The sequence below is a fragment of the Nocardioides alkalitolerans genome (assembly GCA_038184435.1).
In the GTDB taxonomy this organism is placed as follows: domain Bacteria; phylum Actinomycetota; class Actinomycetes; order Propionibacteriales; family Nocardioidaceae; genus Nocardioides; species Nocardioides alkalitolerans_A.
Window position 1 is genome coordinate 2,205,156 of record CP116227.1, and the last position, 115,343, is coordinate 2,320,498.

Genomic DNA, 115,343 nt, shown 5'->3' on the forward strand with positions numbered 1-115,343 from the left:
TGGTCGTCGGGCCCGGCGCGACCGGGGTGCGGGCCAGCGCCGCGCCACGCTCCGCGCAGAGGTCCGCCGCCGGCGTGCCCGGGGCGAAGGTGGCCCACGGGTCGTCCGGGTCCACCCCGGCCCGGACCGCCAGCTCCCGCACCTGCTCGGCGGTCAGCAGCGCGGAGTGGTTGTTCGGGTGCCCCTCGGTGGGCAGGCCGCGGCCCTTCACCGTGTAGGCGAACACGACGGTCGGCCGGGTCGGGTCGACCGTGCGGTAGGTGTCCAGCAGCAGGCCGATGTCGTGACCGCCCAGGTCCCGGACGGCGTGGGCGAGCTCCTCGGCCGGGAGCGAGGCGACGAGGGCCCGCAGCTCGGCGCTCGCCCCGCGTCCGACGATGCGCTCGCCGACCTCGGCCGGGTCCACCCGCAGCAGGCGCTGGTACTCCTCGTTGGGCATGTCCTCCAGGCGTCGCCGCAGGTGGGAGCCGCCGGGACGGTCGAACAGGGCGCTGATCGCGCGTCCCCACTTCAGCGTGACGACCTGCCAGCCGGCCGCCTCGAACATGCCGGCGAGGCGGTGGATCTGGACGTCCGGGACGACGCGGTCGAGGGACTGCCGGTTGAGGTCCACGATCCAGAGCAGCTCGCCGAGCCGGGCGACCGCGGGGTCGGCGACGGCCTCCCAGATCGCGCCCTCGTCCAGCTCGGCGTCGCCCAGGAGGCTGACGAAGCGGCCGGCCGGTGGCGTGGCCGGGAAGTGCGACCGGACGTACCGGTGCGACATCGCCGCCCACAGGGCGGCCGTCGCCCCGATGCCGACCGAACCGGTCGAGAAGTCGACCGTGTCGGGGTCCTTGCGCCGGCTCGGGTAGGACTGCAGGCCCCCCTTCGCGCGCAGGGTGGGCAGGTACGCCGCGTCCAGGTCCCCCAGGAGGTAGTTGATGGCGTGCAGGACCGGCGAGGCGTGCGGCTTGACCGAGACCCGGTCGACGTCGGTGAGCTCGGCGAACCAGAGCGACACCATGATCTCGACCATGGAGGCGCTCGAGGCCTGGTGACCGCCGACCTTGACGCCGGACTCGTTCGGGCGCCCCCGGTTGGCGGCGTCGACGATGGCCGTCGCGATCCACCTCACCCGCTCCGCGACCTCCTGCAGCACCTCGGGGCTGTCCCCGTGGTCGTGCACCGGGGCGGGCGTCGTGCTCTGCGTCATGGGTTCCTCGGTTCGTTCTCGGGTCGTTCTCGGTGGGACGGGGCTGGTCTGGTCTGGGCTGGGCTGGCCCGTCAGTTGACCTGGCGGGCGCGGCCCTCCCAGTACGGCTGCCGCAGCTTGAACTTCTGGAGCTTCCCCGTGGCCGTGCGCTCCAGCGCGTCGCGGACCTCGACCCGCTTCGGCACCTTGTAGCCCGCGAGCCGCTCGCGGCAGAACCGCAGCAGGTCGTGGGTGTCGACCGGGCCGTCGGTGACGACCAGGGCCGTCACGAGCTCGCCCCAGGTCTCGTCGGGGATGCCGATGACGGCCGCCTCGCGGACCGATGGGTGCGCCAGCAGGACGTCCTCCACCTCGATGGACGAGACGTTCTCGCCCCCGGACACGATGACGTCCTTCTTGCGGTCGACGATCCGCAGGTAGCCGTCCTCGAGGACCCCGCCGTCCCCGGTGTGGAACCATCCCCCGGCCTGGGCCGCCGCCGTGTCCTCAGGCCGCTCCCAGTAGCCCGTCATGCACTGGTGGGCCTGGGCGAGCACCTCGCCCGCGGCGTCCACGGCGAGGCGTACGCCGAGGGCCGGCGCGCCCTGCTGCCCCAGGAGCGCGGCCTGCACGTCGCGCGGCTCGTCCCGCCACTCGGCCCGCATGCGGTTGACCGTCAGGAGCGGCGCGGTCTCGGTGAGCCCGTAGATCTGGATGAACTCCCAGCCCAGCTCGTCACGGATCCGCTCGATGGTGCGGGTCGGGGGCGGCGCCCCGGCGACCACGGCGCGCACCCGGTCCCGCCCGGGCACCTCGCCCTCCCACTGCCGAGCCGCGTCGAGCACGGCCGCCAGCACCGCGGGGGCGGCGCAGAGGAGGGTGACGCCGTGCTCCTCGACGCGGCGGAGGATCTCCGCACCGTCGACCTTGCGGAGCACCACGTGCGGCGCGCCGACGGAGGTGGCGGCGTAGGGCATCCCCCACCCGTTCGCGTGGAACATCGGCAGGGTGTGCAGGTAGACGTCGTCGTCGTCGAGGCCGACGTGCCACCCGAAGGTCGTCGCGTTGAGCCAGAGGTTGCGGTGGGAGAGCACGACCCCCTTGGGCTTCGAGGTGGTGCCGGAGGTGTAGTTGATGGTCGCCGGCGCCGACTCGTCGGCCGCCCACGGCCGGGGCGCGGCCGTCTGCGTCCAGAACAGGTCGTCGGACTCGCCGAGAACGAAGGTGCGCAGCCCGGCACGCTCCTCGACGAGGTGGGCGAGCTCCGGGTCCACCAGGACCACCTCGGCCCCCGACTCCGTGAGGATGTGGTCGACCTCGGGTCGCGCGAGCCGGAAGTTGACGGGGACGAGCACGCGGCCCCACCCGGAGACGCCGAAGAACGAGACCAGCAGGCGCGCCGAGTTCTGCGAGAGCACCGCGACCCGACCGCCGACCGGCACGCCGAGCAGGTCGAGCGCCGCCGCCTGGGAGCGGGCGAGGCGGTCCACGTCGGCGTAGGTCAGGGGGCCGAGCGGCGGCGCGGGCTGGTCGGGCTCGTCCACGACCGCGACCCGTCGGGGATAGACCGTGACCGCGCGGTCGAGGAAGTCCGTGATGGTCAGGGGGAACTGCATGGCGGCCCTCCGGGCTCGGGGTGGTCGGGATGGTCGGTCGGGCGGGCCGGCGTCAGCGCGCGGCGGTGCGCTGCGCCCGGAACGCGGCCAGGTCGGGGGCGGGCGCGCGGCGGTCCACGACGCGCGACCGCTGGCGGCCGAGGCCCTCGACCTCGACCGTGACGACGTCGCCGGCGGTGAGGGGAGGGTGCGCGTCGTACCCCCGGTGGCCCCAGAGCTCCGCGAGGCACCCGCCCCCCGCCGTACCGGAGCCGAAGACGTCGCCCGCGCGGACCTCCGCGCCCCGTGAGGCGTAGGCGATCATCTGCCCGTAGCCGAAGGCCATGCTCGACCACGAGTCGGCGCCGACGAGCTCGTCGTTCACGTGGGCCTGCATCCGCAGGTCGAAGGAGCACCCCCGCCGGAAGGGCTCGAGCTCGTCCGGCGTGACGAACCACGGTCCCATCGACGTCGCGCCGTCCTTGCCCTTGGACGGGCCCAGCCGGACGGTCATCTCCGCGAACTGGGTGGCGCGGGCCGACCAGTCGTTCATGATCGTGTAGCCCGCGACCAGGTCCTCGGCCGCGGCCGGGTCCAGGTCGCGGCCACCGCCGCCCAGCACGGCCGCGACCTCGAGCTCGAAGTCGAAGCGGGTCTCCCCCGGCGGCAGGGTCACGTCGTCGTGGGGCCCCACCGTGGCGTACGGGTTGGTGAAGTAGAAGATCGGCGCGTCGTACCAGCGCTCCGGGACGGTCGCCGCCGGGTCGGCCAGGCGGATGGCCCCCGCGACGTGCTGCTCGAAGGTCATGAAGTCGCGGACGGTGGGCGGCGTCGGCAGCGGCGCCATGACCCGGAGGTCGGCGACGGCGAGCACCTCGCTCGCTGCGGCCAGGGCGGCCTCGCCGGCGTCGTGCAGCGCGGCGCGCCCCTCGCGGAGCAGGTCGAGCAGGGTGTGGCCGAGGGGCAGCGCGGCAACCGTCGTGCCGTCGCCGATCCCCACGCCGACCCGCTCGGAGCCGTGGTGGGAGAACGTCATGAAGCGCATGGGGTGTCCTTGTCGTGGCCGTGGGGACGGACCGTCGGGAGCGTCAGACCGCGGTCGGGAGGGGGCCGTCGTTGAGGAGCACGGCGTCCTCCAACGCCGCGACGAGGTCGAAGTCGCGCTGCGCCAGCTCGGCGTAGGCGCGGTGCAGGTTGAGCACGATGCGTTCGGCGTCGGCGAGGCCGGCGAGGTCGCCGAGGTCGGTCCGCCGCGCCTGCTCCAACGGGGATCGTCCGGCCGCGATCCCGGCGCGCGCCGACGCGAGCACGAGCGCGTAGTAGGACCGGTGCGTCTCGAGGACGTCGTCGAGCCCGTCGCGGCCGACGACGTCGCCGTGCCCGGGCACCACCACCGCGGCATCGAGCCCGGCGATCCAGTCGAGGGAGCGGAGCGCCCCCTCCACCGACCCCATGAAGACCAGCGGGGTCACGCCGTGGAACAGCAGGTCGCCGGTGAACAGGACGTCGGCGCCGGGCACGAGCACGACCGCGTCGCCGGGGGTGTGCGCCGGGAACCCGGGATGGAGCACGTGGACCTCGGTGGCCCCGCTGTGGAGCACGACCCGGTCCGCGAAGGTCAGGGTCGGGAGCCGCTTGGTCACGTGGCCCCAGTCCGGCAGCGGGGCCCAGAAGGGCGGGCAGCCGTCGATGATCGTGTCGGCCGCGAGACCGACCCGCATCTGCTCGTGCCCGACGATGCAGGTGCTGCCGGGCAGGAGGCTGTTGCCGTAGGTGTGGTCCCCGTGCAGGTGCGTGTTGACGGCGAACCGGATCGACCCGCCGGGACGCGCCGTGCCGATGCTCCCCAGGAAGCTCCGGGTCCGCCGTTCGGTGGCGCAGGTGTCGACGATGACGTCCCCGTCGTCGCCCGCGACCAGGCCGGCGTTGTTGAGCCACCACGACCCGTCGCCCTGCGTCCACGCCCAGACGCCGGGAGCGACCTCCCCGAGGACGCCGTCCGTCTCCTCGGGCCCGGTGGCGCTCGCCGGGGCGGTCACGACCGTGCTCCCCGGCCCGCCGCCCACCAGCCGTAGGCGACGGCCACGACGAGCAGGAACGGCATCGCGGCGACGGCCCGTGCGTCGGTCCCCGTGATGGCCGCGTAGTCGGACACGATGACGCCGGCGCCACCCAGGAGGGCGACGGCGCTGATCGTCGGGCAGACGCGCAGGGCCCACGTCGACCCCACGAGCAGCCCGCGGACGGAGGCGACGACGATGCTCGCGCTGCAGGCGACCATGAGCGCGACGACCGCGAGGGCGTTGACCCCGCCGATCGCGGGGCCGAGGCCCACCAGCGGGTCCGACCCGGCGAGCACGAAGGGCAGGAGCACCAGGGCGGAGAGCACGACCTGCGTGGTCCCGGCCGGCACCGGGGTGCCGCGACGGGCGTGGGTGCGCGCCAGGTAGGGCGGGAGGTGCCCCTCGCGGCCGAGGGAGAACAGGTAGCGCGCCGCCAGGTTGTGGAAGGCCAGGGCCGCCCCGAAGAAGCTGACGGTGATCATGGTGAGCAGGACCGGGACGATCCACGCCCCGAGGTAGGTGGAGGCGGCGACGGTGACCATGGCGCCCGGGTCGGCCTGCGCCACGGCCACGGCATCGTCGAAGGCGGCCACCACCGCCCACGTGCCGACGACGAACACGACGGCGAGGACCAGGATGGCGGCGTAGGTGGCCCGCCCCACCGACCGGCGGGCGTCCTTGGCCTCCTCGCCGAGGTTGGCGGCCGCCTCGAACCCGGTGAACGAGAGCAGGCACAGCACGAACGCGAGACCGAAGCCGCCGCCGAACACCGTCGACGGCGCGAGCACGCCGACGTCCCAGCCGCCGGGGTTCTGCACGAGCACCGAGATCGCCAGCGCGAGCACCAGCACCAGCTCGCTGATGGCGATCCACCCGTTGACGGGGGTCGACACCGTGAGGCCGAGGTAGCCGATCCCCCACACCAGCGCGACGGCGACCCCGGTGATGGCCCACCACGGCAGGTCGACGTGGAGGTAGCGCTCGAGCACGAGGTCGGCGAAGAAGCCGACGAAGCCCGCCATCAGGGCTGCGCCGAGGTTGTAGGCCACGACGGCGACCATCGCCGCGGCGGCGCCGGCCCGCTCCCCCAGGCCGTGGGCGATGTAGGCGAAGTACGCCCCGGCGTTGACGACCTGCCGGCTCATCGCGACGAAGCCGGCCGCGAAGACGCACAGGATGACGGCGACCAGCACGATGACGCCGACGGTGCCGACGCCCCCGCCGAGCGCGAGGCTCAGGGTCATGTTCGACGCGAGTGCCGTGAGCGGTGCCGTCACGGCCACCACGGCGTAGATCATGCCGGGGACGCCGACGCCGTCACGCGCCAGGCGGCCCGTGGTCGCGGCGGGTGCCGCCGGTGCGGTCCCGACGGCGCCGGGGCGGCCCGGCGGTCGCCCTGCGGAGGTGGTGGACATGGTTGCTCCTGTTCGAGGGGCCCTGACGGCGGAGGCGTCAGGCCGGGGGGATGACGGGGACCAGCAGGAACGAGTCGTGCTCGCCGCCGGTGTGGAGGCTCACGGGGCGCCCGTAGACGTCGGCCGAGCGGGCGACCGGGTCGTCGTGCACGTTGACCCCCGACCCGCGCATCTCCACGCCGTACGGGGTGGGGAGGCCGGGGCCGCCGTGGTCGTAGTCGTGTCCCTGCACGCTGAGGGCGAGGCGGTACCCCGGGGGCACGACGATGCAGGTGGGCCAGATCTCGACGTCGACCGCGTGCACCTCGCCCGGGACGAGGGGCACGGCCCGGTCGTGGGGGTGGACGGGGCGGTACGGCCGGGAGCGTTCCTCGTCGAGCTCGCGGTGCGAGGCGCGGAGCCAGCCCTGCGAGAGCGGGTGCCGCGGCTCGGTCGCGCCCTCGAAGAGCACCTCCGTGCCGTCCGGGTCGAGGAGGTGCAGCACGAGGAAGAGGTCCGCGTCCTCGCTCTCCGAGGAGATGTAGAGCCGCGCCGCGAGCGGACCCGTGATCTCGGTCGTCTCGGTGAACGGCGGCGTCGACAGGGTGATGCCGGCGCCGAACGGGTCGTAGGAGGCCGTGGACGGGGCGGCGGCCGGCTCGGGCGAGAGGCTGCGCTGCGCGACGTCGAGGTGGAGCGTCGTCCACTCCGTGCGGGCGAGCGGCCACTCGTCCTCGGCCCGCGGCACGAACACCTCGCCGGGGTGGCGCACGTGGAGCGAGACCCTGGGCTGGTCGTCGAGCCAGGTGCCCTCGCCCTTGAGGAAGTGGTCGAAGAACCGTCGCTGCAGGTCGACGCCGTAGTCGGAGTAGTAGAGCGTCCAGTGCGCCTCGCCGTGCACCTCGAGCCACTTGTGCTCCGAGGCGGCCTCGGTGAAGCCGTCGAGGTTGCCGCGCAGGTGCAGGGCCTGGCCGCCCCAGTTGCCGGCGGACAGCACCGGGACCTCGATCCGCGACAGGTCCGCCGTGCGGTCCGCCCAGTAGTCGTCGCGGAAGGGGTGCGCCCGCAGCTCAGCGGCGACGTCGGTGCGCCGCGCGGCGAGCTCGGCGTCGTCGAGGTCGACGTCGCCGGAGACGAGCACGCCGGTGTGCGGGTTCGTCGCGCCCCGGGTCCCGAGACCGTGCTGCACGGACGCGATCTGCACGCCGAACAACCGCGGGAAGAACGAGCTGGGGATGCCGCCGTGGTAGTTGGCGTCGCGGTACCAGTCCACCATCCCCTCCCAGGGGCAGATGGCGGCCAGGTGCGGCGGCCGGAGCGCCGCGACCTGCCACTGGTTGATGGCGAAGTAGGAGATCCCGCTCAGGCCGACCTTGCCGTTGGACCAGTCCTGGGTCCCCGCCCACTCCACGCACTCGTAGAGGTCGCGGGCCTCCTGCGGGGAGAAGCTGTCGACGATCCCGGGCGAGCGTCCGGACCCCCGCGAGTCGACGCGGACGAGGGCGTAGCCGAGGGGGACCCACCGCTCCGGGTCCGCGACCTCCCACGACAGGTGCGCTCCGCTCGTGCCCTCAAGCACCTCGGGGTGCGCCGCGACCATGGCGTCGAACTGCCGGGGGTAGGCGTCGCGGAAGGCGAGGTCCTTGCCGTAGGGGCCGTAGCTGAGCAGGACCGGGTGCCGGCCGTCCCCGACGGGTCGGTAGACGTTGGCCCGGAGCGTGGTCCCGTCCGCCATCACGAGCGGGGTGTCGTGCTCGATGACCATGCCCTCGGGCGCGGCCACGGCGGCGACCGGGCGGGTGGGTCCTGCGGTGCGGAGCATGGTGGCCGTCCTCTGCGGAGTGGACCGAGGGGCCCGGGGCGTGGGGGCGCGCTGCGCTGCGGTGGGAGTAGCGGTCAGCGGCGGGCGCCCACGTGCGGGGCCGACCTCGGGTCGGGATGGTCTGCGGGGGTGGGCCGGATGTCGGCCACGAGAAACGGTAGGGCCGTGGTGAGACGTGAACCACACCCTGCTGGAGCCACCCAGGGGCGGCGGTGGCTACGCCTGTCGCGGGGAGCGCGCGTCGATCGCGGCGCGCAGCCGCTGGAGCGCGGCGCGTCCGACGGGATCGCTCGCGGAGTAGACCGTGAGGTGCCGATCGGTCGGTCCCGGCAGGTGGAGCGCGTCGTAGTGGAGCTCGAAGCGGCCCGCGGCGGGGTGCTCGAAGACGCGGGCACCGAAGTCCCGGTCGAGCACGTCGTGGGAGGCCCAGAGCCGGGCGAACTCGGCGCTGCGCGCGGACAGCGCGTCGACGAGCTCCAGGATCCGGGGGTCCCGCGGGTGCCGGCCGGCGCCGCCCCGCAGCAGCGCGACGTTCTGCCGCGCCACGTCGTCCCACTGCACGCAGCGCGCCCGGAGCTGCGCGTTCGTGAACACCAGCCAGGACAGGTTGCGCTCGCGGTCGGGTAGCGCGTCGAGGTCGACCAGCAGCTCGCTGGCCATGGCGTTCCACGAGGTGAGGTCGAGGCGGTGGTCGACCACCCAGGCGGGGCGGTCCTGGATGGCGTCGACCAGCCGGGCCCCCACCGCGTCGGGGCCGTCGACGGAGGGGACGTCGCTCGCGCCGCCCCGCAGCAGGACCGCCAGGTCCTGCATGTAGGACACCTCGTCCCGGCTGAGCCGCAGCGCCGTGGCGACCGCGTCGAGCACCTCGGTCGACGGGTTGGGCGCGCGGCCCTGCTCGAGCTTGGTGTAGTACTCGCGGCTCACCGCGGCCCGGGCCGCCACCTCCTCGCGACGCAGGCCCGTGGTGCGGCGGCTGCCGCCACCGTCCTCCGGCCCGAGCCGTTCGCGGCGGGTGCGCAGGAAGTGCCCCAGCTCCTTCGCGACGTCGACCCGGTCCACCGGGCCAGTATCCACGCAGGTCATCCAGGTGGTCAGGGTCATCGACATGATCGGGGCCGCCGGCTCACGCCGGGCGCGCCTGCCACAGGCGGTCGAACGCCTCCCGGCTCCGACCGAGCAGCTCCGCGGGGTCCAGCTTCCACAGGGAGTCGGGGAACGCGTCGCCCCAACGACCGTCGTCGGAGAAGATCTCGAGCTCGTACCAGCCGTCGTACCCACCGCGCTCCAGCGCGGCGAAGAGGGCCGGCAGGTCGATGGTGCCCTCGCCCGGGATGCGGCGGTCGGCCAGCGAGCGCGGCGGGTCCGGCCAGTCGCAGACCTGCACCAGGAACGTGCGGGCGGCCACCTGCTCGGTGACGGCGAGGACGTCCGGGGAGTCCCAGACGTGGTAGACGTCGTAGCAGAGCCCGACGTTCGGGGCGTCGACGAGGTCGAGGAACTCGGCCGCCTCCCCGAGGGTCCGCACGAAGGAGGCGTCGAAGCCGAGGTCGCCGCGCACCACCTCGACCGCCAGCCTCGTGCCGAGGTCCGCCGCCATGCGGGCGACGTCGCGGATGCCGTCGGCCGCGATGGTCCAGGCCTCGTCCCTCGCGTACCCCTCCGCCGAGCCGGTCGTCACGACGATGCAGTCGGGTCGGAAGGCGGCGAGGCGCTCGACCGACGCCCGCAGCAGCTCGATCCGGGTCGCCGGGTCGGCGGGCCCGGGGTACATCACGGGCGGGCGGAGCGGGAGCGGCGCGAGGTTGTTCGGGATGCCGCCGGCGACGCGCAGGCCGGACGACGCGAGCGCGGCCCGGTGGGCGTCGTCCTCACCGTCGCGCAGCTTGCCCTCGGCTATGCCGATGCCGGTGGCACCGCTGGCCAGCGCGAGGGCGAGGTCCTCCTCGAAGGTGGTGTCGGGGGTCGTCAGGGGGCAGACGGAGTAGCGCGGTGCGCGGGTCATGACGATGCTCCTCAGCGGTGGTCGACGGGGCTGGTCGAGGGCGTGGTCGAGGGGCTGGTGTAGTCGAGCAGCACCGCGAGGGTCTCCTCGGGGTGCTCGTCGATCAGGCGGTAGGCCTCCGGCGCGTCCGCGAACGCGATCCGGTGCGAGACCAGGCGGTCGATGTCGAGCCTCCCGAGCCGTGCGGCGGCGTGGCGGTAGCGGCGGTCCCAGTCCCACCGCGGCTGCAGGCCGCTCCCGATGGAGCTGACCTGGCTGCTCACGATGCGCTGGCGGCGGAAGTGGAACTCGAGGCCGAGCTGCAGCGTCACCGGGCGGTTCCCGAAGAAGGAGAGCACGGTGATCGTCCCCTCCTGGCCCGTGTGGTCGATGGCGGACTGCAGGGCGGCCGGCGCACCGCTCGCCTCGTACCAGAGGTCGGCACCGCGGCCACCGGACAGCTCGGCGATCGCCGCTGCGGCCTCGTCGGGACCGACGACGGCGTCGGCGCCGATCCAGGCCGCACGCTCGCGACGGCTCGCCACGGGGTCGACGAGGACCAGCCGGGCGGCGCTCTCCCGGCACAGGTGGGCGAGGAACGTGCCGATGACGCCGAGGCCGGAGACCACGACGACGTCACCGATGCGCACGGGCGTGTCGAGGAGACCCGTGTAGGCGACGCTGAAGAGGTTGGCGAAGGCCGCCTGCTCCGCGTCGATCCCCTCCGGGACCGGGAGGACGAAGCCGGCGGTCCCGCTCATCACGAACCGCTCCTGGTGGGGGTGGTAGGCGAAGACGCGGTCCCCCACCGCGAACCCCGACCGCGCGCCGGCCGCCTCCACCTCGCCGACCACCTGGTAGCCGAACTTGAGCGGGAACGGGAATGTGCCGCCGGTCGTGGGCAGGTCGACGGCGTCCGCCGAGCCCGAGGTCCCGTGGTAGACGCTCATCTCGGTGCCCGCGCTGACCAGGGAGGTGAGCGCGCGGACGGCGATCTCCTCGGTCCCCGGTTCCCCGAGGGCCTCGCTGCGCAGCTCCACCCGCCGCGGTTCCGTGAACCACACGGCACGGGCGGTGTCGTGGGCCGTCGGGCGTTCGTACGTCGCGGTGCTGGTCATCGCTGGTCCCTCGGTGCTGGCTGGTCCGCCGTCCGCGGCGGTGCGGGACGGACGCGCCGCGGCGGGGCGCGCGTGGCGACGGTACGCACGGACTGTGACGCCAACCACACCCTGCTGGAGCCACCCTCGGCGCCGGGGGGGCGCGTCGCGACCCCGACCCGCGCTCAGCGCGGCGGCGCCACGATGAGCGCCTGCGGCGCGGCGGCCCGGATCCGCGTGTCGAGCCACGACGTCTGCCGCTGCGTGCCCGCCGCCGCCCGGCGGGCGACGTCGAGCAGCTCGTGGTCGCGCAGGCCCTGGGCACCCTGCGCGATCACCAGCCAGGTCGTGCGCACGAGGTCGGCGAGCACGTGGAGGTCCTGCAGGTCCCGGAGCAGGCCGATCTCGCCGGAGCGCACCTCCGCGAGGCCCGAGGCGTGGAGCCGCTCGGGCTCGTCGACGCCGTCCGACTCGTCCTCGCCGTACCGCTCCGCCACCGGCGCCAGCAGCTCGCGGTGGGTGTCGCTGAGCCCCGCGAGCGTGCGGCACGTGTGGTAGACGTCCGCGACAGCTGCGTGGCCCTCGGCCACGGCCCGGAACGAGTCGGCGAGGGTGGCCTCGCTGTGGTCGGCGAGGCCGACGTACGTGGCGAGGTGGAGCATCACGACCTCCCGAGGGGGACGACGCGGCACGCCGCCGTCTTGAAGCAGGGCTGCTTGGAGACGGGGTCCCAGACGGTCATCGTCAGCTCGTTCGCCTGGCGGTGTCCCTCCCCCGGCGCGACCCCGTCGAGGTCCCACGTGCCGTAGTGGAACGGCGCGAACACCGCGCCCTCCCGGACGCTGCCGATCCTGGCCCGCACCTCGATCGCGCCGCGGGGCGACTCGACCCGGACGAGGTCGCCCTCGGCGATCCCGAGGCCTTCGGCGTCCGTCGCGGACAGCTCGACCCAGGCGTCGGGCGCCGCGTCCTGCAGCCGCCGGGACCGCGCCGTCTTCGTGCGGGTGTGGAAGTGGTGGACGGTGCGACCGGTGGTGAAGAGCAGCGGGTACTCGGCCGAGGGCTCCTCGTGCGGTGGCGTGAAGGCCGCCCCCTTGAGGAACGCCCGGCCGGCGGGTGCGAGCGCCCGGTGCTCCTGCTCGGTGACCGCTCCACCCGTCAGCAGGTCGTGGCCGTAGGTCTCGCACACGTCGGTGGCGGTGGGGAACACGCCGTCGCCGTACAGCCGGACGGTGCCGTCCGGGGCGGCGGCGTTCACCGGCCAGCGCAGACCGTCCGCACCCCGCAACCGCTCGTGGGTCAGTCTCGTGTAGTCCACGGGGCGCCTGGCCGAGGCGTCCCGCCACGCGTCAAACGCCTCCTCCGGCGTCGACCAGGACGGGAGCGGGCGGCCGGAGCGGTCCGTGAACCCCATCATCCGGGCGTAGGTGAGGAAGATGTCGAGGTCGCTGCGTGCCTCCCCCGGTGGGTCCACGGCCTGCTGCGAGAGGTGCACGGTGCGGTCGGCGTTGGTGAACGCGCCCGTCTTCTCGCCCCAGCCCGCGGCCGGCAGCACGACGTCGGCCAGCTCGGCCGTCTCGGTGAGGAACAGGTCCTGCACCACCACGAAGCAGCGGTCGCTGGCGAGGATGCGCCGGATGCGGGCCGACTCCGGCATCGACACCGCGGGGTTCGTCGCCGAGATCCAGAGCAGCTCGATCGAGCCCTGCTCGGCGTAGGAGAAGATCTGCATCGCGTTCGTCGGCGGTGCCCAGTGCGGGATGGTGAGGGGGTCGACGTCCCAGAGGTCGGCGAGCTGCTGCACGTGCGCGGGGTTGTCCCAGTTGCGGAAGCCCGGCAGGTCGCCGTCGGCGCCGCACTCGCGGTTGTTCTGCGCGGTGGGCTGGCCGTTCATCTGCAGGATCCCTCCGCCCGGACGTCCGACCATCCCGCGCAGCAGGTGGAGGTTGTTGACGCCGACGGCCGAGGCCGTCGCCTGGTGGGACTGGTAGAAGCCCTGCAGCACCGTCGAGAGCACCCGCTCGCTCCGCCCGAAGATCTCCGCAGCCCGCTCGACGTCGGCCGCCGCGACCCCGCAGGTGCGGGCCACGGCCTCGGGGGTGTACGGCGCGACCACCTCCCGCAGGTCGTCGAGGCCGAGCGTGTGCGCGGCGACCCAGTCCTCGTCGATCCAGCCGTGCTCGAGGAGCTCGCGCGTGATGCCGTTGACGAGCGCCAGGTTGGTGCCGACCTGGGGCGCGAGGTGCACCCCGCCGGTGCGCTCGGCCTCCGCGGCGACCGCCGTGCGGCGCGGGTCGACGCACACGAGCACCGGCGGGGCGGCCCCGTGCGTCCGGTCGAGGATCCGCGACCACAGCACCGTCTGCGTCTCCGCGGTGTTGTGGCCCCAGCTGAACAGCGCGTCGCAGTGCTCGACGTCGTCATAGGACCCGGGCTGGCCGTCGGCCCCGAACGACTCCTTGAGCGCGGCGGCCGCCGTCGCCGTGCACAGGCGCGTGTTGCCGTCCATGTGGGGCGTGCCGAGCCCGGCCTTCCCGATGACGCCGAGCGTGTAGTACTCCTCCAGGAACAGCTGCCCCGACGTGTAGAACCCGTGGGTGAGGGGGCCGTTCTCCGCGAGCAGGCGCTGCGACTCCGCCACGACCCGCCCCAGGGCAGTGTCCCAGTCGGTCGCGACGAGCCGCCCGCCCTCGCGGACGAGCGGCCGCGTCAGCCGCTGCCGGTCCGAGGCCCACGGCGTGCTGGCGTAGAGGCCCTTCGGCCCCAGCCGGCCCCGGTTGACGACGTCGTCGGCGCGGCCCCGCACGCCGACCATCCGCCCGTCCTTCACGGCGATGTCGCAGCCGCAGCCGTTGCTGCAGAGCACGCAGGCCGACGGCACCCAGCGGTCGACGTCCGCCTCGCCCACGCCGTCGTGGAGGTGGAGGTCGACGCGGGTGGACCACGGCGTGCCCCTGCCGTGGGGCGAGCGCTCGCCCCACACGTCGGTGGTGCGGTCGGCCACGGTGACCTCCTAGGCGTACGGCGCGGGTCAGCCGTCGCCGGTACCCCTCGGCGTCGCGCGCACCCCGCCCGTCAGGCGGCCCAGGAACCGGCGACCTGCCTGAGGAGCGCGACCAGCTCCCGGGTCACGACCTCGAGCTGGCTGCGGCTGCCGATGATGGGGCGCGGGTACGGGGCGGCCGGGTCCGGCACGTCGTCGCCGCGCGCGAGGCGGAGCGTGCGGGCGAGGGCGTGGAGGCGGTCGGGTCCCCCGACGAGCTCGTCGTCGACGGTGACCCGCAGGTGGCACTCGAGCGAGTTGAGGCCCCGGCCGAGCTGGACGGCGAGGCTGCAGCGGGTCGCTCCCCGGTCGACCACCACGGTGAACGAGCGGTGGCGGGGGCCGGGGAAGGTCGACCCCTTCGTCACGCGGTCGGCGCCGGCGTCCTCGAATGCCTGGAGGAAATCGCTGGTCTCGAGCGGCGCATAGGAGCCGCGCTCCGTGAGGAGCGAGTCCGCGTCGTACGCGGTGGTGGCCTCGACGGACCAGACGCGGGAGGCGTCGCACCAGCGGTACCACGCGTCGGCGAGGTCGGTGCGCGCGAGCGCGCGGGCCAGGGGTGGGAGGTCGGCGGTCACGCCGTCATCCTGCCGTTGCACGCGACGAGATGTGCGGCTGGGACACGTCCTGCCGTGGCGGACCCGTCCCAGCTGCGCATTCCCGGGCCCGGTCAGGCCTTCTTGGTCTCCCAGAAGATCTCGGCGATCTCGTCGATCTTGGCGAGGAGCTGGTCGGCGACCTCGGCGTCGAGGCTGCCCTTGGTGCCGGTGGCGCCCGCGAGCTTGGTGGCCTCGTTCACGAGGGTGTGGAGCTGGGGGTACTTCTCGAAGTGCGGAGGCTTGAAGTAGTCGGTCCACAGCACCCAGAGGTGGTGCTTGACGAGCTCGGAGCGCTGCTCCTTGATGAGCACGGCGCGGGTGCGGAAGTCGGGGTCGTCGGAGTCGGCGACCTTGGCGATGACGGCCTTGATCGACTCGGCCTCGATGCGGGCCTGGGCGGGGTCGTAGACGCCGCAGGGCAGGTCGCAGTGGGCCTCGACGTCGACGGTGGGAGCGAACAGACGCATCAGCGGAGCATCCTCCTGGTCGGGGAGCGCAGCCGGTCGGCTGCGCGTGGGCGCGACGCTAGGACCTCGAGTGCGGTTGAGGTCAAGGACCGGTGTGCGCGGTGGCCGACCGGACGCTGGGTACCGTCACGGGCATGAAGATCCTCCGCACCGCCGCCCTGGTCGCCGTCGGCAAGAAGCTGTACGACGAGTCCCGCAAGCCGCAGAACAAGGCGAAGATCGACCGCGCCGTGCAGTCGCTCCGCGACCGGCGCGGGGGCGGCAAGCGCTCGCGCTGACCGTGTCCCGCCAACGACCCGCGGACGGGGTGCGGTCCATCGCGCCGTGGCAGCGCACCTTGCTGTCCGCCGTCGTCTTCTTCACGCTCTTTCTCGCCATCCAGACGCTGGTGTTCCGAGCGTCGCTCGACGAGGTGATCGTGATCGCATCGTTGACGACGCTCTTCTGGGCCGCGTTCATGCACTACTTCTTCCTCCGGCACACCGACCCCCAGGAGCCGTTGTGGGGCCGACGGCGGCGCCGAGGCCGACGCGCCTGAGCGCGGCGTCAGCGAGGCGCGGGCTCGAGCTCGTGGACCACGACGGGGAGACCGCGCACCTCGGCGTACCGCTCCGCACGGAGACCGACCTTCGCCGCGACCCGACGTGACGGCAGGTTGTCGGGGTTGATGATCGCGACCACCCGCGCCTCACCGATCGGCCCCAGCGCGAGCTCGATGCACGCGCGCGCCGCCTCGCTCGCGTAGCCGCGGCCCTGCTGCTCCGGCACGACGTGGTAGCCGACCTCCAGGACCCGCGCGTCGTCCGGTGGCTGCCAGGTCAGCCCGCAGTCCCCGACGAAGGCGCCGTCGTGGGTCTCGATGATCCAGAGGCCGTAGCCGTGCTCGGCGTAGTTGCGCTGGTTCCAGCGGATCCACCCCAACGCCTCGTCCCGCGTCTTCGGAGCGGGGTAGTACTGCATGACCTCCGGGTCGCCGAGCATGGCGGCCATGCGATCGAGGTCGCCGTCGTCCATCTCGCGGAAGCCGAGACGCGCAGTCGGCCCGGGGATCACCTGCGAAGACTAGGCGGGCTCCGAGCGCGCTCGGAGCCCGCGCCCGCGGCGCGGCTCGGCTCAGACCGCCGGCGGACCTTCCGGGTCGCTGGTGTCGGTGTTGAACGCGGCGATGCCGTTGACCACCGCGACGATCCCGGCCCACAGCGAGGTCTCGGCGTCGCCGGCCCAGCCCTTGGCGACGAGGTACCCCACCGCCACCGAGCCGAGGCTGGAGACGATGTAGATCGTGAGGCGGATGCGGGCCTTCTGCTGGCGGGTCACACGTACCTCCGACGGGCGGCGCGACGGATCGCGAGGTGGATGACGAGATCCAGCAGCCGGCGGGGTCGTGCGACGCCTCGGCGGTGGCGCTCCAGCCGGTGAGCGCACGGCACCGGCGAGCCCTCGCGGTCGACTACACGTTGAAGCGGAACGTCGCCCGCATGGGTCGGGTTTCGACGGTCATCGTTGGTCGTGACTGACAAGTGTGTCCTGACCTGCGCAAACACGTCCGCCGCGTCGTTGGAGCCTGTTGGCTGCCCGCGGTCTGGATCGGACTTCTCGCGGACAGTTTGCGGACAGGTTGGAGGTCGCAACCACCCGACTCGAACGAGCACGGCCACTCGGCCCGAAAGCCCGCGTTCCTGAGCGCTTCCGGGAACACCAGAGGCCCTCGGCGACCGCTATCCACAGGTAGGTGCGTCGGCGCCGCGAACGTCGGTGCCGCCAGCGATACTGGTGGGCATGATTCCGAGCCGCACCTCCCTGGAGTTCGACTTCCCGGTAGCCGAGATCAATCAGGCTGCCGAGGCCGAGTCATGGCGCAAGGAAGTGCACCGCCCTGCGAGCCACACCCACAAGTGGTGGGCTCAGCGCCTCGGCACGGTCTTTCGAGGGCTGCTCATCGGTTCTCTTACGCCAGACAGCGCCAGCGCATCGTCAGCCTTCAGCAGCAAGTTCGATGCATCCGGCGCCGTCGTCTACGACCCGTTCGCAGGTTCAGGCACGACGCTCGTCGAAGCGCTGAAGATGGGCTGTAAGGCGATTGGGCAGGACATCAACCCCGTCGCAACACTGGTGCAGCGGCAGTCCGTCGCCGAGTGGGACGTTATTGCGCTTGATCAGGCATTTGCCACAGTGGAGGCGGCCGCAAGAGATGCCATCGACGAGCTACACGTCGCCGAGACCGGCGAGACGGTTCTGTACTACTTCTGGGTCGCCCAGGCTTCGTGTCCGGACTGTGCCGCCGACGAACCGCCGATCGACCTGTTCAGCACACGAGTCTTCGCCAAGCACGCCTACGCCAAGAAGTACCCTCGAGCTCAGGCGAGCTGTCCGAACTGTCACGCGGTAGTGGTCGTCGACGCAGTAGCCGACGAAACCCTCACCTGCGGCGACTGCGGGAAGACCGCTCCTCTCACTGGGACCGTCTCTGGGCCGTGGATGACCTGCCGCCAAGGCCATCGCACCAAGGTCACGGCCTCACTCGGCGGCCACCGGCCCTCACACCGAATGTATGCCAAGTTGGTCCTGGGATCCGATGGCACCAAACGCTACGAGCCCATCACAGACTTCGACCTCGACCTCTACGACCGAGCGTCCAAGTTGCTGGTCGAGCATCGGGACAAGCTCGTACTTCCTGTCGGGATGCTTGAGGACGGGTACAACACGCGCCAAGCCATGGGCTGGGGATTCACCCGCTGGGAAGACTTCTTCAACGACCGTCAGCTCTACTGCCTGGGCCTCCTTGGGGCTGCAATCCAGGCACTCCCGGAAACCCCAGAGCGCGAGGCGCTCGCAACTCTGTTCAGCGGCACGCTTGAGTTCAACAACCTCTTCTGCTCGTTTAAGGGCGAAGGGACAGGGGCCGTACGGCACATGTTTAGCCACCACATCCTGAAGCCGGAACGTGTTCCCCTCGAAGCGCATCCGTGGGGCACGCCCGCGAGTTCGGGCTCCTTTTCGACGCTCTACAAGAGCCGGATCATTCGCGCGCTCGACTACAAGATGCGCCCGCATGACATCGTCGGCAAAGAGCGGGTCTACGGCATTAGTCGGCCCCTGTCCGTCCCTGTCTTCACGGATGCGGCCAGCCTGTTCAGCCACGAAGGGGCCGCCGCAATGATCACGACGGGGTCCTCGGCGGCATCCGGGCTACCGAGCAAGAGCGTGGATCTGGTTCTAACCGACCCGCCGTTCTTCGACAACGTCCACTACTCCGAACTAGCCGACTTCTTCCATGCTTGGCTCACACAACTGCACCCATACGACACCTATCCCGCCATCGCAACCACGCGCGCCAAGGGCGAGGTTCAGCACACCGAGGCGGACGAGTTCGGCGATGCCATCGCAGCAGTGTGGCGAGAGTCGGCTCGAGTCTTGAAGGACGAGGGGCTCCTTGCCTTCACGTTCCACCAATCGAAGCCACAGGGATGGTCGGCTCTGGTGAAGGCGCTCAAATGCGCTGGCCTCGTCATCACCGCCATCCAGCCGGTGAAGGCCGAGATGAGTACGTCGAGCACCAAGTCGGGCGCATCCGACCCGTCCAACCTCGATTCTGTTGTGGTTTGCCGGCGACGATCGGACGTGGGGCCGCCGACCGTCGAGCGCGCCAGGGCGTTGCTCCAAGAATTGATCGATGAAGGCACCCAAGTTGGCTTCAGTGACGTGCAATCGGTCATTCGAGGCACCGTGATGTCACGCTTCACGTGGGAAGACGTCGACCTCGCGGAACTGACCATTGCCGCTATCGAGGCCGCGGACAACGTGTGCCTTGATCTTGGCGTGCTGTCTCGACGTTCCGGCGTGCGGCGTTCCGAGACAGCTCAGTCCTAACGCTCTCGAGCGAGCGAGATGCGGAATCTGCCCCGCTGGGTCGTTTCGGTTCTGCGGTTCCGGGAGGTACGAAATGGAGCCACGGCATCCGGCAGCGGGTGTCCTGGAGACTCACGCAGCCGGTAGCACCCGAAGGTTCGCTTGTCACCATCGGTGGTGGTCCTGACCATCGTGCGGCGAAGCTCAAGGTCCTGCTCGTCGTCCAGCCCACCTGTCGGGTGAATGAGAGTCGCAGCATCCTGGAGCCAGTCCCAGCCAAGCGGGTTGGCGAACACGAGCATCGGCCTCTGGCGGTCGAGGCCGTCGCCATAGGTGCCGAGTCCGATGGCCTTCTGACGAACGCCGGTGATCCGGTCGTAGAGCTCGACGTCCTCGTTGAGCGCCGATCCCGCGACTAGCGCCAGACTCCTGAGATAGAACTCGTTGCTCTCGACAAGGACCAGTTCCACGAAGAGATACGTCGCCGGCACTCGAAGCTCACGGCCCGCCTCCGTCTCGACCTTGATCGTCTGGCACGGCGGCGTGGAGTTGTAGTCCATCCCGGTTGCCCGCGCCGCGCGTCCGGCTCCGGTCGAGTTGAGCTTCTTCACCTCGATGCCGATGACGTGACGTGAGTCGGGCTCTCCGCCGCCCCGCAGGAGCAACGCGGTTTCCTCTTGTCGTGCGAGCACTACGTCCGGGCTGATGAGTGGTCCGGCGCTGCCGAACACTTTGACGCTTTCGGGGAGGCGAGCGCTCAGAACGGCGGCGACGTGCTCATCGAATGGGTCGTCCTGCGTCTGACGCTTGTCCCGCAGCTCGAAGCGAATCGGACTGCCGTCCTCCTCGAAGAACTCGGCGGCGAGGGCAGCGAAGGCGGCAGCGGCAAGGTCAGCGGGGCGCGCAGCGCTCCCGACGTCAATCGTCACCCCGTACTCCTATCAGGCAAGCGAGCCCGTGTCCGGAGAACGGGTCGCACTCCAGCATCCAGCGCTGGTGACCTTTGCAGTGCGACGCCTGCGGCTGGCCTGCCGACGTGCCTTACCGCCGAGCGCCAACCCGTCCCTGCTCGATTCAACGTTCGCCTAGCCAACGCTCCAACTTCAACGGCAATCATTGATGCTTCACGGCCTTCAGAATCTCGCGATCTTCATCCCTCATCCGACGTCGCCAGCCACTCCAATTCAGGCGGCACGCATGCTACGAAGGTCGTAGATGGGTCGCCCGAGATCGGGCGGCCCACGCGACATTTCTGGGGCGTCCGTTGGTTGTCGACGGACGCGTTGGAGCGGGCGATCTGGGTGATCGGCGTTGCATACAGGCGTGAAGTTCTACCGTGGCGCCGCGAAGGCTGCGCGGACCTACGTCGAGCGCGACTGCGCCCGTTACGACGACTACTACCTCGCCGAAGGTGACGGGGTCGCCCTGCGATTCGTCGCCGAAGCCAAGGACGGCGACGGGGAGCGGGAGGTCCACCTCGAGAAGAAGCAGGGCATGGACGGCGAGACCTACGAGGACTGGGTGGCCGGAATGGTCGTCGAGACCGGGCGGCCAAAGGGGCGGCTGCGGAAGGACGCGAACGGGCTGCGCTTCGTCGAGGTGACGATCAACGGCCCGAAGACCTGGTCACTGGCCGCCGCCCTGAATCGGGAAGTGTCGGCGGCGCTCGACTCCGCCCAGGAGCGAGCAGCGGGGCAGATCATCACCTACCTCGCTGAGCACGCCACCACACGTGTCGGACCACGTGGACGCCAGGTGCAGGTCCCGGTCGAGCAGATCGAGGCTGCCGTGATCCGGCACTACACGTCTCGGGCCGGCGATCCCCACAGGCATCTGCATCTCCAGATCAACGCTCGGGTGTTCGCGAAGGGCGCTTGGCGGGGCCTGCACTCGGTCGGCGTGCGGGACATGATCGAGGCGATCAACGGCATCGGGCACGCCGCAGTCGCGACCGACCCGCAGTTTCGCGCGGCGCTCGCCGACGCCGGGTACACGCTGGACCCCAAGATCAGCGAGATCAGGGAGTTGGCGCCGTTCGTCGGAGCATTCAGTGCGCGGACAGCGCAGATCCGCACCAACGTCGAGCGGTACGAGGCCGAGTGGCGGGCGGAGCATCCCGACGATGAGCCGGGACCGCGACGGCACCAAGCCTGGGATCGGCGGGCGTGGTCGGAGGCACGGCCGGACAAGGTTGTGCCGACGAGCGGGGCCGACATCGTCGAGCGGTGGAACGAGGAGCTGTGGGCACTCGGCTACGCGGATCCGGACGGGTCGGTCGCCGTCGTCTCACCACGGGTTGTCGATCTTCGTAGGGATGCCGCGGCGGAACTGGCTGTGTCGCGACTTGGAGCGAAGCGGTCGGCGTGGAACGCGGCTGACATCCGTGGTCAGGTCGAGGTGCTGATCGCCGAGACCGGGTTGATCACCACGGCGGCTGTCCGACTCGAGCTCGCCGAAGACCTGACCGCCCGAGCGCTCGACCGCTGCACTCCCCTGCTGCTGCGACCCGACGTGCCCGAGCACGTGCGATCGTTGACGTCGTCCCGCGTCCTTGCCGTAGAGACCGAGATCCTCGAACGGCTGCTCCACCGCTCGCACCCGCTCGAGCCGGCGCGGCCGCACCGGGCGACGCTGAGTCGCCTGGCGCCTGAGCAGGCCCGGGTGGTGGCCGCGCTGAGGGGCAGAGGCACGCTGATCGTCATCGAGGGCGCTGCCGGCACCGGCAAGACCACGAGCCTCGCCACCGCGCAGACACATCTTGCAATGCGCGGCCACCGCCTGATGGTGGTGACGCCGACGCTGAAGGCCGCCGAGGTCGCGGCCCGGGACACCGGCGCCGAGGGACGCTCCGCCGCATGGCTGATCCACCAGCACGGTTGGCGCTGGTACGCCGACGGCCACTGGGTCAGGGCGGCGAGCCATCCGGGTCCCGAGGCGCGGCTGCACCGCGGCGATGTCCTGCTGGTCGATGAGGCTGGGATGCTCGACCAGGACACCGCTCTCGCCCTGCTGACCATCGCCGACGAGGCTGGCGCCCGCATCGTCCTGATGGGTGACCGTCACCAACTTCCCGCCGTGGGCCGCGGGGGCGTCCTCGACCATGCGATCGCCTGGGCACATCCCAGCGCGGTGCTGACCCTGGACCGCGTGCACCGGTTCACCGATCCCGAGTACGCGAGGCTCAGTCTGCAGATGCGGGAAGGACGCGCGGCCGACGAGGTGTTCGACCAACTCGCAGAACGCGGGCAGATCCTTGTCCACGCCTCCGACGCCGCCCGGACAGCGGCACTCGCGACTATCGGCGCCGACGGCGCGCTGGTCGTCGCCGACACCCGCGAGCAGGTCGCGGAGCTCAACGCTGCCATCCGGAGCGAGCGGAGCAACGACTCCGCTGGGGTCATCACGGGACGCGGCGACGTGATCGGGCTCGGCGACCGCGTCGCCACCCGACGCAACGACGTCGCCCTCGGCGTCGCCAACCGGCAGACCTGGCTCGTATCAGGAGTCGGGGACGACGGCAGCGTGGTCGTCCATTCACCGGAGACTCGGCGGGACCGGCAACTGCCAGCTGCCTACGTCCGAGAGCACGTCGAGCTGGCCTACGCGACCACCATCCACGGCGCCCAAGGCGAGACCGTCGACCACGCCCACGTCGCCATTGGCGAGTCGACCGGCGCCGCAGCGGCGTACGTCGCGATGACCAGAGGTCGTCACACCAACATCGCGCACCTGGTAGCCGAGTCGGTCGAGGAAGCCCGCAAGCAGTGGATCGACGTGTTCAGCCGCGACCGTGCAGACCTGGGGCCCGCGCACGCGCGCGGCCAGGCGATCGACGCGATCGAGCGCTACGGGTCACAGCCCCGAAGGCGGCCAACGCAGCTACCGCCGCCCATGCCGACGCGTGTGGAGACCCGAGGGCCTGGCCTCGGGCTGTGAGCATCAAGCCCGCTTGCGCTTTCGTCCGGTGCTCGGCGGCCACGGCAGGCCGATGTCGCCGGCGATGCGCGCGCTGATGCCGCCGGGGTCGCGCGGCGGTCGGTCCTGAGAGGGGGTGGCGGCGTCGATCAGCGGTTGCCATGCCTCACGTACCACCTGGGGCAGGTCCAGCGTGGGCCACGCCTGGATCAGCAGTAGGCCGTCCACCGAGTCCTCGAGGATCTGAGGGGGCGCACGGACGAGGGCAAGCTCGTAGTAGGCGATGCGCTGAGCCGCGTCCGAGAGATCCCAGACATGGTCGTCGTCGGTCCCGAAGATGTACCTGAGGATCTGCACCTTGGCGAAGCAGTCCGGCAGCGGTACTGACCAGAGCCCGTCCGGAACGAAGAACCGTCCGATCTCCGCGTCTTCGTGTAGCTCGAAGAAGACCATGGGCTTCACGGCCAACCGTGCGTTGGCGGCATCAAGCAGCCGCTCGACCACGTCGAGTGTCGGCGACTTCCGGCGCAACTCGTACTCCGAGACGGACGACTGCTGCGTCCTGGCGATCGCGGCCAGACGACGCTGCGACATGCCTGCGGCGCGGCGGGCCATCTCGATCACCGTCTTCGATGCCATCCATCCAATATCGCTGATCATCGATTGGAGCGCCATGCACACCTCACTGGTGAGGCCGGAAACGCCGGCCCGAGACCCATGGGTCTCATCACACGAGGGGCACCACCATGACCGCTTCACCGATCAACTCCAACGAGAGCCGCCGCGCCGCCAAGGGCCCGGGCGACGAGATGCTCACCCTCCAGGAAACCTGCCGCTTCCTCCGCGTCCCCGAGGGGACACTCCGCTACTGGCGCCACCTGGGCTGCGGGCCGCGGAGCTTCAAGATCGGCCGCCACGTCCGCTACTGGCGCGCCGATCTCATCCTCTGGCTCACAGACCAGACCAACCGTCCCCAGGGCCGCCGCTGAACGCCGCTGCGTCGGATCCGAGAGAGACGATGGAACGATCCTGGAAGGAGCATCACCATGGCGGGGAACATCGCAAAGCGGCCCAACGGCAAGTGGCGGGCGAGATACCGCGACGAGACCGGGCGTGAGCATTCACGCCACTTCGCCCGCAAGATCGACGCACAGCAGTGGCTCGACCGGGTCACGGCAGCGGTCGTGACCGACAGCTACGTCGACCCCAGGGCCGGACGGATCACCTTCAAGCAGTTCTACGACGACTGGTCAGCGCGTCAGGTATGGGTGCCCGGCACCGTCCTGGCGATGAACCTGGCGACCGGGTCTGCCACGTTCGCCGAGCTGCCGTTGAAGACAATCCGGCGTTCCCACGTCGAGGCGTGGGTCAAGGCGATGGACGCGGCTGGCCTCGCGCCGGGGACCATCAAGACCCGGTTCAACAATGTGCGGGCCGTGTTCAAAGCCGCCCACCGTGATCGGCTGATCAGCACCGACCCGACGCACGGCGTGACGCTTCCTCGCGTCAGACGCGGCGAGCACGCGATGCGGATCCCGTCTCCGGAGGAGGTTGGTCGTCTACTGACCGCCGCCGATCCGTGGTTCCGCCCCTTCGTCGCGCTCTGCGCGTTCGCTGGGCTGCGACTCGGCGAGGCAGCGGCACTCAAGGTCGAGGACGTGAACTTCCTCGGCCGCCAGCTCACCGTCGCCAGGCAGGTCCAGCGCGCCACCGGCAGCCAGGTCGAAATAAGGAGGCCGAAGTACGGTTCGGAGCGAACGGTCTTCATCCCTGACGGCCTCGTTTCGCTGCTATCGGCACACGTCGCGGCGTACCCGCCTGGACCGCACGGCTGGCTGTTCACCGCGCCGACCGGCGACCCACCGCACCAGAACACCGTCGGCTACTGGTGGCGCAAGACGCTCCGCGATGCGGAGCTGACGGGGATCAAGCTCCGCGACCTACGGCACTACTTCGCAAGCGGTCTCATCGCCGAAGGCTGCGACGTCGTGACCGTCCAGCGTGCACTCGGCCACTCCAAGCCGACGACGACGCTGAACACATACGCCCACCTCTGGCCGACAGCCGAGGACCGCACAAGGAAGGCTGCGAAGTCGATCATGTCCACTGCTCTCGGCCAGCAAGTCGGTCGAGGACTGGGCCGCGAGGAGGCGGCGCAGTGAGCCAAGGCTGAGGGTGCCTTGACTCCACAGACTGCCGTGGACGTCTGCCCTGTGGAGGAACCGGACGGCACGGAGAACTCCAAGGGCTCACGCCAGGTGGGGCAACCGTGGCACCACAGGCGACGGGAGCACCCTTACGACGTGAGCAAGCACGATGACGGCATCGATCTTGCGTAAGGCCGATTCAGACCGATTGCGAAGTCCTCCCCCGGCCGATCCGTGGTCACGTCAATCGCGTGACCCTCGACCTGAATTGATTCGATGCGCCCGACTCGGCGATGCCCGTCCGAAGTCAGCCATCCGAGCCTCGTTCCTATACGAACCTTCGGAGCGCCGACGGCCCGGTGGCTCACGACTCGCCGGCCATTGAACGCCTCGAATGGCGCACCCAATTTTGGCAGTCGCTCATCCATCGGCCCGAGACCCCAGAGCGCCAGGCACACCGAGTCCGTGAGCGCGTCGCCAAGAATGTGAAGCGCCTCCACGTAGTGCTCCAAACGGGGTAGCGAGAGCAGATCGTCTGGAACCTCGCCGTGAGCGACTCCGTTCCGGCGCTCAGCTAGATCCTCTAGAAAGAAGCCAGCGTCCTCCCCCAGGTCGTGATCGCGACAGAACTGCTTCAACTCTCCGTCACCAATTGCGAGCGACGCGACTTCACCAACTCCGAGCGCGCCGAACATAGACGAGATTGTCGAGGCTCTGATGTTGGCCGTGTGCGCGCGGTAGCACTCTGCGTTCAGGGTCCAGTCGGGCGCCCCCGCCTCGCAGGAGGTCCACGTCTCCAGCAGGCCCTGCGTCGTGCTACTGCCTCTGTACCGCTTGTCGGCGAGCGCGCTCAGGGTCGCGAGTGTGACCTTGCTATGCCCGTCGCGCACAACTTGAGGGAGCGACGCATATGTAGCCCAGGATCGACCTATAGCCCGCGCAGTATGCTCCGCAAGGTCCTCAACGTACTTCTCCAAACTCCCATACACGTGCACAATCACCGACGCATACGCGAGTTGTCGTCTCTCGAGGGAGGTTAACGTTTCTTTCGGCGGCGGAGCCGGGGTTGTTTGGGCAGCCTGCTCGGCCAGCGTATGAATGTAACGCTCTCCTAAATCGAGGCGTCTTTGGTACGAAACCAAAGGCTCGAGACTCAACACCGTCGCTAGCCCTGAACGACGTCCAACTCGATCAAGGCGGCCTCATCGCTTAGACCGTCGTCCTCGAGGTACAGCTCGTCAGCCGCTTCTTTCGCAGCCGGTGCGCGTCCATCCGCGATCGCCTGCATCAGTTCCGCGAACAAGACATTGCGCGCTCGAATGTCAGCCGGGTTTGCCGTGCGACCCGAGAAACTCTCGGCGTTCGCCTGGTACATCTCGCGCAACAAACCAGGAGCGCTTTCCTTATTGGCGATAAGTTCCGAGGCACGCGACAATTTCTGCGCCGCAGCCCACATCATCGGGTCGTAGACCGTTAGGGTCGGCCGACGAGGATAAATCCACCGCCCATTCGACAACTTTGGCAACAGAAATGCTCGATTGCCGAACAATTGATGGACGACCTCAAGTGCAGATTCAAACACGCCGCCAAGTTCGGCAAGTTCATCGGACGGGAGGAGATTGGCGAGCCGCAGGTACTCGTCTAGATAGTCCGTTAACGCGCGGCCTTGTTGATGCTCCAACTGTTGACGGTACGCAAAGAACCGAAGCACCAACTCGGCGTCGCCCATGGTTCTGTAGAGCTTGTTAGAGATCACCGCGTCCTCGGGCGCCGGCGAGCCCGTCTTAAGTTCCACGACCGTCGGCTCGGGAATGTTCCACAGTTCACACAAGTGTGCGTTGCGACTAAGCTTTAGGCACAGCGAATTCATCGGTCCGGGGTAGATTGCATTTCTCGACTCTTGATGAGTCAGCTTCTCGCCACCACTGTTGATCCGCTCGAAAACTAGCTGCTTTAGCCTTCGTGCCTCAATTTCATCCTTGGCCGTCTCGTGAAGAAGAATAATACTGCTGAGATATCGGCGATCGACGCCGCGGCGAATGTCCTCCGGAAGCGTTGAATACGTTCGCCCGTTCAGTTCGGACCATTCCGATAGGCCGACCAACTCGAAATCATCAGCATAGAAATCGCGAATCGCAGTCAGTCGCTGGAGGCCATCCATTACCTCGTAGTACGAGTACTTGGCCTCGTAAAGAAAGATTGGCGGGATTGGAACATTTATGATGAATGACTCAATGAGTCGCGACTTTCGTTGATTGTCCCAGCGGTGTCGCCGCTGGAAGTCGGGGTTCAACTCATATGAATCACCCTCGACCATGTCACGGATAGACGTAAGCGGATAACGGGCCTGCTCCGTTACAATTCGAACCTCGCCGCTGACATAGCGTTCGTTGATTGCCTCATCGCTGGAAGCAGGCTCGCGGCCGACCTCAGCCTCGGCAAACATGCGTTGTTCGTTCGGCAAGAGTTGCGCCATGCCGCGAGTCTTGCACAGGGCAAGAGTCCCTGCCGCAACCTACTGCGAAGCAACTCTCTGACCGTGAGCCCGAAAACGCGAACCGAGTGCGCCAGGACCCTGTCCAGGGGCGCCCTGATACGCAGTCCCTACAACGTTCTTGCGGACTCGGTGCGGACTGGGGCCACGGGCGGACCACTGACCTGCGCAAACGCGCCGGTTCACACGTTGAAGCGGAACTCCACCACGTCGCCGTCGGCCATGACGTAGTCCTTGCCCTCCATGCGCACCTTGCCGGCCTCCTTGGCCTTCGCCATCGAGCCCGCGGCGACGAGGTCGTCGAACGACACGATCTCGGCCTTGATGAAGCCCTTCTGGAAGTCGGTGTGGATGACACCGGCCGCCTCGGGCGCGGTGGCGCCCTTGGGGATCGTCCAGGCGCGGGTCTCCTTGGGACCGGCGGTGAGGTAGGTCTGCAGCCCGAGGGTGTCGAACCCGACGCGGGCGAGCACCTCGAGGCCGGGCTCGGTGACGCCGGCCTCGGCGAGGAACTCGGCGGCCTCCTCCTCGTCGAGCTCGATGAGCTCCGACTCGAACTTGGCGTCGAGGAAGATGGCCTCGGCCGGGGCGACGATGTCGCGCATCTTGGTCTTGAGGTCCTCGTCGGCGAGCTCGTCCGCGTCGCAGTTGAAGACGTAGAGGAACGGCTTGGCCGTCAGCAGGGACAGCTCCCGGAGGAGGCTGCGGTCGATGTCGGTCGCGATGATCGGCGTACCCGACTCGAGCGCCTCCTTCGCGGCCTTCGCGGCCTCGAGGTTCGCGACGAGGTCCTTGACCTTCCGCGACTCCTTCTCGAGCCGCACGACGGCGCGCTCGACCGTCTCGAGGTCGGCGAGGATCAGCTCGGTCTGGATGGTGGAGATGTCGTTGGCGGGGTTGACCTCGCCGTCGACGTGGGTGACGTCCTCGTCGCGGAACACGCGGGTGACCTGGCAGATCGCCGAGGACTCGCGGATGTGGGCGAGGAACTTGTTGCCCAGGCCCTCGCCCTCGCTCGCGCCGCGGACGATGCCGGCGATGTCGACGAACTCCACGGTCGCCGGCAGGATCTTCTGGCTGCCGAAGATCTCGGCGAGGGTGCCGAGCCGCTCGTCGGGGACGCCCACGACGCCGACGTTGGGCTCGATGGTGGCGAACGGGTAGTTCGCCGCGAGCACGTCGTTCTTGGTCAGCGCGTTGAAGAGCGTCGACTTGCCTGCGTTGGGGAGTCCGACGATGCCGATGGTGAGAGCCACGGGGAAGCACTCTACGGCGCGGCGGGGGCTGCCCCATCATTGCTCCGTCACAGGCGAGCGCCCCGCCCTCCCGCCTCCCGGCATGGGAGGCTCGGAGCATGACGTCAGGGGAGTCCGTCCAGCCCGTGCCGGTCGCGCTGCGCGAGCCGGCCCACCAGGTCTCGCCGCGGGCGGTGACCTACTGGCGCGTGGGCGCCGGCATCACGGCAGCCGTCGTGACGGTTCCGCTCGTGGTGGTGGCGCTGGTGTGGTCGGACCGCCCCTGGTGGTACCTCGCCCCCGCCGGCCTCGTCGTGGTCCTCCTCCTGGGGTGGACGGCGATCATGCCGTCGTTCCGCTACCGCGTGCACCGCTGGGAGGTCACCGACGACGCCATCCACACCCGCAGCGGGTGGTTGACCATCGACGAGCGCATCGCGCCCCTCTCCCGCGTGCAGACCGTCGACTCCTCGCAGGGCCCCCTGCAGCGCGCCTTCCGCCTGCGCTCCCTCACCGTGACGACCGCGTCCGCCGCCGGACCGATCACCGTCGAGTGCCTCGACGTCGGTACGGCGCAGCACCTCGTCGCCGACCTCACCGCCATCACCGGCGCCAGTCAGGACGACGCGACGTGAGCGACCCCTCCGCGGTCGAGGAGTGGCAGCGGCTGGACCGTCGCCTGCTCGTCATCAGCCCGCTGCAGGTGCTCCGCGGCTTCGCCGTCCCCATCGTCTTCAGCCTCATCGGCATCGGCACGCAGGCGGGCGTCTGGACGCTCCTCCTCATCCCCGTCTCGCTCGTCGCGGCCGCCGTCTTCGGTGCCCTCCCCTGGCTGACGACGTCCTACCGCCGCACCCCCGCCCAGCTCGAGCTCCGCACCGGCTGGCTCCACCGCAAGCGGCTGACCGCGCCGCTCGACCGCGTCCGCAGCGTCGACCTGACCGCCTCGCTCCTCCACCGCGTGCTCGGCGTGACGAAGGTCGAGATCGGGACGGGCGTCGACGACGAGCGGATCACCCTCGAGGCCGTCGACGTCGCCGAGGCCCAGCGCCTGCAGCGGGAGCTGCTCGACCGCGCAGGGCCGGGGACGACGGGGGCGCGACCGGGTACGGCGGGGGTCGGGCCCGACGTCGTACCCGGGGGGCCCGAGGCGCCGGGTCCGGCCCCGGCGGGCGACGAGGAGCAGCTGGCGGCGCTGTCGTGGTCGTGGCTGCGGTTCGCGCCGCTCAACGTCGCGCAGATGGCGATCGTGCTCGGTGCGTGCGCCGGTGCGTCGCAGTTCGTCGACGACCTGCCGTTCGCGGACGTCGACCACGCGCAGTCGGCCTACGCGTGGCTCACGAGCCAGGTGCTCGTCCTCGTGGTGCTGGTCGCCCTCGGCATCGCGGCCGTGCTGTGGCTCGTGATCGCGCTGGTGGGCTACGTGCTGACGTGGTCGGGCTTCCATCTGGTGCGGCTCCGCCCCGCGGGACGACCCGAGGAGACCTCGATCCAGCTGCGGGCCGGACTCCTCACCACCCGCTCCACCACCGTCGAGGAGCGGCGGGTCCGCGGCGTACGGCTCACCGAGCAGGCCCTCATGCGGGTCGCCGGCGGCGGCGAGCTGGCCACGTTGGCGACCGGCGTCGAGGAGGGCACCACCACCGTCGTACCGCCCTGTCCGTCCCCCGTCGCCGTGAGCGTCGGCCACGAGGTGCTCGGCGCCCGGGAGACCGCGCCGTTGCAGGTCGCGCTCGCGCCGCACGGGGGCGCCGCACGGCGACGTGCCCACGTGCGGTGGCAGCGGCTGCCGGTGCTGCTGACGCTGGTCGCCGTCGGCCTGACGCTCGGGTTCGACGGGCCGTGGTGGCCGCCGGCGCTCGTGGTGGTGCTCCTGGGCGGGTTCGGGGCCGTGGGCGCCGAGCAGTCGTACCGCCACCTCGGCCACGCGCTGACCCACCGTCCCGACGGGACGCCGTGGCACGTGGTGATGGGGTCGGGCGGCTACGACCGCGTGCGCACCGTGCTCGAGACCGAGGGCGTCATCGGGTGGGTCGTGCGGCAGTCGTTCTTCCAGCGACGCCTCGGCCTCGCGACCCTCGTCGCGACGACGGCCGCGGGGCCCGAGTCGGTCGAGCTCCGCGACGTACCGCTCCCCGAGGCCCTGCGCCTCGCCCACGCGGCGACGCCCGGGCTGCTGACGCCGTTCCGGGCGCACTGAGGGAGCGCTATAGCCTCGGGCGGGTGCGCATCGCGACCTGGAACGTCAACTCCCTCCGCTCCCGCATCGACCGCGTCGAGGCGTTCCTCGAGCGCCACGACGTCGACGTCCTCGCCCTCCAGGAGACGAAGGCGAAGGTCGAGCAGCTGCCGCTGATGGGGCTGCAGGCGCGGGGGTACGACGTCGCTGCCGCCGGCATCAGCCAGTGGAACGGCGTCGCGATCATCAGCCGTGTCGGCATCGAGGACGTGGCGGTCGGCTTCGACGCCATGCCGGAGTTCGGCGAGCCGCCCGTCGCCGAGGCGCGCGCGATCGGCGCCGTCTGCGGCGGGGTGCGCGTGTGGTCGCTCTACGTGCCCAACGGGCGCAAGATCGGCGACCCGCACTACGTCTACAAGCTCGACTGGCTCGCCCGGCTCCGCGCCGCCGCGACCGCGTGGGTCGACGAGCCCACCGCCCTCGTCGGCGACTGGAACATCGCCCCGCTCGACACCGACGTCTTCGACATCAAGCAGTTCGCCACCTCGACGCACGTCACCCCGCCCGAGCGGGCGGCGTTCGAGGGGTTCGTGGAGGACGGGTACGTCGACGTGGTGCGCCCGCACGTGCCGGAGCCCGAGGCGGGCTACACGTACTGGGACTACTACCGGCAGCGCTACGAGCGGAACCGCGGCATGCGGATCGACCACGTGCTCGCGAGCCCGCCGTTGGCCGCGCGCGTGACCGGCGCGTTCATCGACCGCGAGGAGCGCGGCGGCGCCGACGGCCACGGCAAGGGCGCGTCCGACCACGCGCCGGTGGTGGTGGAGGTCGCGTAGGCGCCACCGCCTCGGCGGAGGATCCGACGCATCGGGTGGGTCGGATCGTCCGAGGACCTGCGCTCGCGGGCCGCGGCTACGGTGGACGACCACCAGACGTTCGCACGACGCAGCGAGGGAGACCCTGTGGTCCGTCAACGGAAGCCCGTCACGCCTCCCCCTGTCCCGGCACTCCTCTTCGGGGTCATCGGCAGCTCCGTGTTCGTCTACATGGGCATCGCCATCGTGGCCGCCCAGTCGGGCTGGCCCCGCGTGGCCGGGGTCTTCGTCGTCGTGTTCTTCGGACTGTGCGTGGCTTCCGGCCTCTACTGGCTGTCGATGAGACTGCGCGGCCGCGTGTAGTCCGGGAGATCCTGGTCCAGCGGGTGGGTCGGAGCTTCCGTTGGGTCACTCCCGACGGATGAACCCCAGCTTGCCCGTGCCCAGGCGCTCGACGAGGTAGAGCGGATCGTGCACCTGCCGGTGGTGCTGGTCGCAGAGCAGGCAGCCGTCGTCCACGTTGGTGTGACCGCCGGCCGACCACTGCGTGAGGTGGTGGGCTTGTGTCTGGTGCGGCGGCCGGTCGCAGCCCTCGGCGACGCAGCCGCCATCCCTGATCGCCATCGCGGTGCGCATCGCCCTGGTGTGGAAGCGAGCCGTGCGACCCAGGTCGAGGACCTCGGACGTCGAGCCGAGGACCGCCGGGATCAGGCCGGCCTCGCACGCCAGCCGTCGCGCCCCGGACGCGCTGATGGTGGCGCCCGTGTCGAGCGACGCCGTCGCCAACCCACCAAGCAGCGACTCCAGCGTCATCGTCACCACCACGGTGGCTCCGGTGCCGCCGGCGCTCGGGAGGTCCTTCTGATCGAGCATCTCGAGCAGCTGCTGGAACGCCCGTCCGTACCGCGCCGGTGTCGGACGCTCCCTGCGGAACCGCTGGTCGGGATCGTCCGAGCTGTTGAGGTGCTGCGGCGCCGCGTAGGCGTCGAGCGCCTTGCGCAGCATCGCCCCGTGGAGCTCGGGCAACGTGAACCGTCCGTGCACACGACCACGGCCGTCCGAGACCATCGTCAGACGCGATGCAGTGCGAGCCTCCCGCTCCTCCTTCTCCAGCACGTTGGCCTCGTGCGCCTCGCCCACCTCGGGCGCGACGACGGTGAGGATCTTCTTCCCGATCGCTCGCAGGGCGCGGGCGTCGTGATCGGCCGCGAACCCGACCAGCGTCTCCTCCGCCTCGAGCCGCAGCTCGACCGGCAGGTCCCCGGGCAGCTCGTCGAGCGCCGACACGATGACGTCGGCCTGCTCGACGTTCACCGCCCCCGCCTCACATGCTGGCGCCAGGTGCGTCGCACACCGGTCGCGCACGGCGTCGCCGATCCGCGCGAACCGATGCGCATCACGCCGGGTCAGCGCCGTCGCGTTCGCCCACCACACCGCCGCCGTCGAGGCACCGTTCTGCCGGTGGACCTCCAGCTCCTCGGCCCGTGCCAGCAACACCGCCGCCAACGCCGAGGCCCGCGCCGCCAGCCGCTGCACCGCCACCAGACCGGCACTGGCGTCCGCGGCGCTCATCCAGTCCAGGCCGCCAAACGTCAGTGCCCCTGAGGCCCCGCCGATCGCCGCCACCACGGGATGCTCGACGTCGCCACCGGCATCCGTCGGGACACCGGGCACGCCCCACCCCGCGGGCTGCACGGCGGCCGGGGGCGGCACCTCGTCGTACCGGCCCGGAGGGACGAAGACGGTGGAGTAGGAGTTGTCCGCCTCCGCCGGCCACTCTCCCGTCGCGAACGCGTGCTCCAACCAGTCCGGCACCGGCGGCTCCCCGCCGCCGGCGTCACCGAAAGAGCCGACCCCCGTCATGCGACTACTCAACCGGAGCCCACCGACAGTTCTGGCGGCCCGTCCACAGGGTCAGCCGAACGTGTCCCCGCAGGTCTCGTCGGCGTAGTCCTCGAACGCCTGGGCCTCCGGGGAGTCGCCCCCGTCGTCGGTGTCGAACTCGTCGAGCTCCTCGATCTCCGCCGTGGTCATGCCGTCCACCCGCTCGAGCGCCTCGACGAGCTGCTCGAACCCGGCCCGGGCGTCCGCCGGGATGTCCTCCGGCGTCCCCGTCTCCGTGAGCACCTCGACGGCGCGGCCGGTCTCCCACGGCGCGTCCGACTCCTGGAGGGCGAAGACGAAGAGGACGCCGTACATCTCCTCCACCGCGTCGCAGAACTCCTCCGTCGTCGCGTCGTCCGGCGCGTCGGAGGCGTCGTCGCCACCCAGCGTCAGGGCGAGCGTCACCACGAGCGCGACGACGAGCACCACCACGACGCCGATCACCGGACCGACGACCTTCCAGGCGATGCCCCCACCCGGACCGGCCGGACCGGCGGGACCAGCGACCGGCGCCGGCCGCACGTGGCCCGTCCAGGACGCCCCGTCCCACCAGCGCTCCTGGCCGGGCTCCGCGGCGTACCACCCCGCCGGTGTCGCCCCGCGCTCCCCGCCCTGCTGATGTGGGCCCTGCACCTCGTTCATCCCGTTCCCCCGTTCGGTCGTGAGGGACCACGCTCCCACGACGCACCGACATCGAGCGCGCCGTACGACCCAACTCGACGCCCACGCCGCGCCGAACAACCCAACTCGGCGCCCACGCCGCGCCGAACAACCCAGCTCGACGCGCAATCCCGTCGAAACACAGGTTTCCTACGCTCCGCGGCATGGCATCCCGGTTCCGCTTCCCCGACGCGCCCCTCGACGCGGGGGTGGGGCCGGTGCGGGCGGCGACGTACCTCCCCTCCACGCCCGACCACCTCCTCTGGGGACGGCTCCCGTGCCGCACCGACGCCCCCGTCCTCCGTGTCGACCCCGGCACCGAGGTCACCGTCGACACGCTCAGCCACGAGGGCGTGCTCGCGGACCAGGGGCGGGACCCGCGGGCGTTCTTCGCGTCGTACGGGGTCGACGGCGAGCAGGTGCTCGCCGACGCGGTCGCCCTCGCGGCGAGCGACCGCGCGCACACGCCGGGCCCGGACGGACCCCACGTCGTCACCGGTCCGATCGCGGTCACCGGCGCCGAACCGGGCGACCTCCTCGCCGTCACCATCGTCGAGACGCTCCCCCGCGTGCCCTACGGCGTCGTCTCCAACCGGCACGCCCGCGGCGCGCTGCCCGGCGAGTACCCCCTCGGCGGCCTGCCCGTCGTCTCCGCCTTCGCGGCGCTCGCCGAGCACCCGGACCCCGCGACGGGACGGATCGCGTCGTACGGGGAGATCCCGCTGACGCGGGCCGGGTACGACGCGCCCGGGGCCCCACGGGCACGGTTCCCGCTCGCGCCGTTCCTCGGCATCATCGGGGTCGCCGTGGACGACGACGTGCGGCCCCACTCGGTACCGCCGGGGGCCCACGGCGGCAACCTCGACATCAACCTGCTGACGGAGGGCGCGACGCTCTACCTCCCGGTGCAGGTCGCCGACGCCCTGGTCCACGTCGGCGACCCCCACTTCGCGCAGGGCGACGGCGAGGTGGCGCTCACCGCGATGGAGGCCAGCCTGCGCGCGACGGTGCGGCTCGACGTGGTGCCCCGCGAGGAGGCCGTCGCACGGTTCGGCGAGCTCGCCAGCCCGCTCGCCGAGACCCGCGAGCACCTCGTGCCGACCGGCCTCGACGAGGACCTCGACGTGGCCGTGCAGAACTGCGTGCGGGCAGCGATCGGCCTGCTCGGCGCGCGCTACGGGATGGAGCCGGCCCAGGCCTACGCCTACCTGTCGGCGGCCACCGACTTCGACATCTCCCAGGTCGTCGACGTCGTCAAGGGGGTCCACGCCCGGATCCGCACCGCCGACTTCGCGCACCTCGGCGAAGGTGCCGCACGGAACCGGCCCGGCACGCCATGATGCGCGCATGACCGACGGCACGCCCGACCCGCTGCCCGACGGCCTGATGGACGCCTTCTGGGACTACGAGGCCGCCCTGATGTCCGACGACCTCGCGGCGCTCGACCGGCTCTTCGCACCCGGCCCGGCGACGCTCCGCACGGACGCGGCGGGCACCCTCGTGGGCCACGACCAGATCAGCGCCTTCCGGGGCGGACGGGGTGGCGCCCCGCGCCGTACGGTCGTCGACATCCAGGTGCAGGTCGTCGACGCCGCCAACGCGCTCGTCGTGGCCACCACCGAGCTCGTCCGCGGCGGCCGCGGCGCGCAGACCCAGCTCTGGCAGCGGCGGCCCGACGGCTGGGTCGTCACCGCGGCGCACGTGTCGGTCTCCCCGCCCGCGATCGACACCCGCGTGTGGCGCGTCGTCGGCGACCCGCTGCTGACGGGCGCCGAGGACGGGCCACTCGCGCGCGAGACGGTCGCGGTCAAGGACCTCTTCGCGGTCGCGGGCCAGAAGGTCGGGGCCGGCAGCCCGGCCTACCTCGCCGCCGCCCCCGTCGAGACCCGCTCCGCCCGCGCCGTGCAGAGGCTCCTCGACGCCGGCGCGGACGTCACCGGCATCGCCCGCACCGACGAGTTCGCGTGGAGCCTGTTCGGCGACAACGACCACTACGGGACGCCGCCCAACGTCCACGCGCCCCGCCGGCTGCCCGGCGGCTCGACGTCGGGCTCGGCGACGGCGACGAGCCTGGGCCACACCAGCATCGGGCTCGGGACCGACACGGGCGGGTCCATCCGCGTGCCGTCGGCGTGGCAGGGGCTGTGGGGCATCCGCACCTCCCGCAACGCCGTGGCCCGCGACGGCCTCCTCGCCCTGGCCCCGACGTTCGACACCGTCGGCTGGGTGACCCGCGACGCCGACCTCCTGGCCCGGGTCGGCGACGTGCTCCTGCCGCCGGCGCCGCCCCCCGCCACCAGCGACGTCGTGCTCGCCACCGACCTCCTCGCCCTGGCGGCCCCGGACGTGCGGGCCGCCATCGAGGAGTTCGTGCGCGGCTGGGGCAACGTCGTGCGCGCACCCTTCGACGCCCACGACCTCGACGCGTGGCGCACCACGTTCACCCTCGTGCAGTCGGCGGAGGCCTGGAAGCAGCACGCCACCTGGGTGGCGTCGCGGCTCCACACCCTGACGCCCGCGGTCCGCGGCCGCTTCGAGGCCGCCGCCCGGCTCGACCCGGCCGCGGTCACCGCGGCCGCGGAGAGCCTCACCCGCGTGCGGCTGGAGATCCGCCACCGGGTCGCCGACCGCATCGTCCTGCTGCCGACGACCCCCACCGTCGCGCCCCTGCCGGGCGGCGCCGACCAGTCGCTGCGGGAGACCATGCTCGGCCTCACGTCGATCGCGGGGATCGGTGGGCTGCCCGCCCTCAACGTGCCGTTGCGCACCGCCGACGGGCTGCCCTGCGGTGTGTGCCTCGTCGCCGCCCCCGGCCGCGACCGCGACCTGCTGGCGCTCGCCCGCACGATCCCCCGACCCGGCTGACGGTCGAAACGGTCGTTACAGCGGCGAAACGCAGCGACCGGTCCGTGAAACACGGGCTCCCTACTGTCGCGCCTGGCGCACCCCACCCGAAGAGGCCGTGGGGCGCCGACAGGAGGACGACACAGGTGCGGATCGACGAGCTCAACGCGCTCGACGCGGCGACGGCGCGCGCGACGCTGGCCCCGGCGGCCGACGTCGGGTGGTGGCTGGACGCACTGGTGGCCGGGCGGCCCTACCCGGACGCGCAGGCCCTGCTCGCGCTGGCCGCGACGGAGGCCGCACGCTGGACCGACGCCGACGTCGAGGGCGCCCTCGCCCACCACCCGCGGATCGGGGAGCGGCCGACGGGCGACGGCCCCGAAGCCGCGCTGAGCCGCCGGGAGCAGGGGGCCATCCGGAGCGGCACCGACGGCACCGACGCCTCTGACGCCTCCGACCCCGCGGACCTCGAGCGGGCGATCGCGGCCGGGAACGCGGCGTACGAGGACCGCTTCGGCCGCGTCTTCCTCATCCGCGCGGCGGGCCGCAGCCGGCCCGAGATACTCGCCGAGCTCGACCGGCGCCTGACGAACGACCCCGACGCCGAACGCGCCGAGGTGCACGACCAGCTGACGCAGATCGCGCTGCTGCGCCTGGAGGGCCTGCTCGAGGGGAGCACCACGTGACCACCTGTTCGACCCACGTCCTCGACGCCGCCCGCGGCGTACCGGCCGCCGGCCTGGAGGTCACGCTCTCCACCCCCGCGGGCACGACGCTGGCCACCGCCACCACCGACGACGACGGCCGCATCCGGTGGGACGCCCCGCTCGTCGCGGCCGGCGGCACGGCGCAGCTGGACCCCGCGACGTACGTCGTGTCGTTCGCGACGGGTGACTGGTACGCCGCCGCCGGGCGCGACACCTTCTTCCCCCACGTGGACCTCACGGTCGCGCTCCACGGCACCCACGTGCACGTGGCGCTGCTGCTCAGCCCGTACGCGTACACCACTTACCAGGGGAGCTGACATGGCCGACGGCGACATCGTGCTCGGGGCGAACCAGTACGGGAAGGCCGAGTGCCGCCTCGTGCGCATCGACCGCGACACCCCGGTGCACCGCATCACGGACCTCACCGTCACCGCCCAGCTGCGGGGCGACTTCACCGCCTGCCACACCGACGGCGACAACAGCCGGGTGGTGGCCACCGACACCCAGAAGAACACCGTCTACGCGTTCGCCCGGGAGCACGGGATCGCCACCCCGGAGACCTTCCTCATGACGCTCGGCAGCCACTTCGTCGAGGGCTTCGCGTGGGTCACCGGCGGGCGCTGGGAGGCCCAGGCCCACGCCTGGGACCGCATCGTCACGGGCGACGGCGAGCACGACCACTCCTTCGTGCGTCGCGGCGACGAGGTGCGCACGACCGTCGTGCAGAAGGACGGCGACGCGACCTGGGTCGTCTCCGGGCTCAGCGGCTGCACCGTGCTGAAGTCGACGGGCTCGGAGTTCTCCGGCTTCCCCCGCGACCGCTACACGACCCTCGCCGAGACCGACGACCGCATCATGGCGACGTCGGTGACGGCGTGGTGGCGCTACGCGCCCGAGACGCAGGCGGAGCTCGAGGAGCTCGACTTCGACCGCCTGTACGACGCGGTGCGCGCCGCCCTGCTGTCCACCTTCGCCGAGGTGCACTCGCTGGCGCTCCAGCAGACCCTGTTCGCGATGGGACGGCGCGTGCTCGAGGAGCACCCGGCGATCGCCGAGATCCGGCTGTCGTGCCCCAACAAGCACCACTTCCTCGTCGACCTCGCCCCCTTCGGGCTCGACAACCCCGGGGAGGTCTTCTTCGCCGCGGACCGGCCGTACGGGCTCATCCAGGCCACGATCACCCGCGAGGGGCAGCCCGAGGTCCCGCAGGCGTGGGCCACCGTGCCCGCGTTCGCCTGAGGCGGCCGCGGTGCGCGTCGACGCCGTGCGCGGCCGTCGGGTCCTCGTGGGCGACTCGTTCCGGGCCGCCACCGTCGTGGTTCGCGACGGCCGGGTGGCGGAGGTCGCGGACCACGACCACGAGGTGGCCGGGGTGGTCCTCGAGGCTCCGGACGCGGCGTACGTCGTCCCCGGGGTCGTCGACACCCACGTCCACGTCAACGAGCCGGGGCGCACCGAGTGGGAGGGGTTCTCCTCGGCGACGCGGGCCGCGGCGCTCGGCGGGGTGACCACCCTCGTCGACATGCCGCTCAACGCGATCCCGCCGACCACGACCGTCGAGCACCTGCGCCTCAAGCAGGCCGCGGCCCACGGGCAGCTCATGGTCGACGTCGGGTTCTGGGGCGGCGCCGTCCCGGGCAACCTCGCCGACCTCGCGCCGCTATGGGAGGCCGGCGTGCTCGGGTTCAAGTGCTTCCTGTCGCCGAGCGGGGTGGACGAGTTCCCGCCGCTCGACGGCGCGGAGTTCCGCGCGGCGCTGCGCGAGGTGGCGCGCTTCGACGGGCTCATGATCGTGCACGCCGAGGATCCCGCCGTGCTGGCGGCCGCGCCCCAGCGACCGGGCGGGTCCTACCCCGACTTCGTCCGCTCCCGACCCCACGAGGCGGAGACCGCCGCCATCCGGCAGGTGCTCGACGGCGCGCGCGAGACCGGGGCGCGGGTGCACGTGCTGCACCTCTCCAGCGCCCACGCGATCGGGATGATCGCCGACGCGCGCGCCGAGGGCCTGCCGGTGACGGTGGAGACGTGTCCCCACTACCTGGTGTTCGCGGCCGAGGACATCCCGCACGCGGCGCCGCAGTTCAAGTGCTGCCCGCCCATCCGCGACGCCGGCAACCGCGACGAGCTGTGGACCGCGCTCCAGGCGGGGATCATCGACTGCGTCGTGTCCGACCACTCCCCCGCGACCGCCGAGGAGAAGGGCCGCGGCGACGGCGACCTCCAGCAGGCGTGGGGCGGGATCGCGGGGCTGCAGGTCGGGTTTGCCGCGATGGCCACCGAGGCGCGGCGCCGCGGGATCGCGCTGGAGATCGTCGTGCGGTGGATGGCCCGCGCCACCGCCGACCTCGTGGGGTTCACGCGCAAGGGGCGGATCGCGGTGGGCGCGGACGCGGACCTGGCGATCTACGACCCGAGCGTCGACCTCCGGGTCGACGCGGCGGAGCTGGCGCACCGCAACCCCATCTCGGCGTACGACGGGCTGCGGCTCGACGGGGCCGTGACCCACACGCTCGTGCGCGGCGACCTGGTGGACGCCGCGCGCCCCGACCACACGTGGGGGCGTCAGCTCGGGCGGGAGTGACCCGGCTCGGTCGCCTCGTGCTGCCAGGCGGTGCGTTGCTCGTCGAAGGCCGGCAGCCCGGCGCGCTGCCGCACCCAGCCCCAGGCCAGCGGGCCGAGGAGCAGCAGGGCGGCACCGATCATGCCGACCGCCTCGGGCGGCACCCCGAGGAGCTTGAGGCCGGTCAGCGACAGCACGATGACGATGCCGCGGCGGATCACCGACTGCGACACCCAGGCCGCCATGCGCGCGCCGAGGAAGGTGCCTGGCGTGCCGCCGAGGACGAGCGGGAGCAGGATCTCCCAGTCGACGCCCGCGACGACGACGTGGCCGATCGCGGCGGCCATCACGAGCGGCACGGCCTGCACGAGGTCGGTGCCGACGAGCCGCACGGCCGTCAACGTCGGGTAGAGCAGCAGCAGGGCGACCATGATGACCGAGCCAGAGCCGACCGAGGTGATGCCCACGAGCAGGCCGCCGAACGCCCCCACCAGCACGGTGGGCAGCGGCCGCAGGCGGACCGTCTCGTCGGGCGCCTCGTTGCCGTCGCGCACCAGGCGGAGCTGGAGGAACACCCGCAGCGTGTAGGTCGCCGCCGTGAGCAGGAGCGCCGCACCGATGGCGGTGGCCACGAGCTCCTCCGCGTCGGCCCCTCCGATGCGGTGCACGATGAACCCGCCGGCCAACGCGAACGGCACCGAGCTCAGCACCAGCAGTCCGGCGAGCCGCATGTTGGGGGCGCCGTGCCGCCAGTGCACCGCGGCGCCGACCGACTTGTTGACCGCCGCAGCGACGAGGTCGTTGGCGACCGCCGCCGTCGGCGGGATGCCCAGGAAGATGAGCGCCGGGGTCATGAGGGCGCCGCCGCCCATGCCCGTCAGCCCGACCACGATCCCCACGCCGAAGCTGACGACCAGGACGGCGAGGGCGGAGAGCGTGAGGAGGTCGGCCACGAGCGGGAACTCTACGGACCCGATCGACCTACCGGACTCGATCGGCTCGACGTGGACACCGTCGTCCGGACCCCGTCAGACCGCCGCGTCGAGCCCCGCGAGCACCTGCTGCTTCGTGGGCGCGCCCGCCGCGCGCGTGACCTCGCGGCCCGCGGCGTCGAGCACCAGCGTCGTCGGGGTGCGGAGGATCCCCAGGGTGCGCGTCAGCTCCAGGTGGTGCTCCGCGTCGACCTCGACGTGCGCCACGCCCGGCACGACCTCGGCCACCTCGCCCAGCACCCGGCGCGTGGCCCGGCACGGTGCGCAGAACGCGGACGAGAACTGCAGCAGCGTCGCGCGCTCCCCCGGCGTCTCGACGAGGCCCGCGGCGACGACGGCGTCCCAGGCGGTGGGCCCGGTCGGCTCGGTTGCCTCGGTGGGCCCGGTCGTCGTGGCGTCGGTCGGGCCGGCGGTCACCCGCGGCGTACGGCGCGCGGCGAAGCGCCCGTCGACACGAGCGCGCCAGGCGCCGAAGCCGAGCGCGAGCACGACGGCGACGATGAGGATCACGACTCCGGTCACGGAGGGGACAACGGTGCTTCGGGTCGCGATGTTCCGGCCCGGCACTCGGAAATGGGACGTTGGTGCGCCCCAGGCCGTCTCCGGCCCGCCCCATCCGCACAGTTCCGGACCCGGGCGGAGTCCGGCCTCACCGCCATCCCCTGTCGTGGCCCCAGCGCCACGAAAAGCGGCCCGCTGGGGCCACGACTCATCGCGACCGCCCGAAGGGCCAGCGGCGCCGCCGCGACCCCGGCGCAGCAGGCGCAGCGGGCGCGGACGGAGCCCGGGGCACCGGTACGTCGCGGGTGCGGTCGAGCAACGCCCGCAGGTCCGCGCGGCCCTGCGGCATGAGCTGCGCGTCCTCGTCCTCCTCGTCCACCTCCGCGAGCAGGCGCTCCCCGAGGTCCCGCGCGTCCGCGACGAGCCGCGCCGACGGCACCCAGTCGCGCCGGGGCCACCCCGAGACGTAGGTGTGCTGCTCGATGCCGCTCGGGTCCACCGCGAGCAGCACCAAGGCGACGGCAGCGGCCGGATCGGCGACCTCTTCGTCGTGCCGGAGCACCATCGCCTCACGCAGGACCCGGTCGACCTCCGCTACCCGGACCTCCGCCGCCTCGCCCGCGACGTCCGCCGCGCCGTCGTTCTCGAACAGCCCCTCGCCCCACGCACCCATGGCGCCAGCCTGGCCCGAAACACACTGCCCCACCACCGAAACACACCCGAAACGGCCGTTTCTTACGGTCGGCCCCATGACACCGTCGTCCGGTCCCCCTGTCCTCACCGAGCAGGTCAACCCGCCGCCGCGCCTGCTCATGGGGCCGGGCCCCATCGACGCCGACCCGCGGGTGCTGCGAGCGATGGCGGCGCCGCTGGTGGGGCAGTACGACCCCGCGATGACCGGCTACATGACCGAGGTCATGGCGCTCTACCGCGACGTGTTCCGCACGACCAACGAGCACACGTTGCTCGTCGACGGCACCTCGCGCGCCGGGATCGAGGCGGCCCTCGTCAGCCTCCTCGAGCCGGGCGACCGCGTGCTCGTGCCCGTCTTCGGCCGCTTCGGCCACCTGCTCGTCGAGATCGCCGAGCGCTGCGGCGCGGAGGTCCACACCGTCGAGCGCCCGTGGGGCGGGGTCTTCGAGCCCGAGGAGCTGGAGGCGGCGGTCCGCGCCGTACGCCCCAAGGTCGTCGCCGTCGTCCAGGGCGACACGTCGACGACGATGTGCCAGCCGCTCGCCGACCTCGGCGAGATCTGCCGCCGCCACGACGCGCTGCTCTACTGCGACGCCACCGCCTCCCTCGGCGGGAACGCGTTCGAGACCGACGCGTGGGGCATCGACGTCGCCAGCGCCGGGCTGCAGAAGTGCCTGGGCGGCCCCTCCGGCAGCGCCCCGATCACGATCGGCGAGCGCGCGGTCGCCGTGATCGACGGGCGCCGGCACGTCGAGGCGGGCATCCGCGAGGAGGCCGACGTCGCGCGGGAGCGCGGGGTGCGGATCGCGTCGAACTACCTCGACCTCGCCCAGGTCATGGACTACTGGGGACCGCGCCGCCTCAACCACCACACGGAGGCGACGAGCATGCTGTACGCGGCCCGCGAGTGCGCCCGCATCCTCCTGTCCAAGGGGGTCGACGCCGCGATCGAGCGCCACCGCGTGCACGGTGCCGCGATGCTCGCCGGCGTGCGCGGGCTGGGTCTCGCCGTGTTCGGCGACGTGGCCCACAAGATGCACAACGTCGTGGCGGTCCACGTGCCCGACGGCGTCGTCGCCGACGACGTGCGCGGGGCGATGCTGACCGACTTCGGGATCGAGATCGGCACCTCGTTCGGTCCCCTTCACGGCAAGGTCTGGCGCATCGGCACCATGGGCCACAACGCCCGCCGCGACGCCGTGCTCCTCACCCTGGCCGCGCTCGAGCAGGTGCTCCGCCGCGCCGGGGCGCCGGTCGTCGCGGGCGGCGGGGTCGGCGCGGCGCTGGAGTCCTACGCCGACGCCGGTACCGCGGGCGCCGCCGCGTGAGCGCCGCCGAGGTGCTGGCGCGCTGCAGCGAGCTCGACCTGTTCTCGGCCTCGACCACGGGGCTCGAGCGGACCCACCTGACCCCCGAGCACGCACTGGCCAACCGGCGCGTGGCCGCGTGGCTCACGGAGGCGGGGATGCACACCTGGCAGGACGCCGCCGGCAACCAGTGCGGCCGCCTCGAGGGCCGCACCCCGGGGCTGCCCGCCCTCGTGCTCGGCTCCCACCTCGACACGGTGCCCGACGCAGGCAGCTACGACGGGATGCTCGGTGTCGTCATGGCGATCGACGTGGCGCGCAGCCTCGCCGCCGAGGTGGCGACCTGGCCGTGCGCGCTCGAGGTCGTGGCGTTCTCCGACGAGGAGGGCACCCGCTTCGGCACGGCGCTGCTCGGCAGCAAGGCGTTCTCGGGCCAGTGGGACGACACGTTCTGGGACCTCCGCGACCGTGACGGCGTCACGCTCCACCAGGCCTACCTCGACTTCGGCCTCGACCCGCGCCGTCACCACGAGGCGGCCCGCGACCCGGCGTCGCTGGTCGGCTACCTCGAGGCCCACATCGAGCAGGGCCCCTACCTCGAGGCGGCGGACGCGTCGCTGGGTTACGTCACCACGATCGCCGGCGCCCGCCGCTTCCGCCTCACCGTGCACGGGGAGGCCCGGCACGCGGGCGGCACGCCGTACGAGCGCCGCAAGGACGCCCTCGTCGGCGCCAGCCTCGCCATCACCGCGATCGAGCGGATCGCCCGCGAGCGCGGCGTGATCGCGACCGTCGGCCGCATCGAGGCGAGCCCGGGCGCGGTCAACGTCATCGCCGGCCGCGCCGACCTCAGCCTCGACCTCCGGGCGCCGCTCGACAGCGCCCGCGACGCGGCCTGGGACGTGATGGCCGACGACATCGCCGCCACCTGCGCCGCCCGCGGGCTCCGCTTCGAGGCGATCGAGACCCACGTGGCGCCGGCCGCGCCGTGCGCGGGCTGGCTGCAGCAGGCGGTGCGCGACGGCATCGCGAGCACCGGTGACGCCGACCCCATGGCGCTGTGGAGCCGCGCCGGGCACGACGCCATGGCGGTCGCCCGCGTCACGGACATCGGGATGCTCTTCCTCCGCTGCTTCGACGGCATCAGCCACCACCCGGGCGAGGACGTCCGCGAGGTCGACGTCGCCGCCGGGCTCGTCGCCTTCACCGAGGCGGTGCGCTCCGCCGTCCGTGCGTACGACGCGGGAGCGACCACCGCCGTCCCCTCGCCCGCGGTCGGGCTGGGGGTGTGAGCGCCGTGCGCATCGACGAGCGGATCGCGACCCACCGCGGCGCCTTGTCGCCCCAGGAGCGGCGGGCGGCCGACACCCTGCTCGAGCACCTCGACGACCTCGCGACCTACCGGGCGGCCGAGCTCGCCGACCTGGCCGGGGTCTCCAAGGCGACGATGAGCCGGCTGTTCCGCCGCCTCGGCTACAGCGACTTCGACGAGGTGCGCGAGCACCTCCGCGCGATCCGTGCGGTCGGCGAGCCGCGCGCCACCGACGGCCCCGCGAGCCTGCCGGTCCACGCGCGGGCGGAGGCCGCGGCGATCGCCGCGGCCCTGTCCCGGCCGGCGATCGCCGACGCCGTCGCTGCGCTCGCGGACGCCGCCCACGTGCACGTCGTGGGCTGGCGCAACAGCCACGTCGTCGCGCTCCACCTGCGCCAGCAGCTCGTGCAGGCCCGGCCCCACGTCCGGCTCGCGCCGGCCCCCGGCCAGGTGGTGGGCGAGGAGCTGGCCGAGATCGAGGCCGGCGACGTCGTCGTGGTCGTCGGGTTCCGACGCCGCCCGTCGGGCTTCGGGGCCTTCCTCACCGAGGCCGCCCGCACGGGCGCCCGGGTCGTGCTGGTCGGCGACCCGAGCGCCGCGGAGCACCTCGGCCGGATCGGCCGGTCGGGCATCTGGGTGGAGTGCCCGGTCGCGACCGACCTCTCCTTCGACTCCTACGCCGCCGCGATGAGCCTCGTCGCCGTGCTCGCCGACGGGGTGCTCGCCCGCCGTGGTGCCGCCGGACGGGAGCGCGTCACCAGCATCTCGGCGACCTACCAGCGTCTGGCGGAGGTGGAGTGATGGACCTCGCCGAGCTCCGGGGAGTCCGCGTCCCCCGCACCCTCGACGAGGTGTGGCTGCAGCCCGGGGAGGCGTGGCTGGCGGGCGGGTCGTGGCTCTACTCGACGCCGCAGCCCCACCTGCGCGGCCTCGTCGACCTCACCGGCCTGGGCTGGTCGGCCGTGGAGCCGGTCCCCGGCCCCGACGGCCCCCACGGCCCCGACGGACCCCGCGGCCCGGGGCTCGCGATCGGCGCGACCTGCACCGTCGCCGGCCTCCTCGCCGCCACCGCACCCTGGTCGACGGATCCCCGCCGCGCGAGCGTGGCGGCCCTGGCCCGGCGGTGCGCCGACGCGTTCCTCATGTCCTTCAAGGTGCAGGAGGTCGCGACCATCGGCGGCAACATCTGCCTCGGCCTGCCGGCGGGCGCGATGACGTCGCTGACGGTCGCGCTCGACGCGCGGGCGACGCTGCTGACGGCCGACGGCGGTGCCCGCGTCGTACCGGTCGCCGACCTCGTCACCGGCCCCGGCCGCACCGACCGGCGCGACGACGAGCTGCTCCGCGGCCTCGACGTGGACGCGGCGGCGCTGACCGCGACGTACGCCGTCCGCACCCTCTCCCTCACCCCCGTCGGCCGCTCGGCCGCCGTCGTGATCGGGCGCCTCGACGTCCCGTCGGGTGCGTGCACGATCGGCGTGACCGCCGCGACCGACCGCCCCGTGGTGCTGCGCTTCGCGGGCCTGCCGACCACCGCCGAGCTCGCCGCGGCGGTGGCGGGGATCGCGGAGGAGCGGTGGTACGACGACCCCCACGGCGCCCCCGACTGGCGCGCCCACGTGACCGGCGTGCTCGCCCGCGAGGTGCTCGACGAGCTGCACGCCGGAGCCGGGGAGGCGGCCGCGTGATCGAGGTCAACGGCGCCCCCGTCGACCCGTCGACCGCGCACCCGGGCCAGTGCCTGCGCACGTTCCTGCGCGACACGGGCCACCTCGACGTGCGCAAGGGCTGCGACGCGGGCGACTGCGGCGCCTGCAGCGTGCTCGTGGACGGCACCCCGCTGCACTCCTGCCTCGTGCCGGTGCACCGCGCCGACGGCCGCTCCGTCACGACCGCCGCCGGTCTCGGCACGCCCGAGGAGCCGCACCCCGTGCAGCAGCGCTTCGCCGCGGCGGCGGGGTTCCAGTGCGGGTTCTGCACGGCGGGGTACGTCGTGACCGCGGCCGCGCTCGCCGGCCCGGACGGGACGGTGGCCGAGGACGCGGCCGAGGACGGGGATGCCCTGGCCCGACGGTTCAAGGGCAACCTGTGCCGCTGCACGGGCTACCGGTCGATCCGCGACGCCCTGGCGGGCCGCACCAACGTCTCCCCCGCCTGCGGTGCGACCGGGGCGATCGGCTCGTCCATGGCGGCCCCGGCGGCGCCCCGCGTCGTGACCGGTCGCGAGCCCTTCACGCTCGACCTGCCCGGCACCGACGTGCTCCACGTCGCGCTCGTGCAGAGCACCGCGCCCCACGCACGGATCACGGTCGACACCCGCGCCGCCGAGGCCGTGCCCGGGGTCCGCTTCGTGCTGACGCACCGCGACGTACCGGCCACCCTCTTCTCCACCGGCCGCCACCAGAGCCGTCTCGACGACCCCGACGACACCCGGATCCTCGACGACGTCGTGCGCTTCGTCGGCCAGCGCGTGGCCGCCGTCGTCGCCGAGACGCCGCAGGCCGCGGAGGAGGCGGCGCGGCTCGTGGTCGTGGCGTACGACGCGCTCCCCGCCGTCCACGACCCCGAGGCCGCCCGCGCGCCCGGTGCCCCGCTGCTGCACGGCGACAAGGACGCGGTGGTCGCGCGGATCAGCGACCCGGCGCGCAACGTGGTGGCGCAGACCCACGGCGAGGTGGGGGACGTGGCGGCCGGGCTGGCCGCGGCCGTCCACCGGACGCGGGGCACCTGGCGCACGGCGCGGGTGAACCACGCCGCCCTGGAGACCCACGGGGCGCGGGCGTGGGTCGAGCCCGACGGGACCCTCGTCGTGCGGACGTCCACGCAGGTGCCGTTCCTCGTGCGCGACGAGCTGGCGCGGCTGCTCGACCGCGACCCGGCGACCGTGCGGGTCGTCGCCGCCCGCGTGGGCGGCGGGTTCGGCGGCAAGCAGGAGCTGCTCGTCGAGGACCTCGCGGCCGTCGCCGCGCTGCGCGCCGCCGCCGAGGGCGACCCCCGGCCCGTGCAGCTCGAGCTCACCCGTTCCCAGCAGTTCACGATGGTGCCGTGCCGGCACCCGATGCGGGTCACGGTCGAGCTGGGCGCCGACGCCGACGGGGTGCTGACGGCGATGGCGGTCGACGTGCTCTCCGACACCGGCGCCTACGGCAACCACGGCCCCGGCGTGCTGTTCCACGGCTGCCACGAGTCGGTGGCGCTCTACCGCTGCGCCAACAAGCGGGTGGACGCCGAGGCGGTCTACACCAACAACCTCCCCTCGGGCGCGTTCCGCGGCTACGGGCTCGGCCAGGTCGTGCTCGGCATCGAGTCGGCGCTCGACGAGCTGGCCCGCGAGGTCGGGATCAGCCCGTTCGAGATCCGGCGGCGCAACGCGGTGGTGCCCGGCGACGCGTTCGTCGTCAACGGCCCGCCCGACACCGACCTCGAGCACACGGGCGACGGGTTCGCCCAGTGCCTCGACCTCGTCGAGGGGCACCTCGCCGCGACCGCGGCCGCCGACGCCGCCCGGGTGCCGGTCCGGCCCGACGGCACGCCGTGGCTGGTCGGCGAGGGCGTGGCGGCCGCGATGATCGCGACCGTCCCGCCGCGCGGGCACCACAGCAACGCCACCCTCACGCTCACCCCCGACGGGGTCGTCACGCTCGACGTGGGCACGGCCGAGTTCGGCAACGGCACCGCGACGGTCCACACGCAGCTGGTGGCCTCCACCCTCGGCGTACCGGCCCACCAGGTGCGCCTGCGCACCGGCGACACCGCGACGGCCGGCTTCGACACCGGGGCCTACGGGTCGACCGGGTCGGTCGTGGCCGGTACGGCGGTGGCCCGCGCCGCGACGTCCCTGCGGGCCCTGCTGGACGCGGCGGGAGGGGACCCAGCCCGGCTGGAGCGGCCGCTGGTCGCGCACGGCTCGTGCGACGGCTCCCCGCGCTCCGTCGCCTTCAACGTGCACGGCTTCCGCATCGCGGTCGACCCACGGACCGGTGAGATCCGCGTGCTGACCTCCGTGCAGGGCGTCGACGCGGCGGTCGTGCTCAACCCCGAGCAGCTCCGCGGCCAGGTCGAGGGCGGGGCGGCCCAGGGCCTCGGCAGCGCGCTGCAGGAGGAGGTCGTGCTCGTCGACGGCGTGCCGACGACGGCGGCGTTCCGCGACTACCGCGTGCCGACCATGGCCGACGTGCCGCCCACGACGGTGCTGTTCGCCGCGACCGTCGACCCGCTCGGCCCGGCCGGCGCGAAGTCGATGAGCGAAGCGCCCTACAACCCCGTCGCCCCCGCCCTGGCCAACGCCGTGCGCGACGCCCTCGGCGTGCGGCCCCACGAGATCCCCCTGAGCCGCGACCGCGTGTGGCGGCTGGCCCGCACGTCCCCCCGCACGTCCCCCCGAGGAGAGCAATGAGCACCGAGTCCACCTGGCTGGCCCGCGCCGTCGAGCTGGCGGTCGCCAACGTGCACGAGGGCGGCGGGCCGTTCGGCGCCGTCGTCGTGCGTGACGGAGAGCTGGTCTCGACCGGCCAGAACCGGGTGACGCCCGCCCTCGACCCGACCGCCCACGCGGAGGTCCAGGCCATCCGCGCGGCGTGCCGCGAGCTGGGGACGTTCACCCTCGCCGGCTGCGTGCTCTACAGCTCGTGCGAGCCCTGCCCGATGTGCGCCGCCGCCTCCCTGTGGGCGCGCGTCGACCGCGTCGTGTACGCCGCGGACCGCGACGACGCCGCCCGCGGGGGCTTCGACGACCGGGCGTTCTACGACCTGATGGCGACGCCCCGCGCCGACTGGGCCACGCCCGTCGTGCAGGTGCGCCCGACCGATGCGACCGCGCCGTTCGACGCGTGGCTCGCGAAGGACGACCGCGCGGCGTACTGAGGGGCGGCCGTCCCGCGGGAAAGGAAAACGGCTGGCAAAGGAAAACGCGGACCGGTCGGGCGCGCCCCTCGGCGTGTCGCCCTGACCAGTCCGCGTTTTCCTTCTCCGAGGGGGCCCGACCCCCACGACCGGGCCCCCACGACCAGCCCCCACGACCAGCCCCCTACGACCGCTGGCTCATCCCCATCTCGGCGAGCACGATGTTCTCGACCAGCTGCACGAGGTTGTAGAGCACCAAGGTCACCAGCGTCACCATCGCGACGCAGGCCCACAGGTTGTCGAACTGCGCGCCGGCGTTGAACTTCACGATGTTGCCGCCGATGCCCGTGCCGGTGGAGAGCCACTCGGCGAGCAGCGCCCCGGTGACCGCGCCGGGCACCGAGACCCGGGCGGCCGCGAACAGCGACGGCAGGGCACCCGGCACGGCGACCTTGCGGAGCGCGGCCAGGTTGCCCCCGCCGTACACCCGCACCAGGTCGAGGCTCTGCCGGTTGGCCTGGCTGAGCCCGAACAGCACCGACGCGAGCGCCGGGAACAGCACCACGATCGTGCCGATGACCGCTACCGACGCGGTGGTGCCGCGCCCGGTGAGCAGCATGATGACGGGCGCGATCGACACGAGCGGGATGCTGCGCAGCAGGAGCGCGAGGGGCATGACGCCCGCCTCGACGGTCTTCGACAGCGTGAACGCCATGGCGAGCGCGACGGCAATCAGCATGCCGACGACGAACCCGATGCTCGCGTCCTTGAGCGTCGACCACAGCAGCGGCACGAGCGCGTCGCGCCGCTCCGCCGCCGTCGTGAAGGCGTCGGGGTCGGTGACGAAGAGGTGGTTCCAGACGTCGACCGGTCCCTTGGCGACGTAGGGCGAGATCCCGCCCCACGACACCACCGCCTGCCACAGCGCGAGCACGACGACGAGCGTGAGCACCGCGTTGAGGAGTCCCCGCCCGGCGGCCCGGGCGACGGCGTTCACGAGGCCCGCCCGGAGATCCAGGGGGTCAGGAGGCGGGCGACGAGGCCGAGGGCCGCGTACCCGAGCATCGCCACCAGCGCGCACAGCAGGAACACCGCCCAGACCCGCTCGGCGTCGAGGTTGCCCTGCAGGCGGATGAGCGTGATGCCGACGCTGCGGTCCGTGGCGCCCATGTACTCCCCCAGCACCGCGCCGAGGAACGACGTCGGTACGGCGATCTGGAGCGCGTTGAGGATCGCGGGCAGCGCGGCCACGAGCCGCACCTTGCGGAGCTGCGTGAACCGACCCCCGCCGTACACGCTGACGACGTCCAGCGACGCCTTGTCGGCCGCCTTGAAGCCGAGCAGCGCGCCCACGACGGTGGTGAAGAAGACGCTGAGGGCGGCGAGGAAGATCGCCGTCGACGACGGGTCGCCGGGCTGGTCGGCGCCGCCGAGCACGACGATCGCGATGCCGCCGACCGCGACGAGCGGCAGGCAGTAGCTCACGACCGCGACCTGCGTCACCACCGTCTCCAGCTGCGGCAGCACGAGCACCGTCGAGGCCAGGAGCAGCGCCAGCGCGTTGCCCCACAGGAACCCCCACGCGGCCTCGGTGAGGGTGACGCTGAAGAAGGTCCAGTACGACGCGAACCCGTCCTCCAGGAGCGTCCGCACCACCGCGAACGGCGACGGGACGGGCGTGAAGTCCGTGCCCTCGGCGGGCGTGAACGCCGTGACGGAGAGCAGCCACCAGCCGCCCACGAGCACGACGGTCCCGATGATCCCGGCGAGCCAGCCGGGCACCCGGCGCTCGCCCACCACGTCAGTGCCCCCCGCCGGCCGGTCCCGCGTCGCCGAAGAGGATCTCGGAGGCACGGTCCACGAGCGCGTGGAACTCGGGCGTCCGCATCATCTCGGGCGTGCGGGGCCGCGGCAGGTCGACCTCGATGATCTCCTTCACGCGTCCCGGGCGGGCCGACATGACGGCCACCTGGTCGGACAGGAAGATCGCCTCCGCGATGCCGTGCGTGACGAGCAGCGTGGTGGCGGGCTTCTCCGTCCAGATGCGGAGCAGCTCGAGGTTGAGGTTCTGCCGGGTCATGTCGTCGAGCGCGCCGAAGGGCTCGTCGAGCAGCAGCACCGACGGCTTGAGCACCAGGGCGCGGGCGATCGAGACGCGCTGGCGCATGCCCCCGGAGAGCTGCGCGGGCTTGGCCTTCTCGAAGCCCCGCAGGCCGACGAGGTCGATGAGCTCGTCGACGTACGCCGTGTCGACGGGCTTCCCGGCCACCTCGAACGGCAGCCGGATGTTCTTCTCGACGCTGCGCCACGGGAGCAGCGCGTGGTCCTGGAACGCGATCCCGAGCTCGGAGTCACGCCGCAGCTCCCGCGGGGTCTTGCCGTCCACGAGGGCCTGGCCGGTCGTCGGCGTCTCGAGGTCCGCGAGGATCCGCAGGATCGTGGACTTGCCACACCCGGACGGGCCCAGGAGCGCGAGGAACGAGCCCTGGTCGGTGTGGAGGTCCGTGTCCTGCAGGGCCTGCACGGTCTTGCCGCGCGAGCCCTTGAAGGTCTTGCTGAGCCCGGTGATCCGGAGGCCGGTGCCGCTGCGGGCACCGGCCCCCTCGCTCGTGGCGGTGGTGGTGGGAGCGGTCATGATCAGGGCTGGTAGTCGATCAGGTCGGGGTTCTCGGCGTAGATCTCGTCGATGATCGAGGTGTCGAAGATCTGGTCCGTCTCGACGTCCCAGCCCGCGGCGCCGAGCGACTCCGCGGTCTGCTCCTGGAGCTCGTCGGAGATGGTGAACAGGCCGTTCTCCTCGGTCTCCTCGGTCGAGATCAGCTCCTTCGTCGCCTCGAGGGCGAGCGCGGTCTTCTCCGGGTCGAGCGCGCCGAAGACCGACTCGAGGCCCTCCGCGTTCTCCGAGGCGGCCGCGTTGTAGTACTCCATGACCAGGTCGACCGTGTCGTCCGTCGACTCCGAGAAGACGTCGCTCCAGCCCTTGATCTCGGCGATGAGGAACTGCTTGAGCAGCTCCCGGTTCTCGGCGAGGTACTGGTCGGTGACCGTGAAGGTCTCGGCGACGAAGGGCACGCCGTTCTCGGCGTACGGCAGGTTGGTGACCTCGTAGCCCGCCAGCTCGACGGTGAGCGACTCGTTGGTCAGGTAGGCCATGAAGCCGTCGACGTCGCCGTTCATGAGGGGCGTCGGGTCGAAGTCGACCGGCACGATCTCGACGTCGTCCTCGGAGAGGCCGTTGGCCGCGAGGAGCGCGCGGAAGACGCTGGCGTTGGAGTCCTGCACGCCGATCTTCTTGCCGACGAGGTCCTGCGGCGTCGCGATGTCGCCGCCGTCAGCCAGGGAGAGGATGGTGAACGGGTTTTTCTGGAACGTCGCGCCGATGATCTTCAGCGGGGCGTCCTGCTCCGCGACCGCCGCGCCGACCGAGGCGGAGTCGCTGAGCGCGACCTGCACGGTGCCGCTCAGCAGCTTGGCGACGCCGGTGTCGGGGCCCGAGATCCCGTTCACCTCGTCGAAGCCGGCCTCGTCGTAGTAGCCGTTCTCGTAGGCGTAGAACTCGCCCGCGAACTCCTCGTTCTTGATCCAGGAGTACTGCACGCTGATCTCGCCGAAGCCGTCCGCGCCCGAGGCGTCGGAGTCGTCGCCTCCGCAGGCGGCGAGGCTGCCGGCCAGGACGAGGGCGGACGCGGCGGCGAGCAGCGGACGACGGGCGTCGCGCAGCTGCTGCAGGCGTGAGGAGAGGGACATGGGTTTCCTTCCACGTGCGTTGCTCGGGTGCACCGGAAGTTAGTGATCGATCGTTTCACCCACCGTTCCTCGGGTTTCGCGGCTGTAACAACTGTTTCTCGGTCTCCTGCGGTCCAGACCGGTGCCGCTCCCCAGAACCGTCGGTGCCGCCCTCCATGCTGGCCCCATGGACCTGCTCGACGTGGTGACCGCGCTGCTGCTGCTCCTCGTCGGAGGGGCCGTCGGCTGCCTCGTGGGGGTGCTCTGGATCCGGTCGCGACCGGCGCCGCAGGAGTCGGTCGACGCCGGCCGCCTGGCCGAGGGCATCGACCGGCTCGGCGACCAGCTGGCCGACCTCCACCACGACCGCGCCACCTGGCAGGGCGAGCTCGCCGCCCAGGTCGCCGACATGCGCCACCAGACCGGGGAGCTGCGCCGCGAGACCCACGGGCTCGCCACCGCGCTGCGCCGCCCGACGGTGCGCGGGCGGTGGGGCGAGCTCCACCTGCGCCGCGCCGTCGAGCTGGCCGGCATGGTCGACCGCTGCGACTTCACGGAGCAGACGCCGCTCGACGACGGTGCGCTGCGGCCCGACCTGGTCGTGCGGCTGGCCGGGGGCCGCACCGTGGTGGTCGACGCGAAGGTGCCGCTGGACGGCTACCTCGACGCGAGCGTCCTCGACCCCGTCGACCCGGCGGAGGTGGAGCAGCACCGCGCCCACCTGGCCCGCCACGCCCGCCAGCTGCGGGCCCACGTCGACGTGCTCGGCGCTCGGCGCTACTGGGCGGCGCTCCCGTCGTCGCCCGAGTTCGTGGTGCTGTTCGTGCCGGGCGACGCGTTCCTCGCCGCGGCGCTCGAGGCCGACCCCGGGCTCATGGAGCACGCCGCCGGCCGGCAGGTCGTGCTGGCGACACCGACGACGCTCATCGCCCTGCTGCGCACCGTCGCGCTCGGCTGGCGCCAGGAGGCCCTCGCCGAGCAGGCCGCGGAGATCCAGCGCACGGGGCGCGAGCTGCACCAGCGGCTCCGGACCTGGGCCGACCACCTCGACCAGCTCGGGCGCTCGCTCGGGGCGGCGACGCGGCACTACAACAGCGCCGTTGGCTCGCTCGAGTCGCGCGTGCTGGTCTCCGCCCGCCGGCTGGGCGACCTCGGCGTGACGGACGAGCCGCTGCCCGGGCCCCGCGAGGTGCGGGAGCTGCCCCGCGACCAGGGCGGCGCGTCGAGCCGGGGAGCCTGAGCGGTTGGCCCTACCCTGACGCCGTGAGCCTGCTCGAGGCCGCCCGCGGGACGGGCACCGAGCCCGGTCCCCGGGTGGCGGTCGTCGGCGCGCTCGGGATGCTCGCCATCCTGGCGGTGGACCTCGGCCTCGGCGGCCGGGTCAGCTCCTTCTTCGACCTCAGCTTCGTCGTGCTGTGCCTCGTGCTCGCCGTGCGCGCCGACCGGTCGGCGTTCTTCGCGGTGGGCATGACGCCGCCGCTGCTGATGCTCGCCGCGTTCACGGCGATCGCCCTCGTGTCGCCCGGCGCCCTGGCCCGCCCGGAGGACGGCGCCGTCCAGGCCCTCGTCAGCGGCATGCTGCTCCACGCGCCCGGCCTCGCTGCTGGCTACGCCCTGTGCCTGCTCACGCTCGGCGCCCGCATGACGCAGGACTGACCGCGCCGAGCTGTCACGCACGCCGCGGTCGGTCGGTACGGCGCGGGTTCGCCCGGGCTCGGAAATGTGCGCCTGGGGCAGGTCGGAGGCGGTCGGACCCACCCCAACCGCACAGTTCGCGAACCGGCGCGGCGCCGGAACCGGAACCGGCCCCCGCCCCTCAGGCCTCGAAGCGGCTGGGATCGCCCGCGCCGTACCGCACGATCTCGGGCACGTCCTCCGACCAGTCGACGACCGTCGTCGGCACGGCCGGGGTCTCCCCCGCCTCGATGACGATGTCGACGTCGTGGTCGAGGTCCTCCTTGACCTCCCAGCCGATCGTGCGGGGCTCGGCCTCGCCCGGCAGGATCAGGCTGCTCGTGAGCAGCGGCTCGCCCAGCTCGGCGAGGAGCGCCTCGACGACGGGGTGCTCCGGGATGCGCACGCCCACGGTCTTCTTCTTGGGGTGCATCAGCTGCTTCGGCACCTCGCGGGTGGCCGGGAGGATGAAGGTGTAGGGGCCCGGGGTCGCCGACTTCACCGACCGGAAGGCGTGGTTCGAGACGTGCACGAAGTGGCCGAGCTGGGAGAAGTCGGCGCACATGAGCGTGAAGTGGTGCTTGTCGTCGAGCTGGCGGATCCGCAGGATGCGGTCCTTGCCGTCGCGGTTGCCGAGCCGGCAGCCGAGCGCGTAGCCCGAGTCCGTCGGGTAGGCGATGAGCGCGTCGTCGCGGAGCGCCTCCACGACCTGCGCGACGAGGCGCGGCTGCGGGTCGACCGGGTGCAGGTCGAGGAAGCGGGCCATCAGGAGCGCCCGGCGGCCTTGAGGTCGCGCCGCAGCTCGGGCGGCAGCGCGAAGATCAGCGACTCCTCCGCGGTCTTCACGGCGCGGGCGTCGGGGTAGCCCCGCTCCGCGAGGAAGCCCAGCACACCCTCGACGAGGTCCTCGGGCACCGAGGCGCCGGAGGTGACGCTGACGGTCGCGACGCCGTCGAGCCAGGCCTCGTCGATCTCGGAGGCGTCGTCCACGCGGTAGGACGCCTTGGCGCCCGCCTCGAGCGCGACCTCGACGAGGCGCACCGAGTTCGAGGAGTTGGCGGAGCCGACCACGATCACCAGGTCGGCATCCTGGCCGATCTCCTTGACGGCCACCTGACGGTTCTGCGTGGCGTAGCAGATGTCGTCGGACGGCGGGTCCTCCAGCTGCGGGAACTTCTCGCGCAGGCGGCGCACCGTCTCCATCGTCTCGTCGACGCTGAGCGTGGTCTGCGAGAGCCAGGACAGCTTGGTGCCCTCCGGGAACTCGAGGTCGGCCACGTCGTCGGGGGTCTCGACGAGGGTGATGTGGTCGGGTGCCTCGCCCGCCGTGCCCTCGACCTCCTCGTGACCCTCGTGCCCGATGAGCAGGATGCGGTAGCCCTCGGCGGCGAACCGGCGCGCCTCGTGGTGCACCTTCGTGACGAGCGGGCACGTCGCGTCGATGGTCTTGAGCGAGCGCTCCGCGGCCTCGGCGTGCACCATCGGCGAGACGCCGTGGGCGGAGAACACGACGGTGGCGCCCTCGGGGATCTCCTCGATCTCCTCAACGAAGATCGCGCCGCGCTCTTCCAGGGTGCTCACCACGTGCTTGTTGTGGACGATCTGCTTGCGCACGTAGACCGGCGCGCCGTAGAGGTCGAGGGCCTTCTCGACGGTGATGACGGCCCGGTCGACGCCGGCGCAGTAGCCCCGCGGAGCGGCGAGCAGCACGGCGCGCTCGGCGTCGTCGCGCGGCAGGAGTCGCGGCGTACCCAGGTCGGTGCTCATGGGGCCCGAGTCTAGGCGAGGGGGGCACGCGGGGCAGAACCGTCGGCGGCAGGCCCTAACCTCGTGCGCGTGGCCCTGGAGACCTCCCTCGAGCAACCGGCCCCGGTGCGGCAGATCGCCACGGCGATCGCCGGCTGGGTCGACCGGCTCGGTGCCGTGTGGGTCGAGGGCCAGATCGCCCAGGTCAACCGCCGCCCGGGGATGAGCACGGTGTTCATGGTGCTGCGCGACACCGTGGCCGACCTGTCCGTGACGCTCACCTGCTCGCGCACCCTCTTCGACAGCCTCAACCCGCCGCTCGTGGAGGGCGCGGGGGTGGTGGTCCACGCGAAACCGTCGTTCTACCCCAACCGGGGCACGCTCTCGCTCGCCGCGCGGGAGATCCGGATGGTCGGGCTGGGCGAGCTGCTGGCGCGGCTCGAGCGGCGCCGCCAGCTGCTGGCGGCCGAGGGCCTCTTCGCGCCCGAGCTCAAGCGTCCGCTGCCGTTCCTGCCCGGCGTCGTCGGGCTCGTCACGGCGCCCGGCTCCGCGGCCGAGCGCGACGTGCTCGAGGTCGCACGCCGGCGGTGGCCGGCGGTGGAGTTCACGGTGGCGTACGCCGCGATGCAGGGCCCGCGGAGCGCAGGCGAGGTGATCGAGGCGGTCGAGCGGCTCGACCGCGACCCGGCGGTCGAGGTCATCGTCGTGGCGCGGGGCGGCGGGTCGGTGGAGGACCTGCTGCCGTTCTCCGACGAGGGGCTCGTCCGGGCCGTCCACGCCGTCCGCACCCCGGTGGTGTCCGCGATCGGCCACGAGCCCGACTCCCCCCTGCTCGACCTCGTCGCCGACTGGCGCGCCGCGACACCGACCGACGCCGCCAAGCGCGTGGTGCCCGACGTCGTCGAGGAGCAGCAGCAGGTGGCCGCGGCCCGCGACCGCGCCCGTCGCGTGCTGGCGCACTGGATCACGCGGGAGCAGGCGACGCTCGACGCGCTCCGCTCGCGCCCGGCCATGGCCGATCCCCGTCACCTCCTCGACGTGCGCCGCGAGGAGGTGACGGCCCTCCGCGACCGGGCCCGCGTGACGCTGCGGCACCGGCTCGACCGCGCCGGGGACGACGTGGAGCACCGCCGCGCCCGGGCCGAGGCGCTGTCGCCGCTGGCCACGCTGCGGCGGGGCTACGCGGTGCTGCAGACCGCCGACGGTGCCGTCGTCACCTCGCTCGCGCAGACCGCGCCGGGCGCGGACGTGACCGTGCGGGTCGCCGACGGCCGTCTCCACGCGACGACGACGCGGCTCGAGCCGCTGGCCGACCCGACGGTCACCCCCGACCCGACCGACCCGAGCACCACGAGCAGCTCCCCGGAGGACGACGATGGCTGAGAAGACCGAGACGACCGGGACCGGCGAGGGGTTGTCCTACGAGAGGGCCCGCGACGAGCTCGTCGACGTCGTGCGGCGGCTGGAGAGCGGCGGCACGACGCTCGAGGAGTCGCTCGCCCTGTGGGAGCGCGCCGAGCTGCTGGCCCGCACCTGCCAGACCTGGCTCGACGGTGCCCGGGAGCGCCTCGACGCCGCGGTGGGCACCGACACCGACGACTGATCCCGGCGGGTGGCCGTCAGGCCCGTGCGCGCACGACCCCGAGCACGATCTCGGGGTGGTCGGTCGTGAGGCCGTCGACACCGGCGTCGAGGAAGGCCGCGGCCTCGGCGGCGAGGTCGCCGAACGCCGCCTCGTCGACCGGGTCGGGCGACGACCGCAGGTCGGAGGGCAGGAAGCGGTTCTCGGCCCGCAGGGTCCAGACCTGCACGGTCAACCAGCGCCGGTGCGCGTCCCGCACGAGCGAGGTCGGCACCCCGAGCTCGCCGTCCGGGCCCGGCGCGAGCACGAGGGCCTTGGCGACGCCGATCCCGTCGGCGTACTCCTCGATGCGCGCGAGGCCCTCGGGGGTGGCCATGGCGGCGTACGTCGCGGGCACGCCCGCGAGGTGGGCGTCCGGGGGCGACGGGGTGGCCGCGTCGAGCAGCTGCACCACCTGCACCCGGGTGCGCCGCGCGAGGCGGCGGAGCACGTCGACCTCGAACGACATGACCGTCACGCGAGCCCGGGGGTGGTCGAGGTCGTGCCGACGCAGGGTGGCGAGCAGCGCGCCCTCGTAGTCGAGCCCGCGGCGGCGGGCGTGCTCGACGTGCTTGAGCTCGAGCATGATGCCGACGCCCCGGCCGCGACGCACCGACTCGGCCTCGACCATGGCGAGCACCTCGGTCAGGGTCGGCACGCCCTCCCGCCCGTCGTGGGCGGCGGACGACGGCCGCAGGTGGGGGAAGCGCTCCCGCGCCGTCAGCGTCTTGATCTCCGCGACGGTCAGGTCCTCGGCGAACCAGCCGTCGCAGGGCGTGCCGTCGACGAGCCGCTGCGTGCGGCGGTGGGCCAGCTCCGGGCGGGTGGCGACGTCGGTCGTGACCGACAGCTCGTTCTCGTGGCGGGCGACGAGCACGCCGTCCGCGGTGCAGACGAGGTCGAGCTCGATGTCGTCGACGCCGCAGCGGATGGCCGTGCGGTAGGCCTCGAGCGTGTGCTCGGGACGCCACCCGGACGCACCGCGGTGGGCGGTGACGCCCGGCGTGACGACGAGGCTGGACCGCGTCCGTGCTCTCGTCCGGGTCGCGAGGGTGACCGTCACGCGTTCGAGCGCACCAGCCGGGGACGACGTCCGGTCGACACCCAGGTGTCCGCCAGGTGTCAGGTGGTCGGCGGCTCCGCGTCGCCCGACCCGTCCGCCCCGTCCGACCCGGACGACCCGTCCGCCCCGGACGACCCTGTCTCCTCCTCGCTGGCGGCCAGCGCGGCGCGGAAGGCGTCGAGCGCGTCGTACCCGGCGCGCGTCAGCTCCCAGACGCCCGGTCCGCCGGAGCGCAGCAGACCGGCGTCGAGCATCGCGCGGCGCTCCTTCTGGGCGGCGGTGCGCCAGCGCAGCTCGCCGCTGGGACCGACGGCCAGGTCGTCGCGCTGGAGCACGTCGGCCATGCGGCGGCCGAGCGCCTCGAGAGCGGGCTCGCGCTCGAGGCGGCCGTCGGCCGCGGCGACCACGGAGAGCAGGTAGGGCCGGTAGGCGGCCTGGGCCGTGCGCCCGGGCTTGGTGATCGGCGACCGGCGCACGGGCGCCGGGGCGGGGGCACCCGGCACGCGGGTCGCGCTCGCCCGCGGTGCGGTCGACCGCACCGCCGTCGACGGGGCGCCCGGCTCGGCCGCCCGTGACGTGCGCACGCGCGACGCCTTCGGCTCGGGGGCCGGCGGCGGGGGCGGCGGAGGCGCACCGTGGGGGCAGCTGATGAGGGACATGTCACAGTGGTCGCACCACGCGTCCGAGCTCACGGTCCCCACCTTAGAGCGCCCCGGCGGACAGGTTCCAAGCCGGCGTCGCCGCGACGCTTGTCACCGTGACAGCAGTGCTGTCATGGTGGCGCCATGACACTGCGTATCGCGACCCTGCTGAACTACTCGGGCAACCCCCGCGACGCGGCCGACCAGGTCGCCGCCTGGGAGAAGGCCGGGCTGGACTCCGTGTGGGTGCCCGAGGCGTACGGCTTCGACTCGCCCACGCTCATGGGCTACCTGGCCGCGAAGACGGAGACCGTGAAGATCGGCTCGGGCATCCTCAACATCTACTCCCGCACGCCCGGCGCGCTGCTCCAGACCGCAGCCGGCCTCGACAACGTCTCCGGCGGCCGCGCGATCCTCGGGCTCGGTGCCTCCGGCCCGCAGGTCATCGAGGGCTTCCACGGCGTGCCCTACGAGAAGCCGCTGGGCCGCACCCGCGAGATCGTCGACATCGTGCGCCGCGGGCTGCGCCGCGAGCCGCTGGAGAACGACGGCATCGTGAAGCTCCCGCTCACCAAGGAGCAGGGCGGCGTGACGGGTCTCGGCAAGCCGCTGAAGATCCTCACGAAGCCCGAGCGCTCCTCGATCCCGATCTGGATCGCCGCGCTGGGGCCGAAGAACGTCGAGCACACGGCGGAGTACGCCGACGGCTGGATCCCCCACCTCTTCCACCCGGAGAAGGCGAAGGACGTGTGGGGCGAGTCGCTCGCGACGGGCGCCACCAAGCGGCCCGAGGAGCTCGGCCCGCTGCAGGTCATGGCCGGCGGCCTCCTCGCGATCGGCGAGGGCGAGGAGACCCGCGCGGCGCTCGACCTCGCGCGCCCCACCTTCGCCCTGTACGTCGGCGGGATGGGCGCCAAGGGCAAGAACTTCTACAACGACGTCGCGCGGGCCTACGGCTACGAGGAGGAGGCGGAGAAGATCCAGGACCTCTACCTCTCGGGCAAGAAGCGGGAGGCCGAGGCCCTCGTCCCGACCGAGTGGCTCGAGGCCGCCAACCTGGTCGGTCCGGCGTCGTACGTGAAGGAGCGGCTGGCCGCGTTCGAGGAGGCGGGCGTCACCGACATCAACGTCACGCCCGCCACGGCCGACCCGACCGCCACGATCGCGCAGCTCAAGGAGCTCATCGGCTGATCCGTCGGCCCGGCTCAGCCCGCCACGAAGAGGTCCCCCTGGGCCTCGACCCGCTCCAGCACCTCGGTGAAGGTCAGCTGGTCGATGTCCAGGGGGTCCGCGGCACCGGCCTCCACCTCGTCCCACCGGAGGGGCGCGGCGGCGTAGGGCCGGTCCCGCCCGCGGAGGGAGTACGGCGCGACGGTCGTCTTGGAGCCGGCGTTCTGGGACCAGTCGAGGAAGACCTTGCCGCCACGCCGCTGCTTCGTCATCGACGCCGTGACCAGTCCGGGGTGCTCCCGCTGCAGCTGCTCGGCGACCTCGCGGGCCAGGTCGGTGGACTCGTGGCTGTCCGCCGGGGCCTCGCCCCGCGGGAGGGCGTCGAGCGCGGCGTACAGGTGGAGGCCTTTGCTCCCGCTCAGCACCGGGGTGGCGTCGAGCCCCCGGTCCGCGAGCAGCCCGCGCACCAGGAGGGCCACCTCGCAGCACTCCCCCAGGCCGGCGGGCTCGCCCGGGTCGAGGTCGATGACGATGCGGTCGGGCCGGCGGGAGCGGCCGGTGCGGCCCACCCGCCACTGGTGCACGTGCAGCTCCAGAGCCGCGAGGTTCACCACCCAGGTGAGCGTCGCGAGGTCGTCGATGACCGGGAAGACCAGGGTTCCCTCCTGCGCCGCCTGCCCGGTCGACCGCGCCCGCCGCGAGCCGGTCGTCGACACCTCGGCGGTGCGCACCCACGGCGGCGTGCCGGTCGGTGCGTTCTTCTCGAAGAAGCTGGGCCGGCCGGTGCCGTGGGGCCAGCGCACCCGGGTGACGGCCCGGTCCCGCAGCTGCGGCAGCAGCACCGGGGCGATGCGCGCGTAGTAGTCGAGCACCTCGCCCTTCGTCGTGCCGGTCGACGGGTAGAGCACCTTCTCCAAGTTGGTCAGCCGCAGCACGCGGCCGTCGACCTCGACCCTGACCTCGGTCCCCTCGCCCTGTGCCGGCACGTCGGTGAGTCTGCCCGATCAGCCGTCGCCGATGGTGACGACCGGCACGGCGGCGGGCTGCAGCTCCCGCATGACGGCGCCCATCATGACCCGCGGCACGCTGACGCAGCCGGCCGTGGCGCCCCGGCCGTTCACGTGGAGGAAGATCGCGCCGCCGCGGTGGCGCACCGGCGAGGCGTAGTTGAAGTCGAGGACGGCGGACATCTCGTACTGGTCCCCGAAGTCGACGAGGTGCTCCGAGCCGGCCGTGCGGAAGCCGCCGGAGGAGCGCTTGCGGAAGCGGTTGTAGTAGCGCGACTCGTTGTCGAGCACCCAGTAGTCGCCCGCGACCATCCGCAGGTAGGGCATCCGCCACGCCGTCGAGCGGTTCCAGCGGCCGAACGTGAAGGGGATCCCGTAGGTGCCCATGGGCGTGGTGCCGCTGCCCTGGCGGCGCGACCCGGGCGAGACGAGGCCGCCGTACCCGATGCGCCCGTCCGTCGTGCTGAACTCGCTGCGCCACCGGCCGTCGACGAGGCGCCAGAACGCGACCCGCGCCTTGTGGCCGCTCGTGCGGTTGCACGTCACCACCTGCGTGGTGCCGGCGCGGAGCGCGACGGGCATGTTGTCGAGGCGCACGGTGCCGGCCGCCGCGGCCGCCCCCGTGGCGGGCACCGGGCGCAGGAGCCCGGTGAGCGTCAGCGCGCCCACCGAGCCGAGCACGGCCCGCCGGGACGCGTCGTAGGGATGGGTCGTCACAGGTCCTCCGCACCGAGATCGGATCGCACGCCACGGTACGTCGGTTGCCGCAGCCGCGCACCGCTCCCTCCGGGTGAGCCGTTGAGGCCGAGGGCCTCGACGTCGACCACGACCGACGGCTCGAGCCACGTCGTCCCGAGGGCGTCCTCCCGCGGCACCTCGTCGGCGAAGGGGCTGGTCTCCCGCACCAGCGGGTCGAGGAGCGCGCGGAGGTCGCGTCCGGCCCGGCCGCCGATGCCGGACCCGACGCGCCCGCGGTAGAGCAGCCCGTCCGGCGTCGGCGTGCCCACCAGCAGCGCACCGAGCCGGTCCCGCGTCCCCGTCTCGGGCCGCCACCCGCCGACGACGTACGACTCCCGGGTCCGGTGCGGGAACTTCAGCCAGTCCCGGCTCCGCACCCCGGGCCGGTACGGCGCGTCGCGGCGCTTGCTGACGATGCCCTCGAGCCCGAGGCGCGCGGTCTCGGCGAGGAGCGTCGGTCCGTCGTCGTACGTCGTCGACTGCGTCCACGGAGCCGCGCCGTCGACCTCGAGGACGCTCGTGAGGCGACGTTGGCGGCGCTCGAGCGGTCGCGTCGTGAGGTCGCGGTCGTCGAGCGCGAGGAGGTCGAAGGCCACGAACGTGACCGGCCGCGCCGCGACGTGGGCGGCGACCCGGGCCGCCCGGCGCTCGTGGATCCGCTCGGCAAGCACGGCGAAGCTGGGGCGCCCGGCCTCGTCGAACGCCACCACCTCGCCGTCCAGCACCGCCGACCGGCCGGCCACCGCGTCGACGAGCCCGCGCAGCTCGGGGTAGGCAGGCGTCACCACGTTGCCGTTGCGGCTCTCGAGCCGCAGGCCACCGGCTCCGTCGAGGTGCACCAGCACGCGCATCCCGTCCCACTTCACCTCGTGCAGCCAGTCGTCGCCGGTGGGCACGACGTCACCACGGGTGGCGAGCATGGGGCGCAGCGGAGCGGGCACGGGGCCCATCCTCGCTCGCCGGGCGGCGATGAGTTCGTGACGGCGCGCGGGTCGTTCCGCCAGACTGGTTCGGGCAACGGCCGGCGGGGTACTGGACGTGCCGGGTCCCCGGAGCGGACCGGCGACGACGAGGAGGAGCAGCGATGCGGGCGATCTGGAAGGGCGCGGTCTCCTTCGGGCTGGTCAGCGTGCCCGTGAAGCTGTACGCCGCGACCGAGTCCCACGACGTGTCCTTCCGCCAGGTGCACGCGAAGGACGGCGGCCGCATCCGCTACCAGCGCGTCTGCTCGCTCGACGGCGAGGAGGTGCCCTACGCCGACATCGCCAAGGGCTACGAGACCGAGGACGGCGAGATGGTCGTCCTCGACGACGAGGACCTCTCGGCCCTGCCCTCGGCGTCGTCGCGCGAGATCGCCGTCGAGAAGTTCGTGCCCAGCGACCAGATCGACCCGCTGCTCTTCGAGAAGAGCTACTACCTGGAGCCCGAGAAGACCGGGGCGAAGCCCTACGCGCTGCTCCGCCAGGCGCTCCGCGACGCCGACCGCATGGCCGTCGTGACCGTCGCGATCCGCAACCGCACCAGCATCGCCGTGCTCCGCGTGCGCGAGACCGAGAACGGCGACGTGATCGTGCTCCAGACGATGATGTGGCCCGACGAGGTGCGCACCCCGGACTTCTCCGTCGACGTCGACGACCTCGGCGAGATCAAGGACTCCGAGGTCAAGATGGCGCAGATGCTCGTCGAGACCCTCGCGGGCGACTTCGACGCCTCCGACTTCTCCGACGACTACGCCGAGGCGGTCGAGGCCGTCGTCAAGGCGAAGATCGAGGGCGGCGAGGTGCAGCGCACCGAGACCACCACGAAGGGCTCCGGCGAGGTCGTCGACCTGCTCGCCGCGCTGCAGCGGTCGGTGCAGGCGGCGAAGAAGTCGCGGGGCGAGGACGTGGACGACTCCGACGCGTCGGCGGAGGACGACGACGAGGTGGCGGAGGAGAAGCCGGCGCCCCGGAAGCGGGCGGCGACGAAGAAGGCCGCGACGGCGAAGAAGACGGCGTCGACGAAGAAGGCCGCCACGAAGAAGACAGCGGCCAAGAAGACCTCCGCGAAGAAGACCTCCCGGAAGACGGCGGCGAAGAAGGCCAGCTGACCCCTCCCCCGTCCTTCGGACGTCATGCGCACCGCGGGCCCGGGGCTCCGGAACGCATGCCGTCCCGGGTACGGCGCGGGACCGGGCGCAAGGGGCCGCGGCCTCGTCCCGACCGGGGGCCGCAAATGTGCGGCAGGGACGCGCCCGACCGGGGCGGCGGCGTACCAACGTCCCAGTTCCGCCCGTCCGCCCCGCCCGTCCGCCCCGCCCGTCCGCCCCGCCCACCTCGCGGACGTCATGCGCACCGCATGCCCGAGGCGCCGGGGCGCATGACGTCCCGGGTACGGCGCGGGCGAACCGTCAGACGGGGCGTCGGAAGGTCGTCGCCACCGAGTCGAAGCCGGGCGCGCTCAGCACGACCTCGAAGTCGCACCAGGTGCCCGAGTCGTCGAAGTAGGTGCCGTTCGAGCCCGAGGGGCCGAACGCGACCGCGGTGCCGGCGACGAGCGGGGAGGCCGACGCGTACGTCGCCGGGTTGGCGTCGGTGTCGCCACTCGTGCGGGACCAGCCGGCCGGGGCGGACTCGGGCAGGCCCGGGTCGAACCCGTAGGGCTGCGAGCCCAGCTGCCCCGCGGTCGAGGTGACGCTCATGACGAGAGGTCCGGCGGCGGACTTGCTGGGCGTGACGGTGAAGCCGTTGAAGAGCACCGTCGCCCACCCGATCTGCCCGTACTCGTTGTCGCCCAAGCCGTAGCGGCTCGCGCCGCGGTTGATCGTCAACGTGCCGTTCGCCGTGCTGGCGGCGAACGCCGGTGCGGCCGAGACCACCGCGACGGCGGGCGCGGTCCAGGCGGCGGTCGCGAGCACGCGACGACGGGTGGTGCGGACGGACATGGATCCCCCTCGAGAACGTCGACGAGACGTTCGCCGAGATCGCCACCCTAGTGATCCCGAGCGCCCCGTCGCACGCGAACGGACAAACCCGCCCCGACGCATAGTCACCGCCGATCGATCCCCATCCCCCATTGCTCTTGGACCCCGCACCGTCCCCGCACCTAGCGTCGAACCGCCGGCGCGGCACGTGCCGCGCCGCCCGACGTACCGACGCGAGGAGCCCCCCGGTGAGCACCCCCGAGTTCGACCCCACCATCCCCGAGACCGCCGCCCGCGAGGTCGAGTTCATCAGCCTCTCGCACCTCAACCCGTCGACCGAGCTCGAGCCCGTCCCGTCCCGGGGCATCGACCTGCCCTACTTCCGCCGCTACGTGCAGGCGCTGGAGGACGGCGGCTACGACTACACGCTGCTGCCCTACGGCTCGGGCACCGCCGACTCGTTCGTCGTCGCCTCGGCCGTCGGTCAGCTGACGGAGCGGATCAAGCCGATCGTCGCGCTGCGTCCCAACACGACGTTCCCGCTCGTCGCCGCCCAGAAGCTGGCGACGCTCGACCAGCTCACCGAGGGCCGCGCCGTCGTGCACCTCATCTCCGGTGGCAGCGACGCGGAGCAGGCCCGGCAGGGCGACTACCTGCCGAAGGAGCGCCGCTACGCCCGCACGAGCGAGTACATCGACCTGCTGCGCCGCGCGTGGACCGAGCCGGCGCCGTTCGACCACCACGGCGAGTTCTACGACTTCGACGGCTTCGGGCCCGGCTTCGCGCCGTACGACTCCCCGATCCCCATCTCGATCGGCGGCCAGTCCGACGAGGCGTTCGCCGTGGGCGGCGAGAAGGCGGACGTGTTCAGCTTCTGGGGCGAGCCCCTCGACGACCTCCGCGGCGAGATCGAGCGCGTCCACGCCATCGCGCGAGCCGCCGGGCGCACCACGCTGCCGCGGATCTGGGTGACGTTCCGTCCCATCGTGGCGGCCACCGACGCGCTGGCGTGGGAGAAGGCGCACGACTACGTGACGCGGATCGCCGCGACGTTCGAGCGCGGGGTCTTCGGCAAGCAGCTGCACCAGAAGGGCGACCCGCAGAACGTCGGCTCGCAGCGGGCGCTGACGTTCGCGAACGCCTCCGAGCTCTACGACCGGGCGCTGTGGACGAAGACGGCGGCCGCCACCAACGCCGCCGGCGCCTCGACCGCGCTGGTCGGCTCGCCGGAGACGGTCGCCGCGGCGATCCTCGACTACGTCGACCGCGGCGCGGACCTCGTCAGCATCCGCGGCTACGACACGCTCAACGACGCCGTCGACTACGGCAAGCACGTGATCCCCCTGGTGCGCCAGGAGCTCGCGCACCGCAAGGCCACCGGCCGCCGCGGCACCTTGCAGGCCGAGCACCTCGGCGGCTACACCGACGAGTACCGCCGGCTCGCGACGGCGGGTCGCGCGTGACCACGACGACGGCGCCCGTCCGCGCCCTGCCCGTCCCGGACCTCTCCCCCGCGGCCCTCGCGGCGGTGACGGCCGAGGTCGCGACGTACGCCGCGGAGCACGACCGCAGCGGCGCCGTGCCGCTCCCCGGGCTCGAGGTCGTGCACCGCGCCGGGCTGCTGACGGCCACCGTCGGCACCGCCCACGGCGGACCCGGCCTCGGGCCGCGTGACGCCGCGCGGATCCTCACGGCCGTCGGGCAGGGCGACGCCTCGGTGGCGCTCATCGTCGCCAACACCCTCAACGCGCACGCCGCCCAGTCGGAGCGCCCGCACTGGCCCGCGGAGGCGTACGACGACCTGCTGTGCCGCTCGCTCGCGGGGCCGGCCCCGGTCAACGCGATCCGGGCCGAGCCGGAGCTCGGTGCCCCCGCGCGCGGCGGGCTGCCGGCGACGACGGCGCGACGTACCGACGACGGGTGGGAGCTGTCGGGCCACAAGGCCTACGCGACCGGTGGGACGGCCCTGGCCTACCACGTCGTGTGGGCAGTGGCCGACGAGCCGGACGGGGACCCGGAGCGGCCCCGCGTGGGGCACGTGCTGGTGCCGGCGGACGCCCCGGGCATCACGTGGATCGAGACGTGGGACCACCTCGGCCTGCGGGCGTCGAACACGCACGACGTCGTCTACGACCGGGTCCGCGTGCCGGCCGCGTCGTTCGTCGAGATCCCGCGCGGCGCCGACGGGGTCTACCGCGATCCGGCCGCCGCGTCGGGTCCGGGCAGCCTGGGTCACGCGGCGCTCTACGTGGGGGTGGCGCGTGCCGCCCGGGCGGCGTTCGTGGACTTCGCCCGCACTCGCGTGCCGGCGGCCCTCGGTCGACCCATCGCGACGACCGAGCGGATCCAGGCGGTCGCCGGGGAGGTCGACGTGCTCGTCGTGCAGGCGGAGACGCTGCTGCACGGCGCGCTGCTCCGGCTCGAGGCCGGCGACACGACGATCGTGCCCGAGCTCTCGGGCATCAAGGTCGCGATCGCACGGTCCGTGGTGGCGGCGGTGCAGACGGCCGTCGCGGCCCTCGGCAACCCGGCGTTGTCGCGGCACGGCTCGCTCGAGCGGCACCTGCGCGACGTGCTCTGCGTGCGCGTCCACCCGCCCCAGGAGGACAGCGCCCTCCTCGCCGCCGGCCGCCGGGTGCTGGGGGTCTGACCCGCGTCGAGCTGGGTTGTTCGGTGCGGCAGGAACGTCGAGTTGGGACGAACGCCGCCGAACAACCCAGCTCGACGCCCATGCCGTGCCGAACAACCCAAGTCGGCGCTCAGCGCCCCACCAACAGCGGCGGCTCGAAGGCACGGACGGGGGGCACGGGGCCGTCGTACCGCTCCACCTCCACCAGCACGTGCGCCCCGCTCGTCGCCTGCGTCAGCGTCGAGGTCGGCACGTCGCGGGTCAGCACGTTGACGTTGCCGTGGACGCAGTCGGCGACCTCCGGGGCGCTCGGGTCGAACCACGCGCCCGTGTGCATCTGCGCGACCCCGCGCATCAGCGCGTCGCTGAGCACCGCGCCCGCCAGCAGCGACCCCTGCGCGCTCCGCACCCGCACGACGTCGCCCGCCGCGATCCCCCGGGCCGCCGCGTCGGCCGGGTGCAGCCGCACCGGCTCCCGTCCGGCGACCTTCGTCGACGCGCTCGCCGCGCCCATGTCGTGCTGGCTGTGCAGGCGGTGGGTGGGCTGGTTGCACAGCAGGTGCAGGGGGTACGTCGCGGCGTCGGGCGCGCCCCACCACGCGGTCGGCGGTCGCCACCGCGCGTGCCGGTCCACGTCGGGGAGCCCGAAGCCGCCGATGGTCGCCGAGACCAGCTCGATCCGTCCGCTGGGGGTGCCCAGGGGCGCCCCCGCCGGGTCGGCCCGGAACGCCGCGAACGCCGCGTCCTCCGGCGGGTAGGGCGTGACCGGCAGGTCGAGGCCGCCGTCCGCCCAGAACCGCGCGAACTCCGGCGCCGGCGGCGCGCCGGGCGCCGCCCGCCACTCCTCGTAGATGCGCTCCAACCAGCCGCGGGCGTCGAGCCCCTCGTCGTGGTCCGCGCCGAGGCGCTCCGCCAGCCGGCCGAGGATCCAGAGCTCCTCCCGCGCGTCGCCGTACGGCGCGGTCGCCGCCCGCGAGACCCGCAGCCGCGTGTCGCCGGCGCCGGCGGCGATGTCGTCCCGCTCGAGCGTGCCGGCGACGGGCAGCACGACGTCGGCGTGCCGGGCCGTCGCGGTCCAGTGGGTCTCGTCGACGACGAGCGTGTCGACGCCCCGGAACGCGGCTCGCAGCCGGCGCAGGTCCTGGTGGTGGTGGAACGGGTTGCCGCCCGCCCAGTGCACGAGCCGCACGTCGGGCAGGCGGAGCACGCCCCCGTCGAACGGCAGCGCGCCGCCCGGCGAGGTCAGCAGGTCGACGATCCGCGCGCACGGGATGAGGTCGGGGACGGGGTTGCGGCCCTGGTCCAGCACGGGCAGCCGTCCGTCGTCGAGGCCGACGCCGTAGTCCCCCATCGAGCCGAACCCGTGCGCGAAGCCCCCGCCGGGCAGCCCCACCTGGCCGAGGAACGCGGCAAGGGTGAGCGCGGCCCAGACCGCCTGCTCCCCGGCCTCGCCGCGCTGCACCGCGTAGACCACGTTGACGAGCGTGCGGCCGGCCGCCATGCGACGGGCCAGGTCCCGGAGCGCACCGGCGGGCGCCCGCGAGATCGCCTCCGCCCACTCGGGCGTCTTCGGTACGCCGTCGCTCTCGCCCCGCACGTACGCCACGACCTCGTCGGCACCGACGCAGTGCGTGGCGAGGAACTCCTCGTCGGCAAGACCCTCCGTCACGAGCACGTGGAGCAGCGCCAGCGCCACGGTGACGTCGGTGCCGGGCATGACGCCGACCCACTCCGCGCCGAGCTCGTCCCAGGCGTCGTCGCGCTGGGCCGAGAGGGCGACGAACCGCGTGGTCGCGGCGGCCGTCCGCGCCAGGTCGGACCCGCGGTGCCGGGCGTGGCCGCCGGGCACGACCCAGGTGTTGGACCGGCGCAGCCCGCCGAAGGTGACGACGAGGTCCGTGTGGTCGGCGACGTGCTGCCAGGAGACCGGGCGGCGCCGCAGCGCCAGCGTCCCGTCCGCGCCCACGAGGTGCGGCAGCAGCACGAGGCTGGCGCCGCGGCTGTAGTCACCGACCGACCGGGTGTAGCCGCCCGTGCGGTTGAGGAAGCGGTGGAGCTGGCTCTGGGCGTGGTGGAGCCGGCCGGCGCTGCCCCAGCCGTAGGACCCGCCGAAGACCGCGGCATCGCCGTGGGCCGAGCGGACCCGGCGGTACTCGGCGGCCAGCAGGTCGAGCGCCGTGTCCCAGTCGACCTCGACGTAGGGCTCGTCCGGGTCACCGCGCCGGTCGTCGGCGCCGGGCCCGTCCTCGAGCCACCCCTGCCGCACGCTCGGCCGCGCGACCCGGCTGGGGTGCCGGTGCGCGCCCGCGGCGTTGCCGATCGCGGGGGCGGCGTCGGGGTCGTCCGCGTGCGGCCGCGCCGTCACCGACGTGCCGTCCTCGGCGACGTCCACGAGGTAGGTGCCCCAGTGTGCGCTGGTCTCGACGGTGCGTCCGGTGTCCACGGTCCCGACCCTAGGCACGGCCCGCGCCGGCGTCCCTACACCGGACCATCACCGTCTGCGATCGGATCTCATCCCTCGTTGCTGTTGGAGGTCCGGCGCCGCCCGGCCCTACGCTCAAACCCTAGTAACCCGATCGACAAAACCGCTCTACGCGACCACGTCCCGACCCGAAGGACCACCATGACCATCCCCCGCTCGCCCCGTCGGCCCCGCGCCGGTCGGGCCGCCACCGCCACCGCCGGACTCCTCGCCACCCTCATGGTGGCCGCCGGCTGCACGGCCGGTGGCGCGCAGAGCCAGGCGGGCGGCGAGCCGCAGGAGGGGGGCGACCTGGTCTTCCTCATCGACTCGCTCGGCCCGACGTGGATCCCCAACAACTCGTCCATCTCCAGCTTCCAGGGCCACATCTGGGGCCACCTCGCGGACAAGCTCGTGTACGTCGACGAGAACGGCACCGTCAGCCCCTGGGTCGCCGAGAGCTGGGACCAGAACGAGGACGCCACGCAGTTCACCCTGAAGCTCAAGGACGGCGTGACCTTCTCGGACGGCAGCCCCGTCGACGCGGCGGCGGTCGTCGCGAACCTCGATATCTGGGCCCGGGGGGACGTGGAGCGCGGCATCAACCCGATCGGTCTCTTCCCGAAGACCTACGTCGGCGCCGAGGCCCTCGACGACCTGACGGTCCAGGTGGACTTCGACGCGCCCACGCTGGGCTTCATCCCCACGCTGGGCTACCACGGCTCGATCCTCATCTCCCCCGAGACGCTGGCGGCCCCGGCCGAGGAGCAGGCCGACCTCGCGAACGACATCGGCAGCGGCCCGTTCGTCGTGGAGTCCTGGACGGAGGGCGACGAGGTCGTCCTCAAGAAGCGCGAGGACTACGACTGGGCGCCGGAGGCGCTGGACCACGACGGTCCGGCCTACCTCGACACCCTCACCTACAAGGTCGTCGCCGAGCCCTCGGTGCGCACGGCGGCCGTGCAGTCCGGCCAGGCACAGGTCGCCTACAACCCCTCGCCGCAGGAGCTGGAGTTCTACGGCGAGCAGGGCTTCACCGTCGCCGCCCCGCGCTACCTGGGCTTCGTCAACGGCTACGCGATCAACACCCAGGTGGCCCCGTTCGACGACGTACGCGTGCGCCAGGCGCTGCAGGTCGGCATCGACCGCGACGAGATCCTGTCCACGGTCTACACCGACGACTGGCTGCCGGCCGAGTCCTTCATCCAATCCAACGTGCCCGGCGCGACCGACCACAGCGACGCGCTCGTGCACGACGCCGACGCGGCCGCCGCGCTGCTGGACGAGGCCGGCTGGGTCGAGGGCTCCGACGGCGTGCGCACGAAGGACGGCCAGCGGCTCTCCTTCACGCTCCACCCCAACCCCTACCTGGCCACCTCCCAGGCCGTCGACGAGCTCGTCGCCCAGCAGCTCGCCGAGCTCGGCTTCGACGTCGACATCCAGGCGTACGACGTCATCACCTTCGGCGAGCGGGTCTCCTTCGCGAACCCGAGCATCCCGACCTACGAGGTCACCCGCAGCTTCATCGACGCGGGCACCGTGGCCGGCGTGCTCACCGACGCGGACAACGGCGAGAACTGGTTCAACCTCGGGCAGAGCGACCCCACCCTGACCGACCTGGCCCAGGGTGTCGCGACCGCGACGACGACCGAGGAGCGCGACCCGGTGCTCGACGAGCTGCAGGGCTACGTGCTCGACCAGGCCTACTTCGTGCCGCTGACGCAGATCGCGCAGCGTCTCTACCTGCAGTCGCCCGACGTGCAGGGCGTCACCTACAACGGCGTCGCCTACGCGAACTACTACACCGCCTGGCTGGCGGAGTGACGCGGCCCCGATGACCTCCACCACGAACCGGTCCGCAGCCCGCAGGGCCTACGGACGCTACGCCGCACGGCGCCTCGCGCAGGCCGTCGCCGTCGTCCTCCTGGCCTACGTCTTCACGTTCCTCGTGATCAGCGTGCTGCCGGGCGACCCCGTCAGCAACGTCCTGCGCGACCCGCAGAACAACTTCTCCGAGCAGGAGATCGCGCGGATCGTCGCCTACTACGGCCTCGACCAGCCGATCTGGGTGCAGCTGTTCGAGGCGCTGTCCCGGTTCGTGGTGGGGGACCTCGGGGTCTCCCTCCGCTCCAACCTCCCCGTCTCCGGGCTGCTCGCCGACGTGCTGCCCTCGACCCTGCGCCTCGCCGGCGCCGCCCTGGTGGTCGCGCTCCTGCTCGCCTTCGCGATCGCCTTCGGGGTGCGCAACCTGCCGGCCCCGCTGGCCCGTCCGCTGCGCGCCTTCCCCTCGCTCTTCCTCTCGGTCCCGAACTTCCTCATCGGGCTCCTGCTCATCCAGTGGTTCTCGTTCCAGCTCGGCCTGTTCCTGGTGATCGACGCCGAGAGCCCGTGGGCCACGTTCTTCGCGGCCGTCGCGCTCGGCATCCCGGTCTCGGCGCAGATCGCCGAGGTGCTCATCGCCAACCTCGACCACGAGGCACGCCAGGAGTACGCCGCGGTGGCGCGCTCCCGCGGCCTCGGCCGGGCCCGGCTGTTCACGGCCCACCTGCTGAAGCCGTCCTCGCTGCCGGTGGTGACGGTCGTGGCCCTCACGGTGGGCGAGCTCCTCGGCGGCTCGCTCATCACCGAGACGATCTTCGGGCGCAACGGCGTCGGCAACCTCGTGCAGCGCTCGGTCGCCACGCAGGACCTGCCGGTGCTGCAGGCGGTCGTCGCCCTCGCCGCCGTCGTGTTCGTCGTCGTGAACCTCGTGGCCGACCTGGTCTACCCCCTGCTGGACCCGCGCGTGCGGCTCGACGCCTCCCCCGCGCCCACGAAGGAGGTCTCCGCATGACCCTCACCTCGATCTCCACGGGCGGGGAGGCCGCACCGCCGCCCGCGCCCGCCGCCGAGGCCGGCGGTGGACCGCAGCGGCGCGGCACCCGGCTCGGGCCGTCCCGGGCCCGCGGGGTCCTCGCCCGGCTGCGACCGAGCGTGGTGCTCTCCTTCGCGGTGGTCGCCGTCGTGCTCGCCTGGTCGGTCGCGCCGACCCTCTTCACGTCCTACGACCCGGCCGTCGGGGTCACGGCCGACTTCTTCCAGCCGCCGAGCGCGGCGCACTGGTTCGGCACCGACCACCTCGGGCGGGACGTCTACGCCCGGGTCGTGCACGGCACGGCCTCGTCCGTGACGAGCGCACTGGTGGCCGTCGCGATCGGCCTGCTCGTCGGTGGCTTCGTCGGCCTCCTCGCAGGCTTCCTCGGCGGGCTCGTCGACGTGGTGCTCGCCCGCTTCGTCGACGTGCTGCTCGCGATCCCGAGCTTCCTGCTCGCGGTCGTCGTGGTCAGCGCCCTCGGCTTCGAGACGATCAACGCCGCCATCGCCACGGGCGTCTCGGCGGTGGCGGTCTTCGCCCGGGTGATGCGCGCGGAGGTGCTGCGCACGCGCAGCTCCGTCTTCGTGGAGGCGGCCTCCGTGCTCGGCGCGAACCGGTGGCAGGTGCTCACCCGCCACGTCCTGCCCAACGCGTCCCGCTCGGTGCTGCAGCTCGCGGTGCTCCAGTTCGGCCTGTCGATCCTCGTCATCGCCGGCCTGGCGTTCCTGGGCTACGGCGACCCCCCGCCCGCCTCCGACTGGGGCCTGCTGATCTCGGTCGGCAAGGACTACCCGCTCGCCCCCTGGCTCGTCTACGCCCCGGCGATCGTCACCGTCGCCACCGTCCTCTCCGTGAACAGGATCAGCCGATGGCTCCGCACGACCGACTGACGACCCTGCTCGACGAGCCCGCCACGGCGACGCCCCCGGACGTCCCCCCGGTGCTCGCCGTGGAGGGGCTGACGATCTCGTACGGCGGCACGCAGGTCGTGCACGGCGTCGACCTGGCGATCGGCCGCGGGCAGAGCCTCGCGCTCATCGGCGAGTCAGGCTCCGGCAAGTCGACCATCGCCCGGGCCCTGCTGCGCCTGCTGCCCGAGGGCGGGCGGGCCCGCGGACGCGCCGTCTTCGAGGGCGTCGACGTGCTCGCGCTCCCGGAGCGTCGCTTCCGGCCGCTACGCGGACGCTCGATCGGCTTCGTGCCCCAGGACCCCGGCGCCTCCCTCAACCCGGTGCGCACCATCGGCGCGCAGGGGCTCGAGGCCGCCGCGCTGCTCGACCTCGACTCGAGGGCGGAGCGCCGCGAGGCCGTGCTCGAGACCCTCGCCCAGGTCGGTCTCGACGACCCGCGGCGGGTGGCCGCGTCGTACCCGCACGAGCTGTCCGGCGGCATGCTGCAGCGGGTGCTGATCGGGCTCGCCGTGCTCCCCCGCCCGGCGCTGCTCGTCGCCGACGAGCCGACCTCGGCGCTGGACGTGACGATCCAGAAGCGCATCCTCGACCTGCTCTCCGACCTGCAGGCCGACCTCGGCAACAGCCTCCTGCTCATCACCCACGACCTCGCGATCGCGGCCGAGCGGGCCGACGCCCTCGTCGTGCTCAAGGACGGCACGGTGCACGAGTCCGGGGCCACCACCGAGGTCTTCGCGGCACCCTCCTCGGCGTACGCGCGGCGGCTGCACGCGGACGTCCCGTCGCTGAACCCCGATCGGTACGCCGACCTCCGCGCCGTCGGCGAGCGCCGCCGTCGCGACGCGGACGCGACCCCTGCCCGGATCGAGGTCGCGGGCCTGACGAAGACCTTCGGCCGCGGGGACGACGCGCTGGTCGCCGTGGACGACGTGTCGTTCTCGGTGCCGGCCGGCACGACGCACGCGCTCGTGGGCGAGTCGGGATCGGGCAAGACCACGACGATCCGGCTGCTGGTCGGGCTCGAGACCCCCGACCGCGGCTCCGTGGAGGTCGCGGGCGCGCCCGTGCACCAGCACAGCCGCGCGGAGCTGCGCGAGGCACGGCGCCACCTGCAGCTCGTCTACCAGAACCCGTTCACCTCGCTCGACCCGCTGTGGAAGGTGGAGCGGCTCGTGCGCGAGCCCCTCGACCGGTACGGCGTCGGCACCCGCGCCGAGCGGAGGGACCGGGTGCGCGAGGCCGTCGCGTCCGTGGGCCTGTCCGACGAGCTGCTGACCCGGCGCCCCGCGGCGCTCTCGGGCGGGCAGCGGCAGCGCGTGGCCATCGCCCGCGCGCTCGTGCTGCACCCCGACGTGCTGGTGCTCGACGAGCCGACGTCGGCGCTCGACGTGAGCGTGCAAGCCGACATCGTGCAGCTGCTGCTCCGGCTGCAGGCGGAACGGGGACTGACCTACCTGTTCGTCTCCCACGACCTCGCGCTGGTGCGGCAGCTCGCCCACACCGTGTCCGTCATGCGGCACGGGAAGGTGGTCGAGTCCGGGCCGGTCGCCGAGGTCTTCGCGGCACCGGAGCACGACTACACCCGCACCCTGCTCGCCTCCGTGCCCCGGGGAGCGGAGCGGTGACGGCGGCTGCTCCCGACACCCTTGCCGGCCCCGCGCGGGTGCCCGCGGCGCGGGCCACGCAGCGACTGGGCTTCAACACCCGGGTGTCGTTCTCCGACGAGGCCGGTCCGGCCGCGGGGCTCGCGGACGGGGTGCGCCTGTTCGCCGCCGCGGAGGAGCTCGGCTACCAGGCGGGCTGGGCCTACCAGCGCCACTTCGACCACTACCTGTCGTCGCCGCTGCCGTTCTTCGCGGCCGTGGGGCAGCGCACCGAGCGCATCACGCTGGGCTCGGCGGTGCTGCCGATGCGCTACCAGGACCCGGTGCTGCTCGCCGAGGCCGCCGGCACGACCGACCTGCTCGTCGGCGGGCGCCTCGAGCTGGCCCTGTCCGCCGGCGCGACCGCGAGCTGGGACGGGGTGTTCGGCGCGGTCGAGGTCGACGCGCGTACCGAGGCGCGGCGACGGCTGCGCCGGTTCCTCGACGCCGTGGCGGGCGAGGTGCTGCACGTCGTCGACGGCGAGGGCCAGGGCGCGCCCGTCGGGACCCCGATCCGCGTGACCCCGCACAGCCCCGGCCTCCGCGGACACCTGCGCCAAGGCGTCACGAGCGCGGGCTCGGCCGAGCACGCCGCGCGGCTGGGCCTGGGGCTCATCACCGGCACCGTGCTGACCGACGTGCCCGCCGGCCACTCCTTCGGCGAGCACCAGGCGCGCATCATCGCGACCTACCGCCGCACCTGGGCGGAGCTGCACGACACCCCGGTCCCGCCCGTCGCCGTCGCCGCCTCCGTGCTGCCCGGCACGAGCGCGGCGCTGCGCGAGCGGTACGCCGCGTACGACCACCAGCGTCGTACCGAGGGCATGGCGGCATCGCGCCCCGCGGGCGCCCTCACCCCCGTGCAGACGGCGGCACTGCCCGCCGGGACGGCGATCAGCCCGGTGCACCACGGCGACCCGGACGCCGTCGCCGCCGCGGTGCTCGCCGATCCCGGTATCGCGTCCGCCGACGAGCTGGTGCTGTTCCTGCCGCCGGCCTTCGACCTGGCCGCGAACGTGCGGCTGCTGCGCGACCTGGCGACCACCGTCGCCCCCGCCCTCGGATGGAGCCCCTCCGCATGAGCATCCCCTCCCCCCGCCGCTACGTCGTGATCGGCGCCGGCGGCGTCGGGGCCGCGCTGGCCGCGGGACTCACCGACGCGGGTCTCGACGTCGTGCTCGTCTCGCGGGGCGCGACGCTCGGTGTGGTGCGGGAGCGCGGGCTGCGGTTCACCCACGCGGGCCGCACCCGGGTGCTCGACGTTCCCGTCGCCGGCGGTCCCGACGAGGTGGGCCTCCGCGCCGGGGACGTCCTCGTGCTTGCCACCAAGTCGCAGGACGCAGCCGCGACGCTGCCGCTGTGGGCCTGGTCGGCGCGTGCCGACGGCGGCGTCGGAGCCGACCTGCCCCTCGTGCTGCTCCAGAACGGGCTCGAGGCCGAGCGGATCGCGCTGCGCTACTTCCCCACCGTCGTCGGCGGCGTCGCCCTCATCGCGGCGCGCCACGTCGTGACCGGTGAGGTCGACGTCGCCAACGCCCCGCGGCTGGGCGAGGTCGTCCTGGGCGCCTACCCCTCGGCCACCGCCGCGTCGGCGGCTCGGGCGGCGGCTCGGGCGGCGGCTCGGGCGGTCGCGGAGCAGGTGGCCGCGGACCTCGACCGCGCCGGGTGGCTCGCCCAGCACGTGACGGACATCGAGCGGTGGCTGGCCTGGAAGCTGGTCGCGAGCGTGACCTTCGCGGTCGGCGTGCTCTCCGGCGACGACGACGAGCGCGCTCGGCTGCGCACCGACCTCGCCGCCGAGGCCCGCGCTGTGCTCGCCGCCGCCGGTCAGGACCCCGCCGACGCTGCACGCGAGCTGGCGCACGACCGGTCCCTGGCCGCGGTGGCGCCGGGCGCCCACGGACCCGGCCAGCAGTCGCCGTGGCAGGCGTTCGCGCGCGGCGCCGGCAGCGAGGTCGACTTCCTCAACGGCGAGGTCGTCCTGCTGGGCCGGCTGCACGGCGTACCCACGCCCCTCAACCACGCCGTCCAGACCGTGCTGGGGCGGTCCGCCGCGTTGGGCGAGGGGCCCGGCGTGCACAGCGTCGCCGACGTACGGGCGCTCACCGGCTGATCCTGACCGTGGGCCGGGCGTCCGCGGGCGCAGGCCGTGCCCGGGACGTCATGCGCTCCGGCGCCCCGGGGCCGCGGTTCGCATGACGTCCGCGAGGTGGGCGGTCGCGGGGCGGGGCGAAGTGTGCGGCTGGGACACCCCCGCCCGAGCCGGACCCACCCCAACCGCACATTTCTCGGCTCGATCCCGCCGCCCGCGGCGCGCTCGTGTCCTGAGGGAGGAGGGGCCGCGTCGGAGGAGCGCAGCGGAGGAGACGTGGTCGGGATCGACCGAAGGACAGGAGCCCAGAGCGCCGCGGGCACGGCCGAGCGGAGCGAGGCCCAAGCGCACAGCGGCGTGGTCGGGATCGATCGAAGGACAGGAGCCCAGAGCGCCGCGGGCACGGCCGAGCGGAGCGAGGCCAGAAAGCACCGCGGCCTGTTCTGCGGAACGGATGCACCCGGACCGCCCCTCAGATCGCATCCGTTCCGTAGAACACGGACCGGTACGCCGCTGGCCCGAACCCGACGCCCGCCGCCCAGAGCGCCGCGGGCACGGCCGAGCGGAGCGAGGCCAGAGGGCTCAGTCCCCCGTCGCCACCGGCAGGTCGTGGTTGCTCCACTGCGACCAGGAACCCGGGTACAGCGCCGCGTCGACACCGGCCACCGCCAGCGCGGCGACCTGGTGGGCGGCGGTGACGCCGGAGCCGCAGTAGACGGCGACGGGCCGCGAGCCGTCGGCCCCCAGCGCGGCGAAGCGCGCCCGCAGGGCGTCGGCCGGGAGGAACCGGCCGACGGCGTCGAGGTTGTCCCCGGTCGGGGCGCCCGTGGCGCCCGGCACGTGGCCGGCCTTCGGGTCGACGGGCTCGACCTCGCCGCGGAACCGCTCGGGTGCGCGGGCGTCGAGCAGCACGCCGGCGCGCGGGAAGTCGCCGACCGACGCGAGCTCCAGGGTCGGCAGGGCACCGGGCACCAGCTCGACGTCCCCGGGCTCGGGGACGACGTCGTCCGTGTCCAGCGCTCCGCCGGCGGCGGTCCAGGCCGGCAGCGCGCCGTCGAGGAGCCGGACGTCGGTGACGCCGGCCCAGCGCAGCAGCCACCACGCGCGGGCGGCTGCGAGGTTGCCGGCGCCGTCGTACGCCACCACGCGGGACCCGCGCCGTACGCCCCAGCGGCGCGCAGCCTCCTGCAGCGCGGCGACGTCGGGGAGCGGGTGGCGCCCGTCGGTCGGTTCGCCGTGGGCGGCGAGCTCGGTGTCGAGGTCGACGTAGACGGCACCGGGGACGTGCCCGGTGAGGTAGTCGCCGTGGCCCGGCGGCCCGCCGAGCCGCCAGCGCACGTCGAGCACGACGAGGTCGTCGCCACGGGCGATCTGGGCGGCGAGCTCCGTCGCGGAGACCAGCACGTCAGAGGTCATGCCTGCATCCTCTCCGAGGTCCGAGTCCGAGGTCCGAGGTCCGACGCCGCTCACCCCGCGACCAGCAGGCGCGGGGCCTGGGAGGTCGCGAAGAAGGCCTCGCCGGCGTCGAGCGCCGTCGCCTCGATGTCCGCGTCGAGACCGCGACGCGCCAGCACGTTGAGCCCGGCGGAGCCGACCGCGGGCAGGTCGTCGCGCGCGACGACGCCCGACGGGACGCGCCCCGCGACGCTCGGGAGCAGCGCCACGCCGATGCCGGCCCGCACGCCGGCGAGCACGCCCTCGAGCGTGCTCGACTGCGCGGCGACGGTGACCCGTCGGCCCTCGGCGCCGAGCGCCGCCATCGCCCGCTCGCGCAAGGCGCACGGCTCCTCGAAGGCCACGAGCTCGATGGTGTCGTCGTCGGGGCCCGGCGGCTGCCACCCGGGGGCGGCGTACCACGACAGCGGCAGCCGGCCGATCTCCCGGCCGCCCTCGTTGCCCCGGGAGGCCAGCACGAAGGCGAGGTCGATGGCGCCGCGGCCGACCGCGTCCTCGAGCTGGGTCGAGCGGCCGATCTCGAACCGGGTCGCGACGCCCGGGAAGGCGTCGGCGAGCGCGCGGATCATCTCGGGCAGGACGTGCTCGGCGGAGTGCTCCGTCGACCCGACCACGACGACCTGCTCCTGGGGCACCCGGAGCCGGGCGAGGGCGTCGTCGTGGACCACGAGGATCCGCCGCGCCTCGGCGAGGACCGCGTCGCCCTCGGGCGTGAACCGCATCCCGCGCCCCTCCTTCGCGAACAGCTTGCGCTTGAGTGCGCGCTCCAGCAGGCGCACGTGCTGGCTCAGCGCGGGCTGGCTGATGTGCCGCGCGGCGGCGGCGCGGCTGAAGCCGCCGCACTCGGCGATGGCGACGAGGGTGCGGAGGTGCTCGAGGTCGAGGGTGGAGCTCATGGCCCCGACCATAGGTGACTTAGTGGACCGGATTAGTAGATCTTGCGATGCGGACATCCGTCTCACGTCGGCACGCCACGACGTTCCGGATCGGTACCCATCACCGACCACTGTTGGACACCGCACCGCCCCCGGCCGGAGGCTGTCGCGCATGACGCTCACCGCCTCCCCCCGCACCCTCCTCTCCCCCACGACGTACGACGAGCCCGCGGGCGTCGCCGCACGCGCCACCCTCGTCGTGCTCACCGGTCGTGGCGAGACGCCGGCCGGGTACGCACGCCTGGGGCGCCGTCTGTCGGCGGACGCCTACCGGGTGCGCGTGGTCGCCACCGACGTGGACGACCTCGACGCGGTGGAGGCGGCGGTGACCGACGCGCTCGGCGGCGCGGCGCCCGACGACGTGGTGCGCCCGCGGGTGCTCCTCGGCTCCGACGCCGGCGCCAACGTCGCCGCGCGCCTGGCCGGTCGCCGCCCCGACCTCGTCGACGCCCTCGTGCTGGCCGGCGTCGTGCTGCCCGGGTCGCGCCCGGCCCCGGGCACCGCCCCGGGCACCGCCCCGGGCACCGCCGCGAGCACCGCCGCGGGACCCGCGTCCCGCTGGGACGAGGAGCTGGAGACCCGCTCGGCCTGTCCGGCCTACCGACGCGTGCTCGGCGAGGACGCCGACTTCGTGCGCGGCGCCCTGGAGACGGAGCTGCCCGCCGAGGTGGCCGGGGACGACCTGTTCGCGGGCGACCTGCCGACCCTCGTCCTCCACGGTGAGGCCGACCCGCTGACGCCGGTCGACGACGTGCTGTCCCTCGTCGCGGACGGCAGCCGCGCCCGGGCCGCCGTGGTCGCGGGCGGTCGCCACGACGTGCTCAACGACGTCGACCACCGCTCGGTCGCCGCCACCGTCGTCCTGTTCCTCGAGAGCCTGCGCCGCGGCGCGGACCTCCCGACGATCGTGGCGCCGGCCGACCGATGACCGCGGCGCTGCGGACCGACGTCCTCGCCCGCTTCCCCGGCGCCCGGGCCGACGCCGCGGCCCTGGCCCGGGGCCGCACGGACCGGTCGGGCACGCCCGGCACGGCCGACCCGATCGCCGTCGTGAGCGCCGCTTCGGTCGACGAGGTGCGCGCCGTGCTCGCGTGGGCGCACGAGCACCGCGTGCCGGTCGTGCCGCGCGGCGCGGGCACGGGACTGGCCGGGGGTGCGGTCGCCGACGGCGCCCTGGTGCTCGACGTGTCCGGGATGCGACGGATCATCCGGATCGACCCCGTCGAGGAGCTCGCGGTCGTCGAGCCGGGCGTGCTCACGGCCGACCTGGACGCCGCCGCGGCCGAGCACGGCCTCATGTACGCCCCCGACCCCGCCAGCGCCGCCATCTCGACGATCGGCGGCAACATCGCCACCAACGCCGGCGGGATGCGCTGCGTGAAGCACGGCGTCACCCGCGACGCCGTGCTCGGGCTCGAGGTGGTGCTCGCCGACGGCCGCCTGCTGCGCACCGGTCGGGCGACGGCGAAGGGCGTCGTCGGCTACGACCTGACGGCCCTCCTCGTCGGTTCGGAGGGCACCCTCGGCGTCGTCGTCGGCGCCACCCTGCGGCTGCGGCCGCGCCCCCACGTCGGCGGGACCGTCCTCGCGACGTACCCCGACGTCGAGACCGCCGCCCGCGCCTGCTCCCGGGTGGGGGCCGCACGGCTGCGACCGAGCCTGCTCGAGCTGATCGACGCGGCCACGCTGGCCGCCGTCGCGGACCACACGGGCACGGCCGCGCTGGCCGCCGGGGCGGCCGTCGTCGCACAGACCGACGGCGCGGACGCGGCCACGGCGACCACCGAGCTCACGGCGGTCGCCGCGGTGCTGCGCGAGGGGGCGGACACGCTCGAGCAGGGCGACGACCCCGACCGGGCCGACGAGCTGCTCACCGCCCGGCGCCTCGCCCTGCCGGCGATCGAGGCGCGGGGCCACGCCCTCATCGAGGACATCTGCGTGCCGCGGGCCCGGCTCGCCGAGGCGGTGCGGGGCATCGAGGCCATCGTCGCCGCCACCGGCGTGCCGATCTACACCTTCGCCCACGCGGGCGACGGCAACCTGCACCCCATCGTCACCTGGCCGCGCACCGCGGAGGGATCCGGAGCGACGACCGGCACGGAGCGACCCGCCGCCGTCGACGACGCCGCCGGGCGCATTTTCGAGCTGGCCGTCGCGCTCGGCGGCACGCTCTCCGGCGAGCACGGCGTCGGCACGCTCAAGCGGGCCTACCTCGGCCTCGAGCTCGAGCCGGACGTGCTCGACGTGCAGCGGGCCGTCAAGGCGGCGCTCGACCCCCGCGGCATCCTCAATCCCGGGAAGGCGATCTGACGGGCGACGGGGTGCGTCCGCTGCTGCCGGCGCGGGCCGCCTCGGAGTCGGGGAAGGCCCGGTCGGCGAGGGAGAAGGCCAGGTCGGTCAGTCGCGGGGCGACGACGTTCGCCACCTCCAGCACCCGCGCCGAGAGCAGGTCCACGGTGACCGGCCGGTCCTCCAGCGCCTTCACGACGGTCTCCGCCGCCTGCTCGGGCGTCAGGGCCCGCAACCGCCGGTAGGCCTCGGTCGGCGCGATCATCTCGGTGCGCACCAGCCCGAACCGGAGGTTCGTGAACGCCACGCCGTCCGCGTAGGTCTCCCGCCCGGCGATGCGTCCGAACACGTCGAGGGCGGCCTTGGAGGCGATGTACGCCGCGAACTTGGGACTCTTGACCTGCACGCCCCACGTGACGACGTTGACGACGTGGCCGAAGCCCTGCTCCCGCATCGCGGGCAGCAGGCCCAGCGTGAGGCGCACCGGCGCCAGGTAGTTGATCGCGATCGTCCGCTCCACGTCGTGGAAGCGGTCATAGGTCAGCTCCAGCGACCGCCGGATCGACCGGCCCGCGTTGTTGACGAGGTGGTCGACGGGTCCGAACTCGGCGTGCACGCGCCGTACCAGCCGGTCGACGGCCGCCCCGTCGGTGAGGTCGACGGGGAAGCAGTACGCCGCGCCGCCGGCCGCCTCGATCTCGGCCCGCACCCGGTCGAGCTCCTCGGACCGGCGGGCGACGAGCAGGACGGTCGCGCCGCGCGCGGCGCACGCCCGGGCGGTGGCCTCGCCGATGCCGGACGAGGCACCGGTGACCATCACGGTGCGTCCCGCGAGCGGGCTGCGCGGATCACCCGTCAGCGTGCGGAGGACGCGGCGGGCGCGGGAGAGCGGCGTGGTGAGCAGGAGCCCCATGGCTCCGACCCTAGAGAGGTCAGCGCGCCCCGTCGAGACGTCCGCGCTGCTCGTCGTCGAGCTCGAGCCGCGCCGCCGCCAGCGCCTGGTCGAGCTGCTCGACCGAGCTGACGCCCACGATCGGGCGCGCGGCGGGCCGACCGCCCAGCAGCCACGCCAGCACGACCTGGCCGGGCGCGACGCCGTGCTCGGCCGCGACCTCGGCGAGCGCGGCCAGGCGCCGCGTCGTGCCGGGGTGGTCGTAGGCCTCCGGGAACGGGCGGTCGGAACGGTCGTAGGCGCCCTGCACGAGCGGGCTGTAGGCCCACAGCTCGAGGTCGGGGTGCTCCGCGAGGTAGTCGAGGGTCTCGTCGGTCGCGAACCCGAACCGGTGGTCCTTGCCGGGCACCTCGACGTCGGGACGGGGCCGCACGTAGGACGTCGTGAGCTGCAGCAGCGAGAAGGGCTCGACGCCCGTGGCCGCCGCGAGCGCGCGCGCCCGCTCGACCCGCCAGGTCGGGTGGTTGGAGATGCCCAGCCGGCGCACCCCACCGTCCGCGACGAGGGCGCCGAAGGTCGCGACGACCTCGTCGAGCGGCACCGACCGGTCCTCGAGGTGGGCCCAGTACACGTCGACGACGTCCACGCCGAGGCGCTCGCGGCTCGCCTCGAACGAGCGGCGCACCACGTCGGGAGCGAGGCCCACGACACCGCGCGAGGGGTCGCCGGGTACGACCGGCTCGGGCCCGACCTTGGTCGCCAGCACGACCTGCTCACGCACCCCCGGGCGGGCACGGAGCCACCGGCCCAGCAGCTCCTCGCTCTGCCCGCCGGCGCCGGTCTCGCTGACCCAGAACGCGTAGCAGTCGGCCGTGTCGAGGGTCGTGCCCCCGGCCTCCACGAACCGGTCGAGGAGGGCGAACGCGGTGCGCTCGTCCGTCCGCGTGCCGAAGTACATGCACCCGAGCACCAGGTCTGCGACAGCCATGGACCCGATGGTGCCATCACCCCGAGGCGAGCCCTCAGACGAGCGGGGCGTCCCGCAGGTGCAGCTCGAACCGCGCGCCGTCGCCCGGCCGCGACTCCACCTCGACCCGCCCCCGGTGCCGCTGGGCCGCGGCCTGCACGATCGCGAGCCCGATGCCGCTGCCCTGGATCGCCTGGGCGTGGGCGTAGGTGCCCCGGAAGAAGCGGTCGAAGATCTGCTCCCGCTCCTCCTCGGGGATCGAGACCCCGTCGTTGGCGACCGTCACGAGGGCTACCCCGTCGGACTGGGTGACCTCGACCGTCACCTCCGCCCGCGCGAACGTCAACGCGTTGCGCACGAGGTGGCGCACGGCGCTGTGGAGCAGCGCCTCGTTGCCGACGAGCGTCGTCACCGTCACGGTGGTGCTCAGCGCCACCGCCGGCGCGTCGCCGACGTGACGCTCCTGCTCCGCGGTAACCGCGCGGCGCACGACGGCCTCGAGGTCGAGGGGCGTGCACGGGTACGCCGACGGGTCGTCCAGCTGCGCGAGCACGACGATCCCGTCGACGAGGTCGGCGAGGCGCTCGGCGTTGCGCGTCGCGACCTCGACGACGGACTGCTGCGCCGGGGTGAGCGCGCCGAGGTCGCCGTCGCGGAGCAGGTCGAGGCGGCCCAGCACGTTGGTCACGGGGGTGCGGAGCTCGTGGCTGGTGGTCGCCACGAAGCGACGCCGGGTGGCCTCCAGCGCCCGCAGCTCCCGCTGGGCCCGCTGCTCCGCGTCGCGGCGCTGGTCGCCGACGAGGGCCAGCGGGAAGGCCCAGGCCGCCGCGAGGGCGACGAAGACCGCGACCGCCCACGACCGCTCGAGGTCGTCGACCGACGAGTGGACGATGGCGAGGCTCGGCGCCTGCAGCGGCGGCCCGACGATCCAGACGACGAGGCCGAGCAGCGTGAGCACGACGAGCTCGGCGGAGGTGACCCGCATGCCGAAGCGGAGGCCCGCCCAGCTGAGCGTGAGGAGCAGCAACGCGGCCACGATCGCCCCGTCGAGACCGGTGAGGGTGCTGGTCGCGGCGGCGAGGAGCGCGAACGTCGCGACCTGGGCGGCGAGCTCCGCCCCGGAGAAGCGGGTGTAGCGACGGTGGGAGCGTTCCAGGAGCAACGGGCACCAGACGAAGATCGCGACGGCGTTGCCGAGCCCCACCACCGCGGCCGAGCGGACGTCCATGCCGCCCGTCTCGGCGACGAGCACCGCCACGAGGCCCACGAACGCGCCCGCGGACACGGCGGCCAGCGCGAGGACGTTGTGGGCGCGGACCGAGTCGACGGCGCGCACGCCCCCGGCCCGGAGCACCCCGGCGGCCACGACGGCGGCCATCGTCCCGGCGACCGCGATGAGCGCGGACTCCAGCACCGGCGAGCCGACGAGCAGGGCGCTCACCCCGATGTAGCTGGGGATCGCCACCAGGCCGAGCACGCGCCACGGGCCCCGCGCCAGCGCCAGCACCGCGGTGCCGATGCCGACCGAGATCCAGATGGGGTTCACCCCGACGACGCCCTCGCCGACGATGCCCCGCCCGACCGCGAGCAGCAGCACCGCGACGACCGCCAGCACCCACGCCGAGCGGTCGAGCGCCGCCCACCGGCTCTCAGCCCGCATGGCTCAGCACGACCTCGACGGTCGTCCCGCTGCCCGGGGCGCTGACGATCGAGACGTCACCGCCGTTGGCCTCGACGAGGTGACGGACGCTGGCCAGGCCGTCACCGTGGCCGCCGTCGCCGTCGTCGGCGAGCCGACCGCGTCGGCCGAGCTCGAAGATGGTGGAGAGGTCGTCCGGGTGGATGCCCCGGCCGGCGTCCGAGACGGCGATGCGCACGGCGGCGCCGGCCTCCTCCCGCACCCGCACGTCGACGTCGCCCTCGGAGTAGCGCAGCGCGTTGCTGACCAGGTTGGCCAGCACCCGCTCGAGGTCGAGGGGGTCCACCCGGGCCGTGACGTCGACGACGTCGGTGCGCACGCGGGAGACGTCGTGGGTGACGGCCAGGTCGTCCAGGGCCTGGCGCAGCGCCGACCCGACGACGGTCACGGCCGCGCGTCGCACCCGCTCGCGCGTGGTGCCGGTCGCGTCGGCATCGGCCTCGACCAGCGACACGGTGCGTAGCAGCTCGTCGAGCATCGTCGACAACCTCCCCAGCGCGACGCCGGAGCGGCGGAGGAGCTCGGCGGGGTCGGCCCCGTCGTCACCGTCCTCGGCGAGGGCCTCGGTGGCCAGCGCGACGTAGCCGCGGGCCGCGGCGAGCGGGTTGCGCAGGTCGTGCCCCAGCGCCCGGTAGATCCGCTGCGCCTCCGCCGCGCGCAGCTTCTGCGCGGTGAGGTCACGCGTGACCTTGAGGAAGCCCACGACGTCCCCGGCCGGGTCGTGGAGCGCGTTGATGGCGATCTCGCCCCAGAAGCGGGTGCCGTCGGCGCGCAGGCGCCAGCCGACGTCGCGGGCCAGCCCCTCGCGCCGGGCGACGGTCAGCAGGTGCTCCGGCCGTCCCTCCCGGCGGTCGTCCTCCGTGTAGAAGACCGAGAAGTGGCGCCCGACGATCTCGTGCGCCGCGTAGCCCTTCACCCGGGCGGCCCCGAGGCTCCAGGAGCGCACCACCCCGCTCTGGTCGAGGCGGACCACGGCGTGGCCGACCACCTGCTCGAGCAGCTCGGCGTCGGACTGCACGCGCGCCGGCTGGGACTCCCCCACCACGACCACGCGGTGCACCTCGACCAGCGAGGACGTGCCCTCGGGGTCGAGGAGCAGGTGCAGCGTCGTCGTCAGCCGCAGCTCCCCGCCGTCCGCGCGGAGCGCCGTGTGCGTGTAGGTCGCCCGTCCCGTCGCCAGTGCCCCGGCGCACGCGCGACGGAAGTCCTGCTGCGCCTGCGAGCCCGCGGGACGCAGGGGCGAGACGGCGCCGACCGCGTCGTCCGCCGTGAAGCCCGTGAGCTGCGCGATGCTGGCCCCCCAGGAGACCACGACGCCGTCCGGCCGCGTGACGACCACTCCCTCCACCACGGGAGAAGGGAACCACGCCCGGGCGCGCGGCGAGGCTTTATCAGGGCGCCAGGCGCACGACCCGCCAGTCCGTCCCCGTCCGCCGGTAGACCAGGCGGTCGTGGAGCCGGCTCGGTCGGCCCTGCCAGAACTCCACGACGTCCGGCTCCACGCGGTACCCGCCCCACGTCGGCGGGACGGGCACCTCGCCGTCGTCGCCGAACCGGGCGTCGGCCGCGTCGTACGCCGCGGTCAGGTCCACGCGCGACCCGACCTCGCGGGACTGGGGCGAGGCCCAGGCGCCGAGGCGGGAGCCGCGGGGGCGCCGCTCGAAGTACGCCGCGACGTCGGCCGCGTCGAGGGGGACGGCCCGGCCCTCGACGCGCACCTGCCGCTCGAGCGGGTGCCAGGGGAAGAGGAGCGCGCAGCGGGGCTCGGCCGCGAGCGCGACGCCCTTGCGCGAGGCGGTGTTGGTGAAGAAGCGGAAACCGTCCGGGCCGAAGCCCTTGAGCAGCACGATGCGGCTCGACGGCGCCCCGTCCGGGTCGACCGTGGCGACGACCATCGCGTTGGGCTCGTGGACGCCGGCGGCGGTCGCCTCGTCGTACCAGCGGGCGAAGGTGGCCAGCGGGTCGGGCGCGAGGTCCGCCTCGTCGAGACCACCGCGGGCGTACTCCTCCCGGAGGTCGGCGAGGTCGCGGTCCGGCAGCGCTGCGCTCATGTCCCCGGACGCTACCGCGACCGTCCATCGGACGCCCCCCTCGCGACCGCTCGGTAACCCCGGGCAGAATGCGTCGCTGGCACGCCACGAGCGCGCCCCTCACCGACGAGAAGGAGCCCTCATGACCGAGGTCCACCACGGCCTGGAAGGCGTCGTCGCCTTCGAGACGCAGATCGCCGAGCCCGACAAGGAGGGATCGGCGCTGCGCTACCGAGGTGTCGACATCGAGGACATCGTCGGGCGCGTGCCGTTCGAGAACGTCTGGGGCCTCCTCATCGACGGTGCCTACACGCCGGGCCTCGCCCCCGCGGAGCCCTACAACCTCCCCGTCCACACCGGCGACGTGCGCGTCGACGTCCAGGCCGCGATCGCGATGCTCGCCCCGGCGCTCGGCTTCCGCCAGACCTACGACATCAGCGACGAGCAGGCCCGCGAGGACATCGGCCGCCTCGCCGTCATGGTGCTGTCCTACGCCGCGCAGTCGGCCCGCGGCCTCCACCAGCCGGTGGTGCCGCAGAAGGTCGTCGACGAGGGCGCGACCCTCGCCGAGAAGTTTCTCATCCGCTGGAAGGGCGAGGCCGACCCCAAGCACGTCAAGGCGATCGACGCCTACTGGTCGAGCGCGGCGGAGCACGGCATGAACGCCTCGACGTTCACCGCCCGCGTCATCACCTCGACCGGCGCCGACGTGGCGGCCGCGTTCTCCGGCGCCATCGGCGCCATGAGCGGCCCGCTCCACGGCGGTGCGCCCTCCCGCGTGCTCGGCATGATCGAGGAGGTCGAGCAGCGCGGCGACGCGCGTGCCTACGTCAAGGAGCTGCTCGACAACGGCGAGCGCCTCATGGGCTTCGGCCACCGCGTCTACCGCGCCGAGGACCCCCGGGCCCGGGTGCTGCGCCGCACCGCGCGCGAGCTCGACGCGCCGCGCTACCAGGTCGCCGAGGCACTGGAGCAGGCCGCGCTGACCGAGCTCCGCGAGCGTCGCCCCGACCGCGTGCTCGAGACCAACGTCGAGTTCTGGGCCGCGATCGTGCTCGACTTCGCCGAGGTGCCGGCGCCGATGTTCACCTCGATGTTCACCTGCGCCCGCACCGGCGGCTGGTCGGCGCACATCCTCGAGCAGAAGCGCACGGGTCGCCTGATCCGCCCGTCGGCCGTCTACACCGGCCCCGGCGAGCGCCCGGCCTCCGCCATCGAGGGCTGGGACGACGCCTGGGGGAAGTGACCCCCGCTCGCCTGCTGCACGCGGCCCGACGGCCTCACCGGTACCAGCCGGTGAGGCCGTTGGCCCCGTCCCAGCTGAGCGAGATGTGGACGTGGTCCACGTGCCGCAGCGTCGGTGAGCACTTCTCCACCGACGAGCACGAGGCGTGCAGGTAGGGACGCGGCTCGAAGCCGTTCCACGCCGCCCAGATCCGGTCGTTCCAGATGAAGTACATGATCCCCTGCATGCGGGCCCGCGCGTCGGTGTGACCGTTGACCGTCGCCGTCACCTCGTTGAAGAAGCGGTAGAACTGCTGGCGCTGCTGCGCGTTGCGCGCGTCGATCGCCCAGTCGACGGCCCGGCTCTCCTTGTGCTCCGACTGCCCGCCCTGGTTGCAGGGTCGCGTGATGCCGATGATCCGGCCGCCGTAGCGCGCCTTGAGCTGGTCCACGAACGCCCGGGTGCCCTTGCGCACGACGACCGTGCAGGCCGTCTGGGGCTCGTACCGGGCGTACGGGTCGATCTGGGCCGCCGCGGCTCCGGCCGCCACCAGCGGCACCCCGGGCGTCGCCGCGCGCGCCGTCTGGGTGTCGAGGCCGGCGACCAGCGCGGCGAGCGCCAGCACGGTGGCGAGGAGCGTGAGCAGCGCCGAGCGGCGCGGGGCGAGCGTTGCCATGGGAACCTCCGAGTTCGTCCGGGGTCCCGTTCGGCGACCGCGGCGGCCACCTGAGCACCCCTTCGGGTGCAATCGCGTGGCTCAGTCCAGGCGCTTGCCCAGGTAGACCGACTCGGGCGCGTCCTTGTAGTGGCCGTAGCCGACCACGGGCACGTAGCCGCACGCCGTGTAGAGCGCGACCGCCGCCGGCTGGCGCGTCCCCGTCTCGAGCACGAGCCCGTCGTGGCCGGCCGCGCGGGCGGTCTCCTCGAGGTGCGCGAGCACGATCCGCGAGAGCCCCCGGCCGCGGGCGTCGGGCGCGACGTACATGCGCTTGATCTCCGCCGCCCGCTCCAGCCCGAGGTCGTGCACGTCGGGGCGGTCCCGCCAGGCCCCGGTCGCGACGGGCCGGCCCGCGTCCGCGTCCGCGTCGTACCCCACGAAGAAGCGGCCCGTCGGCGGGTCGAACATCGTCGGGTCGAGCGGCGTCTCGTCGGGCGAGCCGTAGAGCACCGCGTACTCCGCCTGCACGTCCGCGACGAGGCGCAGCGCGTCGGGGTGCGTGAGCCGCACCTGCTCGATCCGCAGGCCCTGCCGTCCCACCGCTGCCCCTCTCGTCCCCGCTCTCGTTTCCCGCTCCCGCCGCGGGCGGTGGGAGACTAGCCCGGTGACGCGTGACCTGCGGATTCCGACCGACCTGCTCCCCTCCGACGGCCGTTTCGGCTCCGGCCCCTCGAAGGTCGCGCAGTCGGCGCTCGACGCCCTGGCCGGGCCCGGCGCCGCGCTCATGGGCACCTCCCACCGCCAGGCCCCCGTGAAGAACCTCGTCGCCTCGGTGCAGGAGCGCCTGGGCGATCTCTTCTCGCTGCCCGACGACCACCGCGTCGTGCTCGGCGTCGGCGGCTCGACGGCGTTCTGGGACGTGGCGGCCTTCTCGCTCGTGCGCGAGCGCAGCGCCCACGGCGTCTTCGGCGAGTTCGGCGGCAAGTTCGCGACCGCGACGACCGCGGCGCCGTGGCTGGCCGACCCGGCGGTGTTCGAGGTCGCTCCCGGCTCCGTGGCGGTCCCCGAGGCCGTCGCGGGGGTCGACGTCTACGCGTGGCCGCACAACGAGACGTCGACGGGCGCCATGGCGCCGGTACGCCGCGTGCCCGGCGCCGACGCGGACGCGCTGGTCGTCGTCGACGGGACCTCGGCCGCGGGTGGCCTGCCCGTCGACGTGCGTGAGACGGACGTCTACTACTTCGCGCCCCAGAAGGGCTTCGCCGCCGACGGCGGCCTCTGGTTCGCCCTCATGTCGCCCGCCGCGCTCGCCCGCGTCGACGAGGTGAGGGCGAGCGGTCGCCACATCCCGGCCTTCCTCGACCTCGGCACCGCGGTCGAGAGCTCGGCGAAGCACCAGACGCTCAACACCCCCGCGATCGCGACGCTGTTCCTCATGAACGAGCAGCTGGGCTGGATGCTCGAGCGCGGCGGCCTGGCGGGCATGGTCGAGCGCACGTCCGCCTCGGCGGCCGTGCTCTACGGCTGGGCCGAGCAGGCGGCGTACACGACCCCCTTCGTCGCCGACCCCACCCACCGCTCCCACGTGGTGGGCACGGTCGACTTCGCGGGCGGGCCGGACGGGGTCGAGGCCGACGCCGTCGCCGCGGTGCTCCGCGCGAACGGTGTCGTCGACGTCGACCCCTACCGCAAGCTCGGGCGCAACCAGCTGCGCGTCGCGATGTTCCCCGCCATCGACGCGAGCGACGTCGAGGCCCTCACCGCCTGCGTCGACTGGGTCGTCGAGCGGCTCTGAGGCCGGTCCGGCCGGTGGACCGGCCTCAGTCCAGCGCGCTCGCCGCGAACTGCGAGCGGTAGAGCGCGGCGTACGCCCCGTCCGCCGCGAGCAGCTCGGTGTGCGTCCCCTGCTCGACGATGCGTCCCGCCTCCATCACGAGGATGACGTCGGCGTCGCGGATCGTGGAGAGCCGGTGGGCGATGACGAACGACGTGCGGTCCTCCCGCAGCGCCCCCATCGCCCGCTGCAGCAGCAGCTCGGTGCGCGTGTCGACGGAGCTCGTCGCCTCGTCGAGGATGAGCAGCGCCGGGTCGGCGAGGAACGCGCGGGCGATGGTGAGGAGCTGCCGCTCCCCCGCCGACAGGTTCTCGCCGTTCTCCGTCACGACGGTGTCGTAGCCGTCGGGCAGCGAGGCGACGAACCGGTCGACGTACGTCGCGCGGGCGGCCTCGAGGATCTCCTCGTCGCTGGCGCCGGGACGCCCGTAGGCGATGTTGTCGCGGATCGTGCCCTCGAAGAGCCAGGTGTCCTGGAGCACCATGCCCGTCTGCGCCCGGAGCTCGCGGCGCGACAGCGTGGTGACGTCGACCCCGTCGAGGGTGATGCGGCCGGCGTCGAGCTCGTAGAAGCGCATGACGAGGTTGACGAGCGTCGTCTTGCCCGCACCGGTCGGCCCCACGATCGCCACGGTCTCGCCGGGCCGCGCCACGAGCGACAGGTCCTCGATGAGGGGACGCGCGGGGTCGTAGGAGAAGGCCACGTGCTCGAACGCCACCTCGCCGCGTCCCCGCGCACCCACGCCCGCCCGCCCGGCTCCGCCGACCTCGCCGACGACCGAGGCGTCGGCCTCCTCCTCGGCGTCGAGCAGCTCGAAGACCCGCTCGGCCGAAGCGACGCCCGACTGCAGGAGGTTCATCATCGAGGCCACGGTGGTGAGGGGCTGGTTGAACTGGCGGGAGTACTGGATGAAGGCCTGCACGTCACCGATCGTGATGGCGCCGGCCGTCACCCGGAAGGCGCCGACGACCGCCACCACCACGTAGGAGACGTTGCCGATCAGCATCATCACCGGCATGAGGAGCCCGGAGACGAACTGCGCGCGGTACGACGCGTCGTAGAGCTCGTCGTTCTGCTGGGCGAACGTCCTGTTCACCGCGTCCCGGCGGCCCATCACGGTGACGAGCGCGTGGCCGGAGATCGACTCCTCGACGTGGGCGTTGAGCGAGCCGGTGCGCCGCCACTGCGTCACGAACTGCGGCTGGCTGCGCTTCATCACGGCCCGCGTCAGCACGAGCGAGACCGGCACGGCGATCAGCGCGACGAGAGCGAGCAGCGGCGAGATCCACAGCATCATGGAGAGGATGCCGACCACGGTGAGGAGCGACGTCAGCAGCTGGCTCATCGTCTGCTGCAGCGTCTGCCCCACGTTGTCGATGTCGTTGGTGACGCGGCTCAGCAGCTCTCCCCGCGGTGCCTTGTCGAAGGTCGCGAGCGGCATGGCGTGGATCTTGCGCTCGACGTCGGAGCGGAGCGTGCGGATGGTGCTCTGCACGACGTCGTTGAGCAGGTAGCCCTGGAGCCATGCGAGCAGCGCGCCGGCGAGGTAGACGCCGAGCACGACCAGCAGCGCCCGGCCCATGGCGTCGAAGTCGATGCCCTGCCCCGGCACGACGTGGCGCATGCCCTCCACGAGGTCCGCGGTCGACCCCTGGCCCGACGCGCGCAGGGCAGCCACGGCCTGCTCCTGCGACTGCCCGGCCGGCAGGTCCCGGCCCACGAGGCCGGCGACGACGAGGTCGGTCGCCCGGCCCAGCAGGTAGGGGCCGAGGGACGTCGCCGTCACGCTGCCGACGGCGAAGAGCGCGACGAGCGCGGCCTTCGCGCGGTGGGGGCGCATGCGGCCGACCAGACGCCGGGCCGAGGGTCCGAAGTCCATGGCCTTCTCGCCGGCGCCCATCTGGCCGGCCGGTCCCGGACCGCGCTGCGGCACCGAGATGCGCTCGGTGGCGGTGATCCCGCCGGTGTCCTTGCGCGCGCTCATGCCGCCTCCTCCGCGCTCAGCTGGGACGCGACGATCTCGGCGTACGTCGCGCAGGAGTCCACGAGGTCGTCGTGGCGCCCGGCACCGACGAGGCGCCCGTCCTCGAGCACGAGGATGAGGTCGGCGTCGCGGATGGTGGAGATCCGCTGCGCCACGACCAGGACGCACGCGTCCGTCGTCCACGGCCGCAGGGCCGCGCGGAGCCGGGCGTCGGTGGCGAGATCGAGCGCCGAGAAGGAGTCGTCGAAGAGGTAGATCTCGGGCCGGCGCACGAGGGCCCGGGCGATCGACAGCCGCTGCCGCTGGCCGCCCGAGAAGTTCGTGCCGCCCTGGGCGACGGGCGCGTCCAGACCGTCGGGCAGCGCGGCGACGAAGTCCCGGGCCTGGGCGACCTCGAGCGCCTCCCACAGCTCGTCGTCGGTGGCGTCGGGCTTGCCGTGCCGCAGGTTGGTGGCGATGGTGCCGCTGAAGAGGAACGCCCGCTGCGGCACGAGGCCGATGCGCTCCCACAGGGCCGCCGGGTCGAGCCGGCGCACGTCGACCCCGTCGATGCGCACGGCACCCTCGGTGACGTCCATGAGCCGCGCGACGAGGTCGACGAGGGTCGTCTTGCCCGAGCCCGTGGAGCCGATGACGGCGACCGTCTGTCCCGGGCCGGCGCGGAACGAGACGTCCGAGAGCACCGGGCTCTGGGCCCCCGGGTGGGTGAAGCCCACCCCGTCCAGCTCGAGCTCGGCATGGCCGGAGACGACCTGCACCGGGTGCTCCGGCGGCAGCACGCTCGTGGCGGTGTCGAGCACCTCGGCGATGCGGTCGGCGCAGACCGCGGCGCGCGGGATCTGCATGAGCATGAAGGTGCCCATCATCACCGACATGACGATCTGCATGAGGTAGGCGATGAAGGCGGTGAGCTGGCCGACGCCCAGGTCGCCGGAGTCGACGCGGTGCCCGCCGAACCAGATGACGCCGACGGAGGCCAGGTTGACGATGAGCATGACGACGGGGAACAGCGTCGCGAGCCACCGACCCGCCCGGATCGACACCTGGGTCAGCTGCTCGTTGGCGTCGGCGAAGCGGTCGGTCTCCTCGGGCTCGCGCACGAACGCCCGCACCACGCGGATCCCGGTGATCTGCTCGCGGAGCACCCGGTTGACGCCGTCGATGCGCCCCTGCTGGGCGCGGAAGCTGGGCACCATCCCCCGCACCACGATGCCGACGGCGACGAACAGCGTCGGCACCACGACCGCGAAGATCCACGAGAGGCCCACGTCGGTGTGCATCGCCATCGCGATGCCGCCGATCATCATGATCGGCACCGAGATGGCGATGCTGCAGGTCATCAGCGTCAGCATCTGCACCTGCTGCACGTCGTTGGTGACGCGGGTGATGAGCGAGGGCGCCCCGAACTGGCCGACCTCCCGGCCGGAGAAGCCCGTGATGCGGCTGAACAGCGCGCCCCGGAGGTCGCGGCCCACGCTCATGGCGACCCGCGCCGAGAACCACACGGCACCGATCTGGCAGGCGATCTGGCCGACGCAGACGACGAGCATGACGACGCCGATGCGCAGCACGTGGCCCGTGTCGCCCTCGACGACGCCGTCGTCGATGATCGTCGCGTTGAGGTTGGGCAGGTAGAGCATCGCGCCCGTGGAGCCGAGCTGGAGCAGCGCGATGGCGAGCAGCCGGGCCCGGTAGGGCCGCAGGTGCTCGCGCAGCAGGCGGAAGAGCATGGTCACGCGCTCCTGTCGGGGGTGGTCGGGTCGGTCGGGTCGGTCGGGTCGGTCGGGGTGGGCGCGAGGGTGCCGTGGAGGACGACCGCGACGATCTCCTCCGCCGTCAGCGGCTCGTCGGCCGACAGGTGGGGGTGGCTGCCCGAGAAGGTGAGGAGGCGCAGCATCCGTGCCACCTCCCGCGGCGGCACCCGGAACGCGTGGGCGTCCGGCTCGACGAGGTCGACGACGGCTCGCAGCGAGCGGCGTCGGGCGGCGAGCGCGTCCTCGTCGTCGTGCCGGGAGCGTCGCGGCGGGCCCTGGATGCCCAGCGCGGTCATGACGCCGAAGATCTCGCGGAAGCGACCCTGCACGACCGTCGTGGCGGCGACGAGGCGCGGCTCCAGCGGCAGCGAGCGGTCGACCGCCTCGAGCTCGTCGAGGAAGCGGGTCGGGTCGAGGGCCGCGTCGAGCACGGCGTCGAGCAGGTCCTCCTTCGTCGGGAAGACCCGGAACACGGTGCCCTCCGCGACCCCGGCCGCCTCGGCGATCTGGCGGGTCGTCGCGCCCTGGCCGCGCTCGAGGATGAGCGGCACCGCCGCCTCGAGGATCGTGCGGCGGCGCTCGTCGGGCGCCATCGGCGTCGCTCGGGGGCTCACGACCGGTCAGCGTAGTGAGTGAGCACTCACTCAGACAACTTCGTATCGATCTCCGCGGCGGTGACGACGGCATCGACCCGCTGATGCGTGATGTCGCCCTGGACGACAGGACCGCTGCGTATCCCCCGTCCCCCGCTCGTACGACGCACCCCGAACCCGCTCGGCCCGCCGCGCGGCCCCGGAACTGTGACGCTGGGGCGTGTCGCGCTCCCGAGTCCGCGCGTTCTTCCTCCGGGGCCCGGGCCGGTCCGCGTTTTCCTCCCCGGGTCGGGCCGGTCCGCGTTTTCCTCCCCGGGTCGGGCCCGTCCGCGTTCACCTCCGCCCGCCGGCCGGGCGCGCCCGTCTACCCCAACAACCGCAGCGTGGCCCGCTCCAGCGCCGCCTGGCGGGCGTCGACGTCGTCGGCGTGCTCACGGTCCGCGCGCTGGAGGGCGGCCTTGATGGTGCGGCCGTTCTCGTAGGCCGTGACCACGCGCGGGTCCACGTAGGAGCTGCGGGCGAGGGTCGGGGTGTTGCCGAGGAACGCCGCGACCTCCTTCATGGTGCCGCTGACGGCCCGCTTGCGGGAGGCCGCCGTCTCCCCGGGCTCCTCGGTGCGGGCGAGGGCGACGGCGGCGAGGACGGTGGCGTGCCAGGTGCGGAAGTCCTTGGCCGTGGCCTCGATGCCGGTCGTGACGCGCACGTAGTCGTTGACCAGCGCGGGCAGCACGGAACGCCACTGCCGCAGCTCCTTGTAGGCGAGCAGGCGGGGGTCCTCGGCCCGACGGCGCCGCATCATGGCGATGGCGGCCACGACGGCGGTGTCGTCGATGTGGATCTCGTGGTCGACGCCCGACTTGCCCGTGAAGCGGAAGACCAGCGCCTCGCCGGACCGGCGGACGTGTCGCCGCTCGAGCGTGGTGAGGCCGAAGCTGCCGTTCTCGTCGGCGTACACGTCGTTGCCGATGCGGAAGTAGCCGAGGTCGAGGAGGCGCACCGCCGTGGCCGCGGCCCGCGGCTCCGGCATCCCGTCGAGCCCGAGGTGGCCGACGACGACGGACCGGGCGCGGGCCAGCGAGGCGCCGAACTCCACCATCCGCGCGAACTTCTCCGCGTCGCGCTTCTCGCGCCAGGCGGGGTGGTAGAGGTACTGCCGGCGCCCGGCGTCGTCCGTGCCGACCGCCTGCAGGTGACCGTTGTCGTGCGGGGTGATCCACACGTCCTTCCACGCCGGCGGGATCACGAGCGCCTCGATCCGCTCCCGGGCCCGGTCGTCGAGCCGCTCGCCGTGCTCGTCGCGGTAGGTGAACCCCCGGCCGGCGCGCACCCGTGTCCAGCCCGGCTGGTCGGGCGAGGTTCGGCGGAGTCGCGGCACCTCTCGACCCTAGCCAGCCCCCACCAGCACCCCGACCAGCATCCCGGTCGACACGGCCTCAGGAACGCCGCGAGCCCCTCACCAGGGCGACCGCCAGGACGAGCAGCACCACACCGCCGACGCCACCCACGACCCACGGCAACCACGCCGCACCGTCACCCGACGGGTCGACGGCGGGGTCGGCGTCCGCGCCGGAGGCGTTCCCCGGGTCGTCCGAGCCCTCCGGCGACGCCGGCGTCATCGCCTGCTGCACCTCCGCGGGCAGCTCGACGCGGAGCACCGGCGTCCGCGGGCCCTCCGTCGTCAGCAGCACCGCCCCGGGGTCGTCGGGGTCGACGGCGATGCCCTCCCCCTGCGGCTGCTCCGGCAGGTCGAACGAGCCCACCTCGGTGAGGCCCGGGTAGGTGTAGACGGCCGCCGCCCCGTAGTTGCGCACCACCAGGTGCCGCCCGTCGGGGAAGAACGCCGCGTCGGTCGCAACCCCCAAAGCGGGCGCGAGCGGCTGGAGCACGTTGACCCGCCCCTCCACGAGCTGCTCGGGCGCCGCGTAGAAGGTGCCGCCCAGCACGCCCTTGCTGACGACGAGCAGCTCGTCGGTGCCGGGCACGACGAGCAACGACTCCGCGTCGCGCGGACCGTCGGCGTACTGCAGCTCGAAGCGCGCCGGCACCGCCGTCGCGTCCTCCCAGCCGACCGGCACCCGGAGCACCTCGACGCTGTCGCGCACTCCTCGGTTGTCGCCGATGTCGCCTACCCACACCTCGGAAGCGGCCTCCCCGCCGACGTACGCCGGGGCGACGGCCTCGACGTCGACCGGGTCGGGCGTCCACGACGTGACGCCGACGGTGTCGCCCGTCGCGGGGTCGACGGCGAAGACGCGGCCGGTGTCACCCGAGTCGTTCACGGTCACGAACCGGCCACCGACGACCGCGAGGCCGCTGGACTCCACGATGTCCGGGTCGGTGAAGCTCATGACCTCGGTGCCCTCCTCCGCCGTCGAGGCGGGCGTCGCCGCGGCACCGGCCGCGAACGGGAGGGCGACCGCGGCGGTCACCAGCGTGCGGAGGAGCACCGGCCTCACCGGTCCCCGGCGACGTCCGACGGGCGCTCGGCCAGCAGCTCGGCCAGGCGCGGCCGGATGCCCCAGGTGGCGACGAGCTCGTCGTACTCCTTCCGCACCGAGCCGCCCGTCACCGGCGACCCGGTGCGCACCGCGCGGAGCAGGGTGTTGCGCGGCGTGTGCTGGCTCTCGACGAACTGCACGACCTCCACGCGGTAGCCCGACAGCCGCATCAGCGACGCCCGCAGCCCGTCGGTCAGGGTGTCGGCGAACCGCTCGCGGAGGATGCCGTGGCGCGTGAGCACCTGGTACGGCGCCGGGGTCGGCGCCTTGCGCAGCTGGGCCGCCACGTCGTGGTGGCAGCAGGGCGCGGCGAGCACGAGCGCCGCCTCCCAGTCGACGGCCCGGGCGAGCGCCTCGTCGGTGGCGGTGTCGCAGGCGTGGAGCGCGAGCACCACCTCGGGCCGCTCGGGCAGCATCGCGCCGAGGTCCGCGTCGGCGATCGACCCGACCACGAACTCCAGCTCGTCGCTCACCCCGAGCCCGGCCGCGACCGCCGTGCTGTGCTCGCGGGACTGCTCCTTCACGTCGACGCCCACGAGGTGCACGGGCAGGCCGCGCACGTGCGTGAGGAAGCGGTGCGCGGCGAAGGTCAGGTAGGCGTTGCCGCAGCCCAGATCGACGATCCGCAGCGGCTCCTCGGCCGTCGGACGGCGCAGGTGGCCCTTGGCGATCGCGTCGACGACCGCCGTGTCGAGGAGCCGGCAGAACTCCTCGACCTGGCGCAGCTTCGCCTGCCGCGTCGGCTTGACCCGGCCCTCGGCGTCGGAGATCCCGAGCGCCACGAGCACGGGGTCGCCCGGCTCCAGCAGCCGGTCCTTGTCCCGGTCGTGGCCGCGCGCGGCCTCGACCGCCTGGGCGCGCTCGGTCGTGTGGCAGACCGCCTCGAGGCGCTTGGTCACGCGCACCTGGTGCTGCTGCGTCGTCGTGTCGACGTGCCAGTTCGCGAAGGGCTCGTCGAGCAGCGCGTCGACGGCCTCGCGCGCCTCGGCTGACCCGGCGGCGTGGTTGGCCGTGTGGGCCTGGGTCGCGTCGTACCGGGTCACCTGCAGGTGCCGCCCCGCCTTCAGGTCGACGTAGCGCAGCTCGACCCGCCGCCACTGCGGGGTCGTGCCCTTCTGGCGCCCCGACCCGACCGCGCGCACGAGCGCGTCGGGGTCGAGGAGGTGGGCGCGCATCCGGGTGAGGACGCGGAGGAGGGGCTCGGTCACGGCTCGGCTCTCGGGTCTGTGCGGGGGTGCGGCTGGTTCAGATGATCGCCGCGACCACGACGACGACGATCAGGGCCACCAGGGCGAAGGGGATGATGAGTCGGCGGTGGCGGGGGTTCACAGGGGCCGAGTCTAGGACCCGTCAACCAGCGTCGGGCCAGGCGCCGCGGGTGTACTGGGGCGGGTACGGCGCGGACCGGCGCGCCACGCCCAGCTCGGCCGCGGCGCGGAGCGGCCAGGCCGGCTCGCGCAGCGCGGCCCGGGCGAGGAGCACCACGTCGGCCAGCCCGGCGGCGAGGATCTCCTCCGCCTGCGCCGGATCGGTGATCTCGCCGACCGCACCCACGGGCAGCCCGGCCGTGCGCACCTGGGCCGCGAACGGCACCTGGTAGCCCGGCCCCGCCGTAATGTCCTGGCGTGCGTCGAGCCCGCCGCTGGACACGTCGACGAGGTCGACGCCGTGCCCGGCCAGCACGGCGACCAGCCGGGTCGTCTCCTCCGGGGTCCAGCCGCCCTCGACCCAGTCGGTCGCCGAGAGCCGCACCAGCACCGGCTTCTCCTCCGGCCACGCCGCCCGCACCGCGTCCACGACCTCCACCGTGAGACGGATGCGGTTCTCGAACGAGCCGCCGTAGCCGTCGGTCCGCCGATTCGCGAGCGGCGAGAGGAACTGGTGGAGCAGGTAGCCGTGGGCCGCGTGCACCTCGACCACGTCGAACCCGGCCTTGTGCGCCCGACGCGCGCCGTCGCCGAAGGCGGTCACGACCGCGGCGATGTCGTCGACGGTCATCTCCCGCGGCGCGGCGAACCCCTGGTACGCCGTCGCGCTCGGCCCCAGCGTCGTCCAGCCGCCCTGGTCGAGCGGCACGGAGCCGCGCCCCCGGCCCGACCCGTCCTGGCCGCCGCGCCACGGGGCCCAGGTCGACGCCTTGCGCCCCGCGTGGGCGAGCTGGATGCCGATGGGCGTCGAGCCGTGCGGCGACCAGGTGTGGGCGAAGTCGGTGATGCGACGCCAGGCGGCGACCTGCTCGTCGTTCCAGATGCCCGTGTCCTCCGGGCTGATCCGGCCCTCGGGCACGACCGCCGTGGCCTCCGTGAGCACCAGCCCGAACCCGCCCGTGACGCGCGCCCCGAGGTGGGCCAGGTGCCAGTCGTTGGGCAGTCCGTCGGTGGCCGAGTACTGGCACATCGGCGCCAGCCACACCCGGTTGGGGGCGGTCACGGAGCGCAGGGTCGTGGGGGTCAGGAGCAGCGGGCTCGTCGGGGAGGTCACGACGGGGTTGAACAGGGACCCGCGCGCCCTTGTTCCGCTGGCACCCTCACACCCGCGACGCCAGCAGCTCCGCGAGGTGCAGCGCGGGCACGTCGGCGAGGTCGTCGAGCTGGATCTTGCAGCTCATGCCGTCGGCCAGCACGACCGTGTCGGGGTCGACCGCGTAGGCCGCGCGCACCGCGGGGAGCAGTTGCGTCTCCGCGACCGCCACGGAGACCTCGTAGTGCCCCTGCTCCACGCCGAAGTTGCCGGCGAGGCCGCAGCAGCCGCCGACGCGCGTGACGCTCGCCCCCGCCGCCTTGAGCAGGCGCTCGTCGGCCTCCCAGCCGAGGATGGAGGCCTGGTGGCAGTGCGGCTGCGCGACCACGTGGGTGCCGGTCAGGTCGGGCAGCGTGACGCGACCGTCGGCCACGAGGCCCGCGACGAGCTCGCCGAAGGTGCGCACGCCCGCCGCCACCGCGGCGGCCTCGGGGGCGTCGCTGAGCTCCTCGAGGTCGGAGCGCAGCGTCGCCGTGCAGGAGGGCTCGATGCCGACGACGGGCACCCCGGACGCGACGTACGGCGCCAGCGTCGCCGCCGTGCGTCCCGCGATCCGGCGCGCCGTGTCGAGCTGACCGGTCGTCACCCAGGTGAGGCCGCAGCAGGCGCGCTCGTCGATCACCCGCACCGTCAGGCCCTGCGCCTCGAGGAAGCGGACGGCCGCCAGACCGCTCGCCGGGAGGAAGTGGTTGGTGAACGAGTCCGCCCAGATCCACACGTCCGGCTGCTCCACCGACCCGAGCCGGCCGGCGGCGCCGTCGGCGCGCGCCGAGCGACGCAGCGTGCGCCCCGCGAACTGCGGCAGGCTGCGACGCTGGTCGACGCCCGCGACCGCCCGGGCCACCGTGGCGATGGGGCCGGCCTTCAGCGAGGCGTTGGCCAGGCCGGCGACCGGCGTGGTCAGGCGCGCCCACATCGGCAGCTTGCCGAGCACGTAGTGGCTGCGGGGACGCCGCTTGCCCGCGTAGGTCTGGTGGAGCACCTCCGACTTGTACGTCGCCATGTCGATGCCCGTCGGGCAGTCGTTGGCGCAGCCCTTGCAGGCCAGGCAGAGGTCGAGCGCCTCGTGGACCGCGGGGTCGGCGACACCCTGCACGAGGTCGCCGGTCATGGCCTCCTGGAGCACCCGGGCCCGGCCGCGCGTGGAGTCCTTCTCGTCGCGGGTCGCCGCGTAGGACGGGCACATCACGCCCGTCCCCGTGCCGGCCCCACCGCCGACGACGCACTTGCCGACGCCCGTGCACCGGTGCACGGCGTCGGCCATCGAGCCGCCGTCGTGGGTGAACCGCAGGAGCGGGAGCGGCTCGCGAGCGCGGGGCCGCGAGGTGCGGAGGTCGGCGTCGAGCGGCGCCGGGTCGGCGATGTTGCCCGGGTTGAGCACGCCGAGGGGGTCGCAGATCGCCTTGACCTCGCCGAAGAGCCGGATGGCCTCCGCGTCGTACATCGTGCTCAGCAGCTCCGAGCGCACCCGCCCGTCGCCGTGCTCGCCCGACAGCGACCCGCCGTACGTCGCGAGCGTCGCCGCCGCGGCCTCCATGAAGCCGCGGAAGACGCCGCGGCCCTCCTCGATCGAGGCGGCCCCGTGGACGAGCGGGAAGTCGATGCGCACGTGCACGCAGCCGTCGCCGAAGTGGCCGTAGGGCACGCCGTCGAGGCCGAACTGCTGCAGGAGGCCGTCGAAGTCGCGCAGCCAGGCGCCGAGGTGCTCCGGCGGGACCGCCGAGTCCTCCCAGCCCGAGTACGCCGGCGTGGCGAGCGACCGGCCGGCGAGGCCCGCACCGTCCTCGCGGATGCGCCACAGGGCCGCCGCCTCGGCGGGGTCGAGCACGACGCGGTGGTCGAGGGCGCCCGCATCGGCGACGACGTGCGCGAGCAGCGCCTCCGTCTCGGCCAGGGACTCCCCCGTCACCTCGGCGAACAGCCAGCCGGCGCCCTTCGGCAGGTCGGGAACGGACTTGCCCGCGCCCCGCACGAGGTCGACGATGCGCGCGTCGAGGCCCTCGCAGGCCACGAGCGGGTGGGCCAGCAGGGCCGGCACCGCGTCGGCGGCGTCGATCATCGACGGGTAGCCCAGCACCACCATCGTGCGCGCCGGCGCGTCGCGCACCAGCCGCACCGTGGCCTGGGTGATGACACCGAGCGTGCCCTCGGACCCGGTGAGGAACCGGTCGAGCCGACGGCCGTTCTCGGGCAGGAGGTGCTCCAGCGAGTAGCCCGACACCTGACGACCGAACCGGCCGAACTGGGTGCGGATCGGGCCGAGGTGATCTCCGACGAGGCGGTCGAGCGCGGCGGGCACGTCGCCGGTGCCGACCGCCCCGGCGAGCCCGCCGGGGCCGAGCGCGAGCGTGTCCCCCGTGCCCAGCACGACGGACATCGCCTCGACGTTGTCGACCATCCGGCCGTAGCCCAGCGCGCGCGAGCCGCACGCGTTGTTGCCGATCATGCCGCCGATCGTGCAGCGGGTGTGGGTCGACGGGTCGGGCCCGAAGCGCCAGCCCACCGCCGTCGCCGCCTTCTGCAGGACGGCGTGGATCGTGCCCGGCTGCACCACCGCGGTGCCCGCCTCCGCGTCGACGTCGAGCACGCGGTTGAGGTGCTTCACCGTGTCGACCACCAGGCCGGGGCCGACCGCGTTGCCGGCGATCGACGTGCCCGCGCCCCGCATCGTCACCGGCACCCGGAGCTCCCGCGCGACGTCGACGATCGCGGCCAGCTCGTCGGGGTGCTGCGGCCGCACGACGGCCTGCGGCACGACGCGGAAGAGGGAGGCGTCCGTCGAGTAGGCGGCCCGCGTCACCGTGGAGTCGTCGACGTCGTCGACGCCCCGGCGGGCCAAGGCCGCCAGCACGTCCTGCGTCGCCACGCCCGACCCGTCCGTCGTGCTCCCCGTGCTCGCCGAGCTCGCTGCCTCCACCGTCACCCCTCCATTGTGGAGCCCCCCACCGACGATCCCGCCTGCAGGCTCCCCTTCGTCCACAGGGCGGTCGCCCGCGACGTACCGGAGCGCATGCGATCCCTGCCCCGGGCAACCGGGGGCACGCCCTGTCCGCCCCGTTCCTGGAGGTCCCGTGCCGCTCACCGCCCCCGTCCGCCTCGTCACCTCCACCGTCGCGTCCGCCGCCGGCGGCGCCCTCGCCGCCGCCACCGGCGCGATCGCGGCCCTGCGCCCGGCCGCCAAGCCGTTGCACCCGGCGGGCACCGTCGTGGAGGGCACCCTCGTGACGACGGCGGCGGAGGACGACGGGCGCCCCACCACGGGGGTGGACCTCCTCGACCGCCGCGCCGAGCTGCTCGTGACGGCGCGGCTCTCCCGTGCCGTGGGCCTGCCCGCACCGGTCCCCGACATCTGGGGCCTCGCCCTGCGCCTGACGGTGGAGGGCGAGACGGGCGACGTCCTCATGGCGACCACGGGCTGGAACGGCCCGCTGCGCTTCCTCCTGGCACCCCGTCGGGAGGGCGCCGCCCGCCCGCTCACGACGCTGCTGCCCTACCGCACGCCCGCCGGCCCCGTCGTGCTCGGGGCCCGGCCGACCGAGGGCGAGCAGGGGTCCGCGTGGACGCTGTCGTGGGCACGCGGCACGGGCGCCTGGCACGCCTTCGGGCGTCTCGAGCTCGAGCGGCACGTCGGCGACGACCTCGACGGACCCGACGGCGACCTCGAGCTCGACCCGGTGCTCCACCAGGTTCCGGGCCTGGAGCAGTACCCGGCGCTCGCGCGCCTGCGGCTCCCGTCGTACCGGACCGCGCGCGCCACCCGCTAGGGGGCCGTCACCTCACCAGTGCTCCATCGACGCGCGGAGCACGCCGGCCAGGTCCTCCTGGGTGATGTCGCGGGGCGCGGTGGCCAGCAGCCGCTGCTGCGCCCACGCCCCCTCGACGAGCGCGTCGACGTCGGCCTCGCCGAAGCCGACGGCCGCCAGCCCGTTGGGGATCCCGACGTCGCGCATGATCGAGGCGAGCACGGCGGGGAGCCTGTCGGGGCCGTCGGGTGCGGAGACGGCGCCGTGGGGGTCGAGCAGGCGCGCGGCCGCGAGGTGCCGCGTCGGCGACGCCTCGAAGGTGAGCCGGAAGGCCTCCGGTGCCGTCAGCGAGACCGCCATCCCGTGCGGCACCATCGGCGCGCTGTCGCCGTCGTGGTCGACGTAGTCCTCCGGGCGGTAGCCACGCACGCGGCCGGCGATCGGGTAGGCACAGGCGTGGGGCACGTGCACCCCGGCGTTGCCGAAGCCGAGGCCGGCGAACGTGGCCGCCATCGCCATCTGCTCCCGCACCGTGCGGGCCTCGCTCGGGTCCTCCCCCGACCGCGCGGCGTTGACCGCGGCCCGGAACGACGAGGCGAGGAGCGACATCGCCTTCTCGCTCCAGGCGTCGGAGATGGGGTTCGAGCCGCAGTAGGGCACCCGCTGCTCGGGCCGCTTCGCCGGCTGGTCGGCGTACCAGCGGGCCGTGTAGCTCTCGAGCGCGTGCGACAGGATGTCCATCCCCGAGCTGGCGGTGACCATCGCGGGCTGCGTGAGCGTCAGGTCGGGGTCGACCACCGCCATCGTCGGCCGCAGCCGGGCGTGGCTGATGCCCGTCTTCACCTCGAGCGCGAGCACGTCGAGCACGCAGATCGTCGTGGACTCCGCACCGGTGCCCGTCGTGGTGGGCACGGCGACGAGCGGGAGCAGCGGGTGCTGCGGCGCCTGCGCCTTCCCGACCGGGGCGTTCACGTAGTCCATGAGGTCGCCGGGGTTGGTCACGAGCAGGTTGACCGCCTTGGCGGTGTCGATCGACGAACCACCACCGACCGCGACGATGGCGTCGAAGGGCCCCTCGGACCGGCCGAACTCGACGGCCTCGATCATCGAGGCATCCGTGGGCTCGACCCGGGCCCGGTCGAAGACGACGACCTCGGCGCCGGTCGCCGCCGCGACCTGCTCCGCGATGCGCCCCGGATGGCCCGTGGCGGCGACGCCCGGATCCGTCACCACGAGCACGCGGCGCACCCCGTAGGACAGGAGATCGTGCCCGATCTCGGCCGAGGCGCCGGAGCCCATCTTGAGCGCGGGCGCGGCGTAGGTGAACACGGTCTCCGTCGACGTGGCCATGACCACAACCTAGCCCCGCAGGCCTGGGCGTGTCAGAGACCGAGGGCGAAGAGCACCGTGTCCCGCACGTCCAGGGCGCCGCCGAGCACGTCGGCGACGGGCACCCAGGCGGCCGCGTCCGTCGTGCCGCCGACGTCGACGACGCGCGGCTCGCTCCCCGCGTCGTCGACCGGACGCGCGGCGTACAGCAGGTGGATGCCGTGGAAGTCCTCGGTGCCGCCGTGGGGCGCCGTGCCGACGAAGTGGGTGTCGTGCACCCCGAGGACGTTGCCGACCTCGACGACCACGCCCGTCTCCTCCGCCACCTCGCGGGCCACCGCGGACACGGGCGACTCGCCGTGCTCCACGCCGCCGCCGGGGAGCGTCCACGACCCGGGGTGGGGACCGCGCACGGAGTTGCGCGTCAGGAGCACCTCGTCGTGCCCGGGGTCACCGGCGCCGGCGCCCGGGACGAAGCGCCGCACCACGGCGTAGGCCGCCACCCGCTGGCGTCGGCTCGGCAGCACGTCGGCGAGCGCCTCGAGCACCATGGGCACGACGGGCACGGTCCCGGAGGTGACGTCGACCAGCGGCACCCAGGCCGCGTCCATCGTCGAGCCGTCCACCTCCACGACGTGCGGCGCCGGCGCGTCGGGGGCCACGCGGCCCTCGTAGACGATCCGCAGCGCGTGGGCGTCCACCCGACGGCCGTCGCGCCACACGCCGGGCAGGTGGGCCGAGTAGACGCGGGCGGCGTCGCCGACCTCCGCCTCGAGACCCGTCTCCTCGCGCACCTCGCGCACCACCGCGTCCCGCGGGTCCTCGCCGTGGTCGAGACCGCCGCCCGGGAGCGTCCACAGCTCGTCCTTCGTCACCCGCTGGGCCAGACGGCTCAGCAGGATGGCGCCGTCGCGCACGATCACGGCATAGGCCGCGACGCGCTGACGACGGGGAAGGGAGCTCACCCCTCCAACCTAGCGCCCGGCCGCTCGCCCGGCCCCGGGCCCCACGTCGGCCACACCGCGCTCCGCGGCACCGAGTCGAGCTCGCGGGCTTCGTGGGGTGTCAGCGCGTGGCCGCCGAGGTGGGCGGGGGTACCAGGGGGCGTGCTCGCCCGGCCGTGGCCGGTGGTGGGGGCGCTGCTGCAGCTCCTCGAGGAGGTCGGTGATGCGGTAGCCCAGTGCCGTCGTCACCTCCGTCAGGTCGTCGCCGGGCGCCACGTACAGCGGCGGGTCGAGGTGGATGTCCACGACCCGCCCGTGCCGGCTGAAGTCGGGCCCCGGCTCGGTGCCCCGCGGCGTGCGTCCCACCGTCCAGATCCGCTGCGCGCCCCACATCGCGCCCGGCACGAGCGGCGCGCCGGTGTCCCGGGCCAGTGCCGCCGCTCCCCGCATGAGCGCCCGCACCGTGAACGAGTAGGAGATCCCCGCCTCCGGGAACAGCCCCACCACCTCCCCCTGCTCGAGGAGCCGCCGCGCCTGCAGGTAGGCGCCCGCGGGCGCGGCGCGGTCGACCGGCACGTGGTGCATGCGGTCGAGGGCCCAACCGGCCGGCGTGTGCCACATCGGCTCCCGGCAGAGGAAGCGCGGCATCCGCCCCCGCTCCACCGCGGGCACGCCGAGGAACAGGAAGTCCAGGTACGACGCGTGGTTGGCCACCAGCAGCGCCGGGCCCTCGGTCGGCACGTGCCGGGCGCCCTCGTGCCGCACGTCGAGGCGCAGCGCGCGGAACGCCGCGCGGGACGCGCGCACCGTCGCCCGGTAGGTCAGGTCGGCCACGAGGGTCGTTCGGAGCGGCACGGTCGACGGATCCCGCCCGTGCCTCAGGAGAACGGCGGGCGCGCGTCGCGCGCGGCCGACAGGCGACCCGCGGCCCGCCACGCCCGCGCGGCGAGGTCCCGGTCCTCGTCGTCGACGAGGTTGCCCATCCAGCGCAGGGCGAGCGTCATGCCGAGCCGCGACCGCATGCCGATCGGGCCGAGCCGCGGCAGCAACCCCGGGACCGTGACGAGCCCCGCGAGCCGGCGTGCGACCGAGAACGCCTCCCCGTAGTGCTCCACCAGCAGGGCGCGCCACCGGTCCGTGAGGTCGGCCGGGCCCTCGGCCAGGAGGTCGGCGGCGAAGCGGCCCGTCTCGAGCCCGTAGTCGATGCCTTCGCCGTTGAGCGGGTTGACGCACCCGGCCGCGTCGCCGATCAGCACCCAGTTGGGGCCCGACACGTGCGAGACGGCCCCGCCCATCGGGAGGAGCGCCGACGCCGGCATCCGCAATTCCTCGCCCAGGCCGAACGCCTCGCGCTGCTCGTCGGCGTACAGCTTCATCAGCGGGCGGATCGCCACGTCCGCCGGGCGCTTGGCCGTCGCGAGCGTGCCGGCGCCCAGGTTGACCTCGTCGCCCCCCAGCGGGAACACCCAGCCGTAGCCCGACAGCACCTCCCCCGACTCCCCGCGCAGCTCCAGGTGCGAGCTGATCCACGGGTCGTCCGCGCGGGTCGAGGTCACGTAGCTGCGCCCCGCCACGCCGTACACCGTGTCCCGGTGCCACTCCCGTCCCAGCAGCTTGCCGACCGGCGAGCGGACCCCGTCGGCGACGACCAGCCGGGAGCAGGCGACGTCGAAGCGCTCGGTGCCGCCGTGCTCGGCGACGCGCTCCACGACGACGCCCGTGACCTCGCCGGCCGCGCCGCGGCGTACGTCGACGACCTTCGCCCCGTCGACCGCCATGGCGCCCGACTTCACCGCGAGCGTGCGGAGGTGGTTGTCGAGCTCCGTCCGCGCGACCGCCGAGCCCCAGTTGGGCAGCGACCCGCCCGGCCACGGCAGCAGCAGGGTCTGGCCGAAGCCGTGCGCGCGCAGACCGATGTTGACGGTGTGGGCCCGCAGCCAGTCCCCCAGGCCGAGCCGCAGGAGCTCGCCGACCGCGCGGGGCGTCAACCCGTCGCCGCAGGTCTTGTCCCGGGGGTACGTCGCGGCGTCGAGCAGCAGCACGTCGAGCCCGTGCCGGGCCGACCAGGTCGCGGCCGCGGACCCCGCCGGGCCGGCACCGACGACGAGCACGTCCGTGCGGGACGGGAGGGTCTGGGTGGGCACCCGCTCATCCTCCCACCCCACCGGAAGACGCAGGACGGCCCGCCCCCGCAGCGCGGGGACGGGCCGTCCTGTCGGTGACGAGGTCGATCAGGCCTGGTAGGACCCGAAGTCGAAGTCGTCCAGGGCGACGGCCTGGCCGCCACCCGTGTTGCCGAACTCGTAGTCGTACGAGTCGTAGCCCTGCACCGAGTACGCCGCGGCGCGGGCCTCCTCGGTGGGCTCGACCCGGACGTTGCGGTACCGCTCGAGACCGGTGCCCGCCGGGATCAGCTTGCCGATGATCACGTTCTCCTTCAGGCCGCGGAGGCTGTCGGAGCGACCGTTGATCGCGGCGTCCGTGAGCACCCGGGTGGTCTCCTGGAAGGAGGCCGCCGAGAGCCACGACTCGGTCGCGAGCGAGGCCTTCGTGATGCCCATGAGCACCGGACGACCCGAGGCCGGCTTGCCGCCCTCGGAGACGACCCGCCGGTTCTCCGTCTCGAACCGCACGCGGTCGACGAGGTCGGAGGGCAGCAGGTTGGTGTCACCCGACTCGATGACCGTCACGCGACGCAGCATCTGCCGCACGATGATCTCGATGTGCTTGTCGTGGATCGCCACGCCCTGGCTGCGGTACACGCGCTGCACCTCGTCCACGAGGTGCTTCTGCGCGGCCCGCACACCCAGGATCCGCAGGACGTCCTGCGGGTCCTCCGTGCCCAGCGTCAGCTTCTCGCCGACCTCGACGTGGTCACCGTCGGAGATCAGGAGGCGCAGGCGCTTCGAGACCGGGTACTCCTGCTCCTCGGAGCCGTCGTCCGGCGTGAGGATGACCGTGCGGGCCTTGTCGGTGTCCTCGATGCGCACGCGGCCGGCGGCCTCGGCGATCGGGGAACGACCCTTCGGGGAGCGCGCCTCGAAGAGCTCGACCACACGCGGGAGACCCTGCGTGATGTCGTCGGCCGACGCCACACCACCGGTGTGGAAGGTACGCATCGTCAGCTGCGTGCCCGGCTCACCGATCGACTGGGCCGCGATGATGCCGACGGCCTCGCCGATGTCGACGAGCTTGCCCGTCGCCAGCGACCGGCCGTAGCACTTCGCGCAGGTGCCCGTGGCGGCCTCGCAGGTCAGGACCGAGCGGACCTTGACCTCCTCGATGCCCGCCGCGACCAGCTCCGCGATCTTGACGTCGCCCAGGTCGCCGCCCGCCTCGACGAGCGTGTCGCCCGTCTCGGGGTGGGTGATCTCGCTCGCCGCCGAGCGCGCGTACGCCGCGGTCTCGACGTTCTCCGCCTTGCGGACGACGCCGTCCTCGCCGCGCTCGCCGATCTGCTTGGGCAGACCGCGCTCGGTGCCGCAGTCGTCCTCGCGGATGATCACGTCCTGCGAGACGTCCACCAGACGACGCGTGAGGTAGCCCGAGTCGGCCGTCCGCAGAGCGGTGTCGGCGAGACCCTTGCGGGCACCGTGCGTCGCGATGAAGTACTCGAGGACCGTCAGGCCCTCGCGGAAGTTGGACTTGATCGGGCGCGGGATGATCTCGCCCTTCGGGTTCGCCACGAGACCACGCATGGCGGCCACCTGGCTGATCTGGTTCATGTTTCCGGACGCGCCCGAGTCCACCATCATGTAGATGGGGTTCTTGCGGTCGAAGTTGACCTGCATCGCGGCCCGGACGTCGGCAGCGGCCTTGGTCCAGATCTCGATGAGCTCCTGACGACGCTCGTCGTCGGTGAGCAGACCGCGCTCGAAGTCCTTCTGGATCTTCGTGGCCTTCTTCTCGGACTCCGCCAGGATCTCCGCCTTCGCGGCGTCCGGGGTCGTCACGTCGTCGATGGAGACGGTGACGCCCGAACGGGTCGCCCAGTGGAAGCCGGTGTCCTTGAGCGCGTCGAGCGACGCGGCCACCTCGACCTTGGTGTAGCGCTCGGCGAGGTCGTTGACGATCGCACCCAGCTGCTTCTTGCCCACCTCGTAGTTCACGAAGGGGTAGTCGGCCGGCAGGGTGTCGTTGAAGATCGCGCGACCCAGCGTGGTCGTGAAGCGCACCGAGCCGGACGACTCGACCTCCACCTCCTCGCCGACGGGCGCGACGACGTCGTCGAAGCGCAGCGTGATCTTGCTCTGCAGCGTGATCTCGCCCCGGTCGAAGGCCATGGTGGCCTCGGCCGGCGACCGGAACGCCCGGCCCTCGCCCGGCTCACCCTCGCGGTCGGTCGTCAGCCAGAAGAGGCCGATGATCATGTCCTGCGACGGCATCGTCACGGGACGACCGTCGGAGGGCTTGAGGATGTTGTTGGTCGAGAGCATGAGGATGCGGGCCTCGGCCTGCGCCTCGGCGCTCAGCGGCAGGTGCACGGCCATCTGGTCACCGTCGAAGTCGGCGTTGAACGCGCCGCAGACGAGCGGGTGGATCTGGATGGCCTTGCCCTCGATGAGCTGCGGCTCGAACGCCTGGATGCCGAGACGGTGCAGCGTGGGCGCACGGTTCAGCAGCACCGGGTGCTCCGTGATGACCTCCTCCAGCACGTCCCAGACGACCGCGTAGCGGGCACCGGACGTCGCGCGCTCCACCATCCGCTTGGCGGACTTGATGTTCTGCGCGTGGGAGAGGTCCACCAGCCGCTTCATCACGAACGGCTTGAAGAGCTCGAGCGCCATCTGCTTGGGCAGACCGCACTGGTGCAGCTTCAGCTGCGGACCCGACACGATGACCGAACGGCCCGAGTAGTCCACGCGCTTGCCGAGGAGGTTCTGGCGGAAGCGACCCTGCTTGCCCTTGAGCATGTCGGAGATCGACTTCAGGGGCCGGTTGCCCGGACCCGTCACCGGGCGACCACGACGGCCGTTGTCGAACAGCGAGTCGACGGCCTCCTGGAGCATCCGCTTCTCGTTGTTAACGATGATCTCGGGTGCGCCGAGGTCGAGCAGCCGCTTGAGGCGGTTGTTGCGGTTGATGACGCGGCGGTACAGGTCGTTGAGGTCGGAGGTCGCGAAGCGGCCACCGTCCAGCTGCACCATCGGCCGGAGCTCCGGCGGGATCACCGGGACGGCGTCGAGCACCATGCCGACGGGCTGGTTGCCCGTCTTGCGGAACGCGTCGACGACCTTGAGGCGCTTGAGCGCGCGGACCTTCTTCGCACCCTTGCCGTTGGCGATCGTCTCGCGCAGCGACTCGACCTCGGCCTCGATGTCGAAGTCGGCCAGGCGACGCTGGATCGCCGTGGCGCCCATGAAGCCCTCGAAGTACTTGCCGAACCACTGCTTCATCTCGCGGTACAGCATCTCGTCGCCCATGAGGTCCTGGACCTTGAGGCTCTTGAACGTGTCCCAGACCTCGTTGAGGCGGTCGATCTCGCGCTGCGCGCGGTCACGGAGCTGCTTGAGCTCGCGCTCGGCACCGTCGCGGACCTTGCGCTTCGCGTCGGCCTTGGCACCCTCGGCCTCGAGGGCCGCGAGGTCCTCCTCGAGCTTCTTGGTGCGGTCCTCCAGGGAGGTGTCGCGACGCTTCTCCAGCAGCTCGCGCTGCTGGGCGACCTTGCCCTCGAGCGAGGACAGGTCGCGGTGGCGCGCCTCCTCGTCGACGGACGTGATCATGTACGCCGCGAAGTAGATGACCTTCTCGAGGTCCTTGGGCGCCAGGTCGAGCAGGTAGCCGAGACGGCTGGGGACACCCTTGAAGTACCAGATGTGGGTCACGGGCGCGGCCAGCTCGATGTGGCCCATGCGCTCACGGCGCACCTTGGACCGGGTCACCTCGACGCCGCAGCGCTCGCAGATGATGCCCTTGAAGCGGACGCGCTTGTACTTGCCGCAGTAGCACTCCCAGTCCCGGGTGGGACCGAAGATCTTCTCGCAGAAGAGACCGTCGCGCTCCGGCTTCAGGGTGCGGTAGTTGATGGTCTCGGGCTTCTTGACCTCGCCGTGGCTCCAGCCGCGGATGTCGTCGGGAGTAGCGAGGCCGATCCGGAGCTGGTCGAAGAAGTTGACGTCGAGCACAGTGGCTGCTTCCTTCGTTAGTTCTCTAAGCAATCAAAAGGACCGAGGGGGGCCGGTGGGCGCGGGATCACCCGCGCCCACCGACCGTCACCCTCAGACTTCTTCGACCGAGCTGGGCTCGCGGCGGGACAGGTCGATGCCCAGCTCTTCTGCAGCGCGGAACACGTCCTCCTCCGCGTCGCGGAGCTCGATCATCGAGCCGTCCTGGCTGAGGACCTCGACGTTCAGGCAGAGCGACTGCATCTCCTTGACGAGCACCTTGAACGACTCGGGGATGCCCGAGTCGGGGATGTTCTCGCCCTTGACGATCGCCTCGTAGACCTTCACGCGGCCCGGCACGTCGTCCGACTTGATGGTGAGGAGCTCCTGGAGGGCGTAGGCAGCGCCGTACGCCTCCATCGCCCAGACCTCCATCTCGCCGAACCGCTGGCCACCGAACTGGGCCTTACCACCGAGCGGCTGCTGCGTGATCATCGAGTACGGGCCCGTGCTGCGCGCGTGGATCTTGTCGTCCACGAGGTGGTGCAGCTTCAGGATGTACATGTAGCCCACCGACACCGGCTCCGGGAACGGCTCGCCCGAGCGACCGTCGAGCAGGCGCGCCTTGCCCGTGTGGTCGATGAGGCGGTCGCCGTCGCGGTTGAGCGTCGTCGAGTCGAGCAGGCCGATGATCTCGTCCTCGCGGGCACCGTCGAACACGGGCGTCGCGACCTTCGAGTTCGGGTCCGCCTTGTCGGCGCCGATCGCGATGAGGCGCTGCTTCCAGTCGGCCGACTCGGGGTCGCCCGACAGGTTGAGGTCCCAGCCCTGCTTC

General features: G+C 73.2%; 101 protein-coding genes (2 of these 101 cut by a window edge). 41 read left to right on the forward strand and 60 right to left on the reverse strand.

Annotated features, from left to right (window positions below):
* From PIR53_10600 to sodN, 13 genes are all read right to left on the reverse strand, one after another.
* A protein-coding gene (locus PIR53_10600; GenBank protein WZH50476.1) for a transketolase C-terminal domain-containing protein crosses the window boundary here: on the reverse strand, nt 1–1,195 show its 5' portion. 1,148 nt of this gene lie to the left of the window's left edge; only the first 1,195 of its 2,343 coding nucleotides appear in the window; the start codon lies at nt 1,193–1,195; its stop codon lies off the left edge, out of view.
* 71 nt (nt 1,196–1,266) lie between these two features.
* On the reverse strand, nt 1,267–2,790 hold the full coding sequence (locus tag PIR53_10605; GenBank protein WZH50477.1) for an AMP-binding protein: 1,524 nt from the start codon (nt 2,788–2,790) through the stop codon (nt 1,267–1,269).
* 52 nt (nt 2,791–2,842) lie between these two features.
* On the reverse strand, nt 2,843–3,814 hold the full coding sequence (locus PIR53_10610) for a fumarylacetoacetate hydrolase family protein (GenBank protein WZH50478.1): 972 nt from the start codon (nt 3,812–3,814) through the stop codon (nt 2,843–2,845).
* 43 nt (nt 3,815–3,857) lie between these two features.
* On the reverse strand, nt 3,858–4,808 hold the full coding sequence (locus tag PIR53_10615) for an MBL fold metallo-hydrolase (GenBank protein ID WZH50479.1): 951 nt from the start codon (nt 4,806–4,808) through the stop codon (nt 3,858–3,860).
* Entirely contained in the window at nt 4,805–6,247 is a 1,443-nt protein-coding gene (locus tag PIR53_10620; GenBank protein WZH50480.1) for an APC family permease, read from the reverse strand. The genes PIR53_10615 and PIR53_10620 overlap by 4 nt, the downstream gene beginning before the upstream one ends.
* Nucleotides 6,248–6,284: 37 nt before the next feature.
* The gene (locus PIR53_10625; GenBank protein ID WZH50481.1) at nt 6,285–8,048 is read right to left on the reverse strand and encodes a CocE/NonD family hydrolase; all 1,764 of its coding nucleotides are present in this window, start codon (nt 8,046–8,048) and stop codon (nt 6,285–6,287) included.
* A gap of 216 nt (nt 8,049–8,264) precedes the next feature.
* Nucleotides 8,265–9,152, reverse strand: coding sequence for a helix-turn-helix transcriptional regulator (locus tag PIR53_10630; GenBank protein WZH50482.1), 888 nt, complete (start codon nt 9,150–9,152; stop codon nt 8,265–8,267).
* Nucleotides 9,153–9,174: 22 nt separating this feature from the next.
* A complete protein-coding gene (locus tag PIR53_10635) occupies nt 9,175–10,053 on the reverse strand; it encodes a sugar phosphate isomerase/epimerase (protein WZH50483.1) in 879 nt (292 codons plus the stop codon).
* A gap of 11 nt (nt 10,054–10,064) precedes the next feature.
* On the reverse strand, nt 10,065–11,150 hold the full coding sequence (locus PIR53_10640; GenBank protein ID WZH50484.1) for a zinc-binding alcohol dehydrogenase: 1,086 nt from the start codon (nt 11,148–11,150) through the stop codon (nt 10,065–10,067).
* A gap of 164 nt (nt 11,151–11,314) precedes the next feature.
* Nucleotides 11,315–11,791 (reverse strand): hypothetical protein, encoded by a 477-nt coding sequence (locus PIR53_10645; GenBank protein ID WZH50485.1) that lies wholly within the window; start codon nt 11,789–11,791, stop codon nt 11,315–11,317.
* Nucleotides 11,791–14,133: a molybdopterin oxidoreductase family protein gene (locus PIR53_10650; protein ID WZH50486.1), complete on the reverse strand. Its 2,343-nt coding sequence runs from the start codon at nt 14,131–14,133 to the stop codon at nt 11,791–11,793. The genes PIR53_10645 and PIR53_10650 overlap by 1 nt, the downstream gene beginning before the upstream one ends.
* Nucleotides 14,134–14,204: 71 nt before the next feature.
* Entirely contained in the window at nt 14,205–14,750 is a 546-nt protein-coding gene (locus tag PIR53_10655) for a hypothetical protein (GenBank protein WZH50487.1), read from the reverse strand.
* 92 nt (nt 14,751–14,842) lie between these two features.
* The gene (gene sodN / locus PIR53_10660) at nt 14,843–15,238 is read right to left on the reverse strand and encodes a superoxide dismutase, Ni (protein ID WZH50488.1); all 396 of its coding nucleotides are present in this window, start codon (nt 15,236–15,238) and stop codon (nt 14,843–14,845) included.
* A 134-nt stretch (nt 15,239–15,372) separates the two neighbouring features.
* Here sodN and PIR53_10665 point away from each other — a divergent pair, with 134 nt between their 5' ends.
* Together PIR53_10665 and PIR53_10670 are read left to right on the forward strand one after the other, a co-directional pair.
* The gene (locus PIR53_10665) at nt 15,373–15,516 is read left to right on the forward strand and encodes a hypothetical protein (protein WZH50489.1); all 144 of its coding nucleotides are present in this window, start codon (nt 15,373–15,375) and stop codon (nt 15,514–15,516) included.
* A gap of 29 nt (nt 15,517–15,545) precedes the next feature.
* Nucleotides 15,546–15,776 carry a hypothetical protein gene (locus PIR53_10670; GenBank protein WZH50490.1) on the forward strand — a complete coding sequence of 77 codons (231 nt, stop codon included), beginning with the start codon at nt 15,546–15,548 and terminating at the stop codon, nt 15,774–15,776.
* An 8-nt stretch (nt 15,777–15,784) separates the two neighbouring features.
* Here PIR53_10670 and PIR53_10675 read toward each other — a convergent pair whose 3' ends face one another.
* Both PIR53_10675 and PIR53_10680 read right to left on the reverse strand, forming a co-directional pair.
* Nucleotides 15,785–16,291 (reverse strand): GNAT family N-acetyltransferase, encoded by a 507-nt coding sequence (locus PIR53_10675; GenBank protein WZH50491.1) that lies wholly within the window; start codon nt 16,289–16,291, stop codon nt 15,785–15,787.
* A gap of 60 nt (nt 16,292–16,351) precedes the next feature.
* Nucleotides 16,352–16,555, reverse strand: coding sequence for a hypothetical protein (locus PIR53_10680; protein WZH50492.1), 204 nt, complete (start codon nt 16,553–16,555; stop codon nt 16,352–16,354).
* 462 nt (nt 16,556–17,017) lie between these two features.
* On the opposite strand from PIR53_10680, the gene PIR53_10685 reads away from it, so the two are divergent.
* The gene (locus tag PIR53_10685; GenBank protein ID WZH50493.1) at nt 17,018–19,108 is read left to right on the forward strand and encodes a DNA methyltransferase; all 2,091 of its coding nucleotides are present in this window, start codon (nt 17,018–17,020) and stop codon (nt 19,106–19,108) included.
* Here the strand turns inward: PIR53_10685 and PIR53_10690 are convergent.
* Complete coding sequence (locus tag PIR53_10690; GenBank protein ID WZH50494.1) at nt 19,105–20,016, reverse strand: hypothetical protein; 912 nt, start codon at nt 20,014–20,016, stop codon at nt 19,105–19,107. The two genes, PIR53_10685 and PIR53_10690, sit on opposite strands and share 4 nt — an antisense overlap.
* Before the next feature lie 394 nt (nt 20,017–20,410).
* Here PIR53_10690 and PIR53_10695 point away from each other — a divergent pair, with 394 nt between their 5' ends.
* The gene (locus PIR53_10695) at nt 20,411–23,023 is read left to right on the forward strand and encodes an AAA family ATPase (protein WZH50495.1); all 2,613 of its coding nucleotides are present in this window, start codon (nt 20,411–20,413) and stop codon (nt 23,021–23,023) included.
* Nucleotides 23,024–23,026: 3 nt separating this feature from the next.
* Here PIR53_10695 and PIR53_10700 read toward each other — a convergent pair whose 3' ends face one another.
* On the reverse strand, nt 23,027–23,641 hold the full coding sequence (locus PIR53_10700; protein ID WZH50496.1) for a helix-turn-helix transcriptional regulator: 615 nt from the start codon (nt 23,639–23,641) through the stop codon (nt 23,027–23,029).
* A gap of 107 nt (nt 23,642–23,748) precedes the next feature.
* On the opposite strand from PIR53_10700, the gene PIR53_10705 reads away from it, so the two are divergent.
* Entirely contained in the window at nt 23,749–23,991 is a 243-nt protein-coding gene (locus tag PIR53_10705) for a helix-turn-helix domain-containing protein (GenBank protein ID WZH50497.1), read from the forward strand.
* A gap of 57 nt (nt 23,992–24,048) precedes the next feature.
* The gene (locus tag PIR53_10710) at nt 24,049–25,164 is read left to right on the forward strand and encodes a site-specific integrase (GenBank protein ID WZH50498.1); all 1,116 of its coding nucleotides are present in this window, start codon (nt 24,049–24,051) and stop codon (nt 25,162–25,164) included.
* Between the two features lie 1,150 nt (nt 25,165–26,314).
* On the opposite strand, the gene PIR53_10715 is transcribed toward PIR53_10710, so the two are convergent.
* Together PIR53_10715 and ychF are read right to left on the reverse strand one after the other, a co-directional pair.
* Nucleotides 26,315–27,625, reverse strand: coding sequence for a DUF262 domain-containing protein (locus tag PIR53_10715; GenBank protein WZH50499.1), 1,311 nt, complete (start codon nt 27,623–27,625; stop codon nt 26,315–26,317).
* A gap of 200 nt (nt 27,626–27,825) precedes the next feature.
* Nucleotides 27,826–28,899 carry a redox-regulated ATPase YchF gene (ychF, locus tag PIR53_10720; protein ID WZH50500.1) on the reverse strand — a complete coding sequence of 358 codons (1,074 nt, stop codon included), beginning with the start codon at nt 28,897–28,899 and terminating at the stop codon, nt 27,826–27,828.
* Nucleotides 28,900–28,997: 98 nt separating this feature from the next.
* On the opposite strand from ychF, the gene PIR53_10725 reads away from it, so the two are divergent.
* The 4 genes from PIR53_10725 (at nt 28,998) to PIR53_10740 (ending at nt 32,238) form a co-directional block, all read left to right on the forward strand.
* Nucleotides 28,998–29,513 (forward strand): PH domain-containing protein, encoded by a 516-nt coding sequence (locus PIR53_10725; protein WZH50501.1) that lies wholly within the window; start codon nt 28,998–29,000, stop codon nt 29,511–29,513.
* Complete coding sequence (locus PIR53_10730; GenBank protein WZH50502.1) at nt 29,510–31,078, forward strand: PH domain-containing protein; 1,569 nt, start codon at nt 29,510–29,512, stop codon at nt 31,076–31,078. Before PIR53_10725 ends, PIR53_10730 begins: the two co-directional genes overlap by 4 nt.
* A gap of 23 nt (nt 31,079–31,101) precedes the next feature.
* On the forward strand, nt 31,102–31,896 hold the full coding sequence (locus tag PIR53_10735; protein ID WZH50503.1) for an exodeoxyribonuclease III: 795 nt from the start codon (nt 31,102–31,104) through the stop codon (nt 31,894–31,896).
* Nucleotides 31,897–32,022: 126 nt separating this feature from the next.
* Nucleotides 32,023–32,238 (forward strand): hypothetical protein, encoded by a 216-nt coding sequence (locus PIR53_10740; protein ID WZH50504.1) that lies wholly within the window; start codon nt 32,023–32,025, stop codon nt 32,236–32,238.
* Between the two features lie 45 nt (nt 32,239–32,283).
* Here the strand turns inward: PIR53_10740 and PIR53_10745 are convergent, their stop codons facing one another.
* Both PIR53_10745 and PIR53_10750 read right to left on the reverse strand, forming a co-directional pair.
* On the reverse strand, nt 32,284–33,738 hold the full coding sequence (locus PIR53_10745; GenBank protein ID WZH50505.1) for a DUF222 domain-containing protein: 1,455 nt from the start codon (nt 33,736–33,738) through the stop codon (nt 32,284–32,286).
* A 51-nt stretch (nt 33,739–33,789) separates the two neighbouring features.
* Nucleotides 33,790–34,392, reverse strand: a complete 603-nt coding sequence (locus PIR53_10750; GenBank protein WZH50506.1) for a DUF2510 domain-containing protein — start codon at nt 34,390–34,392, stop codon at nt 33,790–33,792.
* Between the two features lie 191 nt (nt 34,393–34,583).
* Between PIR53_10750 and PIR53_10755 the strand changes: the two genes are divergently transcribed.
* The 6 genes from PIR53_10755 (at nt 34,584) to allB (ending at nt 40,551) form a co-directional block, all read left to right on the forward strand.
* Nucleotides 34,584–35,759 carry an acetamidase/formamidase family protein gene (locus tag PIR53_10755; protein WZH50507.1) on the forward strand — a complete coding sequence of 392 codons (1,176 nt, stop codon included), beginning with the start codon at nt 34,584–34,586 and terminating at the stop codon, nt 35,757–35,759.
* Between the two features lie 7 nt (nt 35,760–35,766).
* Nucleotides 35,767–37,284: a DUF3225 domain-containing protein gene (locus PIR53_10760; protein WZH50508.1), complete on the forward strand. Its 1,518-nt coding sequence runs from the start codon at nt 35,767–35,769 to the stop codon at nt 37,282–37,284.
* Between the two features lie 125 nt (nt 37,285–37,409).
* The gene (gene uraD / locus PIR53_10765; GenBank protein ID WZH50509.1) at nt 37,410–37,949 is read left to right on the forward strand and encodes a 2-oxo-4-hydroxy-4-carboxy-5-ureidoimidazoline decarboxylase; all 540 of its coding nucleotides are present in this window, start codon (nt 37,410–37,412) and stop codon (nt 37,947–37,949) included.
* Nucleotides 37,946–38,287: a hydroxyisourate hydrolase gene (gene uraH, locus PIR53_10770; protein WZH50510.1), complete on the forward strand. Its 342-nt coding sequence runs from the start codon at nt 37,946–37,948 to the stop codon at nt 38,285–38,287. Before uraD ends, uraH begins: the two co-directional genes overlap by 4 nt.
* Nucleotide 38,288: 1 nt before the next feature.
* Nucleotides 38,289–39,209 (forward strand): urate oxidase, encoded by a 921-nt coding sequence (pucL, locus tag PIR53_10775; GenBank protein ID WZH50511.1) that lies wholly within the window; start codon nt 38,289–38,291, stop codon nt 39,207–39,209.
* Nucleotides 39,210–39,219: 10 nt separating this feature from the next.
* Nucleotides 39,220–40,551 (forward strand): allantoinase AllB, encoded by a 1,332-nt coding sequence (allB, locus tag PIR53_10780; protein WZH50512.1) that lies wholly within the window; start codon nt 39,220–39,222, stop codon nt 40,549–40,551.
* On the opposite strand, the gene PIR53_10785 is transcribed toward allB, so the two are convergent.
* The 3 genes from PIR53_10785 to PIR53_10795 all read right to left on the reverse strand — a co-directional run bounded on the left by PIR53_10785 (nt 40,533) and on the right by PIR53_10795 (nt 42,696).
* Entirely contained in the window at nt 40,533–41,483 is a 951-nt protein-coding gene (locus tag PIR53_10785) for a sulfite exporter TauE/SafE family protein (GenBank protein ID WZH50513.1), read from the reverse strand. The two genes, allB and PIR53_10785, sit on opposite strands and share 19 nt — an antisense overlap.
* A 75-nt stretch (nt 41,484–41,558) precedes the next feature.
* Nucleotides 41,559–42,044: a thioredoxin family protein gene (locus tag PIR53_10790; protein WZH50514.1), complete on the reverse strand. Its 486-nt coding sequence runs from the start codon at nt 42,042–42,044 to the stop codon at nt 41,559–41,561.
* A gap of 187 nt (nt 42,045–42,231) precedes the next feature.
* A complete protein-coding gene (locus PIR53_10795; GenBank protein WZH50515.1) occupies nt 42,232–42,696 on the reverse strand; it encodes a DUF4259 domain-containing protein in 465 nt (154 codons plus the stop codon).
* Nucleotides 42,697–42,772: 76 nt separating this feature from the next.
* Between PIR53_10795 and PIR53_10800 the strand changes: the two genes are divergently transcribed.
* The 6 genes from PIR53_10800 to PIR53_10825 are packed head-to-tail and all read left to right on the forward strand — an operon-like array spanning nt 42,773 to nt 50,198.
* On the forward strand, nt 42,773–44,044 hold the full coding sequence (locus PIR53_10800) for an alanine--glyoxylate aminotransferase family protein (protein ID WZH50516.1): 1,272 nt from the start codon (nt 42,773–42,775) through the stop codon (nt 44,042–44,044).
* Nucleotides 44,041–45,315: an allantoate amidohydrolase gene (locus PIR53_10805; protein WZH50517.1), complete on the forward strand. Its 1,275-nt coding sequence runs from the start codon at nt 44,041–44,043 to the stop codon at nt 45,313–45,315. The genes PIR53_10800 and PIR53_10805 overlap by 4 nt, the downstream gene beginning before the upstream one ends.
* Nucleotides 45,312–46,136, forward strand: coding sequence for a MurR/RpiR family transcriptional regulator (locus PIR53_10810; protein WZH50518.1), 825 nt, complete (start codon nt 45,312–45,314; stop codon nt 46,134–46,136). The genes PIR53_10805 and PIR53_10810 overlap by 4 nt, the downstream gene beginning before the upstream one ends.
* Nucleotides 46,136–47,023 carry an FAD binding domain-containing protein gene (locus PIR53_10815; GenBank protein WZH50519.1) on the forward strand — a complete coding sequence of 296 codons (888 nt, stop codon included), beginning with the start codon at nt 46,136–46,138 and terminating at the stop codon, nt 47,021–47,023. Before PIR53_10810 ends, PIR53_10815 begins: the two co-directional genes overlap by 1 nt.
* On the forward strand, nt 47,020–49,731 hold the full coding sequence (locus tag PIR53_10820; protein WZH50520.1) for a molybdopterin-dependent oxidoreductase: 2,712 nt from the start codon (nt 47,020–47,022) through the stop codon (nt 49,729–49,731). The genes PIR53_10815 and PIR53_10820 overlap by 4 nt, the downstream gene beginning before the upstream one ends.
* Entirely contained in the window at nt 49,728–50,198 is a 471-nt protein-coding gene (locus PIR53_10825; protein WZH50521.1) for a nucleoside deaminase, read from the forward strand. Before PIR53_10820 ends, PIR53_10825 begins: the two co-directional genes overlap by 4 nt.
* Nucleotides 50,199–50,361: 163 nt before the next feature.
* On the opposite strand, the gene PIR53_10830 is transcribed toward PIR53_10825, so the two are convergent.
* The 4 genes from PIR53_10830 to PIR53_10845 are packed head-to-tail and all read right to left on the reverse strand — an operon-like array spanning nt 50,362 to nt 53,924.
* Entirely contained in the window at nt 50,362–51,174 is an 813-nt protein-coding gene (locus tag PIR53_10830) for an ABC transporter permease subunit (protein ID WZH50522.1), read from the reverse strand.
* A complete protein-coding gene (locus tag PIR53_10835; protein ID WZH50523.1) occupies nt 51,171–51,977 on the reverse strand; it encodes an ABC transporter permease subunit in 807 nt (268 codons plus the stop codon). The genes PIR53_10830 and PIR53_10835 overlap by 4 nt, the downstream gene beginning before the upstream one ends.
* A 1-nt stretch (nt 51,978) precedes the next feature.
* Nucleotides 51,979–52,812 carry an ABC transporter ATP-binding protein gene (locus PIR53_10840; GenBank protein ID WZH50524.1) on the reverse strand — a complete coding sequence of 278 codons (834 nt, stop codon included), beginning with the start codon at nt 52,810–52,812 and terminating at the stop codon, nt 51,979–51,981.
* A gap of 2 nt (nt 52,813–52,814) precedes the next feature.
* Nucleotides 52,815–53,924 carry an ABC transporter substrate-binding protein gene (locus tag PIR53_10845; protein ID WZH50525.1) on the reverse strand — a complete coding sequence of 370 codons (1,110 nt, stop codon included), beginning with the start codon at nt 53,922–53,924 and terminating at the stop codon, nt 52,815–52,817.
* Nucleotides 53,925–54,090: 166 nt separating this feature from the next.
* Here PIR53_10845 and PIR53_10850 point away from each other — a divergent pair, with 166 nt between their 5' ends.
* Nucleotides 54,091–55,143 carry a DNA recombination protein RmuC gene (locus PIR53_10850; protein WZH50526.1) on the forward strand — a complete coding sequence of 351 codons (1,053 nt, stop codon included), beginning with the start codon at nt 54,091–54,093 and terminating at the stop codon, nt 55,141–55,143.
* Nucleotides 55,144–55,166: 23 nt separating this feature from the next.
* Entirely contained in the window at nt 55,167–55,559 is a 393-nt protein-coding gene (locus tag PIR53_10855) for a hypothetical protein (GenBank protein ID WZH50527.1), read from the forward strand.
* A 160-nt stretch (nt 55,560–55,719) separates the two neighbouring features.
* Here PIR53_10855 and PIR53_10860 read toward each other — a convergent pair whose 3' ends face one another.
* Both PIR53_10860 and PIR53_10865 read right to left on the reverse strand, forming a co-directional pair.
* Nucleotides 55,720–56,343, reverse strand: a complete 624-nt coding sequence (locus PIR53_10860) for an L-threonylcarbamoyladenylate synthase (protein WZH50528.1) — start codon at nt 56,341–56,343, stop codon at nt 55,720–55,722.
* Nucleotides 56,343–57,344 (reverse strand): 4-hydroxy-3-methylbut-2-enyl diphosphate reductase, encoded by a 1,002-nt coding sequence (locus PIR53_10865; protein ID WZH50529.1) that lies wholly within the window; start codon nt 57,342–57,344, stop codon nt 56,343–56,345. The genes PIR53_10860 and PIR53_10865 overlap by 1 nt, the downstream gene beginning before the upstream one ends.
* A gap of 69 nt (nt 57,345–57,413) precedes the next feature.
* Between PIR53_10865 and xseA the strand changes: the two genes are divergently transcribed.
* Complete coding sequence (gene xseA / locus PIR53_10870) at nt 57,414–58,706, forward strand: exodeoxyribonuclease VII large subunit (protein ID WZH50530.1); 1,293 nt, start codon at nt 57,414–57,416, stop codon at nt 58,704–58,706.
* The gene (locus PIR53_10875; GenBank protein WZH50531.1) at nt 58,699–58,926 is read left to right on the forward strand and encodes an exodeoxyribonuclease VII small subunit; all 228 of its coding nucleotides are present in this window, start codon (nt 58,699–58,701) and stop codon (nt 58,924–58,926) included. The genes xseA and PIR53_10875 overlap by 8 nt, the downstream gene beginning before the upstream one ends.
* Nucleotides 58,927–58,942: 16 nt before the next feature.
* Here the strand turns inward: PIR53_10875 and PIR53_10880 are convergent, their stop codons facing one another.
* Nucleotides 58,943–60,007 carry a glycerophosphodiester phosphodiesterase family protein gene (locus PIR53_10880; GenBank protein WZH50532.1) on the reverse strand — a complete coding sequence of 355 codons (1,065 nt, stop codon included), beginning with the start codon at nt 60,005–60,007 and terminating at the stop codon, nt 58,943–58,945.
* A 59-nt stretch (nt 60,008–60,066) separates the two neighbouring features.
* The gene (locus tag PIR53_10885) at nt 60,067–60,591 is read right to left on the reverse strand and encodes a hypothetical protein (GenBank protein ID WZH50533.1); all 525 of its coding nucleotides are present in this window, start codon (nt 60,589–60,591) and stop codon (nt 60,067–60,069) included.
* Nucleotides 60,592–60,792: 201 nt separating this feature from the next.
* On the opposite strand from PIR53_10885, the gene PIR53_10890 reads away from it, so the two are divergent.
* Nucleotides 60,793–61,839, forward strand: a complete 1,047-nt coding sequence (locus PIR53_10890; protein WZH50534.1) for an LLM class F420-dependent oxidoreductase — start codon at nt 60,793–60,795, stop codon at nt 61,837–61,839.
* Between the two features lie 14 nt (nt 61,840–61,853).
* On the opposite strand, the gene ligD (PIR53_10895) is transcribed toward PIR53_10890, so the two are convergent.
* The 3 genes from ligD (PIR53_10895) to ligD (PIR53_10905) are packed head-to-tail and all read right to left on the reverse strand — an operon-like array spanning nt 61,854 to nt 64,504.
* Nucleotides 61,854–62,804: a non-homologous end-joining DNA ligase gene (gene ligD / locus PIR53_10895; GenBank protein ID WZH50535.1), complete on the reverse strand. Its 951-nt coding sequence runs from the start codon at nt 62,802–62,804 to the stop codon at nt 61,854–61,856.
* Nucleotides 62,805–62,822: 18 nt separating this feature from the next.
* The gene (locus PIR53_10900) at nt 62,823–63,542 is read right to left on the reverse strand and encodes a L,D-transpeptidase family protein (GenBank protein ID WZH50536.1); all 720 of its coding nucleotides are present in this window, start codon (nt 63,540–63,542) and stop codon (nt 62,823–62,825) included.
* Nucleotides 63,539–64,504, reverse strand: a complete 966-nt coding sequence (gene ligD, locus PIR53_10905; GenBank protein ID WZH50537.1) for a non-homologous end-joining DNA ligase — start codon at nt 64,502–64,504, stop codon at nt 63,539–63,541. Before ligD (PIR53_10905) ends, PIR53_10900 begins: the two co-directional genes overlap by 4 nt.
* 143 nt (nt 64,505–64,647) lie before the next feature.
* Here ligD (PIR53_10905) and PIR53_10910 point away from each other — a divergent pair, with 143 nt between their 5' ends.
* On the forward strand, nt 64,648–65,652 hold the full coding sequence (locus PIR53_10910; GenBank protein ID WZH50538.1) for a Ku protein: 1,005 nt from the start codon (nt 64,648–64,650) through the stop codon (nt 65,650–65,652).
* Nucleotides 65,653–65,952: 300 nt separating this feature from the next.
* Here PIR53_10910 and PIR53_10915 read toward each other — a convergent pair whose 3' ends face one another.
* Nucleotides 65,953–66,486: a hypothetical protein gene (locus PIR53_10915; protein ID WZH50539.1), complete on the reverse strand. Its 534-nt coding sequence runs from the start codon at nt 66,484–66,486 to the stop codon at nt 65,953–65,955.
* A 227-nt stretch (nt 66,487–66,713) separates the two neighbouring features.
* On the opposite strand from PIR53_10915, the gene PIR53_10920 reads away from it, so the two are divergent.
* Nucleotides 66,714–67,928: an LLM class flavin-dependent oxidoreductase gene (locus tag PIR53_10920; GenBank protein WZH50540.1), complete on the forward strand. Its 1,215-nt coding sequence runs from the start codon at nt 66,714–66,716 to the stop codon at nt 67,926–67,928.
* A complete protein-coding gene (locus tag PIR53_10925; protein WZH50541.1) occupies nt 67,925–69,115 on the forward strand; it encodes an acyl-CoA/acyl-ACP dehydrogenase in 1,191 nt (396 codons plus the stop codon). Before PIR53_10920 ends, PIR53_10925 begins: the two co-directional genes overlap by 4 nt.
* Before the next feature lie 109 nt (nt 69,116–69,224).
* Here the strand turns inward: PIR53_10925 and PIR53_10930 are convergent, their stop codons facing one another.
* On the reverse strand, nt 69,225–71,537 hold the full coding sequence (locus PIR53_10930; GenBank protein ID WZH50542.1) for a molybdopterin-dependent oxidoreductase: 2,313 nt from the start codon (nt 71,535–71,537) through the stop codon (nt 69,225–69,227).
* A gap of 180 nt (nt 71,538–71,717) precedes the next feature.
* Between PIR53_10930 and PIR53_10935 the strand changes: the two genes are divergently transcribed.
* The 6 genes from PIR53_10935 to PIR53_10960 are packed head-to-tail and all read left to right on the forward strand — an operon-like array spanning nt 71,718 to nt 79,076.
* Nucleotides 71,718–73,379, forward strand: coding sequence for an ABC transporter substrate-binding protein (locus PIR53_10935; protein ID WZH50543.1), 1,662 nt, complete (start codon nt 71,718–71,720; stop codon nt 73,377–73,379).
* A gap of 10 nt (nt 73,380–73,389) precedes the next feature.
* Nucleotides 73,390–74,388: an ABC transporter permease gene (locus PIR53_10940; protein WZH50544.1), complete on the forward strand. Its 999-nt coding sequence runs from the start codon at nt 73,390–73,392 to the stop codon at nt 74,386–74,388.
* Entirely contained in the window at nt 74,385–75,299 is a 915-nt protein-coding gene (locus PIR53_10945) for an ABC transporter permease (GenBank protein WZH50545.1), read from the forward strand. Before PIR53_10940 ends, PIR53_10945 begins: the two co-directional genes overlap by 4 nt.
* Nucleotides 75,278–76,945, forward strand: coding sequence for an ABC transporter ATP-binding protein (locus PIR53_10950; GenBank protein ID WZH50546.1), 1,668 nt, complete (start codon nt 75,278–75,280; stop codon nt 76,943–76,945). The genes PIR53_10945 and PIR53_10950 overlap by 22 nt, the downstream gene beginning before the upstream one ends.
* Nucleotides 76,942–78,045 (forward strand): LLM class flavin-dependent oxidoreductase, encoded by a 1,104-nt coding sequence (locus PIR53_10955; GenBank protein WZH50547.1) that lies wholly within the window; start codon nt 76,942–76,944, stop codon nt 78,043–78,045. The genes PIR53_10950 and PIR53_10955 overlap by 4 nt, the downstream gene beginning before the upstream one ends.
* Complete coding sequence (locus PIR53_10960) at nt 78,042–79,076, forward strand: 2-dehydropantoate 2-reductase N-terminal domain-containing protein (protein WZH50548.1); 1,035 nt, start codon at nt 78,042–78,044, stop codon at nt 79,074–79,076. The genes PIR53_10955 and PIR53_10960 overlap by 4 nt, the downstream gene beginning before the upstream one ends.
* 561 nt (nt 79,077–79,637) lie before the next feature.
* On the opposite strand, the gene PIR53_10965 is transcribed toward PIR53_10960, so the two are convergent.
* Both PIR53_10965 and PIR53_10970 read right to left on the reverse strand, forming a co-directional pair.
* On the reverse strand, nt 79,638–80,471 hold the full coding sequence (locus tag PIR53_10965) for a sulfurtransferase (protein ID WZH50549.1): 834 nt from the start codon (nt 80,469–80,471) through the stop codon (nt 79,638–79,640).
* A gap of 50 nt (nt 80,472–80,521) precedes the next feature.
* Entirely contained in the window at nt 80,522–81,406 is an 885-nt protein-coding gene (locus tag PIR53_10970) for a LysR substrate-binding domain-containing protein (GenBank protein ID WZH50550.1), read from the reverse strand.
* 151 nt (nt 81,407–81,557) lie between these two features.
* On the opposite strand from PIR53_10970, the gene PIR53_10975 reads away from it, so the two are divergent.
* Both PIR53_10975 and PIR53_10980 read left to right on the forward strand, forming a co-directional pair.
* A complete protein-coding gene (locus tag PIR53_10975) occupies nt 81,558–82,373 on the forward strand; it encodes an alpha/beta hydrolase (protein WZH50551.1) in 816 nt (271 codons plus the stop codon).
* A complete protein-coding gene (locus tag PIR53_10980; protein ID WZH50552.1) occupies nt 82,370–83,755 on the forward strand; it encodes an FAD-linked oxidase C-terminal domain-containing protein in 1,386 nt (461 codons plus the stop codon). Before PIR53_10975 ends, PIR53_10980 begins: the two co-directional genes overlap by 4 nt.
* On the opposite strand, the gene PIR53_10985 is transcribed toward PIR53_10980, so the two are convergent.
* Genes PIR53_10985 through pdxH form a run of 5 tightly spaced genes read right to left on the reverse strand, consistent with a single transcriptional unit; the run spans nt 83,733 to nt 89,343 of the window.
* Nucleotides 83,733–84,647 carry an SDR family NAD(P)-dependent oxidoreductase gene (locus PIR53_10985; GenBank protein ID WZH50553.1) on the reverse strand — a complete coding sequence of 305 codons (915 nt, stop codon included), beginning with the start codon at nt 84,645–84,647 and terminating at the stop codon, nt 83,733–83,735. The two genes, PIR53_10980 and PIR53_10985, sit on opposite strands and share 23 nt — an antisense overlap.
* Before the next feature lie 19 nt (nt 84,648–84,666).
* Entirely contained in the window at nt 84,667–85,614 is a 948-nt protein-coding gene (locus tag PIR53_10990) for an aldo/keto reductase (protein ID WZH50554.1), read from the reverse strand.
* Nucleotides 85,615–85,648: 34 nt separating this feature from the next.
* On the reverse strand, nt 85,649–87,253 hold the full coding sequence (locus tag PIR53_10995) for an ATP-binding protein (protein ID WZH50555.1): 1,605 nt from the start codon (nt 87,251–87,253) through the stop codon (nt 85,649–85,651).
* Nucleotides 87,243–88,643, reverse strand: a complete 1,401-nt coding sequence (locus PIR53_11000; GenBank protein ID WZH50556.1) for a PAS domain-containing sensor histidine kinase — start codon at nt 88,641–88,643, stop codon at nt 87,243–87,245. Before PIR53_11000 ends, PIR53_10995 begins: the two co-directional genes overlap by 11 nt.
* Before the next feature lie 40 nt (nt 88,644–88,683).
* Entirely contained in the window at nt 88,684–89,343 is a 660-nt protein-coding gene (gene pdxH / locus PIR53_11005; protein ID WZH50557.1) for a pyridoxamine 5'-phosphate oxidase, read from the reverse strand.
* A 121-nt stretch (nt 89,344–89,464) separates the two neighbouring features.
* Between pdxH and PIR53_11010 the strand changes: the two genes are divergently transcribed.
* A complete protein-coding gene (locus PIR53_11010) occupies nt 89,465–90,568 on the forward strand; it encodes a citrate synthase 2 (protein WZH50558.1) in 1,104 nt (367 codons plus the stop codon).
* Nucleotides 90,569–90,602: 34 nt separating this feature from the next.
* On the opposite strand, the gene PIR53_11015 is transcribed toward PIR53_11010, so the two are convergent.
* Nucleotides 90,603–91,223 (reverse strand): hypothetical protein, encoded by a 621-nt coding sequence (locus PIR53_11015; protein WZH50559.1) that lies wholly within the window; start codon nt 91,221–91,223, stop codon nt 90,603–90,605.
* Between the two features lie 81 nt (nt 91,224–91,304).
* Nucleotides 91,305–91,805: a GNAT family N-acetyltransferase gene (locus PIR53_11020; protein WZH50560.1), complete on the reverse strand. Its 501-nt coding sequence runs from the start codon at nt 91,803–91,805 to the stop codon at nt 91,305–91,307.
* Nucleotides 91,806–91,869: 64 nt separating this feature from the next.
* Between PIR53_11020 and serC the strand changes: the two genes are divergently transcribed.
* Entirely contained in the window at nt 91,870–93,000 is a 1,131-nt protein-coding gene (gene serC, locus PIR53_11025) for a phosphoserine transaminase (protein ID WZH50561.1), read from the forward strand.
* 25 nt (nt 93,001–93,025) lie between these two features.
* Here serC and PIR53_11030 read toward each other — a convergent pair whose 3' ends face one another.
* The 8 genes from PIR53_11030 to PIR53_11065 all read right to left on the reverse strand — a co-directional run bounded on the left by PIR53_11030 (nt 93,026) and on the right by PIR53_11065 (nt 105,311).
* A complete protein-coding gene (locus PIR53_11030; protein ID WZH50562.1) occupies nt 93,026–95,023 on the reverse strand; it encodes an ABC transporter ATP-binding protein in 1,998 nt (665 codons plus the stop codon).
* Nucleotides 95,020–96,753, reverse strand: coding sequence for an ABC transporter ATP-binding protein (locus PIR53_11035; protein ID WZH54439.1), 1,734 nt, complete (start codon nt 96,751–96,753; stop codon nt 95,020–95,022). Before PIR53_11035 ends, PIR53_11030 begins: the two co-directional genes overlap by 4 nt.
* 2 nt (nt 96,754–96,755) lie before the next feature.
* Entirely contained in the window at nt 96,756–97,391 is a 636-nt protein-coding gene (locus tag PIR53_11040; protein WZH50563.1) for a helix-turn-helix domain containing protein, read from the reverse strand.
* A 343-nt stretch (nt 97,392–97,734) separates the two neighbouring features.
* Nucleotides 97,735–98,745, reverse strand: coding sequence for a DNA topoisomerase IB (locus tag PIR53_11045; protein WZH50564.1), 1,011 nt, complete (start codon nt 98,743–98,745; stop codon nt 97,735–97,737).
* A gap of 58 nt (nt 98,746–98,803) precedes the next feature.
* Nucleotides 98,804–99,817, reverse strand: coding sequence for a hypothetical protein (locus tag PIR53_11050; GenBank protein WZH50565.1), 1,014 nt, complete (start codon nt 99,815–99,817; stop codon nt 98,804–98,806).
* A gap of 5 nt (nt 99,818–99,822) precedes the next feature.
* Entirely contained in the window at nt 99,823–101,076 is a 1,254-nt protein-coding gene (locus tag PIR53_11055) for an SAM-dependent methyltransferase (protein ID WZH50566.1), read from the reverse strand.
* A 142-nt stretch (nt 101,077–101,218) separates the two neighbouring features.
* Nucleotides 101,219–102,349: an NADH:flavin oxidoreductase/NADH oxidase gene (locus PIR53_11060; GenBank protein ID WZH50567.1), complete on the reverse strand. Its 1,131-nt coding sequence runs from the start codon at nt 102,347–102,349 to the stop codon at nt 101,219–101,221.
* Nucleotides 102,350–102,395: 46 nt separating this feature from the next.
* A complete protein-coding gene (locus PIR53_11065) occupies nt 102,396–105,311 on the reverse strand; it encodes an FAD-binding and (Fe-S)-binding domain-containing protein (GenBank protein ID WZH50568.1) in 2,916 nt (971 codons plus the stop codon).
* A gap of 148 nt (nt 105,312–105,459) precedes the next feature.
* Here PIR53_11065 and PIR53_11070 point away from each other — a divergent pair, with 148 nt between their 5' ends.
* On the forward strand, nt 105,460–106,152 hold the full coding sequence (locus tag PIR53_11070; protein ID WZH50569.1) for a hypothetical protein: 693 nt from the start codon (nt 105,460–105,462) through the stop codon (nt 106,150–106,152).
* A gap of 12 nt (nt 106,153–106,164) precedes the next feature.
* Here PIR53_11070 and PIR53_11075 read toward each other — a convergent pair whose 3' ends face one another.
* The 6 genes from PIR53_11075 to rpoB all read right to left on the reverse strand — a co-directional run.
* A complete protein-coding gene (locus tag PIR53_11075) occupies nt 106,165–107,481 on the reverse strand; it encodes an iron-containing alcohol dehydrogenase (protein WZH50570.1) in 1,317 nt (438 codons plus the stop codon).
* Between the two features lie 32 nt (nt 107,482–107,513).
* A complete protein-coding gene (locus tag PIR53_11080; GenBank protein WZH50571.1) occupies nt 107,514–108,425 on the reverse strand; it encodes an NUDIX domain-containing protein in 912 nt (303 codons plus the stop codon).
* A gap of 9 nt (nt 108,426–108,434) precedes the next feature.
* Nucleotides 108,435–109,259 (reverse strand): lysophospholipid acyltransferase family protein, encoded by an 825-nt coding sequence (locus tag PIR53_11085; protein WZH50572.1) that lies wholly within the window; start codon nt 109,257–109,259, stop codon nt 108,435–108,437.
* Nucleotides 109,260–109,282: 23 nt separating this feature from the next.
* Nucleotides 109,283–110,548 carry a geranylgeranyl reductase family protein gene (locus PIR53_11090; protein ID WZH50573.1) on the reverse strand — a complete coding sequence of 422 codons (1,266 nt, stop codon included), beginning with the start codon at nt 110,546–110,548 and terminating at the stop codon, nt 109,283–109,285.
* 87 nt (nt 110,549–110,635) lie between these two features.
* Nucleotides 110,636–114,529: a DNA-directed RNA polymerase subunit beta' gene (locus tag PIR53_11095; GenBank protein ID WZH50574.1), complete on the reverse strand. Its 3,894-nt coding sequence runs from the start codon at nt 114,527–114,529 to the stop codon at nt 110,636–110,638.
* 93 nt (nt 114,530–114,622) lie between these two features.
* Nucleotides 114,623–115,343, reverse strand: the final stretch of a protein-coding gene (gene rpoB / locus PIR53_11100; GenBank protein WZH50575.1) for a DNA-directed RNA polymerase subunit beta. The gene runs 2,804 nt beyond the window's last position; only the last 721 of its 3,525 coding nucleotides appear in the window; its start codon lies beyond the right edge, outside the window; its stop codon occupies nt 114,623–114,625.

Bases quoted from the DNA above. Each gene is read 5' to 3' on its own strand.
- PIR53_10605 (WZH50477.1), bottom strand. From the start codon at position 2,790: ATGCAGTTCCCCCTGACCATCACGGACTTCCTCGACCGCGCGGTCACG.
- PIR53_10610 (WZH50478.1), bottom strand. From the start codon at position 3,814: ATGCGCTTCATGACGTTCTCCCACCACGGCTCCGAGCGGGTCGGCGTG.
- PIR53_10620 (WZH50480.1), bottom strand. From the start codon at position 6,247: ATGTCCACCACCTCCGCAGGGCGACCGCCGGGCCGCCCCGGCGCCGTC.
- PIR53_10625 (WZH50481.1), bottom strand. From the start codon at position 8,048: ATGCTCCGCACCGCAGGACCCACCCGCCCGGTCGCCGCCGTGGCCGCG.
- PIR53_10630 (WZH50482.1), bottom strand. From the start codon at position 9,152: ATGACCCTGACCACCTGGATGACCTGCGTGGATACTGGCCCGGTGGAC.
- PIR53_10635 (WZH50483.1), bottom strand. From the start codon at position 10,053: ATGACCCGCGCACCGCGCTACTCCGTCTGCCCCCTGACGACCCCCGAC.
- PIR53_10640 (WZH50484.1), bottom strand. From the start codon at position 11,150: ATGACCAGCACCGCGACGTACGAACGCCCGACGGCCCACGACACCGCC.
- PIR53_10645 (WZH50485.1), bottom strand. From the start codon at position 11,791: ATGCTCCACCTCGCCACGTACGTCGGCCTCGCCGACCACAGCGAGGCC.
- sodN (WZH50488.1), bottom strand. From the start codon at position 15,238: ATGCGTCTGTTCGCTCCCACCGTCGACGTCGAGGCCCACTGCGACCTG.
- PIR53_10665 (WZH50489.1), top strand. From the start codon at position 15,373: ATGAAGATCCTCCGCACCGCCGCCCTGGTCGCCGTCGGCAAGAAGCTG.
- PIR53_10685 (WZH50493.1), top strand. From the start codon at position 17,018: ATGATTCCGAGCCGCACCTCCCTGGAGTTCGACTTCCCGGTAGCCGAG.
- PIR53_10700 (WZH50496.1), bottom strand. From the start codon at position 23,641: ATGGCATCGAAGACGGTGATCGAGATGGCCCGCCGCGCCGCAGGCATG.
- PIR53_10705 (WZH50497.1), top strand. From the start codon at position 23,749: ATGACCGCTTCACCGATCAACTCCAACGAGAGCCGCCGCGCCGCCAAG.
- PIR53_10710 (WZH50498.1), top strand. From the start codon at position 24,049: ATGGCGGGGAACATCGCAAAGCGGCCCAACGGCAAGTGGCGGGCGAGA.
- PIR53_10715 (WZH50499.1), bottom strand. From the start codon at position 27,625: ATGGCGCAACTCTTGCCGAACGAACAACGCATGTTTGCCGAGGCTGAG.
- PIR53_10725 (WZH50501.1), top strand. From the start codon at position 28,998: ATGACGTCAGGGGAGTCCGTCCAGCCCGTGCCGGTCGCGCTGCGCGAG.
- PIR53_10745 (WZH50505.1), bottom strand. From the start codon at position 33,738: ATGACGGGGGTCGGCTCTTTCGGTGACGCCGGCGGCGGGGAGCCGCCG.
- PIR53_10755 (WZH50507.1), top strand. From the start codon at position 34,584: ATGGCATCCCGGTTCCGCTTCCCCGACGCGCCCCTCGACGCGGGGGTG.
- PIR53_10760 (WZH50508.1), top strand. From the start codon at position 35,767: ATGACCGACGGCACGCCCGACCCGCTGCCCGACGGCCTGATGGACGCC.
- pucL (WZH50511.1), top strand. From the start codon at position 38,289: ATGGCCGACGGCGACATCGTGCTCGGGGCGAACCAGTACGGGAAGGCC.
- PIR53_10795 (WZH50515.1), bottom strand. From the start codon at position 42,696: ATGGGTGCGTGGGGCGAGGGGCTGTTCGAGAACGACGGCGCGGCGGAC.
- PIR53_10800 (WZH50516.1), top strand. From the start codon at position 42,773: ATGACACCGTCGTCCGGTCCCCCTGTCCTCACCGAGCAGGTCAACCCG.
- PIR53_10815 (WZH50519.1), top strand. From the start codon at position 46,136: ATGGACCTCGCCGAGCTCCGGGGAGTCCGCGTCCCCCGCACCCTCGAC.
- PIR53_10825 (WZH50521.1), top strand. From the start codon at position 49,728: ATGAGCACCGAGTCCACCTGGCTGGCCCGCGCCGTCGAGCTGGCGGTC.
- PIR53_10840 (WZH50524.1), bottom strand. From the start codon at position 52,812: ATGACCGCTCCCACCACCACCGCCACGAGCGAGGGGGCCGGTGCCCGC.
- PIR53_10845 (WZH50525.1), bottom strand. From the start codon at position 53,924: ATGTCCCTCTCCTCACGCCTGCAGCAGCTGCGCGACGCCCGTCGTCCG.
- PIR53_10850 (WZH50526.1), top strand. From the start codon at position 54,091: ATGGACCTGCTCGACGTGGTGACCGCGCTGCTGCTGCTCCTCGTCGGA.
- PIR53_10860 (WZH50528.1), bottom strand. From the start codon at position 56,343: ATGGCCCGCTTCCTCGACCTGCACCCGGTCGACCCGCAGCCGCGCCTC.
- PIR53_10865 (WZH50529.1), bottom strand. From the start codon at position 57,344: ATGAGCACCGACCTGGGTACGCCGCGACTCCTGCCGCGCGACGACGCC.
- PIR53_10875 (WZH50531.1), top strand. From the start codon at position 58,699: ATGGCTGAGAAGACCGAGACGACCGGGACCGGCGAGGGGTTGTCCTAC.
- PIR53_10890 (WZH50534.1), top strand. From the start codon at position 60,793: ATGACACTGCGTATCGCGACCCTGCTGAACTACTCGGGCAACCCCCGC.
- PIR53_10910 (WZH50538.1), top strand. From the start codon at position 64,648: ATGCGGGCGATCTGGAAGGGCGCGGTCTCCTTCGGGCTGGTCAGCGTG.
- PIR53_10915 (WZH50539.1), bottom strand. From the start codon at position 66,486: ATGTCCGTCCGCACCACCCGTCGTCGCGTGCTCGCGACCGCCGCCTGG.
- PIR53_10935 (WZH50543.1), top strand. From the start codon at position 71,718: ATGACCATCCCCCGCTCGCCCCGTCGGCCCCGCGCCGGTCGGGCCGCC.
- PIR53_10940 (WZH50544.1), top strand. From the start codon at position 73,390: ATGACCTCCACCACGAACCGGTCCGCAGCCCGCAGGGCCTACGGACGC.
- PIR53_10945 (WZH50545.1), top strand. From the start codon at position 74,385: ATGACCCTCACCTCGATCTCCACGGGCGGGGAGGCCGCACCGCCGCCC.
- PIR53_10950 (WZH50546.1), top strand. From the start codon at position 75,278: ATGGCTCCGCACGACCGACTGACGACCCTGCTCGACGAGCCCGCCACG.
- PIR53_10960 (WZH50548.1), top strand. From the start codon at position 78,042: ATGAGCATCCCCTCCCCCCGCCGCTACGTCGTGATCGGCGCCGGCGGC.
- PIR53_10965 (WZH50549.1), bottom strand. From the start codon at position 80,471: ATGACCTCTGACGTGCTGGTCTCCGCGACGGAGCTCGCCGCCCAGATC.
- PIR53_10970 (WZH50550.1), bottom strand. From the start codon at position 81,406: ATGAGCTCCACCCTCGACCTCGAGCACCTCCGCACCCTCGTCGCCATC.
- PIR53_10975 (WZH50551.1), top strand. From the start codon at position 81,558: ATGACGCTCACCGCCTCCCCCCGCACCCTCCTCTCCCCCACGACGTAC.
- PIR53_10980 (WZH50552.1), top strand. From the start codon at position 82,370: ATGACCGCGGCGCTGCGGACCGACGTCCTCGCCCGCTTCCCCGGCGCC.
- PIR53_10985 (WZH50553.1), bottom strand. From the start codon at position 84,647: ATGGGGCTCCTGCTCACCACGCCGCTCTCCCGCGCCCGCCGCGTCCTC.
- PIR53_10990 (WZH50554.1), bottom strand. From the start codon at position 85,614: ATGGCTGTCGCAGACCTGGTGCTCGGGTGCATGTACTTCGGCACGCGG.
- PIR53_10995 (WZH50555.1), bottom strand. From the start codon at position 87,253: ATGCGGGCTGAGAGCCGGTGGGCGGCGCTCGACCGCTCGGCGTGGGTG.
- pdxH (WZH50557.1), bottom strand. From the start codon at position 89,343: ATGAGCGCAGCGCTGCCGGACCGCGACCTCGCCGACCTCCGGGAGGAG.
- PIR53_11010 (WZH50558.1), top strand. From the start codon at position 89,465: ATGACCGAGGTCCACCACGGCCTGGAAGGCGTCGTCGCCTTCGAGACG.
- PIR53_11015 (WZH50559.1), bottom strand. From the start codon at position 91,223: ATGGCAACGCTCGCCCCGCGCCGCTCGGCGCTGCTCACGCTCCTCGCC.
- PIR53_11030 (WZH50562.1), bottom strand. From the start codon at position 95,023: ATGAGCGCGCGCAAGGACACCGGCGGGATCACCGCCACCGAGCGCATC.
- PIR53_11035 (WZH54439.1), bottom strand. From the start codon at position 96,753: ATGCTCTTCCGCCTGCTGCGCGAGCACCTGCGGCCCTACCGGGCCCGG.
- PIR53_11075 (WZH50570.1), bottom strand. From the start codon at position 107,481: ATGGCCACGTCGACGGAGACCGTGTTCACCTACGCCGCGCCCGCGCTC.